Origin of the sequence: Treponema sp. OMZ 798, assembly GCF_024181385.1 — a bacterium.
Taxonomy (GTDB): domain Bacteria; phylum Spirochaetota; class Spirochaetia; order Treponematales; family Treponemataceae; genus Treponema_B.
The window spans coordinates 1,211,103-1,326,445 of record NZ_CP051305.1; the positions used below are offsets into that span (position 1 = coordinate 1,211,103).

Here is a 115,343-nt window from a genome sequence, read left to right on the forward strand (position 1 = left end):
CAAAAAAAAGATTAAGCCCTCTTCATCAGTATAGGAATGAAAAATTTTTAGCGGAGCCATCTTTTTTTTACATTCCAAAAAAATGCGGTATACAATCCAATTCGATTCGATTGAGCCCTTTTTTCCGCCCGGAATATTGGCCCTGATTACTACAAGTGTTTTAAAAGGAAAACGGCTTAAAAGCTCTTTTTCAAAAAAGTCGGTTTTTTCTCTTTTTTCCAATAAAGACAGGCTCATCTTTTCTCCGGTATTAATTATTTTTTTCTTTTAAAGAACTTAGAAAATTATATGTCGCTTCCGGTAAAAATGAGCGGACTTCTTCAAGACTTTTATTTTGAAATGCACTTCTTACTTGAGTTGCAGAAATGACTTTGTTGTTGTGAGTTTTTTTCCTCTCAATTATTTTTACTTCGCATTTGGGAGGCAGCTCATTTAACAGGGTTTGATTATATATTTCAGTACTCGGATCCAAGGGCTCTTCTCCCAAAAAACGAATTTTAATATTAAACAGAGGTACAAAATATTTTAAAAATATCCTTGCATCGAGCTGGGTTTGATTTTTGTTAATCAAAGTTTTTTCCTTTAAAAAATAAGACGGAAAGGTTGCAGAACTTATTAAAAATTGAGATGAAGGAAGCACTATTACATTTTTTAAGTCTTCAGTATTTTTTTTGATAAGCATAAAACGGTCTTGAAAAGAAAAAAAACTTTTATCTGTTTCAACCGCAAAAACCAAAAGGCGTTTATCGGTTCCGCAATGCTCTAAGGCCTTTTCTATTAAATACCTATGCCCAAGGGTAAATGGATTTGCATTCATAACTATTGCCGCGTTTTCGGTTTCCCTTATATCGCCGGGGCAAAGGGGAAGAAGTTCATTTTTTAAAACATCTTCTACAGTTTTTTCTCCCCTATATAATAAGGCAGAGTCATCCGATGAGGCTAAGCTTATAAAACCGGCCCCTGTAAAAAATGAAACGCTTGATCTTTTTGTAAATATAAAGAAAGACTTATAGCCCTCGCCGTAGGCTTCCTTTAAGAGGGCCGAAAGAATTTCATCGGTAAGGCCGAGGCCCTTAAATTCATCCTTGACGGCAAAGCATTTTAAGATATTTTTTTCACGCCCTCCGCAGGCGGCCAAATTGTCGGCCTCATCAAAGATACCGTAAACACTTTCAAGAGAATCTTCAATAAGACCGTTTTCTTTTAAAAGAGCCGAAAAGGCTTCTTTCCGGCTCTTTATTTCTAAATTGATTTTTTGTAAATTAGTCATTTACCTTAGTTGAGGCTTTTTAAATACTCTTCACGGCCCAGCTTGTAAAGGTTGTTTCCCTTAGAATCAATGATACATGTTACGGGGAAGTCTTCAACATAGAGCTTACGGACAGCTTCAGCTCCCAAATCTTCATAGCAGATGACCTCAGCCGATTTAATTCGGCTTTTGATTAAGGCGGCTGCTCCTCCTATAGCGGCAAAATAGCAGGCTCCATGCTCTATTATTTTTGCAACTACCTCATCGTTTCTTTTTCCCTTTCCGACCATGGCCATGAGCCCCTCATCTAAAAGCTGAGGGGTATAGGCATCCATGCGGTAGCTGGTGGTGGGGCCTGCAGAACCTATTGGTTCTCCGGGCTTTGCAGGGCTCGGTCCTACATAGTACATAACAGAGCCTTTTACATCTATGGGGAGTTTTTCACCTTTTTCCAAAAGTTCGCATAAGCGTTTATGAGCTGCATCCCGCCCTGTATAAATATAGCCCGTTAATAAAACGATATCTCCGGCCTTAATATCTTTTAAATCTTCCCTCGTAAGGGGTGTTGTAAGCTTTTTCATTTCAGACATTTTCCTCATCCTCCCTTATAAAGTAACTTCCTTATGGCGTGTTGCATGACAATTTATATTTACACAAATAGGAAGACCTGCAATATGTGTAGGATAGGTCTCAATTAAAACACGCAAAGCTGTAGTCTTTCCGCCGTAACCTTGGGGGCCAATTCCTAAGGCGTTGACTTTCTCAAGCATTTCTTTTTCTAAATCTGCATAGAAAGGATCAGGATTATAACTATCCATCGGTCTCATCAAGGCTTTTTTGGCTATTAAGGTTACCTTATCTACAGTGCCTCCTATTCCGACACCTACTACTATGGGAGGACAGGGGTTGGGCCCTGCAAGTTCTACAGTTTCCAATATGAATTTTTTTACCCCCTCAAGGCCGTCGGAAGGCTTAAGCATTGCAAGGCGGGACATGTTCTCGGAGCCGAAGCCCTTGCCTGCAAACATAATATGAAGTTTATCGCCCGGAACAATATTATAATGAATTACGGCAGGCGTATTATCCTTTGTGTTTACCCTGTTGTAAACCGGATCGGCAACAACGGATTTTCTTAAATAGCCTTCCGTGTAGCCCTGCCTTACACCCTCATTGATAGCGTCTTCAATGTAGCCGCCTTCAATGTGTACATCTTGTCCGATCGTAACAAAGATTACGGCCATTCCCGTATCTTGGCACATGGGCGAATTCGTTCTTTTTGCAATATCGGCGTTTTCTATAATCTGATCGAGAGTATCACGGGCCAGACTCCATTTTTCGGCTTCCCGCGACATCTTTAAACTTGTTAATACATCTTGCGGAAGATAATAGGCAGCCTCAATGGCCATCCTCTTAACTTCTTCCGTAATTTTTTTTGCTTCTACAATGTGCATACTCAAAAATACCCCCAAAAGTTATTCTTGGGGGTAATTATAGAACATTAAAAGATTACTGTCAATTGATGAGAGATAGACTTAAAGTTTAATTGTTTCTACCATGTAACGGATAGAATTTCCCATTTTATCGTATTGATGTTTTTCGATTACAAAGATGAGGCTTGTGTTTGTATTATCGATGATTACTTTTTTGATTGCATAATCGCGTACACCTGATCTGGTCTTTCCTTTTTGACCTGTTGATTTTTTTATCTTATTGCCGCTGGGTTTGATTATTTCAACTTCAATATAAAAAGAAGCTTCTAAATTGGATTTTTTATCCTTGTAGAGCATTACCTTGTACTCATCATTGGTTTCAAAATCTTTAAAGATCAAGGTTGTTTCGTTTATTGTAGAATTTGTGGCCGAATAAATAGCCCTGCCTTCATTTTTATCGCTTATATTCCATTTTGAAAGAGAAAAATTAGCCCTGTCTAAAAGGCTTAAAAATATATTTTTACTGTCTTTATCGGCTGTCTCTGAGGTAGGGCTTGTTATAAAGCGGCCTGAAGGCAAAAACTTATTTTCTGCTACATCTACTCCATAAATTTCTGCATAAGCACGATAGGTTTGATCTGTTAAACCGTATTGTCCGAAAGCAAATTTGCTTCCGTCAGGTGAAAAACCTAAATTAACAAAGGTAGCAATATCGCCTGCAAAAAGAAAAAAAGCACAAAAAATAAAACAAAAAGAAATCAGAGCTTTACGCATAATAACACCTCTCATCTAGCTAAAGTATCGGCTTAAAAAAAAAGAACTAAAGCATTTTTACCCTTGCGATAAGGCCGGTTCTTTTTTTGTAAAATTGTACATGGTTTTAAGGGCTGCAAGGGGGCCTATTATCGAAATAAGCACAAATGTTAAAAGAAAACAGCCGAGTATCCAAATAAAAGAAGGGTTTAAAAAAGGCAGCTTCATTCCTGTAACAATTGCCCGGTTAAATAAAAAAACAATCAAACACGATAGAGCTGTACCTATAATCGCTCCCGACATGCTTATAATAAGAGACTCCAAAACTGCAAGCTCAAATAACTTTTTTTTGGTGCTTCCTATTATCCTTAACATTCCGAATTCTTCTTTGCGCTCATTAAAAATCGAAGAAAAAGAAACCGCCAAAACTATAAATGAAAGAAGCCATAGGATTGCAATAAGAATATAAACATAGATATTCAAGCTTGAAATACTTGAAGATATATTTGTCATCATTCTTTTTGATATTAAAGGATAGATTTCTTCTCCCTTAAATTCTTCCCTTATCTTTTTAGCAACAGCTTTTACATCGTATCTTGGGTTTATTTTTACCATAACACTTGAAATCAAATTTTCATCTTTCGCAACAGGATGCTGCATAATTCTTTCATATTCTTTTGCAAGTTTTCTTGCATTTTCTATTGTCATAAAAATAGAATTATCGAATCCCATTCCGGTTTTGCTCAAGCGTCCTGCAATAACAAAGGGCTGATTAAAAAATTTTACTTGAGAATTATAATCTCCCGATATATTACTTCCAACCACAATTTGATTATCTAAAAGAGAAAGTTTTATTTGTTTTTTAAGCCAAGGTTTTACATTAAAATCGGAATCAAAATCAATACCGATAATTTGCAAAGGAAAAGAACAGCAGCCTGCAGAAAGGGTTGCAATAAAAAGCTGGGGAGATGCAAGTTCAACACCTTCAATTTTTTTGATGCGTTCCACAACTTCCGCATCAAAATAGAAACTATTCGGCTCCCCTCTCAATAAGGCACTTTCAATTTTTGAATCATAGCCTTGAGGAACGACAATAATATCTGCACCCAGACGGTTCGACAGGGACGACATTCCCCCTTTTAAACTTTTTACCAAAAAGCTGCCTGCAAATAAACTAAAGGCTAAAACAGCCGTAAGAATAATTAAGCTTGCAGTTCTAAAAGGCTTTCTCTTCATGTTTAATTTTGCAAGCTCAAATACTGTCAGTTTTTTTATCTGTAAATTTTCCATAAAAATTCATTGCAAAAAAAATACTTAATTTTCTTTTGCATCCTTTAATGCAGTTTCAACAGCATCCTTAAACAGTTTATAAGAAATTGAAGCACCGGCGATTACATCGACCTCATCAATGTTTTGAGCCTCAACCAATTTTTGACCGTACTCTGCCGAGCGTAAAACCGAGGCTTGGGCAATCTTATAAAGCCCCATGTTCTTTATAACACCATCCGTTTTCCCGTAATCGGGGCCCTTTAGGTTTCCGTTTTTTTCGTAGGATAAAAAGGTACATTCTACTATCTTATTGTTTTCAACCTTTATTTCGACTTCCGCCGTTCCACCCCAATCATCTTTAAGCCCCGAAAGAGCCTTATAGACACCGTCTTTATATTTTACGGTTTTCTTTGTTTCCGGTTTTGAACAAGAAAAAATACAAGTAACACAAAGTGCAGCCAAAATAATTTTATAATGCTTCATACATTCTCTCCTCTTGCAGGTCTTACCCTACTCATTTTTTCGATTCTTGCTATCTTACCATGCTCAAGAACAACCATCCGTTCAGCCTGATCTGCGACCTCAGGATCGTGGGTTACAACTATGATTGTACTTCCGGCATTGTGAAGCTTTTCAAAAATTTCCATAACAAGTTTTTCGTTTTTTTCGTCAAGGTTTCCAGTAGGTTCATCGGCAAGGAGGAGCTTTGGATGATTTATCAGGGCTCGTGCAATACAGACACGCTGCTGCTCTCCCCCCGATAATTGATTGGGAAGATGCTTGGCTCTTTCTTTTAAGCCCACACTTTCAAGGGCTTCAAGAGCTTCCTTTTCATCGGGGAGGCTGTGATAGTATTGGGCCATCATAACATTTTCAAGGGCTGTAAGATAGTTTACAAGATGAAATTGCTGAAAAACCAAGCCTATCATATCCCTTCTGACTATGGTCAATTCCTTGGAAGAAAGTTTTGAAATGTCCTGCCCTGCTAAATCAATCTTTCCCAAAGAAGGCTTATCCATACAGCCTATTATATTCATCAAAGTGGTTTTTCCCGAACCTGAAGGCCCCATTATCGAAAGCCACTCCCCCTCTTCAACCGTCAAATTTATTTTATCGAGGGCTTTAAGATCTCCGTATATTTTAGAAATTTCGGTTAAGGTTAAAATATTCATAAATTAATTCTCCTTAAAAATTTAAGATTACTCTCCGCGCAAAACAAGAGCCGGATCTACATCCACAGTTGCCCTTACGGGAAAGAGGGATGAAACAATGGTAATGACTATGGAAGAAATAACGGTAAAGGGAGCCAGTCTTATGGGAAAGGAAACCTCTCTTGCAAAGACGCTTATACTTACATTATTTGCAAATAAGTAGCCGAGCCCCACTCCCAAAACCCCTCCCATAAGGCCGAGCATAACAGCTTCTCCCAAAAAATCTATAACAACACTTTTATTGGATGCACCTAGGGCTTTTTTTAAACCGATTTCTTTTCGGCGTTCAACTACTACAGCCATCATGGTTGTAGTTACGCATATCATAGTCAAAAACAAAACGATGATTGTAACAATCCAAACAAGGGCTTGTAGTTTACTTAAAACCGTGTCCTGGGATTCTGTAACACGCTTAACAAGACGGGGGGTAATGCCTTCAGCATTTTTTAAAACTTTTTCGGCAATCAAATTAAGATAATCCCTGTTTCCGTCAATACTGCATTCGATTACATCGAAGACATCGTTATAGCCTATAATATTTTTTATATCTTCAAGGCTCATAAAGATAAACTCTTCTTCAACACCTCCGGTAGTAACGATGCCTGAAACCTTGAACTCGTTTACGGTTACATCGCCGTCAGGCTTAGGAGTGTTTACAATAAAATTATCTCCTACGGATAAACCTATAGCCTTACTGATTTCATGGCCGATTAAAACTTCTTTTTTTTCGTTAGGCCATTGTCCGCGTACAAGCCAATAGGGACTATTGTTCTTTGCATTTATAAGATTGGTTGCGGCTATCATATAGGGCTGCTCGTTTACCTTTGCAGGTTTATAAATATAAGGAGCAAAGCCTACAAGTTTTTCAGATTCTATTTCTTTTTTTATTTTATCGATTTGCTCTTTGCTTATTTTTATATCGCTTTCGGAAGGAAGAAATATCATATTTGCTCCGTATGAGCGGAACACAGTTCCCATCTGCCGCGGAATGTCGTAATAAATAGTCAATAAGCCCGATAAAACGGTTGAACCGATTGCAATAGCCAGCAAAGCTACCAACATTCTTGAACGGCGCCGCACTAAAGAACTTATTATCATTTTAAAATACATCTTATTTTTAGTCATATCTTAAAAACTCCTTAAAACTTAAATGCGGACTCTTATTTTCCGTGTAAAACTTCCGTGGGATTTAGTTTTAATAAATATTTTACCGACGGAAGACTTCCCAAAAGGGTAATCAAAAAAATAATAAGCACCACAATAGGAATGACCATGGGAGCCGGAGGAATTGCAGAACCGAAGACGCTTCGGCCTATTATCTGAGTTAAGCCCAAACCTATAAAATATCCGGCAGAGCCTCCGATAATTCCTATCACCATAACCTCGGTTAAAACCGAAACGGTAACTGCAATATTGCTGGCCCCGATAGCTTTTTTTAAACCGATTTCGGCCCTTCTATCCATAACGCTTGCAGTTACCAAGTTTGAAATACCTAGGGCCGAAGCTATCAAACTTAAAATCGTAATTAAAAGCATGAGAAGGGTTGTTTTATTTAAAATAGCACCTTCCGATTCTGCCACTTGTCTTATCGGCTTTGCAACCGCATCGGTTATAACTTCCTGAATCTGATAACAAATGCTGCTTACATAGGCGGTACAATACCATATTTCCATTTCCTTTATCGTTAGACTTAAAGGGCTTCTTGCAGCCTTTCTTGCCAAATCATTGTCGGGAGTTGTCAAGGCACTTACCTCGATGCTTTCACAAACATTTGTCTTTCCTAAAAATTCTTGGGCCGTATGCAAGGTAGTAAAAATTACCTCATCTTCATTGCTTCCAGAATTAAAGATTGCAGAGACCTTTAAGGTTTTAGAGGCTGCAGCGCTTGTCAGTTTAATTTCATCCCCTACCCTAATATTGTTTCTTCCCGCAAAAAGACTTCCTACCATGCAGGAAGAATTATCATCATCCGAAACCCAGTTTCCGTTTACCTCCCACCAGGTACGCATTCTTCTTATTCCGGTTATAACCTCCTGCCCCGTATGCAAGTCTATCAAAAAATCAAACCATGTACCCGACAAGCGGACAGGCTTATCCGCCCCGGCATAGTCAACTTGCACATTTAAAAATGGCGCATAATCGACAATATTGTATGCCCAAAATATGGTTTTAATCTTATACAATTCATCTTCTTTTAAAAATTTTTTTGTATTTCCGGATTCTTCCCCGTAAATATCATCTAAAAGAGAAGATTCCTTATGAGCAACATTAATATTGGCTCCATAGGTTTTAAGTTCTTGGTTTACCTTATCTCCTACACCCAGCATTGTGTTAAGCATAGAAGTTGAAAGGCTTGCTCCTAAGGCAATCGTAAAAGCTATCATTACCATTTTTCCTTTTTGCCTAAAAAGGGAGCCGGCTATCATTCTCCAAAACATAACATCTCCTATAAAAACTTTTTGCTATTTAAAACGATGAGCCTCAGACTCAAGGTCGGATATTTTTATTTTAATATTCCCGGCATGCACAATATAAGGAATAGGAACAGGATTACATCCTCCGGGAAAACCTATGGTAGCCTTATTCATAACTACATCGCAAAGTTTGCAGATTACTTCATTATTCCTTTCAAAATAACCGCTGGGGCCGCAGATATCGCAGGCATCAAGGCCTACCCCATACGCACCTTCACTTTTTTTTATGGCAATAAAGCGCATGCTGATTCCTTCTTCCGTTATATATTCATAGCGGTGAAGTTTGTCGTCCTCCAGCTGTTCTAAAGAAATAACAGCCATACCGTCTTCGATTGTATAATTTTCAGGCGGAGATAAGGGAACCTCCCTGTCCACATAAAAACGCAAAACGGATAAAGAAAAAACCGAAATCAATAAAAGGCTTAAAGAAAATCGAGCCCATTTTTTTGCATTCCGTTTTTTTGCTTTTATCTTTCTTAATTCTGCATTATTATTATATGCTTCGGTAATTTTAATATTTTTTTTCCATAAAAGAATCGGAGCAAACATTATAAACACAATAACTGCAAATATGAAAAAGTTTCCGTTATTTACCACCGTTGCAATAAGCCAAAAAATAAAATCATTCCGCGGAATTATTCTTAAAGAATATAGGCGCTGTATAATCACAACAATTTGAGTTATTCCGAAAATACAAAGAGAAGCTATTACGGTAACTTTTAATTCGATATCGGATAGCTTTATCAATGTTTTATAAATCGAAAGACTTGCAAGAATAATAAAAACTATTCCAAGTAAGTAGCCTATAAGTCTATATAGAACAAGGGTGCTTACGGCACTTTCACCGTAATTAACCAAGGTTGTCGAAAGAGTTATAATAACGGGAAGATAATAAAATATGCTTGATGCCGTATATAAAAAGACGGCTGTACTAAAAACATTTTCATATACTAACGAAGTTTTTGTTTTTGCTTTAAACAATAAAAGAACAATTAAAATTAAAAAAAAGATACTGACGGGAATCATCGACCAAAAGGCAAAATTGGTTCTGTTTATGTAATTAGGAATAGACCTTAATATTGCAGAAACAATACTGCCGATAAATCCTGTAAGTATACCGAATAAAATAATATATCTTTTCTTTTCGGGTCTTTGGGTTCTAAACGAAGCAAAAACTACTGCAAGGACTAAGGCAAAGCCGATACCGGCTTCAATGCCCCTTATATAAAACTTTAAGATAATGCACCTCCCAAAACGCCAAAAATAACCGCCGAAGCCTCAGCCCCGACGGTTACAAATTAAATGAGTAAGTTAGTATTAAATTATACTACTACCGATTGGGCAAGTCTACCACTGGGGTCCTGTCCATTCAAAATCTTTCCATTCAACAACGATGGGTTCCGTCCAGAAGCGTCCGGTAACACCTGTTTCTTTATCGACGTGGATAAGATAATCATTTCCCGGTGCTTTAATTTCAAACTTGATGTTGTACTTACCTAAGCCTTCTTCAAATTTTACGTTAGCACCATAGTGAGGTCCGTCACTGGCGTTCATAGGCATAAATGCAACTTCCTGTACCTTTGAAGAACCTACTTTTTGGATGTAAGCCTTAACACGTAAGTAAGGAACAAAGTCGCCTACACCGTAACCCAATGCTGCGCCTTTTTCATTGGCGGCAATATCGGCTTCCATGTGGCAGTCAGCTTCGTTCTTTGACAAGCTGTTACCGGCAGGTTCCATATCTACAGGCTGAAAATAAACACCTGCAACCGTTAAGATTCCGGCATCCTGCTCATCGCCGATGGGGAACTCGTCAAAACCGGCAGCGCCCTCTTCTTGAGGTGTAGGAGCAGCAGGTTTTTCTGCGGCAGGAGCAGGTTTCATTCCCTGATCTGCCGGTTTTTTTTCGCATGATGTAATTACAAAAGCAATTGCAAGCAGTGCAAAAATACAAGATAAAGTTTTTTTCATGTAAAAACTCTCCTTTATATTTAATTTTTTTGGCCTAAATTAATTATTCTTTGCCTTCTTCTTTCTTTTTTAATTCGGCAAGAATCTTTTTATTTTTTTTGACATATAAGCTCGAAAAAACAATAATCGTAATTAAAACGATTATTTGAGGTATCAAACTTTCATAGGTTGCATATATGCCTAAAAAATCCAACTCAAAATTTTGCATCCACGGGATTATGGTTTTACCGACTACTCCGGCAGCCTGCAATTCCGAAACTCCTTTTCCGGTAAACGAAAAACAAAGTATGTACATCAAAATACTTGTCACCGTAAAAAAGGGCTTCAAAGGCAGCTTTACGCTTAAAAACCTAAAAGCAAGAAAGACGGCAATCAAAATTACTGCCGATAATACAACAGCTAAGATCATAGCTCTTTGACCGCTTGCTCCTTGAACGGGAACTCCTTGGAAGAACAAAATAAGCTCGGCTCCTTCCCTTGCAACGGCAATAAAGGCCGCAAAGATTAAAACCCATTTATTGCCGGTAGATACGGAAGATTCAACCTTCTTTTGAATGTATCTTTCCCATGCTTCCGTTTCGGACTTTGAAATCATCCAGTTGCTTACATAGAATAAAACTATTACAGCAACAAACATACCGATGCCTTCAAAAATTTCTTGAGCTATACCGCTTTGCGCTCCTGCCAATAGTCCGAATAAAAAGGCCAGCACAATGCTTATCAATATGCCTGCAAGAGCTCCTACATAAACGGAAGAGATGTACTTCTTTTTTCCGGTTTTTACAAGATAGGCGATAATAGCCGCTATAACCAAAATAGCTTCCAAACCTTCACGCAATATAAGTACAAAACATGAAATAAAGGTTGCAACAGCGGCAGATTTTCCGCTTCCTCCCTTGTTATTTGAAGTGCCGTCAAGTTCAGCGGCATCATGGTAGAGCATTTCAATAAGAGCATCCTTATGAGCTCTTATCATTTCGTTATCTTTATCGCTTTTTACGTTTTTTCTGTATTCATAGAAAGCATTCTCAACGGCCGTTTTTCTCGCACCGGAAAGATAGCTCATCGTTATCTTTTCCATTCCCTTAGATTCGTAATATCTAAAATAAGCGGCATTTACTTCATCATAAGCTTCACGGGTCTTACCCTGTGTATATAATTCATAAGCATTATTCAGGTGAATTTCCATTTTTTCGACTATTTTTGTCCATGAACTCAAGTCCTCTTTTTCTTTTGCTGAAATAGAAAACAAACAAATGAATAAAAACAAAAATAATAAAAGATGTTTATAAAGTTTTTTTAACATATTAGCTCCAATTTTGTAATAATGGACTTACAAAATCTAATTTAAGTATATCAAGTCAAAAAAATAATGTCAAGGTTCTCTTACATATTTTTTAAGTTTTTTTTAAGATTAAATGAGAAATGTAAAAATCAGCTAATAGTCAACTCTCCGTCATTCATTCTATATATGATACTGTCTTCATTTAGAATTCTTGAATCGTGAGTTACAATCAAAACGGCAGTGCCTAAATTATTAACAGTTTTTATAAGGTTCATAACCGTTTCTGAAGTTTCTTTGTCAAGATTTGCTGTAGGTTCGTCTGCAATGAGCAATTTAGGAGAATTCATAAGAGCTCTCGCTATCAGCATTCTCTTTATTTCTCCGCCGGATAAATTTTGAGGCATCTCATTTTTTAAATGAGCTATATCCACAAGTTCCAAAAGACTTAAAGCCCGTCCCTCACTATCGCCGTCCCTGTTAAACAAAAAAAACGGAACTCTTACATTATCAAAAACCGAAAGATTAGGCAAATAAGCCAAAGACTGAGGAACAAAGCCTATTACTTCATTGCGGTAAAAGCTTTTATCGATGTCATTCATAGAAGAAAGGTCCTTATCTTCAAAAAATACCTTCCCTTCAGTGGGATCCAAAATACCCGATATCAAATTTAGAAAGGTTGTTTTTCCGGAGCCTGAACGCCCAACAATAAATACAAAGTCCGAAGCATCAATCGTAAAATCGACATTTTTTACGGCAAAAAAAGAAGTCTTACCTCTGGTGAAGGCTTTTGAAAGAGATTTTGTTTTTAAAAGCATAAGTTTCCTTCTTTGTATTAGTTTACTCGATATTTGTTTATTCGCATTTTTCCTTGCGTGAAAGAAAAACATAAACTGCACTTACTGCCATTAAAGTAATAGCCAATAAAATAACTACAGGCTTTGTATACATATTACAAGCCATATTTGAGTGCTTACAAGTGCCTATAACAAGGGTTTCAAGCAAAATCAGAACACCTCCGATTCCGATATTATAAACGGATATTCCGAAACGGGATTTTTTACAGATAAAAAAAGCGAGTCCTGATAAGGCAATCAAGCCGCCCAAAAGTCTTACGGCTTCTCCCATCCAATGGCATTTCATAAAACCGCCTCCGTCTTTTGGAGGGCATACATGGGCAAAGCCGAACGGAGCAAATAAAACCAATAACCCGATTATAATAATAAGTACACTAAATATGTATCTTTTCATTTTTATCTTCCTATAGAATTTAAAATATTGTCTTAAACATAATAAACACATCAAAAAAAATATCAACACAATATTACATAAATTTTACTCTTTTTATAATTTAACTCTTGTTTTTATATATACCCTCATATTGACCTCGGTAATTTTTTTTTATATAATACCGCCGATTATGGATATCTTCGATATTATAGGCCCCATTATGATAGGGCCGTCCAGTTCGCACACGGCAGGAGCCGTCAGAATAGGATATTTAACAAGGGTTCTTCTTGCAGAACCGGCTATAAAGGCAAGAGTATATTTACATGGTTCCTTTGCCTACACCTACAAGGGTCACGGTACCGATAGGGCAATTGCAGCAGGCATTATGGGGATGAAGCCCGAAAATGAGCGTATCAGAAACAGCCTTACCCTTGCAAAAGAGCAAGGTTTGGACATCACCTTTGAACCTATAGACATTCCTAATGCGCATCCGAACACCGCTTTAATTGAAGTAACAGGCATTGACGGAAAGGAGCTTTTCGTTCAAGGTTCATCTATAGGGGGCGGGAATATCTTAATTACCAAAATAAACGGAAAGCCTGTAGAGCTAAGCGGTAAAAATCCGACACTGGTGGTAGAATATCAGGATATTCCGGGAAGAATAGCTGCCATAACCAGCGTAACGGCAAAACACAAGATAAATATTTCTCAAATTCATATCGGAAGGGATTACCGAGGAGGAACCGCCACAATGTGCCTTCAAATGGACGGTTTGAGCGTCGGCCCCGAATTAAAGGAAGATATTTTACAAATAGACCACATAAAAGATGTAATCCTAATTCAGCCGGTATAACTTTAAAAGGATAAACAATGAACGCAAAAACAATAGAGTATAAAAAAATAGAAGACCTTATACAAAGGGCTTCAGAAAAATCTTTAAGAATTTCGGATCTTATTTTGGAAGATCAAAGCAGCTTCCTTGAAGAGAGCAAGGAACATTGTTTTGAAAGAATGCAGGAGCATTTAAACGTAATGCTTGAAGCTATCGATAAGGGAACAAACCCCGATATCCGCTCAACAAGCGGTCTTACGGGAGGCGATGCCTATAAAATATACGAAAGAGCGGAAAACGGCAAGGCTCTCTGCGGCCCCCTCCTTGCAAACGGCATAAGAATGGCAATGGCAGTTTCGGAATTAAACGCCTCAATGGGAAAGATAGTTGCAGCCCCGACAGCAGGCTCCTGCGGTATTCTCCCGGGTGCAATCGGAGCTGTTCTTAAAACAAAGGATGTAAAAAAAGAAGACGCCGTTATGGCTCTTTTTACAGCCGGAGCTATCGGCATGGTTATAGCCAATACGGCTTCCATTTCGGGAGCAGAGGGCGGATGCCAAGCGGAATGCGGCTCGGCTTCTGCGATGGCTGCAGGAGCTATTGTAGAAATGTGCGGCGGAACACCCGAAATGGTTGGGCACGCAACGGCCATTGCAATTAAATGTATTCTAGGCCTTGTTTGCGACCCGGTAGCAGGCTTGGTTGAAGTGCCCTGCGTAAAACGGAATGCCTCAGGCGTAAGCTTAGCTTTTACGGCAGCAGAACTTGCTTTAGCAGGAATAAAAAGCGCCATCCCCGTAGACGAGGTTATAATAGCCATGAAAAAAGTAGGAGATTCTATGCCCTCAGCCTTGCGTGAAACAGCCGAAGGAGGACTCGCCTGCACAGCTACAGGCAAAAGGCTTCAAAAAGAAATATTCGGACAAAAATTATAAAGGATATCTTTAAAAAACTTTTTAAGAGTAAAGGTTATTTTTCAACCTTTTCAACAATACAGGTAAGGCCCTCCCGTCTTAGAACTCTAACCCTTGAGCCTTCAGGAATTTCTTCCGAAAGAGAGCGGGCGCTCCAGGTTGTACCCTTATATTTTATTCGGCCTTCCTTGTTATGAAAAACAACCTCAACAACATCGGCAAACTCTTCCCCCGCTTTATCGCTTTTTTTATCCGAATAAAATATAGTTCCCTTAAAGATAGGGGTAAATTTTTTACGTAAAAAAATCAAAGAGAGAACCGAAAATATAACAAAGATAATTATCTGTAACCAAAGAGCTTGGTCAACAAAAGGAATCAATGTAACGGCAGAAGTAAAAACAGCTCCAAAGCCGAAAAAAATGATAACGAGACCTGGAATTATAAGCTCTAAGCCTATACACACGACACCGATCAAAAGCCATATAGACCACCACGCCATAACTACCTCCATAAAAACTTTTTGCAGGAAGCTTCAGCTTACGAAAAAAGTTTTTTCAAGTAGTTTTGCAAAAGCAAAACTACATACAATAACACGATGTTTTGTGCTTTGCACAAAACTCGAAGATAAACATGTAGGCTTGTATTTCAAGCCGGAATGTTTATCAAACCTCCCATAAAAACTTTTTGAAAGGATTATCAAATCCTAAAAAAAGCATAAGCACGAGAAATCCCGTGCTTAGCTTATAAAGACAATCAGTCTTTAATATTGTATCGTTTTTTAAAGCGATCAATTCGTCCTGCAGTGTCAACAAGCTTTTGCTTTCCTGTAAAAAAAGGATGACACTGTGAGCAGATTTCAACCTTGATATCTTTTACTGTGGAACGTGTATTTATTACGTTACCGCAAGCACAAGTAATGGTTGTTTCTTCATATTTCGGATGAATATCTTTTCTCATACAAACCTCCCAAGGTAGTGTTATAATATACAATATTTATTCTTTTTGTGCAAGACCGGCATTCATTGATTTTAAGAACGCTTCATTATTCTTGCTCTTATTCATTCTATCGATTAAAAATTCAATAATATCGGCGTCATCCATTGAGCTGATGAATTTGCGCAATATCCACATAAGCTGCATTTCCGCTTCCGTTAGTAAAAGCTCTTCTTTTCGAGTTCCGGAGCGCTTTATATTGATAGCAGGGAATAAGCGGCGGTCTGAAAGTTTTCTGTCTAAGTTTACTTCCATGTTGCCCGTTCCCTTAAACTCTTCAAAGATAACCTCGTCCATCTTGCTGCCCGTTTCAATAAGAGCTGTAGCAATGATGGTCAAGCTTCCGCCTTCTTCTATATTTCTTGCAGCACCGAAAAAGCGTTTAGGCTTATGAAGCGAATTTGAATCGACACCTCCCGATAATACCTTACCGGAGGTAGGCATTGTCTGGTTATAGGCTCGCGCCAAACGGGTGATTGAGTCTAAAAGAATAACAACATCCCTTTTGTGTTCAACAAGGCGTTTTGCCTTTTCAAGCACCATTTCGGCAACTTGAACATGGCGGGTTGCCTGTTCATCGAAGGTAGAAGAAATAACCTCGGCATTTACCGTGCGTTCCATATCGGTAACTTCTTCAGGCCTCTCATCTATCAAAAGAACTATAAGATAAACTTCCGGATGATTGGCCGTGATTGCATTGGCTATCTTTTGAAGCATTATAGTTTTTCCCGTACGAGGAGGAGCTACAATCAAGCCTCGCTGACCCTTTCCTATCGGGCAAAAAAGATTCATGATTCGGGTAGAAATTTCTTGAGTTGTAGTTTCAAGGTTTAATTTTTCCTTAGGATAAAGAGGAGTGAGGTTATCAAATGGAATACGGCGCTGAGACTTTGCAGGCTCATCATAGTTGACCGTCTCAACCCTTAAAAGAGCAAAATACCGTTCCCCTTCTTTTGGAGAGCGGATTTGACCGTAAACTGTATCTCCGGTTTTAAGATTAAAAAGCCTTATTTGGCTGGGAGAAACATAGACATCATCAGTTCCTGTCAAATAACTGTTTTGAGGCGAACGTAAAAAACCGTATCCGTCAGGAAGGGTTTCTAAAGAGCCGGAAGCGAAGATGGTACCTCCCTGATTGGTATGATTTTTAAGAATGTGGTAAATAACATCCTGTTTTTTCATCAAGGACAGCTCATCTTCGGGCACACCGTATTTTATGGCCATATCTCTTAAATCATGCATACGCATCTTTGTAAGATCGTTTATAATAATTTTAAAAGAGCTATCCGATGCGGGCGGGACTTCTTCTTTTTCATCTTGAATATCTTTAGGTATGCGTTTTTTTGCAGTTACACCGGTTCTTTTTGCAGGTTTAGTTTCAGCTTCATCCGAAGAGCTTTCAGTTTTTTTGCGTCCTCGAGAACGAACAACAACTTTTTTTTCAACAACTTCTTCAGCTGCATCCTGCTCAATATGTTCTGCAGCAGCTTGAATTTCACTTGCCTCAGCGGACAGATCCGAAAAATGGTCTTCAGCCTGTGTGTCAGAACGACTAAGACTCAAGTCCTCATCCGAGTTAATACCCGTATCAAACAAGGTATCCTCAGAGGTTTGGGGCAAAGTTTTCCTTTTTCTTATTGTCATCGGATTTTTCTCCTATGCTTTGTAACTTAACATATCATTCTAAAATTCAGTATCCGGCTGAGGGCCGAAAAAGATATGTAAAAATGATGAATTGTTACTGTTGAATAGATTTTTAGTTTAACAAATTTATTTTATTTTGTCAAGTAAAGCTTTTTTAGCTTTAAGATTACTAAAAAAATACCCTCGATCGAATCGAGGGTATCCATCTCCTAGGGGAATTGAACCCCTGTTGTCGGGATGAAAACCCGATGTCCTAACCACTAGACGAAGGAGACATGGTCAAAAACGCATTGCGCTGACAAGAATGGAATATATCATATTTTTATAATTATGTCAAGCAAAATTTCAAAAATTATTTTATTTATCCGTATTTCTTATCAAATCGGGCCTTAGAACCTCTGCCCCGCCCATATAAATGTGACAAGGCTTTTTCCTGGAATAATAATAAATTAAAATTCGAATAGTTTTAGGTAAGCAGCCTTCAATACAGGGCTCTAAAGAACAAAAAAGAGCCGTATTTTTTGCAAGCCCATGCTTTCTCAAGGCTGAGGCAGGATTTAAAACCCTTATATCGCTTGTAACCGTAAATTGTATAGAAACTATATCCTTTTCAGCTAAGGAATTTTCCCTTAAGATTTGACTGTAAAGGTTTACAACTGCAGACGATATACTGTCTTGATTGTCTTCACAACATACGGCCCCTCGCAAGGCTCTTAATTTTTTTATCAAGCTCATTTTACCAAAATCTTTAAATCAACAACCCCGACGCAGAGCGTCGGGGTATTAAACCCTCCGCACGAATAAAAACACTGCACCCTGTTAATTCACAATGGTGCAGTGTTTTTAAATTAATTATTTTCTAGCAGGCTTTTTAGCAGTTTTAGCCTTTGCCTTTTCGGAAGCCTTAGCCGGCTTTTTTGCCCCGGCTTTAGCTTTTGAAGCTTCAACTTCAGCCTGAGCTGCAGCGAGCCTTGCTATAGGAACTCGTAAGGGTGAAGCGGAAACATAGTCCATTCCTGCCCTGCAGAAAAACTTAACCGAATTTAAGTCTCCTCCGTGTTCACCGCAGACACCTATTTCCAAATTCTTTTTAACTTCTCTTCCCTTTTGAATAGCGGAAGCTACCAAGATACCAACACCTTCTTGATCCAAGGATTGGAAAGGATCGGCCTTAAATACGCCAGCCTTATTTTCGTCTACATATTCAGGTAAGAATTTTCCTGCATCGTCACGGCTTATACCTATGGTCATCTGTGTAAGGTCGTTTGTACCGAAGGAGAAAAACTCTGCATGTTCTGCTATTCTGTCAGCATGTAAAGCGGCTCTGGGAGTTTCAATCATAGTACCGACCATGTACTTAAGTTTTTTATCCTTAGCCTTTTTCTCGATGATATCGTCTGCAACAGCTCTAATCCTCTTCTCCAAAATCTTAAATTCTTTTGCATCGATTGTAAGAGGAATCATTATTTCCGGTAAAACTGCAATTCCCTTCTTTTGAACAGTACAGGCAGCATTTATAATGGCAGTAACCTGCATTTCAAGAATTTCAGGATAGGTTATGCTCAAGCGGCAGCCTCTGTGTCCCAACATCGGGTTTGCTTCGGTAAGCCGGGCTACACGGTTTTTGACGCTTGCAAAACTTATATTAAGCTTTTCGGCTAATTTTTGCTGACCTTCTTTGTCATGCGGAACAAATTCGTGTAAGGGCGGGTCAATCAAACGTATTGTTACGGGATAGCCGTTCATGGCCTTAAAGATACCTTCAAAGTCCTTTGTCTGATAAGGAAGAAGTTTTTTTAGAGCCTTTTCTCTTGCTTCCTTATTTTCGGCAATAATCATTTCACGGATTGCCTGTATCCTGCTCTCATCGCTAAAGAACATGTGCTCGGTTCGGCAAAGACCTATACCTTGGGCTCCGTGGCCTATAGCTATTTTTGCATCTTCAGGAGTATCGGCATTTGTTCTTACCCTTATTTTGCGGATTTGATCAACCCACTCCATAATTTTTTTATAGGCTGCAGGAGGTTTAGGAGTAATCAAGGGTAATTCGCCCTTGTAAACAGCGCCCTTTGAGCCGTCCAAGGTAATATAATCGCCTTCTTTCAAGACTATGCCCTTGGCAGAAATTTCTTTTTTTTCGTAATCGATTCTCAAGTGCTCACAGCCTACTATACAGCATTTTCCCCAGCCTCTGGCAACTACAGCGGCATGGCTGGTTTTTCCGCCTGTTGCGGTTAAAATACCTTCTGCGGCATGCATACCGCCTACATCTTCAGGGCTTGTTTCATGGCGGACTAAAACTGCTCTTTTACCGTCCTTTGCAGCAGCTTCTGCAGCCTCTGCCGACAGACAGATTATACCGCAGGCAGCTCCCGGAACGGCGGGAATCCCGTCTACAAGATGGGCAGCTTTTAAATCGGAAGCCTTCGAATAATCCAAGGCCTTGTAGAAAACGCCTTCAATATCCGAAGCCTTAATACGGGTAACAGCTTCTTCCTTGGTTATAAGTTTTTCTTCAACCATATCTACAGCCATCTGGAAGGCTGCGGCAGGAAGCCTCTTGCCCGTTCGGCACTGGAGCATGTACAATTCACCCTCTTCAACGGTGAATTCCATATCCTGCATATCCTTATAGTGCTTTTCGAGGATTTTGCGGGCAGTGCAAAGTTTTTTATAAGCAGCCGGATCCTTTTTAGCAAAAACATCCAGTTTAATGGGAGTTCTGATTCCTGCAACAACATCTTCGCCTTGGGCATTAAAAAGATACTCGCCGTAAAAGTCGTTTTTGCCTGAGTTAGGATCTCTTGTAAAGCAAACACCTGTTCCGGAATTATCACCTTTGTTTCCAAAGACCATCTGCATAACGTTTACAGCCGTTCCTCTGATACCTACAATGTTTTCAACCCTTCGGTAAGTAACGGCCTTATCGGACATCCAAGAACCGAATACGGCTCCTATGGCTCCCCAGAGCTGCTTTATAGGATCTTGGGGGAAGGGAGCTTTTATTTCTTTTTCGTAAAGTTTTTTAGACCTATCAATAACTTCCTGTAATTCAGCTTCGTTTACATCAGTATCGGAAACCTTTGCAGTTTGAGCAAGATTAAGACGCTTCTTTGTTCTTTTTTCTTTTACATCATCAAGAATTTTATCGAATTTTTCCCGTTCAATGTTCATTGCCGTAGACCCGTACATTAAAATAAATCGGCGGTAAGCATCCAGGGCAAACCTTAAATTTCCGGTCTTTTCGGCCAAACCTTGAACCGATTGGTCATTTAAGCCTAAGTTTAAAATTGTCTCCATCATTCCGGGCATTGAAACGGGAGCACCGGATCGAACAGAAACTAGAAGAGGATCTTTTTTATCCCCCAGTTTTTTTCCGGTAATTTTTTCCAACTTTGAAAGATAAGATTCGACTTGAGCTTTTAGTTCGACAGGATACTTTCTGTTATTTTTATAATACTCTTCGCAAACCTCGGTTGTAATAGTAAACCCCGCAGGAACAGGAAGCCCTATAGCCGTCATTTCGGCCAGGCCGGCACCCTTGCCTCCCAAAACTTCCTTCATCGTACCATTACCTTCAGCGCTACCTCCGCCAAAAAAATATACATATTTTGACTTTGCCATTTGCATTGTCCTCCTTGAACATTGAACAATTATTACAATATATTGATATATTGTATCTTGTATAATATCAATTGTCAATGTATAATTGTATCAATTATGAAAAAAAATCTTAAGTTTTATTATTTTTTATTTGTATCGGCGATCCTTTTATTCTCTTGTAATTCTACATCAAAAGCTATTCCACAGAAAAATTCAGTGAATGAAATAACATTGAGCTTTTCAGGCGATATTATGGCTCATGATGTCAATTTTAAAATGAAGGACTATAACCGGATTTATGATGATATCAGGGATATACTTCTAAACGATGATCTAACATTTGGAAACATTGAAACCCCAATATGTGAGGAAAAACCTCTTTCGTCATTTCCTTTTTTTAATGTACACAGAGATTATTTAAGGGCTGCAATAGATGGGGGCTTTGATGTTTTTGCTTTTGCCAATAATCACACCAATGATCAGGGAATTAAAGGAATAGATGGAACGATTAAAAGCTTTGCTGCTTTAAAAGAAGAATACAAATATAAAGAGCTTTTTTCTTCGGGCTTAAAAAATAAAGAGGATGAAGATTTTAAACCTGTCTTAATAGAAAAAAAAGACTGGAAGATTTTATTTTTATCGGTAACGGAGCTTGTCAACTTCCACGGTAAATCAAAGCAGAGACTTTATTATTCGGACCCCTCAAAGGCAGGAAGGGAAAAACTTCTTTTATACATAAAAAAAATGAGGGAAGAAAACCCTTGCGATATCTTTATCCTGTCTCTTCATTTAAGCGAGGCAGAATACGGCCTTAAGGTTTTAGAGAGCAAAAAGACATGGTTTAAAAGTTTAGCTGATGCAGGAGTTGATATAGTTTGGGCTCACCATCCTCATGTCGTACAAGACTGGGAACTTGCCGAGACGGAATCTAACAAAAAGGCTTTTTTTATGTACTCGATGGGAAATTTTATTTCGGGTCAAAGATGGAAGGTAAACTATGCCGATCCGGCTTATTATCGGGAATATACCGGAGACTCAGCAATAATGCAGTTAAAACTAAAAAAGATAGATGGTATTTTGCAGAGCGAAATGGAAGCAAAGCCTGTTTTGATTACAAACTACAACGAAAAGGGTGCTCCGGTCATAAAACGTTTTACAAAAGAATGGATCGAGACCCTCTCAGAAAAAGAAAGGGTCTATTATCTTAAACGCCTTGAACTTATGAAGGCCTATTTACCTAAGCTAAAATAAAAAACTTAAGGTAATAATTTTTACATGAGGCTCTTGTATTTTTCGGCCAAGGCCTTTGCCTTTACGTTTGCAAGGCCTCGGTAGCGTTCGGGGTTTGCAAAAAACTCTTCGGGCTTATCAAAGTTAAGTTCCTTTAATCTTTCCGTAACAAGGGCAAAGACCTTTTCTTCGGCTTTTAAGGCTTCATAAAAACTTAACTTTTGATTTTCGGCAGCAAGGGTAATTTTGCGTATTACCTCGTGAGCATCTGAAACACCGCATTCTGCCAAAAGAATATAAGCGGGTTCGGCCATAACGCCTCCCCTTACTCTTCCGCCGCCTTGTAAAAGGTTTTTAAGCATATTTTCCCTATCGGCCTGTAGGCCCTTTAAAATGGAATTCATACGGTTAAAGGCCAAGGCAAGCCCCGTTAAATAATCGGCTATAAACCTCTGGCTTGCAGAATTGGATAGGTCTCTTTGGTGCTCCGAAATTTGATCCATATAAAAACTCATCACGCGAGGAGAAAAGGTCTTCCACAAGCTTTTTACGTGTTCGGAGTTCCAAGGGTTACGCTTTTGAGGCATAGTAGAAGAACCTACCTGAGTTGCACTGAAATATTCAAAGACCTCCCCTATCTCTGTTCTTTGCAAATTGCGTAGATCGTCTGCAAGGTTTGCAATTATGCCGAAGGCAATATTTGCTTCAAGGAGAAGACGGAGCATGTATTCGGGCTCCACAAGCTGATGGGAATATTCTGAAGGCTTTAAGCCGAGATAATCAAGATATATTTTTTCAAAGTCCATCGGGTCGGATACTATTAAAGATGCCGCATTATAAGCCCCGACAGCTCCGGCAAATTTTCCGCGTAAATCCTTTACAAGTTCTTCCAGCTTTAAAATAGACTTACCTAGACGGGCTACATATTCGGAAACTGCATACCCAAAGGTAATCGGAACGGCGTGCTGACCATGGGTTCGCCCGACCTGAGGCGTTTCAGCTTCTCTTTCGGCTATATCGCAAAGTAAGATTTCGGTTTTCTTTAAAAGAGGAATTATAACCTTTACTACGGCATCCCTTATCCTCATAGAAAAGGCTGTGTCGAGGATGTCTGCACTCGTAGCCCCAAGGTGAACCAAGGGAGCCGTTACTTCGGGCACTTTTTTCTTTAGGACATTTACCAAGGCCCTTATATTGTGCTGGGTTTTATGTTCTTCTTCATAAACTTCGGAAGGGTCGATATTTAAGGCAATATCATCCAAGGTTTTTTCTAACTCGCTGCTCAACTTAGGAAGTAAAGAGCTTTTCTTTTCTTCCGCAATTTTAAGATGGGCCTTTACAAGGGCCATTTCGGCCATGGCGCAATAAACGATGCCTGCTTCTTCAGATAAAAAAACCGAAAGCTCATCGTAAAGCCCTCCTTGCGGGAGGGAATAGCGGTGATCTATCGGCGATATGTTTTTAAAAATACTTCTTGTTTCCATATTTAATATAATGACCTAAAGAAGATGTTTAGTCAAGCGGTTTAAAAGATAGCCGGTTTGCCATACATCGGTTCAAGTATTCAATAAGACTCTTTCTATCTCCCTAATGTTGTGAGCCATTTCAGGCTCCAAAACAGTTTTATCAAATAGATTAATCAGATTGCGGCTGGAGTCAAAATCTTTTGTCTTAAAAGCCTGTATCAGTTTTTCATATAAGCCTTTAAGCTCGGTAAAATTTTTTATATTGCCGTTATCTTTGTAGCGCACATAATAACTGGTTACACTACCCTTTCCTTTTAGCTCCCGTGCAGGCCGCTTAAAAAGAGAATAGCGCCCGTCTATTATTGCCGCCGTTTTTTCGGAAACGGTACAGGCCATGGGGGCTGTTGCCGCTTCAAGCCTAAAGGTCGTGTTTACTACATCTCCGAAAATATCGAAAACATACTTATGAACACCAACGATGCCTCCCGTTATCTTTCCCGAATCGATGCCTATCTTTACCTGAAAATGAGACTTATTTTTTTTGTTGATGGATTCAAGCACAGAGAGCATTTCAATCGCAGCATCTACCAAACGGAAGGCGTGATCTTCTTCTCCCCTAAAACCGCAACAAGCCATGTAGCCGTCTCCCAAAGTCTTAATCCTTTCACAGCCGAATTTATCCATAATGCGGTCAAAATGAGTGAATATATTGTTTAACTCCGAAATAACGGTTTCGGGTGAATTGGCACTTGACCATTTTGTAAAATTAACAAGGTCGGCAAATAAGACACTCACCGCAGAATAAACTCGCGGCTTTGAAGTTCCGGTTTCGATTAACTCGTCTATAATGGGAAGAGGTAAGGTGTTTCTTAAAAGTTTATCGCTTTTTTCTTTTTCTTCAGCCAACTCTTTAGTCTTCTCTTTTACCTTTTTGTCAAGCTCCTTAGCCCTTCGTTTTAATGATCTAATCCTTATTTGCACAACCGAAAAAACAAGACTGCCTATAAAAAGAATTAAAATAATATCAAACCAAATTGTCTGATAGAAAAAAGGCTCTTTATAAAATTCTATACCTGCACCGTTTTCGTTTATAATTCCGTCATTATTGGCGGCTCTTACCCTGAAAACATATTGTCCCGGGGAAAGGTTCGTGTAAGCTACTTCGCGTGTTGTTCCTGAGGACTTCCATTCTTCATCGTAACCTTCCAGTTTGTATTCAAAACGAACCCTTTCGGGTATGGTAAAACTGAGGGCCGTAAATTTAAAAAGAATACGCTTAACCTGAGCTTTTATTGTAAAGTTATTTTCTTCCAAATCAAAATCATTTCCGTCCAAAATAACGTTTTCTATAACGACAGGAGGAGAATGTTTATTTGTAACATAATAAGACGGATCGCAAACTGCAACCCCTTTTAATGTCGGAATGTATACGGTGTTTTTTTCGGTTACATGTGCCCAGGCATTTGCGGATAACTGTCCGGTAAGACCGTCAAGCCTGTTATAGCGGACAAGCCCCTCGGCAGGATGTCTGTTTAGGACAGCCTGTAAGAATTTTTGAGCCTTAACCAAAATAAGTTCCTTAGGTGTTACAAGCCAAAGGTTATCCTGACTGTCGTATAGGGCGTTGTATACACTTATAATTTTTTGACCTATTGCAATATTTGCATCATAAAAATTTCCGTCTTTATAAAGGATTAAGCCGTCACTGGTGCAAAACCATATATTTCCGCCTTTGTCTTCTATAATGCGGAAAACGATATTACCGTTAAAGCCTTCTTCTTTTGTAAAAAGGCGCTCCACTTTAATTTTAGGTCTATCTTCAGAAATAGAAACATTAAGTTCCGCTGCACCGCTTCCATTAGTACCGAACCAGATAGTACCCTTCCTGCTTTCCATTGCACACAGGGTATACAGGTTTGATAGACCGTCGGCTTCGGTGATATTCGTCACTACGCCATTATAATAAACAGCCGGAGCTGATGTAGTTCCTATCCACAAAAGACCGTTTGAACTGCGCATTGTAAAGCGAACCCGGTTACCTGCAAGGCCTTCTTTTTTTGAAATACTTTTTATGCTGCCGTCCTTAAAAAAAATAAGGAGTCCCTTATCCGAATAGGTAGAAAAATATAAAGAACCGTCAGCTTCTTCCCTTATTTGCCTGACACGGTTACCCTCAGTCATTTTAATAAGACGGTCGATGTCATCGGAACGCTTTTTAGAAAGTGAAGAGCTTTTTAAACATACAACGCCGTCATCCTTGGCTATCCATATATTTTTATCCTTATCTTCCAAAACGGAATTTGAAGCGGAAGGAGGCAGGGATTCTGCACTGGCAAGGTCGACAAAACGCCCCTTGCTGAATTTTACCAAACCGCCTCGTTCCATACCTGCCCAAAGGTTTTCTTCAAAATCTACACATAAACAAGAGACAATATTGTTAGGTAAACCGTTTTCTTCCGAGAAGAATTCGGCCTTTTTGTCTTGGAGAGTTATAATTCCCTTATTAGTGGCAATATACATATTACCGTCTATGGTTCGCAAAAAACGGTTTATACCGGTACCGTCAAGGTTTTCTATCTCTATAACTTCTTGTATAGAGTCGTTTTTTATCTTGATAATTTTTCCATTAAGTGTACCGAACCAAAGAGTACCGTCGGTATCGTCATAGGCTGACGAAAATGTATAATCTTTTATTTCCTGCAAATACGGAAGGTTTATTATTTTGCTGTTTTGAATAACTGTAAGACCTTTTATGTTGGCTCCTACAAAAATTTTATCATCTACAGGCATAATAAAAGAGACAATGCCTATATTCTTGTCGCTTTCGTCTATATGTTCAAAATATCCGTCAGGTGTACGCCGAAATAGTCCGCCGGCAGTACCGACCCACATCACATTGTTTCTGTCTACTTTGATTGCACGTACCGAAAGATTGGAAAGACCGCTTTCAAGTCCGTATTCTTTAAATTGTTTGTTTTTATATGAATATAGTCCGGTAGAATTTGTGCCTATCCAAATAGTTCCTTCTGCATCCTCATACAATGTATGTTTCGGTTCAGCACAGTATTAACACCTATGAACAGGCAAAATCCGTACGATTTGATGTTTTGGTGCAAGCAGAAAACGGTAAATTTTATGATGTGGAAATGCAGGTAAGCAATGAAAGGAATATACCTAAAAGAATGAGATTTTACCAAGCGGCCCTGGACATTTCTTTTTTGGATAAAGGAAATTCCTATAATAACTTAAATGACAGCTTTATAATTTTTATCTGTTTATTTGATGTTATAGGTAAAAATAAATCTGTTTATACCTTTGAAAACATTTGTATAGAGGACAAAAATACATCTTTACAAGACGGAATAAAAAAGGTTATAATAAATGCAGAAGCTTTTAAAAACACTGAGGACAAAGAATTAAAAGATTTTTTAACATACCTTAAAACAGGTAAAGCGAATAATGAATTTACAAGGGGGATAGAAGAAATGATACAAACAGTAAAACAAAACGAACAGGCAAGACAAGAATACAGATTATTATCTACTTTTGAAATGGATATTAAGGACAATGCAAAAAGGGAAACCGCAAAACTTATGAAGTTAAAAAACTTTGATACAGTCTTAATTAAAGAAATAACAGGACTTTCCGAATCCGAAATAGAAAAATTGTAGTTGAATAAAGGGCTTATTGACAGAATTTCAATTCTTGGACTTAGCCACACGCAAGCCGATATCGCTGTCGCGAAGATCGGGATGGCAGTTGCCCCGGCAGGCACGGGAGACATAGTTAGTGCCGTTGCGCCAGCTGCCGCCTCGAATGATGCGGTAAGAGCCGGAACCGGCACCTGCATAGTCCGCAGGCAACCGTTCAGGTAAAGCCCGATCCCTGTCCCAACACCATTCCCAAACATTACCGCTCATGTCGTAAAGCCCATAGCCGTTAGGCGCTTTTTTCTTGACCTCGTGCGTTTTATCATTGCTGTTATTGCGGTACCACGCATAGTTTATAAGTTTGCTTACCTCATCGGTTCCTGCCCATTTTCCGGCAACGCCGCACTTTGCAGCCCACTCCCATTCAGCCTCTGTCGGCAAGCGGAAACCTTTTTTGCTCATGTCCATACCGGGTTCTTTTTTTGCATTTGCATGGGCTATAGTGTATACTTTAGCGGCATTATCTTTTAGGTAATATACACATTCGGCTTCTCCCAAATCGGATGCCTTTTTCGTCAGTTCATTACAAAAGGCTATACAATCATACCAGCTTACATTCTCCACGGGCCGCTTTTCTTGGCTCTCTGCGGGATCGATTTCTTTACCGGAAGTTCCGTTAAACCCGCTCGGTTTACTGCCCATTACAGCTTCCCACAGCTCCTGCGTTACTTCCGTTTCGCCTATCAGGTAGGCACTTAAACTTACCGCGTGAGGTTTGTTTTTGTCGCAGTAATCGTTATGTCCCACCATACCGTCCGTTACGGCGGCGATGTTTTTCATTGTAAATCTGACATTGCCTACTGCGTAGGTTTTATCGGAAGGTACGGCCCGATTTGTTTCGACGCCCTTGCCTTGTCCGGCATTGAGACAGGTAGAGAAAAGTATCATCATCATAATTGCCGATAGCAATACTGCTATAGCCGTTAATTTAAATTGTTTCATTTAATCTAATTTGTAGTTTAATGTGTAATCAATGTTTAATTGGTAATGTGTAATTGCCGAAACTTGTCAAGTATTAGTATACAAGTTAAATTGTTAATTTATTATAAAAATCATTCCTCACTACCAATTACCCATATATCCATTATCCATATCCTTATGCGGTAAGTGCGGCTTACCCTATAAGGTAAGCCGGTGTTACATTATGCGGTAAACCGGTATTACCTTATAGGGTAAATCTGTGTTACTCTATGAACTTCGGGTAAGAGCTTTGCCGAATCTGCCTGATTTTAGCGTTTTAAGCTGTTTTGTAGCGTTGGCATACTTCGTTCTTACCTCGATGTACCAGCTGCCTGCCGGCAAGTCCGCAGGGATTATTGCCATGAGGCGGGCGGGTTTGTTTTCGGCGATGACGGCAGCTCGGATGGCTTCTCCCGTTTCGGGGACGAAGAAGATGCCTTGAGCCGTATCTTTCGGGTCAAACTTGAGCCGGGAACCTACCAGTTGGACAACGCCGCCTGCGGTCAGTACTTCGTTTACCTTGCCCGATACGATGTCGGTAACTTCGGTAATGTAGGGGTTGGTGTCGGCGGCTTCGACCTTTTCGCACTTGATTTTACCTACGGCTTCTTTAAGCAGGGTGCCTGCCGAAAGGTTTAAGTGCACGGTGTGCCGTTTTTTGTCGAAGCTGTCGGCTGCCCCGTTAAAGGTGCCCGATATGCTTAGAGAGGTGTTAAGTAAGGGCGTGTTGAGCGCAGCACCGTCTTTTATAAGGGTGCATACCACCTCTGCGTACACTTGCAAGGCCGCCTTTGTGTCAGCCTTGGTGAGTGTTGAACCTTTTTGCATCATAAGGTCAATGATTTCGTCAAGGGAAAACGAGCGCACTTCGGCAGTTTGTGCCATGTAGTCGTTTTCGTCGGCCGTGAGTAAGTTCTCACGCAAACAATACTTTAACATTTGTTCCTCCCCATTGCATTATTCATCTTGCCAGCGTATTTTAATCGTAACATCGGTGTCGCCGTCGTTGTGCCGGTATTCTTCCGTAAATTCCACTTCATCGCCTTCAGTTATCAATTTATAACCATTTAGTCCTTGGTTTCCGTTCTCATGACCATTAGCTACATACCCCCATTGCCATGCGTCATGATTGTAATGATACGTCAGCTTTGCCTTGGTCGTACCGATATGATCATCAGGACCGTTGTCTTCTTCGTAAATTTCGATATTTACCGGTATTTCAATACCTGCAGGGAAGTATTTGAATGTCCGGGTAAAGCTTTTATCGATGGTATGTATCTGTCCGGTTGCGAGCTCACATGTGCTGTTCGCATCAAATTGATCATCTACCATAACCCCGTCAACTTTCATCGTCCAATAATATTCGGCTTTGCCGCCGATATCTTTATTCTTTACGCATTTTATCTTCACAAAGGTAACCTTCAATTCCGCTTTTACAAACTTTATAACGTCGCCCTTCTTTTTATACCGCCAATATTCGGTGCCGTTTTTGGGTGTTACTTTAAAGTTATCTCTTTCGGCAGCGGCACCCGTTGCAAGGACTCTGCCGTCGGTATACTCGTTAGGCGTTATCCGTGCGGCGGGTCTGTGTGTCAATGCGCCGGTTACGGTAATGCTTTTATTGGTTTCCAAATATACTTCGTTGTTTTCGTCAACTTTTGCGCCGCCTTGCATTTTAAAGGTTCCGTCTACATATACGCCGCCGCCCTTACTTGCACTACAGCCGGTGATCGTGCTTGAGTCTTTCATAATAAGCGTACCCCCGGCATTGACATATACGCCGCCGCCGTTACCGCCGCCCGCATTGCCGTTTTTAAGCGTTATGTTTTCAAGGGTGAGTGTTTTACCGCTTTCCACTTTGAAAATACGCGACTGGTTATTTGCGTCCAAAACGGCGGAGTTTTTGCCCTTTATGGTAAGGTCTCTGCCGAGCTTAATTTCGCCCTTATTTTCTCCGCCGGTCGCTTTTATTTCCCCTTTAATGACGATTGTGTGGGCACCGTACGGTTTTGCCGCTTCTTCTTTAAGCTGTTTCCACGCATCGCTGCCGCCGCCTGCTAAATTGAATTCACCCGGTTTAAACTTGACCGTTACGGTTTTATCGCCATCCACCGTGAGAGTTGCGGTGTTAGGCGAACTTGCCGTTACGCCCGTCCAGCTTTCTATATCCCAGCCTTTTTCGGGCTTTGCGATAAAGGTTACGCTTTCGCCGTGCGATACGTTGAAGCTTGGGCTGTTGCTTCCGCTTGCTGTTTGATGGGAGCCGTTATACATACCTTTCAGACTGCCTCCCTGGCCGCCTTGTACACTAAACGTTACGGGGTAGGTTTTGCGTTTTACGGTAAAGGTTATCATACTTTGTGTACCGTTTTGAGCTTTTACTGTAATGATAAACTGCGTTCCACCGTTTGCGGGTATGTTTGCGTTTCCGCCGGGACTTACGCTTGCCGTTGCTCCCGTGCTGTTAGCGTCAAACATAAAGTCCGTTACTCTTGCCGTAGTTGAAGCCACCGTGTATTCGGAAGTAAAAGGAGCTGTTTTAAGTTCTCCGTTCAGCTTAAAGCTCGCCAAATTTGCAACGTCGTTTTGTGCACGGGTTACACTTACCGTTTTTGACCATGCAGGATAATTTTCCGGACTTGCTGCAACATTTATGGTAAGATTTTGGGGAACTCCTGCTGTTAAGTTGAGCCCTGCAGAAGGTTCTATTGTGAACGGAATATTCGTGTGTTCGTTAAATTTAAGAACGATATCGCTTTTTTGTACCGTAGCTGTCGTATACGGCAGGGTAACGGAACCGCCGAAAGCATTTTGTCCGTGTATGGTAAGCGTTTGCGGTGTTAAGGCACTAAATTGTTTAACCAATTTGACAAAGAAGGTTTTAGATTCGCTTTCGGCATAGCCCGCCGCACTTGCGTTTAATGTGATTTTGTATATGGCTCCGCTTTCGTTATTTTCAAGAGCCGGTAAGGTAAAATCGGCAGGTGTTGTGCCCAAAACAGAGCCTGCGCCGTTCCAGTTGTTTGAACCCGACACCTTTTTTTTTATAGTTCCGGTTATGCTTGCCCCTTCTTTTGCCCGTGCCTGTAAAGTAATTGCCATATCGGTGTTTATTTGATGCGGAGAATTCTCGGAATCTTGCATTATTTGGGTATTGTTGTGATACAGCTCAACGGGCGGCAGTTTGTTTGTTGCCGTGCTTTTCTTTATTTCGGGGGAGGTTAAGCCTTTTTCGTCAGTCAGTTTAAGGGTGTATTCTTTTGAGGGGCCTCTTACTTCTACATCGGTTTTTAAATAGATTATCCAGTTTTCTGTCGGCGTGTCATCTATGGTAACTCCCTGGTTTACATCGCCGGCTTCCAGTTTTTTCACGCTTGCGGCAGGTAAAAGAATGCCCGAATTGCCTATGTTAAAGCCGCTTCCGTCTACTGTTAGAGGAAGGGTTTGAGCCGTTCCGCCTTGCGGAGTAAGGGTAATTGACGCTATGTCTTTGTGTAAAAGCTCGGTACTTCCGGACCCCGCTTTTTTATCCATATCTTTTACTTCAAAGCAAAGTACGTAATAGCTTTTTCCGTCAGCTCCTTGCGTTTTGCACAGGGCTTTGTATTCTAAGGCGAGAGGCGGGGTATTGGCACGCAGTTTAAATGTGTATTTTTGCTCAAACTTTCGGCCTTCTTTATTGTAAAGGGTGATTGTAGGGCTTAAGTTTTGACTGCCCCACTCGGAATATTTTAAAAAGGCTTTTTTATATATCAATTCGATGCGGTCGGAAGATGTTTGTCTAAAATAGTAATCTATTTCTGCCCTAGGCGCATTCATACCGTCGGCACCTTTTACACCGCTTTCAAAGACTACAATGTCCGAAGGCGAGCCTTGAGCACCGGGGATTTTAAGTATGTATTTTTGAGGATTTGTAAGTTTTAAGATTATGGTTTTATCTCCGGCACTCGGCAAACAAGGATACCCCTCGTTGTCCGTTCCGGCTGCGGGAATTTCGTTTCCGGTAATTAGCACGGTAGATGACCAATATTCAAGATCTCTTTCAATATCCGAAAAAAAGTGATCACAGGCACTTAAAAGCAGTAAAACCGTAATTACAATCAAAAAAGCTTTAAACTTACGCATAAACTCACTCTCCCTAGTCTTTTGAATTATACCCAAAAATACAACAAAATTATATAAAAAACAGGGGATAAACGGCAAAAAGAACCATGGTTACCAAAAAAGAACTTTGGTTACCTGCTCAAAATCGGACATCCGTGTCCGATTTTGAGCTTCAAGTTTTAGCCACAGGCTAAAACTTGCAAATATGGAAACCACCGCACATCCTGTGCGGTAAATGAACGGACATCCTTGTACATTTTTCATCAGGTATTGCTATTTTTTTTTAATACTACTATAATCAAAAGTATGAAGAAGTTTTTTAATGCCGGCCGTATTATGTATTTGTTGGGAATTTTCGTATTAAGCACTGCAATAGTTATGAATATTACCAATAACTTTCCGCTGGATGGGTTTCTTCCGGTCGTTCTTTGGATTGATATTGTCATTAACTGTATTTGTCTGTTTTTTTGCCTGATTCTTTTTATAAAACCCAAAAATAATATTCTCAACTATTTGATGTTTTTTATGGAAGCCGGAGTTACTGCACACATGGGATTCGTGGGTATCGGCACTCTTCTTTTTGCGGCAGGCTGTGTTATGGTTTTTGTAAACGGGGATTTTAAAACCTATTATAAACAAAAAATTGCGGCTCTTACAATTTATTGGCTTCTTATCAGCATCGGTTTGTATTTTTCTTTCAGTATAAGATATTTTATTTTTGAAATTACTTTGACCGGTTTTTATTTCGGACTTCTTGTATGCCTATATAAAAAACTGGAAGCAAACCTCTCTTATCTTTTGCCGCCTACCGAAATAGTTTCTACCGAAGTAAATCTTCCGCCCAAGGGCAGTGTTTTAAAACTGGCCGAATATGGTATCTCCGAACGCCAAAAGGACTTTATTTTAGGCTCGATTATGAACGGAAAAACTTATGAAGAACTGTCGGCCGAATTCCACGTAAGTACTTCTGTCGTAAAAAAAGATATGGCTTCGGCCTGTAAAAGTTTGGGAGTTGCAAACCGGGAAGCCCTGCGTATTCTTTTATTACAGTACAGAATAGAATAATATTTAGGGAGCTTCAGCACTGTCTTTAAGCAGTTTTTTAACCTCTTCCGTTGGTATCGTAAACTGTGCATCCGGTGAAATATTTTTAAAAGCCTGCGGTCCGATGAAGGTAAGACTTGTACATAAAGATAAGTCTATCTTTGTTAAGTTTATGCAGTCTAAAAAAGCCCTTTCTCCGATTTTGGTAAGACTTGCAGGTAAATTGACTTCAGTTAAGCCGGTACAGCTTTCAAAAGCCCCGTTATCGATCTCAATAAGACTTGCAGGCAGGCGGACTTCAGGTAAGCCTGTACAGCCGTAAAAAGCCCATCCACCGATTTCAATAACAGTATCAGGTATGGAAACTTGAGTAAGGCTTCCGGGTGCACATATAAGTTTGTTCATATTCTTTGTGTATATAATATTATCTTTACTGCAATAAACCGGATTCGCAGGATCGACTACAAGCGTATGTAAATTAGTGCAGTCTGCAAAAGATCCTTCACCAATTTTGGTAAGAGTTGCAGGCAGGCGAATTTCAGATAAATCGGTACAGCCGTTAAAAGCCCCATCGCCGATTTTGCTAATATCTATACAAGCAGAAAAGTCGATTTCCGTCAAACCGGTACAGCTTTCAAAAGCCCCCTGACCAATTTCAGTAAGACTTACAGGGAAGTCAACTTTAGTTAAGCTGATACAATCGTAAAAAGCTCCGTCTCCGATTTTAGTAAGACTTGCAGATAAATTGACTTCAGTTAAGCCAATGCAGCTTTCAAAAGCCCCGTTACCGATTTCGGTAAGATCTGTACAGGCAGAAAAATCGATTTCAGTTAAATCCTTACAGTCGTAAAAAACATTCTCACCTATTTTTTTAACCTCTGTAGGAAGCACAAGTTTTCCTTTTAGTTTTGTTTTATCGGTAAGTCCGGTGAGCGTGCCGTCTTTATCGATAATCAGCAGGGGATTGCGGTTTTTCTTTATCAGATCTTCTAATTCCTTAAGTCTTGCTTGAGCCTCAGCCAGTCCCTGCTCCGCTGCTTTACCAAACCATTCGGCAGCTTTCTTATAATCTTTTTTTACCCCTATTCCCTCATAATAAAGCCAGCCAAGATTAAACTGTCCTTCGGCATTACCCTGTTCCGCTGCTTTGCGGTGCCAGTAGACTGCTTTCTCATCATTTTGCCGAACCCCGACACCCTTGTGGTGCATCCAGCCGAGTTTATTCGCTGCCTTTGCCAGCCCTTGGTCCGCTGCTTTTAGGTACCATTCTGCGGCTTTTTCGGCGTTTTTTGCAAGACCTAAGCCGTCAAAGTACATATTTCCAAGATTAAACTGTGCCTCAGCAAGTTTCTGCTCGGCGGCCTTACGGTACCAGTAAACGGCTGACTTATAACTCTGCTCTACACCCAGACCTTCCTTATACATAAAGCCGAGATTATTCTGTGCCTCGGCAAATCCCTGTTCAGCAGCTTTATTATACCAATAGACAGCTTGTTCATAACTTTGCTCTACACCCCGACCTTCCTTATACATAAAGCCAAGATCGTATTGAGCCCAAGCATGTCCTTTTTCAGCATCCTCACGAAGTGTCTGTATTTCATCAGTTTCTTCTGCTATAAGAGGACTTACAAATAACAACGGCAACATACATACGGCTGTCATAATAAAAACCTTTATAAGGGCTAATCCTTCTTTCTTTATTTGATTCATTTTACTTTATATCGATATAGAATTTTTTGATGTACCTTATCCTTGCATCTGCCTTATCCCAGAACTTACTTTCAGGATAGGCCTTGGTTAAGGTTTGATAGGCTTCCAGGGCTTTTTTTACGTTTTTATTCGGCCCGTTTAGTTCATAAGCCTGACCGCGTAAAAACAAGGCCTCATCCAAATTTTCGGAATAGTTTTTTAAAAAACTATCTGCCGAATTTAAGGCCTCTGCCGAATTTCCCTCAGAAATATACCCTCTTATCATGTCCAAGAATTCGGAAGGGGATGTAATTTTTTGTCCGTCTGTTTTAGATTCTTCCTTTTCGGTTACTGTTACAAGATCGGGAGAATCATAAACCTTTGCATTCTCATCTTTTTTAGATGAAGAGTCAGGCTTTAATGGAGTTCCTGCCTTATCCCCATACCGGTTTTCCTTTTTTAAATCCGGTTTGTTTTCTGTTCTACTTACAGTCCCCTTATAATCAGGTGCCTTAACCGTATCATTCAGCTTTGTTTTTGCCTTTTCAACATGAACGGCAACAGAATCAGAAATAAAGTTGTCCGAAAAAACATCAAAATGCGAAAAGTTAAGAATATATGAGCCTTCATTTGCCATACCAAAATGGAATATAGATGTACCGTTTTGAAGTTTTCTTTGTTGATACCTTATGCCTTTTTGTGCAGAAGACTCGCCTAAGTAGACCCAGCCCTCTCCGGGATAAACAACTTCAAGTCTTTGACCTTCATATAGTTTTACGGAGCGGGAAGCCTTTTGTTCTTTTGAATCATCCGGCTCAGTACTCGGGAATTCCGAAAAAACACGGTCAGGTTCAAGCTCTTTCATTTTTTCATTTACAATATCCTTATCATTAACACCGGAAGCTTCTGAGACAGGAGGTTTTACTTCTGCGGCAGCAGATTCAACTTTTGCGGCAGGAGGTTCTGTTTTTGTAACTAAGGGAGCAGTATCTGAACCTGTTCCGCTTTTTTCTAAAGTTTTTTCTTTAATTTCAGGCTTTGTAGTCTTATTAGGAGCCTCGGCAGGCTTTACGACTTGTTTTTTATCCGGAACACTTATAAGCGGCTTATCGGGGGCAGGAGGAACAGAAGTCTCGGTTTTTTTTACCTCAGGCTTCTCAGCTAAAGGAACAGGCTCATTTTCATCTTCACCGTCAAGTATAAGCTCCAATGCCGGCTTATCGGTGATAGGTTTAGGATCAGAAACGGATTCAGCCGAATCGGCTTTAGGCTTCAATTGTAAATCATTATTGTTCAAAAGACTATCCGTATTTTTTTTAGGCAAAATACCCTGTCCTTGTTGAGAGTTTTCAGGTATTTTCATAATTATAATCTTTTCGGAATTCTTAAGATTTTCAGAATCCTTGGGAGCTTCAGTATCGGAAACATTCCCCGCCATATCTTCGTTTTTTTTATCTTCAATTAAATTTTCACCTGTATTTTTTTTTGTACTTGCACAGGAATTAAAAAAGATAAAAATCAAAAATACAATTAATGTAACGCGTATTGAAAATTTCATGGAGCAGCCTCCAATATTTTATCGGCAAGTTTTTTATTCTGTTTATGCAGTGCCTCCATATCCTTTTCCGTAGGAGGCTCATACCAATAGTCAACCTCTTCTTTCTCCCATATTTTACGTTGTTCCCGTGAAAACTGAATAGGCGAAAGATATAGAGGTTCATCTATTATTTGCAGTTTATCTGCATTAACCTTACCGGACTTAAAATCCGAATTTTTAGATGATAAGACAGTTCTTTTTGTTTCCGAATATGATGTATTATCTTTTTTTTGTAAAAATAAAATCAATAAGAGGCTTAAAATTAAGATAAAAATCAAGATGCATACAATTATAACAACCGCCTTCCTGTTATTAGAAAAAAACTCTCGAACACTTGTGAAAATACCGTTTATCTTACTCTTCAAGTCTATCATCTTTTTCTGAAACTTCCTCCTCACCGTTTACGGTTTTTATCCTCTTAGGCGGATGGGGCGGAATATAGATTCCCTCCTCCGGTTCAACTTCTTCTTCTACAAAGGGCTCGTTAACCAAGTCTATAGTTTTTGATTCAAGCTCCGTTTCGTTATCCAGCCTTATGGCTATAACCTTTGAAACCCCCGATTCTTCCATGGTAACACCGAGCATGGCATTTGCACCCAAAACAGTCTTTTTATTATGAGTAATAACTATGTATTGGCTGACATTTGCAAATTCACGAAGAGTCGTAACAAACCTGGTAACGTTTTGTTCATCGAGAGCCGCATCAATTTCATCGAGAAGACAGAATGGAGACGGCTTTACCATATAGGTTGCAAATAAAAGGGCTACCGCAGTCATGGATTTTTCACCGCCCGATAAGAGATTTATATTTTCAAGTTTTTTACCGGGAGGCTGAGCAAAAATTTCTATTCCCGATTCAAGCACATTTTTCGGATCTGTTAAGCGTATTTCGGCTCTTCCTCCTCCGAAAAGCCGCCTAAACATATTATGAAAATTCTTTTTAATCTTATTGTAGGTGTCCAAAAAAAGCTCGGTAGATTCGGCCGTTATTTCGTCGGTAATACGCTGCAAGTCTGCACGAGCCTTATCAAGATCGCTTATATGTTTATTTAAAAATTCATAACGCTCTTTAACGCTTTCGAATTCTTCGGGAGCCATAAAGTTTACTCTGCCCAAAGAATCAAGTTTTTGCTTAATCGAAGAAAGGCTTTCTCTAAGGTCGTTTACCGATGAGGTAATGGTAAACATCCTTTCTTCAAATTCCATAAGTTCTCTGGAATGTTTTTCCCTGAAATTTTCCTTTGTGTTACGAATATCGGCTTCAATCCCTGCAAGATCAAAGTGGAATTTTTCCAAAAGAGAATTTGCCTTTGAAAGTTCTGCAGTGAGTTTATCAACCTTTCCCCTCTTGCTGGCAAGGTCGGAGTTTTTTATCGAGATTTCGTTTTCAAGTTTTTCGAGCTCGGCACTTATCTTTCTTCCCTCATACTCCAAAGAATTTATCTCGCCTTCAAGTTCCGAAATATCTTCTTCCGTTTGCTTTAACTGTTTTTCTTCGGTAAAAAATTCGCTTTCAAGGTCATGGAGCATTTTTTTCTCCGAAGAAAGCTGGCGCTCTAAAAGCTTAACCTGATCTTCGGCATTTTTTGCCTGAGCATCTATCCTTGCTCTGTTTACTCGCAGGTCTTCAAGGGTTTTGCGGTAGTCGTTTATCTTGACGGAAAGCTCGTTATTTTCTTCTATCAGCCCTGCAATTTTAGTGCGGTTATTTTCGATAGATTGCCTGTTTTCCAAGATAGCGGTATCGACTGCTCTTTTTTTTGTAATGATACCTTCCGGAGCCAAAAATTCGTCAATAAAGCCTGCCGAGGATTTTTTATACTTTTCAAGAGCATTTTGAATTTCATCGCTTATAGATAAAAGGGATGAAAAACTTTGAACGGAATCTTCTGCGAATTTTTTTACATCATCTGCAGAATGATTTTCTATAGAGGCAAAGTCCGAAAATATAGCTTTTTTTCCGGTAATTAAAACTTTTAAACGGTTTAAGGCCCCATCCAAGTCTTTTTCAGCCTCTAACCTATTTGCCGATGAATAACCGGCAGATCTTAAATTTTTATCGAGCTCGGTAACGATATCCTCGGTTATGGACTTTAACTCAAGCTCCATAGCCCCTCTCATATCGTCAAGCCGTTTTATATCGTCTTCAAGCCCTTTTACTTCTTCCTTGTTTGAAGTAATCTGATGGCTTGCCAAGTCTATGTTTTTTTCAAACTCTTCAGCGTTTTTCTCGATTGCAGTAACCTGTTTTTTAAACTCAAAAACATCGGCATTTTTTTCGGAAATGTCTTCCTCTAGGCTTTCAATATTTTCCTTCGTCGAAGAGGTCTTTGCTTCAAGTTGATTTAACTTTAGTTTTAGCTCGGAACGGCGTTTATTGTAAATTTGAACCTGCTCCTGCTTACCCTTTTGTTCGATGGCTAGGTTTAGTACCTTTGTACGGTAAGCATTAAACTTTTCTTCCATCTCGTTTACAATATCCATATTTTCGGAAAGGAGTCCGTGAATACCGTCAATTTGTTCCTGTATGGCATCTCTCTTTTCGGAGGCTTCTTTTAAGCTTTGCTTTTTTGCGGCAAGCCCGTCTACAAAGCTTTTTAAGCGTAAAAGCTGAATATCCCTTTCGTGTTCAAAAAGAGAATCCTTTAGCTCCCGGTACTTAATCGTCTGTTCCGATTGAATTTTCAGGGTATCATAGGATCTGCGTACCTCTGCCAAAGCAGCTTCAATCTGCTTCATATTTTCTTGGGTTTTTTCGAGCTTTCTTTCAGCATCCTGTCTTTTTACCTTAAATTTTGTTATACCGGCAGCCTCTTCAAAGAGATAACGCCTCTCCTCAGGCTTGCTCGAAAGGATCTGATCGATTTTACCCTGCTCCATAACTGAATATGCAGCTTTCCCAACTCCCGTATCCCAAAAAAGCTCTCTAATTTCACGCAGTTTTGCCGGCTGATTATTTATAAAATACTCGCTTTCCCCTGAACGATAAAGACGCCTCTTTATAGCTATTTCGCTTAAATCCAAATTCAAAAGACCCTTTTCATTGCTTATAGTCAATGTTACTTCTGCAACATTAAGCTGATTCCTCTTTTCGGTACCGTTAAAGATAACGTCTTCCATTTTATCGGCACGTAAGGTACGGGACGATTGTTCTCCAAGTACCCATTTTACGGCATCCACTACATTACTCTTTCCGCAGCCGTTGGGACCTAGGAGGGCTGTTATACCATCTGCAAATTCAATTTTTACTCTATCGGGAAAGGACTTAAATCCGAAAATTTCAAGACTTTTAAGAAACATAACCCGAACATCCTTTTAACATGTACATATAAGAGATTATACAATTTATTTGCTTGTTTGTCATTAGGAATTGAAAAGTTTTTAAGGGATAGAATAGTTTTTCCGATAAAATGGTATTATGAAAGTATTAGTTTTTGATAGAAAAATAGAAACTCTCGCTTTTTTGTGTGAAAAGTTGGAAAATCATGGAATTATAACTATTGCTGCAGAAAACGGCAGCAAATTTATATGTAATTATTTGGATCCGGAATTGGATGCAATAATTGTAGCAAAAAAAGAATTAAGTCATTATAGCTTAAATGAAGCTCAATTGTTAAAAAAGATATACAAGGATATTACAATTTGCAGCTATATTCACGAAGATTGCTATAATATAAAAAATATCAATATAGTAAGCTCTTCCTTAATACCTGAAAATATAAGAGGAAACGAAAAAATCCTCAAAATTATTCTTGCAAAATGTAAAAGACGGCCGGATTTTAATAAGGACTATATCTATAGTCTGCCTAAAAAGTCCGGAATCTTGCTAAAGCATTTACTTATAAACAGGCAAAAAGGGCTAAGCGATGAAGAGATAAGCACAATTTTTTGGGGAGAAAAAATTCCTTCAAAACAAAACAGCATCTACAATCATGTTTATAATCTAAAAAAGTCCCTCAAAGAAAGTTTTAGCAATAGATATACAATCTTAAAAGCAAACAAGCGTTACAGACTGATAAAACTAAAAAAAGAGGCTTAAACCATTAGATTTAAGCCTCTTTTATAAAGATTAGGAAATACCTAGGACACCGGCGACACGCTCCAAAACCTTTTTGCGGTCAAGCGGCTTTACGATATAGTTTTTGGCTCCAAGCAAAAGAGCTTTTTTTACAAGTTCTTCCTTTCCGAGAGCACTTATCATAACAACCTTGGCATTTTTATCAAAGGCCATTATCTGCTCTAAGGCGGTTAGACCGTCCATTTTAGGCATCGTAATATCCATTGTTACGAGGTCAACATTGGGACATAGTTCTTTATATTTTTCAACGCCCTCAAATCCGTCAACAGCGGTAGCAACAACCTCATAGCCTTCACTATTCAATATCTGTCCGATTTGCTTTGTAACAAATATAGAATCATCAACAACCAAAATCTTGTAAGGTGTTCCATCCGGTTTTTTCCCTTCAGGTGCCCTCTCGTTAATATTGGGAAAGTCCTGTTTTGATATCATAATAAAACTCCTTTAATTTTCTTATACTCGATCACGAATTGCAACGTTGATTTCTACTTTACCCTGAGGGGCAGTCATCGGAACTATTAAAGCCTCAATATCGTTATTGGATATCTTCATATTATCGCCTGTGAACAAAGCCGGAGGAGTTAGGTCAAACTTAAATCCTAAATCATGAAGCTTTGTTACAGCTTGTGCCGTAATAAGATTAGCCAATTCCGTAATCGTTGCGCGAGCAAGCTCATCAAATTCTGTCAACTCTTCGTTATTCATTGCAGAGGCAATCTTTAAAGCTGTGTCCAAGGTCATATCAAATATAACCCGGCCCTCAACATCCCCGGCAAGACCGACAATGGCTGCGACACCCATAACCGGCATACAAGTCGATTTTAGGTACAAGTCGCCGCGTTTTATATCCTCACTCAAAACTTGTGACAGGATATTGTAAGCAGCTTCGCTAAACGGATTAATATACTCTACACGCATTTATTTCTCCTTATCCTTTTATATTTATTCTTTTGTAAAAATTACAATATCACCGGAGCTGTTTCGCAGCCAACCATCTTGCTTGGGCATTGCCTCATTATGACCCAGAATTATAAGTCCGGAATTTTTCAGTTTTTCCCTAAATTCTTCTATCATAGTTCTCTGAACATTGGGATTCATAAAAGACAAAACATCTCTTGCAACAATTATATCTATATCGGGAACGACATTTTGATGAGTACAATCATGGTACTCAAAAAGAATCATATCCTTTATCTCTTTTAAAAATGTCAAACTTCCGGAAGCAGTCTTTGTAATATAGGGCTCATAAATACCCGAAGCAACCTCATCGGGAACCGAAAGCATAGGAGCATTTGAAATAGCCAACAAATCCGAATCATTTGCAAAAATCTTTATGTGAGCACGCGGATAACGCATTCTTAATAGAACGGCAAGACTGTATGCTTCGTATCCCTGACCGCATCCTATACACCAAACATTAATTACGGAAGAAGTATTTTCGGGGAGCATTTTATAATAAGCATTTATATAGGCCTCGCTCCAAAAACGTTTTGTAAAAGGCGACAAGAAAGACGATAAAAATTCTCCGGCATCGTTTTCCGATTGAATTTGCAAGTTCCCTGAAGGACGCATATCCTTCCACTCTAAATATCTCTCCTTGACCCAATTTTCATTAACGGCAGAAATATAGAATTTACCCATAGCGGATAAGGTATCGCCTATGAATTTTATATCCAAATTTTCTGAAGACTGGCCCACCTGAAGCTTTACAGGTTCCCTTACCACACTCGCCGCAACAGGAGTCAAATCTTCCTTAACTTCTTCTTTTTGTTGACGTGAGGCAAATATCTTATCTACATCAAGCAGAATATATAAGCGGCCTCCGTTTTCTACAACACCGTGAATATATTTGATATTTATATCACCGAAGATAGGATGCGGTGGCTGAATGGTACTGCTGGATACACCCACTACCTTATCGATAAAGTCTACTACAACGCCGAAGGTCTGATCTTGAACATTTATTATAACCATACTTTCAGGCTGATTTTTTTTGCGAGCAGGTACCGGAATATTAAAGAAAATACGCAAATCAATTATCGGAATTATATCGCCCCGGAGGTTGTATACACCCAATACAAATGGAGAAGTATTGGGTACATAGGTAAAGTTTCCGGCCTTTGCTATTTCCTTAACACGCATAATATCTATTGCATAGTCCTTACCGGCTAGGGAAAAAGTTACCATCTTAAAATCTACGACAATCATCTGATCATGTAGAGAATCCGTATCTCCTATGCCTAAGCCTGCATTTACCTTTAGTTCTTTCATTTCTTCCATAATGTCTTTCCTTAACCTACCAAATTGAAGCCTCGCGGCGCTCCCTAGCCTGCATTTCCTGCTTTAAGCCGAGCTCAAGCAGCTGTGCAACATCTATAATCAACGAAACGGAGCCGTCGCCTAAAATAGAAGCACCGGCAATTCCCGGAGAATTAGTAAATTGATCTTTCAATGGTTTTATTACAACAGCTTCTTCACCAATCAAGCTGTCTACCATAAGACCTACTTTTTTCTCTTCGGTTCCGACAACAACTATATAATTATACCCGTCATCATCGGTTTCTGCCGATGTAATACCGAACAGGCGGTTAAGCCTTAACAGGCTGTATACCTCATCGCGGACGTTAAAAACTTCATAATTATCTATGCGGTTAATTTCATCCGGTTTTACCCTATGACTTTCTATAACCGAAGTAATCGGAATCGAATAAACCTCGTCTCCTACCCTAATTAAAAGCCCTTGTATAATAGCCAATGTCAAGGGAAGTTTTATGATAAAGCGGGTTCCGACATTGGGTTCGGACTCCACCATAACCGTTCCGTTTAATTTTTCTATATGGGTCTTAACTACATCAAGACCTACACCGCGGCCTGATACGCTCGAAATAGTTTTACTTGTCGAAAAACCGGGTGCAAAAACAAGCTGAAAAGCTTCAACATCGGTAAGAGTCTTATTCGGATGTAAAATACCCCGTTCAACGGCTTTTTGCTTTACGGCTTCAACATCAATTCCATGGCCGTCATCTGCAACTTCGATAACGATCATATTGCCTTCATTGCTGGCTTTAAGAAGAAGGATGCCTTGCTCAGACTTACCGAGGCTTTTTCTTACCTCAGGAGATTCAACACCGTGATCAAGAGAGTTTCTTACACAGTGCATTATAGGATCAAGCAGGTCTTCAACAACCGACTTATCAAGTTCGGTATCTTCACCTTCAATAACCAGCTGAACATTTTTATTTAAATCTCTTGAAAGATCTCGAACTACACGCGGGAAGCGGCTGAAAATCTGACTGATGGGAACCATTCGGATCTTCATAACCCCTTCTTGAAGCTCGCCGGAAATACGGCCTAAGTTTTGCGACGAAGACTTAAACTTTGTAACGGCTGCCTTCATTGAAGAATCAAAATCTCCGAATACTTCCAAAAGGCTTGAGTACTCGTTTAAAACATCCTGCTTTATAGAATTAATATCATAGCCCTGCTGAATCTTTTCAAGATATTCGGGCATCTTATCCAATAGTCTTCTCGTTTTATCCTTGTAAATTGTACTGGAATTTTGAAATTTATCGTAGAGTTCGGTAAATTCAATTGTACTTTGATTTAAAGAAGCCTTAGTTATAACTGTCTCACTTACCAAGTTCAAAAGATAATCTATTCTGTTTGCATCTACACGCAATATGGAACCCGATGAAGAATGTCCGCTTCCTTGAGCGCTTGGTTGAGATTGTTTTTTCTCAGTTTTTTCTACGGATTTAGAAGGCTGGTCCTGAGCTTCTTCAACAGCTTTTTCCTCTGCCTTTTCGGAAACTTTTATTCCGGAAACACTCGCATCGGGAGCCTTTGCAGGAGCAGACTGTGCAGGCTTATAAGTTTCGTGAGCTTCCTCTTTGATTTGAAGTCTTTCGGCACTTGCAGAGAGAGTAACATCTCCTATAAAGGCAGCCTTTTCCAATATTTTGCTGTCCGATGCCGAAGATAAAAAATAAATTACTGTTTCATGGAATTCGTCTTCATATAAGGCATCAAAGTCCGGAACCGTTTTTAAAACACTGCCGTAGTCTTTTAATGCAGCAAAAACCTGAATACCGCCTACCGAATTCATTAAATTTGATTCATCGAATTTTACGATGACTGCATATAGGTCTTCACCTTTTTGAATAGTCTCTGCCAATTCAAGAATTTCATATTCCGAAAAATAATCTTTGACATCCAAACTTGAAGCCGGAGTCTGAGCTTTAGGTGAAGCAACGGGAGGTGCGGAAGTAGGAACGGAAACCTTAAGAGCTGAAGCCTTACTGCTCTTTTTATCAGTCTTTTCAGGTATAAATGATCTTAATTGATTTACAATACAGGACACATCATCCGAGTATATTGAACCTGAAGCCCTGGCATCCAACATAAGCTTAATTATATCTATGGACTTTAAAAGCAAATCTACCGTTTCTTCAGTTACCCTAACGGAACCGCTTCTAATCTCATCAAGAAGATCTTCCATTGCGTGCGTAAATTTAGACAGTTCAGTCATCTCTACAGTAGCAGATCCGCCCTTTAAAGTATGAGCAGCTCTAAATATCTCATCGACGGCATTACGGTCTTCGGGATTTTGTTCTATAACTAAAACATTACTTTCAAGTATTTCGACCTGTTGTTCAGCTTCACTGAAAAAATCTTTTAAAAGTTCTTCGTTATTGATGTCAAGATAATCACTCATACAATATATTCTATACTATTTACAATATTAGTCAAGAAGAAAATTGCTTTTTTTCGGTTTTTTTATTTATAAGAGCTTTTTTTAAAACTTAACTAGATTTTTTTTAAAATTTATTGTAAAATATGCAAATATGAGTATCAAAGGTAAAAAAATACAATTTTTATTGTTCTTCTTTTTAATAAAAACTTCCCTTGTTTTTTCCCAAGGGTTTTCGGTTCCTTATTTTGAAAACACCAATACTTTTTACAGTTTAACTACCAAACCATACATGACAGCCGACTCTATTCTGCTGGTCAAACTCAGGATGGAACCGTCTAATAAATTTTACTTTGATATGAACATTGATGCAAACATTGACAGGCTCATAGATTTTCTTTATCCTGCGCAAGATCCGAAATTCAACGGAAATTTCCGCTTTTTGGGAGCTTCCCTCAATTTCCCTAAAATACAAAATTTGCCTCTTTCTCTTGCAATATTTACAGGAATATATGATACCTTAGGCTCAGACTCCATTTTACAAGAGCACCTTAAAGTAAAGATGCCGGATCCCAAATTTAGACGCTATCATCCTGCTTCGGCTTTCCGCCCGCGCAATTTTGTACAAGGAACAGGGTTCGGAATTTATGGAGCCTTTTTTTCAGGTTTTTATCTTGGAACATACCTGTCTTGGAATGAAAAACTGGAAGATAAACTTCAGATCAAGTCGGATTTTAGAATAGGCGGAGCCTTTGACTTTTTTGCCTTTGATTTTTTTGCAGGAGCATCCTTTCCAAAAAATGCGGTAAAAACAAAATTTAGAACAGGTATTGCAATGCTTTTTCAGGCAGATGACAGTTATGACTTTTTTACCGAATCAGGTATAGCAGAAATAAAGATTGAAAATATTAATGTTAAAGACTTTACTTCCAACTTCTATGCATCATTCGAGGCAAGAATAAAAAAAGATTTTATAAGATCAAGCATAGCCTGTTTTGTGTCTCCCATCTTTTTACTTCCTCAAAGCATCAATGATCCCTCATTAAAAGATTCTTTTTTTACCGGTTTAAGTGCTGATGTAAGCCTTGGAAATCTTGAAACAAAAAATATGGAAGGCGGAATCAATATGATGGGAACGGTGAACCCCTTAAAACCCACAATGATAACCCCATTCTCATTTTTAATCAGTCCTTTTTATACCCTAAGGGCAGACGGCTTTACACTGGATTTTCGTCTTCCTGTAAATCCCTTGCTTTATAAAGATATATCAAAAATGATAACGGCACAAATATCAATAAAGGCGGTGTACTAATGAAAAAGATACTAGGTATTTTAGTTTTTTTTACATGCGTGAGTATTTTGTTTTCTCTTGATGTTACGGCATCTATAAACGTAGGAAACACACCCTTTAACTCAAAGGGTCCTACAGGAAAAATACCTGACTTCGGCTTTAAGTTGATTTTAAATGAAGATCTGGGTAAAAATGTAAACGGAAAATTAGCTGTTCAAAGATATTTAGGTATCGGGAACATAATCTGGGGAAGAATAGCTTATACAACCGATATGATAAATATCTCGATAGGACCAACCTTGAGCGTATTTAACGCAGGATTTGACAATAAAAATGTAAGCACCATCTTTCAGCCCGGCTTGGGAACATCCTTATCCTTTAAATTACCAATAGGATTTTTTACCTCGTTAGATACAAATTTTTCGATTCCTTTAGCATCGGTAAAAACTAAAAATGTGTACTTGCAAGACGGACACTTTGATTTGGGCTGGAGATTTCCAAACATAATTGCATCAATAAAGTTGAGTCAAAAAAACAAGAGTATTGTTGAAGATTTGGAAGAAACACATATTTCAATCGCCGATATAGGATTTTATACGGTTTCCTATTCAAAACCCTCCGGAATAAGAATCCCTTTAAATATAATTTATAGAATAAACCATTTTCAAAAGACAGGATCAATAAACGAAAAAATAGCCGATATTGTATTGGAAACCGGGGTAAATCATTCTATTTCCAGCGATATTGCGTGGTTCGTTAATTTTGGAGCTTCGGTATTTTCTTTTTCTTTAACAAAGGCCGGCAGCCGGATAAAAAAGTTTTTTTTCAATGCTGAAGCCGGTATTATGCTAAACTTTAACTAGGGGGGCTTGAACAAAATGAGCCTAAATAAAGTTGACATATAACCTAATATAGGTTAATATAAAAAAAATAAAAAATGAGGAGTTTTTATGAAAGTAGCTATCAACGGATTCGGAAGAATCGGAAGACTTGTTTTTCAAGCCTTGGTAAATCAAAATTTGCTTGGAAAAGACAAATTCGATGTTGTTGCAGTTGTTGATCTTTCAACGGATGCAAAGTATTTTGCCTATCAACTAAAATATGATTCGGTTCAAGGCAAAATGAATGCCGAAATAGGCACTGACGGAGATGATGTGCTTGTAGTAAACGGACACAAAATTAAATGTATATCGGGAAAAGGTTTGACTCCTGCACAATTACCGTGGAAAGAACTCGGAATAGAGGTAGTAATTGAAAGTACCGGTATTTACACAAATGAAAAGGCCTATGAGCATATTGAAGCCGGAGCAAAAAAAGTTATTATTTCCGCTCCCGGAAAAAGTAAAGATCCTTCAAAACCCATTAAAACCTTTGTTATGGGCGTCAACGAAAACGAGTACAAGGCATCAGAGCATCATGTAGTTTCAAATGCAAGCTGTACAACAAACTGCTTGGCTCCCGTAGTTCATGTGCTTTTAAAAGAAGGCTTCGGCATTGAAACAGGTCTTATGACAACCATCCACGCCTACACGGCAACTCAAAAGACGGTAGACGGAGTTTCTCTCAAAGACTGGAGAGGCGGACGGGCTGCAGCCGTAAATATTATCCCCTCAACCACAGGGGCGGCAAAGGCTGTAGGAGAAGTTCTGCCGACTACAAAGGGAAAGCTGACCGGCATGTCCTTTAGGGTTCCTACCCCCACAGGTTCTGTTGTTGACTTAACAATACGTACCGAAAAAGATACCTCCATCGAAGAAATCGATGCAGCTATCAAAAAAGCTTCAGAAAGCTATCTAAAGGGTGTTTTAGCCTATTGTGATGAAGAAATTGTTTCTACAGACATTATCCATGATGCTCATTCTTCAATCTATGACAGCAAGGCAACCTTACAAAACAACCTTCCCGGTGAAAAGAGATTCTTTAAACTTGTTTCGTGGTATGATAATGAGTGGGGTTATTCCAACAGAGTAATAGATTTACTTAAATTTATAACAAAGTAAAAATCCGTTAAAATTAAAGTAAAATAAAAAAGCCCTTGCAATTTTCGTTTAAGCTGCAAGGGCTTTTCTCTTATAAGAGTTTTTAAAGCTTATTCCGGCATCTCAAAGCCTTCGGGGATTTCGATATTTGAAGAAACGGTTTGAACATCATCATCTTCTTCCAACTTATCGATCATTTTTAAGGCTTTTTGCGTTGTATCGGCATCCAAGGCTACATAGGTATCGGGAACCATCGAAACGGCAGCAGACACCGATTCAAAGCCCTTTTCCTGTAAGGCTTCAAGAACAGAGGCAAAGTCGTTGGGATCTGTCGTAACGGTAATAACGCCGTCTTCAGCCGCAATGTCTTCTGCACCGGCTTCAAGAGCTGCTTCCATGATGGCTTCTTCGCTTACCACTTCGGCATCGTATTCTATAACACCTTTTCGGTTAAACATATAAGCTACGGAACCTGTTGCTCCCAAGTTTCCGCCGCTCTTTGTAAAAATATTTCGAACACTGGCTGCTGTTCTGTTTTTATTGTCCGTTAGAACTTCAACCAAAACGGCAACTCCGCCCGGGCCGTAGCCTTCGTACAAAAGCTCTTCATAGTTTACGGCACCAAGTTCTCCGGTACCCTTTTTAATTGCTCTTTCTATGTTGTCTTTAGGCATGTTTGCAGCACGAGCTTTTAAAACAGCTGTTCTAAGCCGCGGGTTGGTAGCAGGATCTCCGCCTCCCATTTTTGCAGCAATTGAAATTTCTTTGATAAATTTAGTAAACAACTGACCTCTTTTAGCATCAGCTGCACCTTTGGCATGTTTAATTGTAGCCCATTTACTATGTCCTGACATGAAAACTCCTTACTCTTTTATAAAAAAATAGAGATTAATATTACACAAAAAAGCAAAATATGTCAATGGAGCTATGAAAAAAAAGACCCGATATGTAATCGGGTCTTTTTTTAATCAGCACTCTTATGGGCGTCTTGCGGCAATTCCCTTTTCAACCAGAGCCATGAACTCATGTTCATACCAATCTTGTGAATAAGGAAAATGCTTGCGGACTACAGGCCTTAATTTGAACTCAATAGCATCTTTGCAAGCTTCACATACATCATATTCGCGGATATGCCAATAAGTCCTTTCTGTGATAGGATTTACCAGCTCTTTTCTACAAATATCACAATTTAATGTTTTCATAATAATACTCCTTATATCGTTTATATCAATATATAACATTCTATATCATTTTTCATACTTTGTCGAGTAAAAAAAACGATTTTTTTAAATTTAAAAGAAAATCTCTTAAATAGCCTTAGTTCTATCTACTAAAAAGGCCTTATGGGCTTCATCCAAATAGGGACTAAGCCTTTCACGAACTTCTTTGTGATATTCGTTTAGCCAATTAATATCCTCATCCGATAGAATTCCGGGGACAATGGGTCTCGTATCAATAGGACAGAGGGTAATTGTCTTAAACTGATAGAACTCTCCGTCATCTGTTTTTGCAAATTCGGTAGTAACGATCAAGCTTTCAATGCGAATCCCGTGACTTCCTGCAACATAGAGCCCGGGCTCATTGGAGGTTACCATACCAAGTTTCATAGGAACATCTAAAAAGCGGCTTGAAATCGATTGAGGTCCCTCATGTACGGAAAGCACATAACCTACCCCGTGGCCTGTACCGTGTTTGTAATCACGTCCTCTAGCCCAAAGGTGTTCTCTTGGAATGGTATCGATAGCATGGCCTGTAGTTCCGGCCTTAAATTTGGCACGGGCAAGAGAAATATGGGCTTTTAAAACAAGTGTATAGTCCGTTTTTTCCTGCTCTGTAAGCTCTCCAAGTTTTATGGTTCTAGTAATATCTGTTGTACCGTTTAGATACTGTCCTCCGCTGTCCAAAAGCAAGAAACTCTTAGGTTGAAGTTTTGCAGATTCGGCAGGGGAAGGCGCATAGTGAATGATGGCACCGTTGGGGCCGTAGCCTGAGATGGTCTCAAAACTTTCTTCTAAAAAGTCCTTGCCTTCTGCCCTGAATTTTAAGAGTTTTTCGCTTACATCCCATTCTGTAATACCTTTTCCTGCATTTTCCTCTACCCATTTTAGGATTTTTACCATTGCGGCGCCGTCTTTTTCCATAGCGTCATCGAAGTTTTTAAGCTCAACGGCATTTTTTATTGCTTTAAGCGTTGAGGTTAGATTTAAACCTTTTTCAACATTTGCTTTGATTTGGCTGTACAAATACACATTTGTTCTTGAAGGATCTATGTAAACTTTTCCTGTAAGTTTTGCGGCTTCTGCAAAGACATCTTCATACCCCATTACCGTAACCCCTTGAGAAGCAAAGTATGATTTAACCTCGTCGGTTAACTGTTTCGACGAAATAAAAATAATTGCCCTAGTTTTATCGACTATTGCATAAGCGGTAACAACAGGATTACATCTTACATCTCTTCCGCGGACATTAAAAAGATAGCAGACATCTTCAAGGGCTCCGATAACCGTAGAATCGGCTTTTTTTTCGGTAAGCATGTAGCGGACTTCTTCAATCTTTTCTTTTGCGGATTTTCCTGTGTATTTTTCCTCTAAGATAAAAGCTTCACTTAAAACAGCCTGAGGACGGTCTTTCCAGATTTCGCCTATTAGGTCGATATCTGTAACAAGTTCAATACCACCAAGCTCTTTTTGCATAGAATCAAAGCTGTAAACAGATACAACCCTACCATCCATTCCGAGTTTTTCACCCGGTTTTAAAGCGGATTTTAAAAACTCGTTTACGGTGGGAACCCCCGGCTCCATCATTTTATAAAGTTCAATTCCGGATCCTTCAAGCTGCTTTTCAGCCTGTAAAAAGTAACGGCCGTCCGTCCATAAAATAGCCTTATCCTTGGTAACAAGAACGGTTCCTGCAGATCCCGTAAAACCCGAAATAAACTCGCGTGTTTTATAGTTTTCGGGTAAATATTCACTCTGATGAGGATCGGAAGAAGGGATCAAATAAGCACTTAAAGAATGCTCCTTCATTTTTTGCCTTAGAGCGGCAACTCTATCTCGTATATTCATATAAACCATCCTTTAAAATATAATTTTATGTCTTGAGAGTATAATACTATTTATATTTTATGTAAAGCCTTTTAATATGTAAACCATTTACTATGTAAATTTAATAAAACGTTTATCGGTTCAAATGATATTGATAAATTCTATAAACTATATCCCTCTTTGCCCCTGTTTTTTCGATGTCGGTAATCATGGGAATATTGTATTCCCAAATAGTAGAACCTTCTCCTTCCAAATATCCTTTTTTTATTGCAGCCTGATAAAGGCGTGAATAAATGGCGGCCGAAACGCCTTTATTACGATATTTAGGATCAACAAATAAAACAAAAGTTCTAAGACGTCTCATTTTACGTTTATAATAAAGGAATTTAAAAATACCTAAGGGAAAAAGCTTACCTTTGAGGTGCTTCAATACATCATTATAATCGGGAAGAGTAACATTAAAACCTATGGGACTGCCATCAGCTGTTCTCGCAATAAAAATCAATTCCTCATCGGCGAAAGATATCAGCTGTTTTAAAACCATATCAATTTCTTTACGGGTCATGGGCATAAAGTCTTCCCATTCTTCAGGTTCGGAATTTAAAAGAATTGTGTGAACATCTCCTATATCCCGCTTAACATTCTTTTTTAAGTCAATATGATCTACATGAAAACCATAGCGCTTTTCTACCAAAGGAGCTAATCGTACATATCGGCTTGCATCGACATCATCAAAACGGGCATGATAAGCATAGCAATCCCAATATTTTTCGAACCCGAACCTTATAAAAAAGTCGTTATAATATTTTTTGTTATAGGTATTCATTATATATGTGCGGTTTTCAAAATTATCGGTAATAAATCCCCGGTTATCTTCCCCTCCCGGAAGAGAAAGAGGTCCTTTAATTCTATCCATACCTTTTTCCAAAAACCATTTTTTTGCAGCATCAAGCATTTTTTCGGCGACGGCATAATCTTCAATACACTCAAATTGCGAAATATAACCGACCCGAATTTTTTTATATTCATTCAATTTACCGTCAATTCCGTACAAAATACGGCCTACTGTTTTTCCGTCGATTTGAGCAACTATCTTTACGTGAGGTCCTGCATCACATAAAGAATTATCGGTTCCCGACACATATTTTTTATACTCGCTTATAATAGGCGGTATCCATGAACTATCATTCTTATACAACTCAAAAGGTAAAAGAGCAAATTCATTCAATAGTTTTGAATTATTAACTTCAAGTAAAACAATTTTATCCATAATTTTTTCCCGAATTTATTTTTATTAATTAAAGTAAGAAAATAACATTTTTTTTAAGTCTTTGTCAATATTGTAAGTTTTTACAATTTTACACTTGCAAAATTCATAACTTATGTGTATAATGTTGTAACTGGAGGAATATATGAAGAAATCAATACTAAGCTTGGTCTTTTTAGTTCTAATTTTTTCACTTTTTACCATTGCCCCGGCTTTTTCACAAAAGGTTGATGAAGCAGACGTTTACTATGTAAATGTGCAAATTTTAAAAATCTTTGCACATTCAAAGGGGTTTTATGTTATTTACCGAAGAGCCGGATTAAAACATGCAGAAGTCTTTATTCCGAAATCTTGGCTTGAACCTCAAGATGGTAGAGCTAAAATGGAATTGGTAAACACCAGAGTTAACCCATATTTATCTTTTTATCTTAAAGACGGAAAATTTGATCACATCAAAATAGCAGCTCCCAGAGACTTGGGAAGCCCGATATGGGGTGCATTAAAAGCGCCAAACCAATATGACGGTAAATTTGACGGCGTAGAAAGTCTTGAACTAAAATTTTAACATCTAACACAACCTAAGCTATCTATATCCTCTAAGGTGTGTACCTTAGAGGAATTTTATGAGGAATACATGCATAACAATAACAGCTCAACAATCAGCAAACCTTTAGTTCCGCAAAAATTGCTGGAATTTTTAAATACATATGAGAATTTTATAATTGCAGGTCATAAAGAGCCAGATGGTGACTGTATTGGAAGCTGTCTTGCAATGTCTTTCTTTTTGAAGAGAAAAAATAAAAATTGTATTTTAATGTCGGCAGGTCCTTTTAAGCGTATCGAAATAAAGGAATATGAAAATCTTTTTACCGATAAACTGGAAATTTCCGATAAGATAAACCCTCAAACTACAGGGCTGATAATCCTTGACTGCTCAGGCTTTGACCGCGTAGGTGAAATAGCAGATCTTATCAGAAGTTTTAAGTATATCATAATCGATCATCATGCTACCAATACGGAAAAGTCCGATACCTCTCTTATAATGCCGGATGCACCTTCTACAACCTATCTAATTCAGTCAATAATTGAAGAAATGGGAGAAAAATTGACAAAGGAAGAAGCAGATGCCTTGTTTTTCGGTCTTTGTACAGATACAGGATTTTTTAGACATTTGGATGAAAGAAGTGCTCAAGTTTTTGCCCATGCCTCCCGGCTTATTGAAGCCGGAGCCAATCCAAAACAAACCTTTATGAAAATGAATGGAGGCAAAAAATTTGAATCGCGCCTCCTTATTTCTCGAATCCTAAACAGAATGAAGACCTATTATGACGGAAAGCTTGTTATTTCATATGAAACTTATGATGATTTAATGGAATTCGGCCTTGAAGGCAGAGATTCCGATATATTGTACCAGCTGATTCAGACGGTGGAAGGGGTTGAAGCTATCTGCATAGTACGCCAAGAATCTCCAAGCCATTGTTCAGTGGGATTTAGATCCTTGGATAAGATTGATGTAAGCAAGATAGCCTCCTCCTTCGGCGGCGGCGGGCATAAACAGGCATCAGGCTTGTACATAGAAGGAAAATTTGATGATTTGATTCCAAAGTTTGTTGAAGCCTTTGGAACTCAAATGTAAATTTTACATTGTTTTTTTTAAGATAATGTGGTAAAATATTTTTTATAATTAAATTGTTTATGGGAGAATGAGCTTTGAACAATGATGAAATTTTGTTTCCGCTATTGGAAAAAGGCGATATCAAACGTACTATGGAGATGGCCTCTAATGAGAGCAAAAAACCTTTTGAAATTGTATCTGAAGGTATGAACGTAGTTACGGCATCTATTTTAGCGGATATACCCTCAGTTTATAAAATGGATTTAATAAGGAAGGTAGGAGCTCTTTTTTCTACTCAAGAATATTGTGAACTCCTAAATCAAAAAATGTTTACCCTTAAACCTGAAGAACGCGATAAACTAAAAGATCAGGGTATCCTTATAAATAGAGAGACAACCCTTCCCTATTGCCAATGGTTTAATATCTTTGAAATAGCTTTTCCTTGGCTGCCTCTTTCCGTTTTTGAAGATTTTGCTGTCTATCTTAGAGATGAAAAAAAGCTAATACTTGATAAGGAAACCATTGAAATTGTAAGAGATAATTTTTCAATATCAAAACGGTATTCGGAAAGGGAGCTTTCCCGTCTTTTTGATTCAAACATACTAAAAGATCCCGCTGATATAGAAGATGAATAGTAAATTTATATCTTTTTTTCGATTTTTTTTTAAAAAAGGCCTAAAGTTTTAGAAACAGGAAACCGATCATAGATAATGAGGGTTTTCTATCCTCAAAATAAAGCAAGGATGCTTTATAAACACATTATTCCAGGGAGGAATATCTTATGATTATTAATCACAACATGAGTGCGATGTTCGCACAGAGAACGCAGGGTGTTACCAATGTACGCATCGGTAAAGACATCGAAAAGCTTTCATCCGGTTTACGCATTAACCGTGCAGGCGATGACGCTTCCGGTCTTGCAGTTTCCGAGAAAATGAGAAGTCAGATTCGAGGTTTAAACCAAGCTTCTGCAAACGCTTCAAACGGCATTAACTTTATTCAAGTAGCCGAAGCTTTCTTGCAGGAAACAACCGACATCATGCAGAGAATCAGAGAGTTGGCTGTTCAGTCTTCAAACGGTATCTACTCTGCTGAAGACAGAATGCAGATTCAGGTTGAAGTTTCTCAGTTGGTTGCCGAAGTTGACCGAATTGCAAGTTCAGCCCAATTTAACGGTATGAATATGCTTACAGGCCGCTTTGCACGCGAAACAGGTGAAAATGTTGTTACCGGTTCTATGTGGTTCCATATCGGAGCAAACATGGATCAGAGAATGCGCGTTTATATCGGCACAATGTCGGCTGCCGCCCTCGGTATCCGAAATATCGGCGACGAAAAAATTATGACGATTGAAACCGCAGATGCCGCTAACCGAGGAATCGGAATCATTGATGAAGGTCTAAAAAAGATCAACAAGCAAAGAGCCGATCTTGGCGGTTACCAGAACAGAATGGAATTGACGGTTGTAGGTATTGATATCGCAGCCGAAAACCTCCAAGCTGCAGAGTCAAGAATCCGTGATGCAGATATGGCAAAACAAATGGTAGAATATACCAAGAACCAAATCTTGTCAAATACCGGTATCGCAATGCTTGCTCAGGCTAATAACAACAGCCAGCTTGTAATGTCTCTTTTAAGGTAACAAATTTGTAAAATACTCTTGTATTTTTTTAATTATAAGAGTATAATGTGTTAGGCGTGAAGGGGAAATCCCCTGCACGCTTAAACGATCTTTGAAAAAATGCCCTTGATTGGCGGCCCTTATGAAGCCCTGTATTACAGTATTATTAACAGTTTGAATAAAATTGTTAATAATACTGTCTTTATAATTTGTGTAAAAGGCGCAAAATTTTATACAATATTATAAAATACAGGAGTATTTTTCAGCAAAGGATGCTGAACTATAGGACTTCAGGGAGGGTCATATGATTATTAATCACAATATGAGTGCAATGTTTGCACAGCGACAGGGAGGAGTCAACGAACTTCATCTCGCAAAAAACATCGAAAAGCTTTCCAGTGCGGAAAGAATCAACCGTGCAGGTGACGATGCTTCAGGTTTAGCCGTATCCGAAAAGATGCGCAGCCAGATCAGAGGTTTAAACCAGGCCGGACAGAATATTCAAAACGGTGTTTCTTTCATTCAAGCAACGGAAGGTTACTTAGGTGAAACGACAGATATAATACAGAGATTAAGAGAGTTGGCTATACAGGCCTCAAACGGCATTTATTCAGCCGAAGACAGGATGCAGATTCAAGTTGAAGTTTCACAGCTTGTTGACGAAGTAGACAGAATCGCAAGCCATGCTCAGTTCAACGGAATGAATATCCTTACAGGCCGTTTCGCTCAAGATTCCGTATCGGGACCTATGCAGCTCCATGTCGGTGCAAATATGGATCAAAGAGAAAAGATCTACATAGGAACAATGACAGCTACAGCACTCGGTATTATAGGAGCACAACAGGGCGGAGAAGACAAGATGATTTCAATGTCTTCTGTAGACGGTGCAAACATGGCATTGGGAGCCCTTGATAATGCTCTTAAGCAGATTAACAAGCAGCGCGCAGACCTTGGTGCATACCAGAATAGGTTTGAAATGGCATATAACGGTATAGCAATTGCTGCCGAAAATATGCAGGCTGCCGAATCAAGAATCCGAGACGCAGACATGGCTAAAGAGATTGTTGACTATACAAAGAATCAGATCTTGATCCAATCAGGAACTGCTATGTTGGCACAGGCCAATGCACAGCCTCAGGCTGTTGTCAGGCTTCTTCAATAACGAAGCAGATCTTGTAAGGGCCGATAAAAAAAGAGATAACCGGATGTCATCTCTTAAAATTAAAGGCCTTTAGAATCTTTAGGAAGAAAGAAGATGCGCCCTTCTTCTTCCTTTTTTTTACTGCTAAGAGTTGATGCTTAAAACGTTATAACTATATTTAGATGTCACGGATGATGTCTATTTAAAGCCAAGGAGGTTTTTATGAGTATAGAAATAAACGGCATAGGGCACCAAGCAGCATTACAACAAAAACGTGATACAGTGATTAACGGCTCGATGAGAGCTGCATCGGATGTAATAGTACAAAAGGAAGCTGCCGAACAAGCCGAAAATCAAAAGACGCTGGTGGACCCGAATGAAATCTCAAAAGCGGTTGCACAAATCCAAAAATTATGCGACATGTGTGATCGTAAATTGCAATTTAGAGTAAACAAAGAAACAAACCGCATTGTTGTTAAGGTAATAGATGCAAATACCGACAAGGTAATAAGGGAAATTCCATCTGAAGCAATACAACGGCTGCAGGCAAGAATACTTGAAACAGTCGGCCTTTTATTCGATGAATCAATCTAGTCGGAAATTTTCCCTTTTTTAGGTAGTAAGAAAAATAGGGGTTTAAATGTCCGATTTAAGTATACCGGGAGTCAACAGTACATACGAAAAGCTTGTTGAAGCTTTGATGAAAAAGGAAAGAATTCCTCGCGACAGAGAAGCCGAAAAACTCGAACGTCTAAAATTGCAGGATGATTCGTGGAGACAGGTCAATAAATTTTCTCTTGAAGTACGCAATGCTGCAAGAGACCTATATTCTTTTAATAATCCCTTTGTAGAAAAAATAGCAGAATCCTCAAATGAAAGATCCTTTACCGCGACAGCTTCCAGAGGAGCCAAGGATCAAAACGTAAAAATTAATGTTGTCCAAATCGCAGAAGCAGATAAATTTTTAACCAAAGAAGTAAATAAAGATATTGAAATAAAAAAAGGGGTATATACTTTTAAGGTAGGAGAAAAAAACATATCAGTAAACTGGAAGGGAGGGAAATATAAGGGTTTTATCGACCTTGTAAACTCAAGGGCAAAAGAAATTTTAAATATCAGCGAAATAAAAATAACACCAGAAACAAAATCCCTGCTCTTTTCATCCAATATAACAGGGGCAAAAAACAGGTTGGAATTTGCCGATGATGCCCTATCGATGGCTCTTGAGATGGGACTTATCAAAAAAAATGATACATCTGCCATAAAAACTTCAGTTACTTCCATTGAAACCGGACCTGAGTCCTCTCAAAAAATAGATTTTTCAGAATCTGTAAGAGCTAAAGGTCAATATGTCATGGAGCTTACAGTTTCAATTAAGGAACCGTCAAAAGCTTCTGCACAAAAAGAAGAAACGGGAGAAAAAACTTACGAACAAATAGGCTCAATCTCATATAGGGGTATTGTTATACAAAATGAACCTTCAAACGACGGCCTTGAAAAAACTAAAATGGAACCTAAGGAAGCCTCAGATCATCGAAAAGTTGATATGAATATTTTAGCCTTAGAATCAACACGAGGAGTGCTTATTCCCCTGCCCCCCCTTTCTGAAAATGCCGAAACACAAACAATTACGATTCCTTTGGCTGAATACGGGGATGTAAAAGCTCTTGCAATAAACAATAATAATACCGAAAAGGCTGTTTTTATCGAAAACATCAAAATATTCGATCCTAAGGCTGCGGGAGATTATGTTCCGGTAAACCCTGTTTCGACAGCACAAGATGCTATAATAAATTTTGAAGGTATTCAAATTAAAAGGGATAAAAACGACATTGACGATTTAATTCCCGGAGTAACCCTTCATACACATGAATCATCGGAAAAACAGGAAAAACTAACCATAAAGCCTGATGTAGAAGCAGTAAAAAATGCCATTATTGAACTAGTGGCCAAATATAATCGCGTTTTTGCTCAAATAAACATATTAACGCAAAATAAGCCCGAAATTATAGAAGAGCTGACCTATCTTTCAGAAGCGGAGGTTGAAGATGCTCAAAAAAAATTGGGGCTTATGTATGGCGACTCTACTTTGATGTCTTTAAAATCCAATTTAAGACAAAAAATAAATACTCCATATAAGGCCGCTGATGATTCAAAAATATTTATGCTTGCTCAATTGGGTGTTTCTACAAAATCCGATAATGCAGGCGGCATAGACATGTCCCGCCTTCGCGGATATCTTGAAATTGACGAAAAAAAACTTGATGAAGCTTTAAACAACAATATGGAAGAGGTAAGACTTTTTTTCGGTTTTGATTCTGACGGAGATATTTTAATAGATTCCGGACTTGCCCATGCAGTATACGAGTACATTAATCCGTATACGCAAAGAGGCGGTATCTTTGGTGTAAAAACCGACGCTTTAAAACTAAAGATGGACTCTTCTCAAAAAAGAATCGAAAACTACGACAAAAAATTAGCCGAAAAAGAATTAGCACTTAAGAGGAAATATGGAATAATGGATGGAACCTTAAAAAGTTTACAAAAACAATCTCAGACAATGGATAATTTTAACAAACAACTTCAAAATCAAAATAAATAAGGAATAAAGATGAAAGTAAAATTAAACGGACAAGAAATTGAATTAAAACTTGAAAAAGAAATAACTATAGGCGATGTTCTTGGAAATATAGAACAAGAATGCCGAAACCAAAAAAGTACTATAACTCAAGTTTGCGTGAACGGAAAAGAATTGACTTTAAGCGAGCTTGATGAGCTTTTTCAAGATCCCCATCAAATAGAAATAGACATTGAGCTGTTTACAACAAGCGGAGAGGATATACGCAGCCTTTTAAAAGGGCTTGGTGATGAATTTATAAAAAATTCGGAAGAAATCGAGAAAATTCCTATCAAGGTCCAAACAGGAAACGATGTTGAAGTTATCAAAGCAATCGAAGATTTTTCCGTTAACCTTACAAAATTATATGAAACAGCTAAATTATTCGATATTGCAGAGATCCCCGAAGATCTAAAATTAGGAGAGATGACCCTCAGAGAATACCAAAGCGAAATATCGTCTAATTTAGATGCTATTATTAATGCTATTGAAGATACGGATACGGTAGAAATTTCGGATATTGCCGAATATGAACTGGCACCGCTTGTAAAAAAGCTCGGAAATGGTTTATTATCAATAAGAACAATAACCGGAGATTAAAATGATTGTTTCTGAAATAAAAAATATTGAAAAAGAAGATACACATATATATTACAGGCAAAAATATGCCGGAACGGCGGTATATACAATATTAGGTAAAGAACAAAACGGAAAGGTTGAATTTTTTGTAGAACATAAACCTACAGGTGAAACCGAAATACAGGTACAGATGATAGACAAGATAGACTATCCTGTATTACAAATAATGATGGAGTTAAAAGCCTGTGTCCGCCGTTTAGTTGAAACAAGGAAATTACCGTAATATGGAATTTATAACAAAGACTGAAGAAGACACTATTAATTTAGGAAAAAAGATAGGAAAAAAATTAAAAAAAGGAGATGTAATAGCCCTTGACGGTTCTTTGGCAGCTGGAAAAACCTATCTTACAAAGGGTATAGCACAAGGCTTAGACATTGAAGAGGACATTACAAGCCCGACCTTTACATTAATATCAGAATACTCAGGACGGCTGCATCTATATCATATGGATGTATACAGAATTGAAGGAGTTGAGGATTTTTTAGACTTGGGTACCGAAGAAATGTTATATGGAGACGGAGTTTGTGTGGTTGAATGGAGTAAAAAGGTAAAAGAAGCCTTGCCCAAAAACACTATTTATATCGGTATAACTGTAAATGATGATAATTCCAGAAAAATTATCATCAATGACAAAGACTTTGGTGAGGATCTATGAATATCGTTTGCATCGATACAAGTTGGACATCTATTGCAATAACCGCTCAAGGAAATGCCGGTACATTTACCTCTGTTTTTACACCGGCTAAAGCCAGACATTCTGCTGTGATTATTCCGGCAATAGAAACAGCAGTACAACAGGCCGGTTTTTCTATAAACGAAACCGATATTTTAGTATGTCCTCAGGGGCCGGGAGGCTTTACCGGTTTAAGGCTTGCTTACTCAACGGCAAAGGCAATTCAGCTGCAAACTAATGCCCGTTTTTTTTGTGTTTCTATTTTGGAAGCTCTTTGTTGTAAATACGGCGGTAAAAATCAATTTTTATCGGTTATTGATGCAAAACGAGATTGTTTTTATGTGCAGGCATTTGAAAACAAAAAACCGGTCTCGGAAGCTTTTGATATAAGCGCACAAGAAGCTCTTAAACTGATCGATAAAAACAAAAAAACGATTATTTGCGGTTTTGGTACCGAAAAATTTAATGAAGAAGCCGGAGCGTCTATTGATGCAAATAATATTACCTTGATAGAAGCAGACAAAGAAGCTTTCTCAAAAATTTTACTTGATTGTTTTATAAAAAATCAAGCCTGTAAAAAAGTGGAAGATCATGAGGGTCCTGTATATATAAGGAAGAGCGATGCAGAATATTAGTTATTTGAAATTAAAGGATTTTGGCCTATGATAAAAAATAAAAACAAAGATAAATCTGAAATAGGGATTCATGAAAAAAATTTTCTCACTCTTGATGAAGTAGAAATGCTTGATGAAGTAGAAGAAGAATTGGAAGAGCTCGATGATGACCTTTATCAAGACGATCCTGACAGTCTGCATCATCCGATAAATTTTAACAATCAAGAAATCAAAACCGAGGTTTTAAAAACAGCTGTAGACCTGCTTGCTACTCCCACCGTTTGCTCATTACTATTGGATAAAAATTTTTTGATACTATACATAAGCGATGCAGTAAACCATCTTTTTGAAGGTTATCACAATATAGAAAAAAAACCGTTTTTTAACATATTCGGAAGCACTCTTGAAAAGTCCTCCCTTGATGACCTTTTAACAAAATTAAGGAGCCCTAATAGAGGCTACTCATGGTCAGGAGTTTTAAAGCATAAAACAAGATACCGTAAGACTATGTATACAAAGACAAACATATTTCCCTTATTTGATAATAATACTCTCAACGGGTACTGGGTTATGTTTGAAGATATAAGCAATTCTTATTTAAGCCAATATAAGGGTATGATGGAAAGTCTATTAAATGCCTCAAAATTAAAGGATAATGATACAGGCTTTCATAATGAAAGGCTTAATTATTATTCGAAAGCCCTTGCCGAAGTCTTGTTTAAGGAGAATTTGTTTCCTCAAATAGATGCCGATTTTATAGATAATATTTCTTCTCTCGCAGCTATACACGATATAGGAAAAATAGGAACACCCGATTATATCTTACAAAAAAAAGGTTCCCTTAATGACGTGGAATGGGCTGTTATGAGAGAGCATACTATTAACGGAACCCTAATCCTTGCAAACTACCCTATCCCTATGGCAAAAGAAATCACCCTTAGCCATCATGAGAGATGGGACGGAAGGGGCTATCCTTATAGACTTGCAGGTGAAATGATTCCTCTATCGGCGCGTATAGTGGCTATAGCCGATGTTTACGATGCCCTTAGAATGAAAAGGTCTTACAAAGAAGGAATTCCTCACAAGGAAACTGTTATACATATTGCAAACGGATCCGGAGGACACTTTGACCCTACCCTGATTGAAGCTTTCGAAAGTATACACAAAGAATTTAATTATATATGGGAACAAAATAAGGACCAAAGTCAGGCCGGATAAATTTTTAAAATAAGGTATCAATTTCTTGAAATAGATCCTGCAAAAATAAATTTAAATAAAGAAAACCTTTTTCAGTTAAATAAAATCTTTTTTCCGTTAAAACGGCCTCTTTCCTATTGAGCCATTTTGAAATAGTTTTTCCTGCAAATACCGTAATATCCTTACCGAATCTTGATTTAAAAAAAGACCTGTCAATCCCCTCGGTTAGCCTTAAGCCCATCATAAAGGCTTCTTCAATAAATTCTTTTTCATCAATGGTTTCATATTCATAAACATCATCTCTGTTTTTTGCAGTCATCCATTTATCTATATTTTTAATTGCAGAAAATCTCAATGCGTGAGCATGTGAATGTAAGTAAGCATGTTCATGGGCATTGGCATTTACAGAAGCAGGGAGGGCTTCTTTATTAAAAAAAATTGAACCGAAGGCACCGGGACCGACCCCGATATAATCCTCCAACCCCCAATATTTCTCATTATGTATACTTTTATATGAATTTTTGTATGAAAAATTAGACACTTCATACTTATTATAGCTATTTTTCTCTAAAATATTCTTACCATAGCTCCATAACTCGGCTATTTCATCATCTTTCTCGGCTGAAACCCTTGTATTTGAACAAAGGGCGTACAAAGAAAAATGCTCAGGTTTGAAAGCCAATAAGGTTTCTATGTCATCTTTTAGAATATCAAAGGTCTGCTTATTTAGTCCTGCGATTAGATCACAAGAAAGGATTAGGTCTTTTTTAGTGCGCAAAAGTTCAAGAGCTGAAAGGCTTAATTTTCTTTCTCCCCTCCTCTTACAAGCTCTTAAAACCTCATCATTAAGGGACTGAATTCCTACCGAAAACCTATTAACTCCTCCTTGGGCTGCTGCAGATAAAAATTCTTTATTTAAATCTTCAGGATTAATTTCAACCGTAAATTCTTTAGGAGAATTTCTTTGAGCGGCCAATATTTGCGATGAAAGGTAAAAAAGATCATCAGGAGATAAAAGAGACGGAGTTCCGCCTCCTATATAAACGGTATCCCATTCACTTATGGAGAACTTATCTGCTTGAATTTTTATATCTTCAGCCAATCGTAAAACAAAGGGACTTAAAGCAGCTGATAATATATTCTTGAACCGGTCAGCCCGAACGGAAAAAAAATCGCAATAATTACATTTTTGGAGGCAAAAAGGTATGTGGATATAAAGCCCGGCCTTTTTCATCAATAGGTCTTAAACTCTTTAAGCGGCCAATATTTTAAAATAATTTTGCCGCATATTTTTTTATCTCCTTTTACAGCCCCCCAAAGACGGGAATCATCAGTGATTATCCTATTATCGCATAATACAAAATATTCTCCTTCTTTTAGAACCGTCTTAGGATATGCTCCTGAAAAAGGTAAGGATGAATCCCAATGAGCAGGCAGATCCTTAACTTCAATATCATAATTTTTTTGAGCTAACTCAAATTCGGTCAAAAAATGACTAGAATCTTTAGTTTTTATGTGCAATACAAAATTTTCCATATACAAGGTATCTCCGGGCAAGCCTACAATTCTCCTTATGGAATAAGCATCTGCACTCTGCAAATCAAAGGGTCTTACAAGATGAAAAGTAAAAAAGCCGACAACGGCATTTACAGCAGATTTAAAAAAAGGCTTATTTTGCGATGATGCGCCGTCGATAATAACCAGGTCCCCCCTTTTAGCTGAAGCCGGAGCATAGATGGGTGTAACCAAAACCATATCCCCCTTAGAAATTTCAGGAAACATAGTATCGGTTTGTAATCTATAAGTTTTTAACAGATATGATGTTATGAGTATATATGAAAGAAAAGCAAAAAGAACCAAAAAAATAATAAACAATACCTTGTTTCGGTACTCTCTCTTTGCCGTATATGAAAAATTTCTGTATTTTGCTGTCATTATTAATCCTCAATGCATAATATCATTTTCCGTTATCGTTGACAAGTGTCTAATCTATGAATATAATAGGGATATGGAGAAAACACCTGTAAAAATCATAGCAAAAAACAAAAAGGCTTTTTTTAATTACACCGTTGAAGAAAAAATAGAATGCGGTCTAGTCTTAAAGGGTACGGAAGTCAAATCTCTCAGAGAAGGAAGAATCTCTTTTCCGGATGCCTTTGCCGAAATTAAAGATAATGAGGTCTGGGTAAAAAATTTTCATATTTCGGAGTATATTTACTCTTCCATATTTAATCATGATCCTGAAAGGCCCAAAAAACTCCTTTTAAAAAAGGACGAAATAAAGAGATTAAAACGAAAGGTGGAGGAAAAAGGTTATACCCTTATTCCATTGGAATTTTACTTTAAAAACGGTATCGTTAAGGTTCTCTTAGGTGTTTGTAAGGGTAAAAAGACCTTTGATAAACGGGCAGACATAAAAGATAGAGACATAAAAAGAGATATGCAAAGGGAGATAAAAATAAGAGGTAAATAATGAAGATAAAAACGTTTTACGGATTTTTAAGATTTTTACTTTTAAGACTGCCTATACTGGCTTTCAGCATAGGAACTGCGATATATGCGGCGCCCACAGTCGGAGTTTTTAAACTTGAATCTAAAAATATAACGGAACAAACAACAGCAACAATCAGTAATGCTATTTTCAGCTTTGTAAAAGAATTAAAAAAATATGATATTGTAGATATGCGTTCTACTCCGGTTACCGAAACGGATGCCCAGCAGCGTTTCGATTATGTTTTTGCGGGCAAGATTACGGGACTGGAAAACGGAATACAGCTTGAACTTATGCTGAAAAATTCTTCGGATAAAATAACAAGACGTATATCTAAAATTTATCAAAGTGTTAATTTAATCCTATTGGACTCACGAGTTCTTGTATCGGATATTTTTGATAAATCGGTTAATTTATCGGTTACCTATAATTTGGAGGACTCAGCTCCTAAGGAGGATGCAGAGGTAGAAGAGGTTAAAAATATCGATATCCTTTCAGGCTCATGGCAGGGAGAAGAGGGACTTGAAAGGGTCGAGATTATGAGGGGAGGAAGAGGAATTGCCCTCCTTTCAAGCGGGATAACCATCTTGCTCCAAATAAGGGTGAATGAAGGCTATTTGACAATAAATCAATCAGGGAAACCGCTGCCAAGACAATTTATCAATTTACCTGATGAGATAGCCAAAAAGGCTGCAGAGATGGGTAAAACCCCCTCATGGAAATTCCTTGTTTCATCAGACAATAAGATTTTAGTCGGAGAAAAAATAGACATCGAAATAGTCTATCATGGAAACACCCTTGTTTCGGTAAATGAAGTTATAAAAAAAGTACGCTGGGTAAAAAATTAAAAACTTATCTTTAAAGCACCTTGTCTTATTATGCAAGGCTCCTTATCAATTAAGCTGACGATTGTAGACGATAAGCCCTTTTGCTCTCCTCCATCAATTATCAATGAAACCTTATCTTCAAACTCCCTTATTATATCCCTGATATCGCTTAAAACAGGCTCTCCTGAGTAGTTTACGCTGGTAGAATAAATAGGAAAACCCGTCCTTCCTATTAGATTTCTAAGCCATGCATCATCAGGGCATCTAAAAGCCGAAGTACCCCCGCCCTCTTTATCTCTTACTATTATGCTTAAAGGAGCAGGCCAAAGATTTAATAGGAACTGAGGAATGGAGGTATCCGTATATTTAAAAATATCTTGCGGTTTTTCAATGAGGCTGATAAAACTCTTTTCAGCCCCTCTTTTTTTGATTTTAATGATTTTTTCTTTTGTAAAAGGCATTATACCCGAAAAACCGTAAACGGTATCGGTAGGAACTATTATAATTTCGCCCTTTTTTAAGGACGAGGCTGCTATTTCTAAAGATTTAGGATCTTTTTTTAAAATAAGCATCTTTTCTTACCGCCAGCATCTGAAAAATAATAACAATTAGCCCTAAAGATGCCGCTATTGTTTTGCATATGTAATCTGAAAGAAAATACGGAGCTTCAATTTTTAAGATTGTCCCCGGATTTAGCCCCTTCCCAAAGCCTGAATTAAAATTCACAAGCTTAATTATTCCCTCATTATCATATATATAACCCAGTTCATGGGCATAAATAGCAATTGTTTCAGGATCATAGGTTAAATTTCTTATCAGGCTGTCCAAATCCTCTCCCGTTTGCCTAAGAGAGCGGACATGGCTTACAAGAGTATCCCGCTGAACCTCTATAAACCGCTGTGCATATATTCCCTTAGGGCCTAAAAACACAGTCAAAACAGTGTAAGCAAAAACAGTAATAAAAATGGGAATAAGCACTCTAAAATAGATTTTCATAGTCTAAAATATATAACGGCATTTTATGTTTTTTTCTTGAATTTTTTGGCAATTTATTTCGACTAAATAATTTAGGTTATTTACAAATTCTGTCGATATATAGTATAATTATAGATATAAGTTATACGGGAGAATAGCATGGCATTAGATTTTAACAAAATTGAAGAACCGGATGATTCGGTTTTTCCGGTAAAACTTGAAGATGATTCAAATCTTGATATGTATGGTGTATGGGTAAAAAAAAGACCTGAACATAAAGACAGTTATGAAAGTATGCTGCCTATAGAAAATGACACTGCTGAGGATCCTTTTGAAGAAGACGTATTGGAATTTGACGACCATGATATCATAAATTTAGATAATCCGGATGATGCCTTAGAGTTCGAAGAATTAACAACATTGAATAATTTTGAAACTATCGAAAATGAAGAAAGCAATAAATCTGAAGAACCTATTGAAGATTTAAGTGTTACTTCTGATGACGATATTTTTGGGGATGAATTCGATATTTTTGATGAATCTGATGCTGTAGTAATTGATGAAGAAGAAAATGATAGTTTTGGTACCGGTCTTGATGTAATGCCGAAAGCCGAAGAAGAAACTGAATCTGAAGAAATAACATCCGATATAAATGACTTTGAAACTCTCGATTTAGACGACTTCCTAAGCGATGCTGAAGCCCTTGAATCGGATGATGAAACTGAGGATAAAAACGAAGACGGAAACCTTGAACCTGATAACAATATAAAACTTGATCTTTCTTTTGACGAAGACTATTTGGAAACAAAGGAAAGCGATGCCATAGATTTTGAAGGAAACGAAAGCTTTGAAATAAGTTCAGATGAACCTGATGCAAGCGAAATCTCAACAGAAAATAAAACTTCAGATATTGAAAATTTACCTGAAAGGACAATTGAAGATATTTCCGACTTTGATGACATTTTAGACGAACTTGAAGCTAATGATGAAAATAATGCAGAAGAAGTAGAAGAACTAACTGATGAAATTCCTCTTAACATTACCATAGACGAATACTCGGATATAACATCTCTTGCAGGTAAAACTATGGGAACGGATGAAGACTTAGAAGATGTCGAAATATTCAGCGATATTTCCGAATTTGAAGAAGCAGAAGATGCTGAAAATACGGAAGAAGAAAAAAAAGATGATGACGGCTTAGTTATAGAGAGCACCATAATAGAAGCCGGTAATATAGACGAAATCCGAAAAGAAAATCAAAAAATTATGGCCAACTCTTCTCCGGCAGAGATGGAAGAAAAAATGGAAGAGATTGAAGCCGCTGATGATTTTGACTCAATGCTGGATAGTGTTATGGGAGAGACGGCAGAGCCGGAAGAAAAGATAGAGGAAGTTGTTGAAGAAAACAGCGATATGTTTTTTGACGATATTGAAGCCCTTGAAAATGATCTTTTAGACTCAGGAAATCATGAAATACCGGAAGAATTTATAGAAAAGCCTCAACCGGCAGCATCACAATCCAATGTTCTTGCAAACGATAAGGCTACCGAAATCTTAATCCAAATTGCAAGCGAATTAGTAAACATCAAAAATGAACTCGCAAATATGAAATTTGAAATGGCTCAAACCCAACAAAAATTGGAAGAGTCAAACAGCTCAGAGTCTCAAGAAAATACCGTAACCGATAGCATTTTAAATGATGTAGCAGAGAGCGATAAAAACGGATTCTTTAATGATGATGACGGAGATGAAACAATCGCCCTTACAGGTGATGAGCTTAATAATATATTGATAACGGCTGATTTCACGGAAGAAAACACGGAAAAAGATTATGAAATTCCTGAAACATTGGACGAAATCGATGAAGCCTTTTTCGATGATGATAAAGAGGAAAAAAGTCAAGATGATGATGAAATTTTTGCCGACGAGGACCTATTAAACGCTGTAGAACCTGAGCATATCAATGATTTGACGGATGATATCAGCTATCTTGACGAAGATGTAGAGCTAAACATTGAAGATGAACCGGATGAAGAAAACGAAGAAATTATTCAAGTTGAAGACTTTATGTCGGATGATATAACGGAAACCCCTGTTTTAGAATTAGAAGAAGAAGTCTTAGATGAATCTGATTTAGAAAACTCAAATACCGAAGAAGCAGACGGCATAGAAGACTTTGACCTCAAAATCACCGAACTTGAACTTCCTGACGGACAAAGCATTCCTTTAGGTGATGAATACAGCGGTTTTGAAGCCATTACAGAAAATATTGAAGAAGGCCATGATGAGGCTTTGGATTTTGAAGATATAGAATCTGAAAACGCAATAGAGAAAGATATTCAAAAATCCGATGAAATTCTTTGGGAGGACAGTTCCTTATCTTCTGAAGCCGTGGAAACCGAAACTGAAGACGTCTTTGAAGATATGTCGATATCAGAGGATATCTCTGAAACAATAACCGAACACCATGAAGATGCAGTATTTTCACCTGAAGAACTTGATTTAGCCGCTCAGGATATTCCAAGGCTTGAACTTGATGAGAGTGCTGCAGAAGAACAAAAAATAAAAACAGAGACCTTACCTATTCATTTAAAAGATGAGATTAAGTCTGTTCTAACTTATATGGATCAGCTCTTGGAAAGTTTGCCTGAAGAAAAAATTGAAGAGTTTGCAAAGTCGGAATACTTTGATACTTATAAAAGGCTTTTTGACGAGCTGGGGATATCCTAATGGGATTGAGGCAGAAGGCGGAGGCTGTAAGCAAAAAAGCTTATCAGCCTCCAAAAGCACCGACTGAAAGGCCTCATTCACCTTTTTTTGATGCAAAAAATACTTTTCAAACCCTGCTTAAAAATCTCCGCATTGAAAAGGGCGGTTTTTTGGTAAAAACCCATGAAGATTTTTATAATCTGTGTTTTGCTGAAGGAGTGGATATAACTACTTTTCACAGGTGCATGATACCTTCAAGCATTATAGACAGGTTTGATTTTAAGCAAGATAACCTGTATTCTTTTACAACTAAGGATTTAAAATCGATAAAGAATTTCTTTTCTTCTCAGGAGTATATAAGCATTACAGATATTATTTTATATCCGGTTGAAAAAAATAGAAGTTTTTTATTTTTAATAAAATCGCAAAAAGATGTTTATAGAGAAGACTTTGATTTTGAAAAAGCAGATAAGCTTGTAAGCGATTTTTTACCATACTATGATCAATATAAACAGATTATAGAAACGGCAAGACCTGTATACCCTTTTCAATACGGTACAGATACAATAATGCTTAAAATAAAATCTGCCCTAAATCTTAATAATACGGCCCATTTACTGACAATCGCATTTTTTCATGTTTTTCCTGACAGGGTAACACTGCAAAGCGATTTAAATAAACTAAGCCTTTATTATTCGATAATAAATAAAATTCTTAACCTGATAGGCAAATCCAATATGGCAATTTTGAGTATGGACAATTGTCTTTATGCATCTATATTCTCATCAGAAACCCTGCCTATGGATATTTACACAAAAAAAATAACGGCAAGTTTATCTAAGATTTATGGAGAAGACGTCTGTTCTAAAATTTTGATGGACTACACAGGAACCTCAAAAAATATAAACGAGATAAAAGATTTTTTTAAGGCCGTGATAAATGATAAAGCAAGTTAAATTACACTCTTCTTATAACCCGCAAAAAGAGGCGGAGAGGTTTTCAGATACAATACAGGGAAGTCCTAAAATTATAGTTATCACGGAACCCGGTGAATCCTATCTTGCCTCAGCCTTACGTAAAAAATTTGCTAGAGCCAAATTGATTGCTATGAGGTACACGGATAATTATTTTTTGGACTCGGACAAACTCTGGGACGCAGTTTGGAGACCGGTGTCAGGAAATCCGTCTTTTTTTTTGGTTAATAATATTCCGGACGAATTTTTATCGTCTACCTTGTTTTTACCTTGGAAGCCGGCAGAAAAGGTTTGGCCTGATTCGGCTTCTTGGGTATGGAAAGAGATATCCGAAGCCGTAAAGATAATACAAAGCGTAATAGCTACAAGAAGCTTTTTCGGAAAAAGATGGCTGAAAAACATGGGCGATAACTTTATATATTCCGAAAGAATTGTGAACAGGGATTTTTTCCAAGAAAGGAATTTAGGAAATGAGGGACCTTGCTTTTTTGCAGGGGCCGGCCCAAGCTTAGATGAGATATTGGATAATTACTCTGAAAATATAAACGGAATATTTAACATGGCGGCAGCCTCAGCTCTGCCGGCCGTCTTGAGCCGCAATATGAGGCTTGATCTATGTATATCGACTGACGGCGGATTTTGGGCTGCCAATCATTTAAAATATTTAAATGATAAAAGGTTTAAAGAAACCGCCCTAGCCTTCCCATTGGAAGCAAAAATTCCTTACCACGTTCTAAAAAACAATAACTCGCTTTTTTTAAGTTACGGCTCAGCCCTTGAAAGTCTTTTTTTTGACGGCTTAGGGATTGAGCCTCTTCCTGCAAAAAGAAACGGAACCGTGTCAGGCACGGCAATAGAGCTTCTCTTAGACAACACGAGAGGGAAAATTTTTATTGCAGGCTTGGATTTAAAGGAATCAAAGGGTTTTTCTCATTGTTCACCCCATGAAAGTCAAAAACAAAAAGAAATTAAAGCAAACCGCTTAGATCCTGTATCCAATTTTGCGGCTATATCTAATTTTGATCTGCGCTCATTAAAAGCTTACGAAAAATGGTTTAGCCGGCTCCCTAAGCCGAGGGCTGAACGGCTTTTTAGAATAGGACAAAACCTTTCTCCCATAGGGAATATAAAATCAATAGACGGGGAAGATTTTAAGGCTCAGGTAAGAACTCAAGAAAATGCAAATAAAAAAAATATTCAGGCAAAGCAATCAAAAACTTTGAGATTTAAATCTCTCAACGAAAAAAAAGCCCTGCTTTCGGAGATTTACCAAAACATAAAAGAGGAAATAAAAACTGAGACCTTTTTCGATAAAATAAAAATAAGCGCAAAGGAAAAAGAATTAAACAGTCCCCAAAAAGAATTATGCGAATTTATTTCTTTTCAAAATTATATGATATTTTTAAAAGAAAAAGATACGTGCAATGAAGCTGAAATTAAACTAAAGCTTGAAAACGAAATAAGCTCCTTTTTAGAAAACCAAATTAGAAGGCTTAAACCATGAATTTGTTTGATAAAAATATAGAAGCATTAAAAAAAATAAATTTAAAACTTGCAGAAGATATTATCAATTCCACTGAAAGCTCGGATTACTCTTCCGATACGGAGATATCGAAAACCGGCCATTCTCTTCCCTTGTTAAAAAACGGAAAACTCCTTCATTCAAAATATGATCCCGTAAAAGAAGCATCGAGGTTTTTTACGGGAAACGAAAACTTTGTGCTGTTTTGCGGATTGGGGGCCGGTATTCACATAGAGTTTTTTTTAAACAATTTTCAGTCAAAGCACTGTGCCGTAACCGAAGCAAGTTTTTCAAATTTTAAAAGTTTATTTAAACTAATAGATTTTTCACGTCTTATTCTAAATAAGAACCTATCTTTTTTACCTCCATTGGAATCGGAAAACTTTGAAAAAGAATTTATCAATACCTATATTCCGGCCATACACGGCAATTTTGAGATAAGAATTTTAAGGCCTTGGGAAGATTTTTACAAAGATAAAACAAAAAAATTCGAAAATAAAATTCAAACCTCATTAGAAAAGATACAGGCAGATCTTTCGACGCAGGCAGCCTTCGGTAAGATATGGATGCGGAACATTATGCATAATTTAAAGACAGCTTCTATGATAAGGCCGATAATCCCAAAAACGGATCAGGCAAAAAAAGCCTATATTTTAGGAGCCGGACCAGGCCTTGAATCGGCCTTGGAAAATATAAAAAAATACAGGGATTCACTTGTTCTTTTTGCTTCGGATACGGCCTTTCCTGTTTTAAATGCAGCAGGAATAGAAGCCGATTTTTTTGTGAGCATGGACCCGCAAAATATTTCTTATGCTCATTGCTTTAAGCCTTTTACACAAAACACCGTAGGTATATTCGATCTTTGCTCAAACCCGATCCTTGCAAGGGAATTCTTAAAAAACGGTAACTCCTTTTTCTTTACAAAAAGCGCCCATCCCTTTGCTCAATATGCCTCATTTTTTTCTCCATTCCCTTATATGGAAACTTCAAGCGGTACGGTTGCCCTTGCGGCAAGGTCGGCAGCCCTTTCTCTCGGATTTAAAGATTTGGAGTTCTTAGGCTTGGACTTTGCTTATACGGAAGGCAAGGCTTATGCAAACGGAACATATCTTTCAAAACAGTTTGAAAAAAGCTCTTTTAAAACTTCATCCTTAGAAACAAAATTTTGTGAGTTTATGTTTAGAACAGAGGTAAAAAAAACTATAAAAAACGGAAAAATAACTTATACCACAGCTCTTTTAGACGGATATAAGGATTTTTTTGAAGCGGCAATCAACCTTAATTCGGCAGCCCATTCGCCTTGCCGTTCGGCAACCCCTCAATGGAAAAACGAGGAGTTTTCAATATTTCCATATGAAGATTTTATAAGCCGGTTAAAAAAATCGGCTTTGAAGGATAAGAAAATGTTAACAACGGCTCTTTTACCTTATTTTGCATATTTAAGTAAAAGATTATCTAAAAATATCTCGGATTTTGCCGATTTAGAACTTGTACTATCTCAAATTCTGGAGTATACTGTAAGTTAATGAAAAAGATGTATATTGGCATATATGCCGCAATAGCTTTATTAATTATAGTAGGAACATTTTCATGGTTTGTGTATGGGATTATAAAGGATTCCGATACCGGTGCAGAGGAAGCAAAATCCGCATTTGCTTATTTTGCGAAACAAATTATAATCTCGTCTGAAAAAGAAAACTTTGCCCAAAGTGAATATAATCAAAGATTGTATTCACTTGCGGATGAGCTGGAAATTAAAGCCTTTGTTATTTCCAAACCTAATAAAAGTATTGTAATTTCTTGGCCCAAGGATTCTAACCTGATAAGCTATGATGAAAGCGGTAATTTTATTATAAAACCGGCCTCATTATTTATAAAAAATCATAGCGGAAAAATAAATGTAAAAACAATGAAAAGCTATGATACCGAGCTTGTATTGACTGCCTCTATCCCGACATTAAAACCGGCAGTAATCTATTTGAGAATAAGAAGTGCTTTTTTTATAATATTAGCCGTAACAATTTTAACAATAATCATAATTCTTTTTACAAATCTTTCTCATGTTCAAGACAGGGTATATGCAGATATAAATACAAGAACCTTTGAAGACCGTATTCAAGATGAAGAAGACTTAAGTCCTAAAGCATCAGAAAATAAATATTATTCAGAACTGAGAGAAGAAGTTTATCCTCATGATTACATCGAACCAAAAGAAAAGGATGAAGCCGGTTTAACATCTATGGAAGATATTAAAACCGCAGGAGATGAGGAAGTATACGGCCTTGAAGATCTGGATAATTTAAAAATTACACAGCAATTTCCTTATGAGTCCGGAACAGGATCTAATTACAAGGAAGAAAAAGATATTGCCTATATAAGCTCCGATTCTGAAGAATATACGGACATTCAAAATACATCAGCATTCGATGCTGTAAATCCGGAAGCTATAGAAAAGGTTAGAGGTCTTTACTCCCCCATTACCGGAATAAGCTGGCAGGAATATTTACCCGAATATCTGGAATCGGAATTACGGCGGGCAGCATCATCAGAACAGGATATAGCCTTGGTTATTATGAAACTTGATGATTTCAGCCTCGAAAGCATGATAGGAAAAAAGATTGCAGCTCTTTTAATAGACTTTATCAAATTTAGAGATATGATTTTTGAATTTGACAGCAACGGTTTTGCAGCCATCCTTCAAGATACAAATTTGGACGAGGCTATGAAAAAGGCTGAGGAAATATATAAGGGCACGAAGAGTATTTTAACCGAATACGATATATCGAAATCGGTTTCGATAGGAATTACCACTAGAACTTCACGCCTTATTTCTTCCGGAAGGATGATAGAAGAAGCTCAGGCAGCGGTACACAGGGCGATAAAGAATAACGATGACCCTATAGTAGCCTTTAGGGTTAATCCCGACAAATACAGGGAATTTATTTCGGATAATTAAAAAAAGTTTTAAGGCTATTTTTATTGTAAGGCAACAAAATGAGTGTTTCACGATTGGAAAAACAGATGAGCTTCGTTTTTGAGCTTGAAAAATTAAAAATCGTTTACAGGCAAAACGGTATAATCGGAGGAGTAAGACAGGAAAATAGTGCCGAACATTCTTGGCATATTGCCGTTATGGCTCTTCTCCTTGCGGAATACTGTAAGGAAAAAGTCGACCTTCTTCACACCCTCAAGATGCTTTTAATTCACGACATAGTTGAAGTTTATGCAGGCGATACCTTTTTGTACGATAGTCAAAAAAGAGAAGAAGCTAAGACCAATGAAAAAATAGCTGCAGATAAAATTTTTTCTCTTTTGCCTGACGACCAAAAAGAAGACTTTATGAACACTTGGCTGGAATTCGAAGAGCGCAAAACACCGGAAGCCCAATATGCGGCAGTCTTGGATAACCTACAGCCTCTTTTAAATCATTATTATACCAATAACCGAAATATCATCAAAAAGAATTTAAAAAAATCCCAAATCATCGATAAAAAAGAGTTTATAAAAGACTTTTCTGAGGAACTTTGGACCTTTGCCCTTGATATAATAGAAAAGGGGACAGCCTTGGGGCTTTATCTGGATATGTAAAATATTACAATTGCGAACACCTAACAAAAGAAATAAACTAAAACCCGAGCTCTTTTAGTTCGTGTACATGTTCTACATAGATATCGGTAATATCCAGATTACCAATCGGAGAGCGGCGGATGTCTACCACATCGGAATGTGAAACCCCTCTTCCTCCTTCACTTTCTATTATTCCCTTAAAAATACCCCATTTTGCGGATTCGACAGGGATAAGCCCGTCGCTATTCCCATCCGTAAATTTAACTATCGGATAACTCAACAAAAATATAAGATCGCTTAAAGCATTTTTCATTTTTGCAGCATAACTGAAATACAGTACATGCGGATTGTCTTTATTTTCGGCATTAAACTTTTCCATATCTTCGGCGCCTAATTCTTTTACAGTCTTTTTAAATTGTGGATTTTTATCACCCCATAATTTAAAACATACATTAACAAAGGGATTAAAAGCAGACATCAAAAGGGGTATGCGGCAGGCAGCATCTATAGCCTTAATCCCATGATGAGGGCTTGCAAAGGTTGTCAGTGAAGCCGTATACTTTGCAGCTCCAAGAGTAGAAATAAGATACCGGGCTTCAATTCCTCCTTTTGAATGAGCTATAATATTCACCTTTTCAAGGTGTTCGGTTTTAATAATATAATCAAGCTTTTCCTTAATTTTTACGGCATTATCATGTATTGTTCCTATACGATCATGGTTACTGAAAAATACCTTAGCCCCGTGATTTTGCAGGCAATCGGTTATCCTTCCCCAATAAGAATAATATGTCGAATTATCTTTAAAACCTATACCGTGAATAAAAAAAAGAGGATAACGAGTCAGACATAAGCCGTCAACAGGCTCAAAATTAGTTTTAGTCATAATGATATATTGTTTAAGATACAAAAAATATTGACTTATACTATAATAAAAATATGCAACTGTCAAGTTAATAGAGATCTTTAAAAATGTCACATAAATGTAAGGTTTCTATGTTATTGTCTTAACCGAAAAAAGAAATTTTTATTATTTTTATTGTGAGGTTTTTATGGAAATTATACGGATTGAACATGTGTGTAAGACCTACGGTACGGGCGATACGCTGGTAAAAGCCCTTGATGATGTGAGTCTTTCGGTTGACAGGGGTGAGTTTGTTGCGATTGTCGGTTCTTCCGGGAGCGGGAAAAGTACCCTCCTTCATATTTTGGGCGGGGTGGATTCGCCCGATTCGGGGAAGATTTTTATTCAAGGCGAAGATATTTCGAAGTACTCTGAAGATGAACTTGCTCTTTTTAGGAGGCGGAAGGTCGGGCTTGTGTACCAGTTTTATAACCTTATTCCGAACCTTTCCATCGAAAAAAACATAAGTTTGCCGCTTGTGCTTGACAAGCAAAAAATCGATAAGGATAGGCTGATAAATCTTACCGAAAAGCTCGGCATACAAAATAAGCTAAATAATTTTCCGCACGAACTTTCAGGAGGACAACAGCAGCGGGCGGCGATTGCGCGGAGCCTCATTTATTCTCCCGCCCTCCTTTTGGCGGACGAACCTACGGGAAACCTTGACCGCAAAAACACCGATGAAATTATGAGCCTCCTTCAATATGCAAATAAAACATATAATCAAACCGTTTTGATGGTAACTCACGATGAAAGGCTCGCCCTTTCCGCATCGCGGATTGTGGAGTTGTCGGACGGAAAAATTGTAAAGGACGAGGCTGTATGAAAAGATTCGGTATAAAAAACTGCGATATGAAAAAAAACGGGGCAGTCCTCCTCGCCGTTACGATGACGGGCATATTTTTTTCGCTCTTTGTAAATATAGCTTACTCCTCATATTCAAACAGGATTGCTTATTTTAAAGAACGCTTTCCCTACGATGCGGTTACACGCAAGTCTTATAAGCAGGAGGTGCGGAGCCTCATTGCAGCCCATAAAAACGTCAAGGAAACCTACATCATTCGGGATTTGATTTCGATTCGGCATGAGGGTGTTTTATGCGCACTTGAAGAAGCGGAAGGCAGTATGCTCACCCGCGATGCTCTGATTGAGGGAAACTTTCCGAAAGACAACACGGAGCTGATAATTTCCGTGGAATTTAAAGAAAGGTTCGGTCTTGGAATAGGCGATACAGTGAGCGTAACCGCGGGGAAGCGCATTGTGCGGTTAAAGGAAGGGGGAAAGGCAGCCGAAAGCGAAACTTCCGGCGAAACCGGCACCGAAGAAGGTAATGAGCGGATTGTGCCTGCGGGAGAATATCCTGCAAAAGGCGAAGTCTTCCGTCCTGAAGGAGAGCGCTCCTTTACCATTACCGGTATTTTTAAAAATAACAGGACTACCGTCGCGGCAAACCCTGTTGTGAAAACACGGGCCTTAGGCGATGCATTTGAGGACGGAAAGAGCGCAAACATAGCCTTTGTTTTTGCAAACAAATGGAAGGGCTATAAAACCGTAAAAGACCTCGCTTCTTTGATAGAACCTGAAACCGAAGACTACCGCGACATCTTTTTTGTAAACGATCTTCTTCTTTCCGTCTACGGCGCCTTTGACCGCAATGAAATTTCAATCGAGCAAATCCTTACAGTAACGCTTTTTCCTCTCTATCTTGCGGTGGGAACGGTTCTCGTCTTTGTGCTGATGCTTAAAAATATTTACGGCATTTGGGCCTTCAATAAAATACGGACGCTTGCAATGTATAAAAGTATCGGCTCCTCTCGTAAACAGCTCAAAAAACTCGTGGTAAAAGAAGCCTTAAAGCAAGCCCTGCCTGCGGCCCTGTTCAGCCTTATTCCGGGCAATATTCTTTCGTATCTTATTATCGAATTTATAAAAGGGACAACCCAAAACGCTCAATATCAAATTGTTTCGAGCTATAATTTCAGTATAACGATGAACCTTATTGCAGGAGCCTTTGTCTTTATCTGTGTTGCGCTTTCGGCAAGTCTTCCTGCCCGTAAACTTTCCCGCATGGACATTATCGAAGCACTAAAAGGAGGCTTTGATCTTAAAAAGGATAAGCGGAAAAGGCAGGCAAAAAGCCTTGAAAAAGAATTGCGTAAAAACAACTTTGTTATTTTTAAAGCGAGCACAGCCCTTGTTACCTTTTCGCTTACCGTCAGCTTTTTTATTTTGCTCATGGAAACGGGACTTCATGTAGAGCGCAATTATTGGGAAAGAGAACGCTTTTACGATTTTAGTCTTTTTTTGCGCACCCACAGAAAAGGAATCCCCGAGCCCTTTCAGCGCCTGCAAGAACAGCTCGATAAAAAAGATTATTTAATTTACACGCAAAAATATGCATTTATGTATCCCGAAACTTTTTTGTCGGACGAATTTAAAAAGAAAGGCTTTTATAAAAAGGCGGAAGGTAAACTTGTTAAAAGAGAAAACGGTAAGGCGGTTATCTCGGTGTTCTTTACGGGACTTTTGCCTGAAGATTTTAAAAGATTAACGGGGCACAGCGATTACCGCGGTATTGTAGTGTTTAACGGTGTGAGGAAGAATTTTGAAGATGAGGTTTCCAAGGCTCAATACATTCCCTATTTTGACGAAGGCGTAAAAAGTCTTCCTATAACTCTGTACGGAATCGGCAGTACAGGCAGTGATATGGCGGAAAAAGAATTCGTTGTTGAAAAATACATTAGGGAACTTTCCCAAGATTTTTTATATGATATAAACGAAATTGCAAGCGGCTATGCTACAGTAGTTTTTATTCCGGCAGAAGAATTGGATCGGCTTTTGCATGAACATTTTACTCCAAAAAACGAATACGATTATACGTTTACCCAGTACTTTATGAATGTCCGTACCGAAGAACATAAAAACACGCCGCTTGCCGATGAAAACTATTATAACAATCTTCTAAAAAATTATATACAGGAAGAAGAGAGGTTTAGTGTTGACGGTGAACAGCTGCGAGCGGCCAATAAATCGGCATCCGATGTGGTTTCCCTTTTATTGTATTCGGTATGTGCCGTCTGCACTTTGATTACCCTTGCTACCGTGTACGCTGCCGTAAACATGTTTTTTGCCCACCGCAAGCGCGAAATATTTTTGCTCAAATCGTACGGCATTCGGGAGGCGGAACTAAAAGCCTTACTTATACGCGACTATTTTTATTTTATGCTGCGCTCGCTGCTGTATGCCGTGCCGCTTTGTACAGGCTTAACGCTTTGGTACGGAACATTGAGCATTTCGTTTACGTTTAAACGTTTTTTAATCTATATGAACTATCCTGTGCTCGCAGTTCTTACCGCCCTCATCGCTTCCGCCGTCTACCTCTTTTTCCGCCTTGGCGCAAAGCGTTTTCAAGGCATGAATATAGCGGAGGAGGTAAATAATTAGCTTTTATAAAACGTAAATTTAAATACGGCACCGTTTTCGTTGTAAGCGCAAAGGGTACCGTTGTTTTTTTCGGCAATGGATTTTGCGATGTTTAAACCTAAGCCGAAACCTTTGGAATCGGGAGTTTTATAAAAGCGGTTAAAGACGGAGCGCAAGGCTTCTTTTTGAATACCGCTCCCGTCATCTTTAAAGATAACTTCCGTGTAAAGGGGCGTTTCGTTAAAAAAGACGTTTACAGTGTTTCCTTTTGAAAGATAGGAAGCTGCATTTTTAAAAATGTTCATAAAGGCTTCGGTTATCCAATAATAGTCGGCGCTTATAAGGATACCGGAAGATTCGATATGAACGGCAATACCTTTTTGTTCAAAAAGATGTTCGCAAGCCTCATAAGCTTCAAAACAAGCTTCATAAACGGAAAGCGGAGCTTTTTTCATCGGCATGGTTCCGGATTCAAGGCTTGCCGAATGAAGCAGCCTTTCGGTAAGCTCATTTAAGCGGTGCAGCGGAGAATTATCTGCGGACGGGCTTGAGTTTTCCAAAGAAAGGAGCATTGCCGTAATGGGTGTTTTTATTTGATGGGCTATATCTTCAAGATTTTTTTGAAATCTAAGCTTTTCGGCTTGAGCATTTTCCCGTTCAAAAATGAGTTCGGTATACAGCTTGTAAAGCCTATCGTAAAGAAGCCCCCCGTTTTTAGGAATCAGTTTCCCCTCTCCTTTTTCAAGGGAATCAAGGTAAGAGGCGATGTTGTCCGTTTCTTTTTTATTCTGCCGCCTGTAAAAAAAACATTCCAAAAGAAAGGCACTCAAAATCAAAACAAAGACGGCACAGAGCATAAGATAAAAAAAGGAGTAGTCCTCCCTATACATGAGTTTTTCAAGGATTTCCGTTTTTACGCTTTCAGTCTGTACACTATCCGTTTTTATTTTTTGCAGGACTTCAATCTTTTGTTCATCGGGAAGATACTGTAAGACGGCGGAAAGAGCAGCCGTATATTTTGCCTGAAAGTTTTTATAAGCAAAAAAACTGAGAGCCGCCAAAATGCAAAAATAAACGGCAAAGCGTATTTTTAAGCCGCTCATGCTAACCTTTCCACCTGTAGCCTATTCCTCTTACGGTTTCTATCTTTGAGCTGCCTATCTTGTTTTTAAGGCGGCTCATCGTAACGGTCAGCGTGTTATCTTCTACAAATGCCTCGTCCTTATCCCAAATATGTTCCAAGATAAGGCTGCGCGTTAAAACCGTGCTCGAGTTATTAAAAAAAAGGCTCATTATTTGATATTCTTTTTTTGTCAATATAATTTCCTTTTTATCGATGAGAATTATAGGCTCTCCGTTTTTTATATTCAAATAAATATCCTGATTATTGTTCCGGCGTAAAATTGCGTTTATCCGCGCCTTAAGCACATTGAGGCTGAAAGGCTTTGTTACATAGTCGCAAGCGCCCTCTTCCAAGGCCCTGACAATCGTTTGCTCATCATCTTGAACCGAAATAACTATGCAAGCCGATTTTATTTTCGGGATAAGCGGTAAAGAAGATTGTCTGCCAAGGTTTAAATCGAGGAGTACAATATCGGAATCAAGATAGGGCAAAGCCTCTTTTATCGAGGCGGCTTCCGCAATATCGAAATCCGCCTTAAAAAAAGTTTTTATCTCTTTTCGTATCCGGTCATCGTCTTCAATTATAAGAAGCGTCATAAGAATTACATCGGAATCTTTATCCAAATTATTTTTCACCATAATGAGTTTTGCACTGAATTATTTGTATTTGATTACCAATTATTCTATACCTATTGTGTCATGCACAATATATTTTCCTTGATTCATCCGTTCAGCTGCCGTTTTTAGTCTTTCCTGATTATATTTATTATAAAAACCTTTTTCGTCACTCATAATTTTAAACGGAATACCGCCGATTCTTAACGATTGACGAATAAAAATATTAAATGCCGTTGTCATATTCATTCCCAAACTATCAAAAAGCTGTTCGGCCTCTTTTTTTATGTCAGCATCCATTCTTATATTAACATTTATTTGAGCCATAGAAAATCTCCATTGTCTTAAAATATATTTATATTGTACGTATAATTATTTACAATGTCAATATAATTATTTGCAAATATGATAAATTTACTCTTTCCTTACCAGTTCTCCGCGCTCTTCAAGTTCCGTTAAAATGCGGGCATAGGTTTTTTCGTCGATTTTATAGCGGAGGCGGTAGAGGATGTAGCTGCCGACAATGCAAAAAAGAGGAAAGACGAGCATGGCGCTTTTCATCATCAAAAGGCCTTCCTTTGTAACCTCGGCGGCGGATGAAGCTTCTTTGATTCCCGAAAGGATGACGACTGCACTTACGATGCCGTTTCCGATAGCTCCCGAAAGCTTATTGATAAAGGGCTGAATCGAAAACGAAATGCTGTCATTCCGCTTGCCCAGCTTCCAATGGCCGTAGTCAACGCAGTCGGCAAGGAACATGAGCATCATAAGCTGAATAAAGGCTTGGCCCACAAAGAGCAAAACGCCCGAAATACCTATAAAAAGCATGGTATTTACAGGTGCAAAAAAGAAGATGAGGTAGCCCGCCAAGACCATTATTATGGAAGCCGTATATATGTTCTGCCTTACAAAAAATTTACTTAAAAGCGGAAAAATGATTAGGGCTGAAATTTGGGAAAGGCCGAGGATAATAGCAAATACGGAGTACATACCTTCATCGCCGTAAGCGTACTTAAAAAAGTAGAGGCCGAAACTTGTTGTAGTCATGTAGCCTATCATAAAGAGGGTCATGGCTATTGCCGTTAAAAGGAGCTGGTCGTTTTTTACGATAACGCTTAAAAGTTCTTTTAGGGAGGTATGCTTTTGGGGCTTTGTTATTTCGGGCTCTTTTACACCGATTAAGGTTATAATCTGACCGAGCCACATAATCACGGTAACCATAATTGCAAAGAAAAAATATCCTTTGGCAAGACTTCCCGTCTTATTGCCCAAAGCGGTTGTAATGGGCACTATTCCTGCAACAACAAAGAAAAGCCCCACATTTGCACAAATACGGGCAATGGCGCCTATTTTTTCCCTTTCCTTTTGATCCACACTTAAAGAAGGAAGCATCGACCAATAGCTTATATCGTTTGTCGTATAAGTCATGCCCCATAAAAGATAGATAATACCGAAAATGGCAGCATAGGCCCCGCCCTTAATCCCGAAATCGGTAAAAAGAAGTATTGTTAAAATCCCCGAGGTCAGGGCACCGAAGGCTATCCAAGGCTTAAACTTTCCGTACTTGGTCTTGGTATTATCTACTATCAAGCCCATAATCGGGTCATTACAGGCATCAAAAATGCGGGCTGCAAGGACAATAACCGTAATGCTCCACAATACGTTTGTAGGAACATAGATTACATCTGTCATGTAAAAAATAAGATACATGCTTATCAATGAGTAAACCATATCGCGTCCTATAGTACCCAGACCGAAGGTCCATCTATTTTTGTTCATACTTCCTCCAAAGTTAAGCATAAACAGTATAGCACAATTTTTAGGGATGTGCAAAGTAAATTTAAAATTAAAACTATAGTATTATTATTAAAAATAAGTTATAATCTATAATTGTATGAGAAAAATTTTAAGGTATTTTTTGCTTCTAAGCAGTTTCTTTTTTTTAAGTGTTTCTCTCCCGGCAGAACAAATGTATTCCCCTTCATGGGGCTATGCACTTGACCTCCCTGAAGATTTCGTTTTAGCCGACAGAGAAGGAAATGAAAGATATCTTTTTCAGCATGCAATCCTTCCCGTTGACCTGCAAATAGCCTTGTATGAAGAGCCTCAATTTAAAAACATAAAAGAAGCTGCCGAACATATTTTTAAGCAGCTAAAAATGACTCATAAGGATGTTCCTTTTATATGGAGGAATAAGGAGGCTCTTTTATCGTCCGTTTCTTTTTTATATTCTCCTTCCGAAAAATATAAGCCGAAAGAGCTTTCAGGCTGGGTTTTAACCCTTGCGCTGCCAAATAAAACCGGCTGGCTTGTTCTTCTTACCTACACCGACAAGGATAAGGCTAAGGAGTGTGAAAATCTAATGATTTCTTCCCTGGATACCGTTTATACCGATACGATGTCTTATTTTGAGCCGGGGCCGGTTACGGCAGCCCTCTATCCTAAAACAAAAGAAAAAACTCTCGACTATGTTTTTAACAATAAAAACATTTCCTTCACGATAGATGAATCGGATGCTCAAGCAAACCAATCGGTGATTGACAGGGAGTTTTCGGTTTTGACTATGTATTTAAATCACGATAATTTAATTGCAGCTTGGCAGAGGTTTTATAAGGTAATTTTTAGGGATGCCTGGAGCCGTATAGCGCCTGCCTCCTTTGCAGTATATACTTCAATCTTTGACGAAAACAATCAAAGCGGATTTGCAGAAAAAGCGGCAAAGGAACTTCTCTTTTTGGTTCAAAATTTTAATTACGAAAGAGACAGAAAGGGAAGCGATTTTATGAATCTCCCCCAAGCCCTTGCAGAAAAGAGAGGCGACTGCGACAGCAGGGCTCTTCTTATGGTGTTAATGTTAAAACAAATGAACATAGATGCTGTTCTTTTGGTTTCACCGAATAAGTCCCATGCCATAGCCGCAGTAGACTGTCAGGGAAGCGGAACCTGTTTTACCCATAACGGCAGAGATTACCTGGGCTGCGAAACTACAGCCCATGTTCCAATCGGCGAAATCGCCGATGAGATAGCTGCTCCCGAAAACTGGTTTCCCGTCGACTTTTACGTAATAGAAGACTTTGAATCAAATTAGCTTTAAGGCAGACAAAAGCCAAGGGCTTTTAATTATGCACGGCAAATCCATAGCTATCCCAGACTCACTATTGTTTTTCCCGAACCGCCTTCTTCGGGCTTTGCAAAACGGAAGTCTTTGACAAATGGACTTCTTTTTAAAAAATCGTGAGATAATTCTTGAAGAATTCCGTGTCCCTTTCCGTGAATAATAGCAAATTCAGTAATGCCGTGCACCAAGACCAGATCCATTTGATCCTGCAAGGCCTTTTGAGCTTCTTCAGCCCTCATTCCTAAGAGGCGGAGCTCAAAAGAAGGGCGGGAGGCCGGAGCGCTTGTGTCGCTTATAAGGCTTACAATGGGTTTGGAAAGTTTAAGTTTTTCTTGATTTTCGCAAATCTCCATATCGTCTTCCGAAATAGTAAGCTTTAAGTTATCTACGGCAACCAGCCACTTACCTTTTTTTTCTTCACGGATAAGTTCACCGTTACGACGGAGGCTTTTAATTATAATGCGGGTACCTTCTTGCAGTTTGGAATTTTGAGGAGCCTTGTTTTTTTCTTTTGAAGTATGAAGCCTTTCGTCTATTTGCGATTGCTCAAGTTTTAGAGCCTCATGTTCTTTGCCCAAGTCTTTTTCAAAATCGTCAATCCATTTTTTAACGCTTAAAGTTTTTTCGCGGCTTAGTTCACCCTCTCTAAGTTCACGGACAAGGTTTTCAAGAAATTTTCTTTTTTCTTCAAAAAAAAGATCAAGCCTTTTTATTCCGTCCCGCTTTAGTTCCAATTCTTTTTGTTTTAATTGAAGCTCCTTTAAATCGGAGCGGCGCCTATCCTCTTTTAGTTTTAATTCTTCTTCTTTTTTTTGAAGTTCGAATTCGTTTAGGTCTTCATGCTTTTGAATGAGCCCCTTGATAAGATCGGAAACATCGGCCCTGTTGTTACCCAAATAGGTATGAGCTTTTTCGATTATATGTTCGGGAAGGCCGTTCCGTTTGGCTATGTCGACTGCATGACTTTCACCAGGAACTCCCATGAGGATCCGATAGGTTGGACTCAAGGTGTTTTGATTAAATTCGACTGAGGCGTTTACACAAGAATCCTTGCTGTAGCCGTAATTTTTTAAGGCCCCATGATGGGTGGTAACAAAGACAAAGGCTTTTTTTTCTAAAAGATCGTCAAGAACGGCCATAGCGATTGCACAGCCTTCTTGCGGATCAGTACCGCTTCCAAGCTCATCAAGAATGATAAGACTTTTATCCCCTGCCCTTCGTATAATTTCCGAAACATTTTTCATGTGAGCAGAAAAGGTAGAAAGGGATTGGTCCATTGACTGCTCATCTCCTATGTCGCAGGCTATAAAATCAAAGTAAGGGAGACGGGTCAAGGGCCCTGCAGGGAGGGGCCAGCCTGTTTGATTTATAAGAGCGAAGAGGGCTGCCGTTTTTAAGCTTACGGTTTTTCCTCCGGTATTAGGCCCTGTTATAATAAGTACCCTGTCATCCTTAGATAGTTTTAAATCTATAGGAACTGCCGATTTTCCAAGCAGGGGATGGCGGGCTTGATGAAGATAAAAGGAGATGCCGCCGTCATTTTCAGAGTGAGAATTTTTAGCGATGCTGCCTGCAAAGACACAATTATTGGAATGAGCCCATCGGGAAGCGGCTGCAATACAATCCAATTTTGTAATTGCCTCACAGGCCTCTTTTATTTCTTCGGTATGCTCTGCAATTTGAGAAGTCAATTCTTGTAAGAGCCTCAAGAGTTCCCGCTCGTATTCGGCATGGGCTGCAATCAAATCATTATTTTTTACAACTATTTCTTCGGGCTCAAGATAAAAGGTTTGCCCCGATTGAGAATACTCATGAATTATTCCCGGGATTCTTCCTTTAAAGTTGGATCTTACGGCTATAACCTGTCTTCCGTCCTTTACTGTAGGGAGATTGGATTGAAGCATTTGGCGGGTTGCATCGTTTGTAAAATAGTTCCGCATAGTCTTATCGATGTCGTCCTCTATGGAACGTATCTTGCTTTTTATTGCCCGCAAGGAAGGAAGGTCTTGCAATTCTCCGGTTTCATCTATAAAAGAAAATACGAGCTTTTTTAAATGGAGCATATCGGGTATTTTTTTTACAAAGGAAACAATCGAGTTTTCATTCGGCTCTTCATTTTCCAAAAAAGGGCTCAACCATTCGTGTAAAGAAGAAACGGACAAGGCCAAAAGCCCGACCGAATAAACGCCTTCGATATCAAGGGCAGCCCCTTCAATATCGATACCCTCAAGAAAGGGAAGAACAGGAGGGCGGTATTTAATCGAAGGAGCCTTATATGCCCTTAAAAGATTTAAAAAATCAATCCCTAACTTTTTTTCTTCTTCTATTTTTTTTATATCGGTATCCGGATTCTTTTTTAAACAAAATTCTTTTCCTTCATCCGTTACACAATAGGATGCAATAATTTCTCTTATCCTCGAAAACTGTAAAACTTCCAGCGTATGCTCAGTCATAAATCCTTCCTAATATTTTTTTACCGTTTCTTGTAATTCTTTATTTATAAGCTCAAAACTCGTATACCTATCCTTATGAATATCTCCCTTTTTTAAGGCTTCTAAAAGGGCACATCCGGGTTCATGGGTATGAGTGCAGGAAAGGCCGAATTTGCATGAGCCTATGAGCTTTTCCATCTCAGGAAAATATAGGCCCGTATCCTCAGGCCCTATGCCGTAAATTGCAAAGTTCCTCACACCGGGTGTATCGATTATGTTTATCGAATGTTCTTTGCCCTTTGAGGTAAGGGCTCTTATTTTAAAGTATTCTCCCTGAGTTGTAGTGTGAGTACCTCTGTCATACTTATCCGAGATTGCAGAGGTTTTTAAATTTAAATCGGGGGCTATAAAATTTAAGAGGGTACTCTTCCCCACTCCGGATTGTCCGACAAGGGCAGAAGTTTTAGCCGAGAGGGTCTCTATTAAGTTGTCCATTCCCCTGCCCTCCTTTGCCGAAACTTCAATCGTCTTATAGCCCAGCCTTTTCCAATCTTCCATCCTATCTCTTACATCATCCGCTATTTTTAGATCGCACTTGTTTAACACAATTAAAACCGGAATCTTTTGAATCTCGGCCTGCACTAAGATCCTGTCTACAAAGCGCGGACGGAAGGGAGGATTTGCGGCAGAGGCAACACAAACAAGGAGGTCGATATTTGCGGCTAAAAGCTGAGGCATATTCAGTTTTTGGTTTAAACGCAAAAAAGAATTTTTTCTTTCGATCAAGCCTGTTACCAAACCCTCATCTTCCGAGTGAGTATCGGGCTCAATGTTTACAAGGTCGCCTGCAGCAAGAGGATTATAGTAAAGAGCAGAATCTTTTAAGATCTTTCCCTTAATGGAACAGTTTCTTAATTTTCCGTCTTCACATTCAACAAAAAAAATATTATTAGATCCTTTTAAAACCAATCCCTTCATTTTAAAAATACCCTAAAACCATACCAAAAAGATCCGCATAAGCGGAATACTTTTTTGTATTTTCTTCAGTTTTTTCCGAGGTGATATAAAAAATATCTTTTTGAATATTTTTTAATTTTGAGTTCTCTTCCTTTAATTTTTGAGGAGGAGATATTTTTAATGCCCGGTTTACAACACCGTCCAATGAGTCCACAATCCTTATATCCGGTTCACAGACGGCCTTAAACTTATCCCTTAAATGTAAAAAGTGAGTACAGCCTAGGACAGCCGTATCGGTTCCTGCCGACTTAAAAAACTCAACCGCAGGCCGGATTGCAGCCTTTTTATCTTCTTCACTTCCCGAAAGCAGGGAGTTTTCTATTTTGCTGACCAAAACCGAATCGGCACGCATAAAAAATTTACAATCAGCTCCGAACTCGTCAATTAGGTTTTGAACATAGATATCGTTTACAGTTCTTTCGGTTGCAAGGACGGCTATCTTTTTATTTTTACTTGCCAAGGCTGCAGGCTTTATGGCAGGAACCGTGCCCACAAAGGGAATATCGAATTTTTCCCGCAGATGCGAAAGAGCCGAAACGGTCATCGTATTACAGGCTATGATTATAACCGAAGGCCGCAGCTCTTCGATTATCTTTTTTACAAGATTTTGAGTATACTCTATTACCTCTTCAAGTGTTTTTTCCCCATAAGGAAAATGTTTTGTGTCTGCAACGTAGGCACAAGAACTTTGAGGCTCAATTTCTTTTAAGTGCCTTAGATAAGGCAGGCCTCCTATGCCTGAGTCGATAAAAACATATTGAATATTTTTTTCTTTTGTCAAATCAAACTCCACTCACTTTTAATATTAACTCTTAACTTAGTTCAACGCCCTTATTTTTTACCGTAATTATATTATCGTATTGTGCCCTTGTTTTATCGAAGACAACATGACTTACATTAATTACGGTTACGTCTTTTAAGGCGAGTAAGGTTTCTTCTATGCGGATCGCCGTTTCCATATCGAGACTGGCAAAGGCCTCATCCAAGAAAATCAATTTTGCCCTTGTAATTAAACCTCTGGCAATGGCTATTCGGGCCTTTTCGCCGCCCGAAATATTTTTACCGTTATCGGTTATTTTGTAGTCCAATCCTCCGGACAAGTTTTCGACAAAGGAGCTTAAGCCTGCATTTTTAACAACCTTTTTAATTTCATCTTGGGAATAATTTTTATAAAGAGTAATATTATTATAAAGGCTGTCCTCAAACAAAAAAACTTGCTGCTCTATATTTGCTATATTTTTAAAATAAGAAAGAGGAGTTATGTCTTTTAAGTTTTTGCCGTCAACTAAAATTTCTCCGCCGGTAGGATTAAAATATTTGCGCAAAAGTTTCAGCACAGTGGTTTTACCTCCACCTGAAGGGCCGACTATCAGATACTTTTTGCCTTTTTCGAATTTTAAGCCGACATCTTTTAATACCTCATTTTCGCCGTAGTTAAAAGAAACATTTTTAAACTCTATCGAAGAATCAAAAGAAGAAAGCTCGATTGTTTCTTCGTAAGTATCGGAATTTTTTAAATTATCGTCTATAGTTTCAAATACTTTTTTTAAACCGACAATAGCCTGTATCTGTCCGCCCACATTACCGAAGCTGTTTACGATTCTCGTCATAGGAGATAGGGCAAAGAGCAAGGTACCCACCGTAATAATTTTTAAGTATACAAGATAAATGCCTCCCAATATTATACCCAAGACCAAAAGCAAGAGTATTGAAATCAGTATAAGTAAAATATACGAACTAAGTTTACCTACAAAAAATTCTTTATCTTCAACATTTTTTGACTTATGATAAAAATCATCTGAGGCTTTTTTTTGAAGATTATTTGTTTTTATAATTTGGAATGCCGAAAGAATTTCTTTTACATATTCCGTGTATTTTCCTAAAATATCGGATAATTGTTTTTCGTGCTTTTGCATAGGTATCCCCATCAAGGCGGCCATTACTGCAAATATAAGGCCGACAGCGATTCCTGCAATGAGAATAACATAGTTTACATATAAAAGAACTCCTACACTTATAAGGGCTTGAAAAATCATATATAGGATTTCATATAAGGACATAATGTACTCGTTTTCAATCCTTTCCATGTCGTTTGTAAGATTCGAAAAATATTTAGCCGTATTTTCAGCTTGAAATTCGTTTATCTTTTTTTTGAAGATGGTCTTTAGATAAAAAGTTTTTGCATATTCAACGGCTTTTCTATAGTAGAGGCTTTGAAAAAAATTACCGACTAAAACAAAGAATATTGAAAAAGCCGACCAAATAACCATCTTTACGGCATTTATTTTTAAAAAATCTATACTGCGGTCTATACTCAAGGCATTATCCACTAAGTCCTTTGTAATATATAATGCACGCAGCTGAAGCACAGCCCCGGTCAAGGCAAAAAGGAGGGTTACAAATAAAATAGGATAGGATTTTCGAATTGCTTTTTTAATCATTTGATTTTACCTCGTTTTGAAAATATTTTTGTGCCGGAAACACTTCAAGGCTTTTATTTTTTATTTCGATAACATAATCATATTTTTCGCTTATGCCTTCGTAATATCTGTGAGAGATTGAGATGAGCGTAGTGTCAAGACCTAATAAATCGCTTTCAATTTGACGGCCTAAACTTTCTTCTAAGCTGGCTGATGCCTCATCTGCAAAAAGAATTTCGGAATCCTTTATTACGGCCCTTGCTATGGAAATTCTTTGTCTTTGACCTCCGGATAAATCTTTACCGTTTTCGGAAAGAATTGTATCCTCTTTTTTTTCTAAAATAAAATCTTTTAAGCCCGATGCCGCAACTGCAAAATCAAACTTATCTTGAGGATAATCCTTATATAGACAAATATTATTTTTAATTGAATCTTCAAACAAAAAAACATTTTGAAAAATAAAGGCTATTTTTTCGTTAAACGATAAAGGAGAAATATCTTTTAAATTAATACCGTCAACAAAAATATCTCCCTCATAATTTTCCATAGTTTTTGATAAAAGATTTATAAGGGTTGTTTTTCCCGAACCGCTCACACCCCGAATCAAATATTTTTTATTTTTCAAAATCTCAAAAGAGATATTTTTTAAAACTTCCTTACCTTCATAGGTATAGCTTAAATTCTTAACTTCAATTTTATCCTTAAAATTAAAATCCTTAACTCCTATAGGAGATTCCATAGTAAGTCCTTTAGAAGTTTTGATAGTCTCAGCCTCATCATCCTTTGTTATCTTGGTATATATTTCTTTTGCTGCCTTATATTTATTTATTTTTGGAAAGATAGTTCTTGAAGAAAACATTACAGGGTTTGAAAGCTGTAAAAGCAAGGCAGCAGAGGTTAAGTCATAACCCATAATCAGTTTTTTTACGCAATAAGCCAAAATACCCACCCGTAAAAACAAACCCACAAGGCTGAAAAAATTTTCTTGAAATTTTTCAAGAAAATTAAACCTTTGCTTATAGCCTTCTACTTTTTTGATCGATTTAATTGTTTTATTACAAAAACTGTCTTCAACACCGTTTAATTTTAAAATTTCAATGCCGTTTAAAACATTGGAAACTTCAATCGAAAAATTTTCGTTATTTTCGGAAACAGATTTTTTTAAGTTCACTGTCGGTTTTTCAAATAATTTCCCTATAAATAAAAAAATAAGGGCTATGACTAAAACCAAAAGAGCGAAAAAACAATCGATATAAATTAAAAGAACATAAGAAAGACTGACGGAGGATATAGAAGTTATAAGAGCGGTTAAGGAAGAATAATAATCGCTTCTAAAAAGATTTATATCGTTTACCAAATTCGAAATATAGTTTTCTTTTGATTTAAGATTGAATTCGGAATAAGATTTTTTTAAAATTTTAGCAAAGGCTATTTTTCTAAGTTCCAGCTGAATATTCCGCTTAAAATTTAAACTAAAGCGTATAACAAAAAAATGGCTAAGCCCCATAATAAGGCTTCCTGCAGCGACAAATCCGATACGGCTTTTTATTTCTTCAAGTGTAGGATTTTGCATCATTCCTATAGCAAAGGCCATAACAATGCTCATAAAAATTTGCCCAAAGCTGGAAAGAACACAGCCTGTAAAAAAAACAATGTAAGATCTTTTATATTTACCGATAAGAGTTTTTAATTCCATCAATCTCCTCCGATCACAAAATTTATACAAATCACTTTAAAATCCAGTTTATTTTTACTCCGTTTTTTTCCATACGTCTAAACCAAGTTTCCTGCCTTTTTGCAAATTGACAAATAGCACGGTAAAGAGAATCAATGTACTTTTCCTTCGAGTCTATTTTGCCTTGAAGGTATTGGGCGGTAAATTTATATTCAAGCCCCAAGCTTTCAAGCCTTTCCCAGGAAAATCCCTCTTTGTGAAGCCTCTCAGTTTCTTCGATCATTCCGTCATTTATACGTTGAATGAGTCTAAGCCTTATCCTTTCCCTTAAAATTTCCCGCGGATATTTAAGGCCGATTATAAGGGGGCGGATATCGGGGCGGCTTGCGTTTAGTATCTCGGCTGCATCGGGATGGGTCTTTTTATATTCGGCAATTTCAATAGCCCGCATAAGCCGCTCCATGTTTTCAAGGTCGGTTTTATTATGCATCGGAACCTTGTATTCAAAAAAAACTTTTTGTAAGCCCTCCAAATTCTTACCGGCCAAGGACACCCTCAGTTCTTCATTTTTCGGAACAGGAATGAGCTCATACTCCCTTATAAGGGCATCGAGATAAAGCCCTGTTCCTCCCGCAAAGATCGGAATTTTTTTTCTCATCCTTATATCTTCAAAGGCCTTGTAAGCATCATTTTGAAAGTCGAAGACATTGTACTCCCTTTCCAAGGTGCAGATATCGATTAAGTGATAGGGCACCTCTCCATACTCGTCCAAGTCCTTTCCGGTACCGAGATCAAGGCCCTTATAAACCTGTCTTGAATCTACAGAAATAATTTCGCCGCCAAGTTCCCTTGCAAGACCCACGGCATAGGAGGTCTTTCCTGTTGCTGTAGCTCCCAAAACAACGGCAGAATTATGTTTATCAGATAAAGACATAAAATCGAGGTTCATAAAATCAAAAGTTTACAACCTGTTCCGCACAATATTAAGAACCGCTCCCAGCAAAAACATACCGCAAGAAACAAAAATATGCATATTTGAAGATTCGGATAAGTACCAAGCGGCAAGAGCATATGAGCCTAAAAGGGTGAAAACGATAAAAGAAATAAAGGCTATTAGATAAACTATAAAATCCATGGAAATAGTTAAATTGGCCGCTAAAATATAGTAAACAAAATCAAAAATAAGGATGGAACCTATTATTATAAGGAGGAATAAGATAAGCTCTGTCGAGTCCGGAGTATTGATATTTCCGTAAAATAAATAGGCAAAGACGGAGCTAAAAATGCCGAATAGAGCCGATAAGCTGTTACTCAACACATCTTCGGAAAGCGACCATGAAATCAAAAAGAAAAATGCCGATCCAAAAAGAGCGTTTAAAAAGAAGTACTGAAAGAAAAAGCGCCATAAATGGGAGCTCAAGTAAGATGAAATTTGCAGGCTCGAAAAAGGGAAAAAAGAAACAATTATCAATGACACTATCCCGCCCAAAATACCGAATAAAAAGGCTGCAAACTTGCCGCCCTGCTCCTTTGAAAATAGGGCGTAGAGTAAAAAAACTAAGGGCAAAACTAAAATAAAAACAAAATTCATAGGAAGCATTTTACCACAAAAATACCAATATATCAAGTATTTTTGAATAATTGACCTTTACAAATATTTTTTTTACTGGTATACTGCTCTAATATGACAATTGCAGGAAGAAACAGAGCGCGCCTAGTCGCCATATCGGTTACAGCCTTAATTCTTATACTATCCTTAATATCCTTTGTCGGGATTGTTCTTAACAGAAACCTTGATAACTCCTTGGTATCAGGCACAAAATCTGCAGGAAGCTTAAGTATTATTGAATTTATACTCAATCTATCGAAAAATAACTATGACAACTATGCGGTATTAATAGGAATCTTAACCTTTCCTTTTTTATCGCTCGGCTTTTTAGTCTTCGTATACTTTACATTCAAAAAAACTCATGCAATCGAAATATCCTTCTTTGCCATGTTTACCATATGCATAAGCTTTGAAAGTATAAGACTGATTTTTCCGCTGTATAACTTTTCAAATATAGTGCTGGATAGTATAGCAAACCTATCCCGGCTGGTATATTTTTTTAGATTAGCGGGAATTATGTCTCTTTTTATGGCAGGCATCTTTGCCAACAAAATAATAACTAGAAAAATCTCCTCGGTCTTCTTTTTTGTTTTCTTTATATCTTTTTTGATATGCCTGTCAATGCCTATAAACAATTTTTATATAAACAGATATTTTCTTTCGGATATTAAGGCCGGTCATTCATATATATACTTGTTTTTAATAGCGGCGATTTTGGCCTGTGTAAATTACTTTTTTGTCTATATCACAAAAAACATAAAAGAGTATTTATTTGCAGCTCTTTCGCTGACAGGAGCCTTAATCGGTTATTCGGTTCTCTTGTACACATCATCCTATACCCTCCTAGGCATAGGGCTTACCCTTTTCATTTTAGGAAATCTCAGCTTTATAAAGTACATACACAGCTACCACATATGGCAATGAGAGAAAAAATAATAGCAAAAGTCTTGATTTTTCGCCGATTATGATGTATGCTTAGCTTATGGCAATTAAATTTTACTCGCTCGGTGCTGCAGAAGAAGTTACCGGGTCCAAACACATTCTTGAAGTTGACGGGCATAAGTATTTGATAGACTGCGGAGCTTTTCAAGGAAAAAGAGCTGAAGCAGACAAGAAAAACAGGGATTTTAATGTTCCGGCTCCGGAATTGGAGGCTGTCATTTTAACCCATGCCCACTATGACCATTGCGGACTATTACCCCTTTTAGGAAAACACGGCTTTAACGGCAACATCTATGCAACTCCTGCAACAAGAGATATAGCTAACCTTGTTATGATGGATTCTGCAAGAATTCAGGCAAGGGATAGGGAATATTTATCCAAGCAGGCTGCAAAAAAAGGAGAAACATTTAAATGGGTCCCTCTTTTTGATGAAAAAGACGTAATTCAGACAGTCAATCAGTTTGTAACTATATCGTACCACAGACCTACATGGATAGGTCCCAATGTCCGGCTGGAATTCTACGATGCAGGACATATTTTAGGCTCATCCATGGCCTTAATTACGGCAAAGGATTCCGAAGGAAAAGAAGTAAAAATAGCCTTTACAGGAGACCTAGGCCGAAAAAACAAGGCCATTATCCGAGATCCGGATATAATTCCGCCTGTCGATTATATAGTTATTGAAAGCACCTACGGTAACAGGCGCCATGAAGACACTGACAATGCCTTAAAACTTCTTGCCGAAAAAACACAGGAACTTGTAGAAAACAAGGGAAAGATGATAATTCCGGCCTTTGCCGTTGAAAGAACACAGGAAATAGTCTATTATTTTCACCTCTTGGTAGACAAAAAAATAATTCCGGACATTCCTATCTATGTTGACTCTCCTATGGCTGTAAACGCAACGAGTATATTTCAGGTTCATCCCGAATGCTATGATGAAGAAACGCATGAGGCCTTTTTGACTCATCATAAAAATCCCTTCGGTTTTAACTCCCTCAAATTTATAACGAGTGTATCCGAGTCCAAGGAATTGAACAATATTGACGGCCCCATGGTAATAATAAGTGCAGACGGCATGTGCGAATTCGGGCGAATTACCCACCATCTTGCAAACAACATCGAAAAGCCTTCCACAAAGGTAATGCTTGTCGGCTTTATGGCAGAAGACACTTTGGGCCGCCGCCTTCAAAACAGAGAGCCTGAAGTAAAAATTTTCGGTGAATGGCATCAGGTGAGAGCTGAAATTTTACAGATAAACGCCTTCAGTGCTCATGCCGATTATTTTGAGTCTAGAGAGTGGCTCGACTCCTTGGAAAATCCTAAACTTAAAACAATCTTCTTGGTTCACGGAGAACCTAAGGCTCAAAGCTATTTTACCCAATACTTAAACGAAAACGGTTACAAGGATGTAAAAACGGTAAAATACGGAGAAACTTATAATCTGGACTAGCATATGAAAAAAACAATTACAGGTTTTCACGCTATAGACGAGATTTTAAGAGCTGAAAAAAATAGAATCGAAAAAGAAAAGAGCGGTAAGTCAAGCCTCGAAATTTTTTACTCCAAAGAGGGCCCAAGAGTAAAAAAGATTTTAGAGACTGCACGTAAATTAAATCTAAAGATTGAAAAAAAAGAAAATAACTTTCTTGATTCTCTTACCAAGGCTTTGCCTGAACAGCTAAGGGATCACAGGGGGATTGTGCTTGTAACGGAGACTGAAAATCAAAAAAAAGGAATGAGCATAGATGAGTTTTTTGCAAAGCTTGCAGAAAAGGACTCTGCCTTTGTAGTAATCCTCGACTCCATTACGGATCCTCACAATACGGGTTCCATCATAAGGAGCGCAGATCAATTCGGAATAGACGGAATAATAGTTCCCGAAAACAAAAGTGCCGGAGGCTTTGAGATTATAAGCAAGGTAAGTGCAGGGGCGTCAGCCTGGGTTCCCTTTGTAGAGGTAACCAATCTGGTACGCACCGTAGAAAGGCTAAAAAAGGAAGGTTTTTGGATTTACGGGGCAGATGCAGGAGGGAGGTCGCTGCCCGATATCAAGTTCCCAAAAAAGACAGCCCTTATTATGGGAAGCGAGGGAAAGGGAATGAGCCGCCTTGTAGAAGAAACCTGCGACGAGATAGTGTCAATTCCAACAAAGGGAAAACTTGACAGCCTAAATGTCTCCGTCGCAGCAGGTATTCTCTTTTATGAGATAAGCCGGAAAAAATTAGTTTAATTTTTTGCGGTTCTTATCTTTTTTACGGCTTCGCTAAGAGGCATTTCATCCTCAGTTCTATTGGTCATATCCTTTAATTTTACCTTAAAACTTTTAGGGTTCTTATCGAATTCTTCCGCACAAGAATCCTTGGTTAAGAAAAGTCCCCACCTGATGTCCTTTTTTTCGGCATATGCGTACTGATGATTCATCTTTTTAGGTTCAGGATATACTTCAGCATTTATTTTTTCGGCTTCAAAAAAGTTTACTATCTTATACGAGAGAACCTGATCATCTTCAGGTAAAGAGAAAATGAGGAGGTCGGTAAAGCTGGCCTTTGTTTTTTGATGACCCAGCTGTTCAAGGGCAGCTATAAGCCTGTCAAGCCCGATGGAAGCCCCAACCCCGGTAATACTCTCCTTCATGTAAAGAGCCGTAAGGTTGTCGTACCTTCCTCCGGAGCAAACGGAACCTATAGAAGGTAAATCGGTTAAAAAGGTTTCAAATACAACACCGGTATAGTAATCCAAACCTCTGGTAATAGAAGGATCCAAAACTATATAGTCTTCAATTCCTACAGCCTTTACCAAGGAGTAGATATCCCTCATGCGTTTTGTATCTTCATCGGGACCGCCGGCAAGGCTTTCCAGGCGGGAAAGGGTCTTTTCAAAGTCCTCGCTTTTTAATTCATTGCTCACACCGGAAATATAGGCCAATATTTTTTTTGCCTTTTCTTCGGAGCTTATACTACTGAGGAGCTTTAAAACCTCAGCCTCCCCTACCTTGGCAAGTTTATCTACAGTACGTAGAATCTCTTCGCTGTCTCCGGATAAATCTAAAGACTTTAAGAAACGGTTAAATATTCCCCTATGCGAAACATGGATTCTAAAGTTAAAAACACCTAACTCATTTAAAGCCTTTTTAATAAGGCGTAAAATTTCAAAATCAACGGCAGCCGAGTCTGAGCCCAAAATATCAAAATCGCATTGCAAAAATTCGCGATAACGCCCGGCCTGAGGCTTCTCGCCTCGCCATACCTTTCCGATATGATAGCGTTTAAACGGAAAATAAACTTCAGACTTATGTTCCGCAACAAAGCGTGCTAAGGGGACGGTTAGATCAAAGCGCATAGCCACATCCCTTCCGCCGTTGTCGTTAAACCGGAAAACCTGCTTTTCGGTTTCCCCTCCGCTCTTTCTCAATAGAATCTCGGAATATTCCAAGGCCGGAGTATCGATGGGCACAAAGCCGTAATCCCTAAAAACTTTTACCAACCTTTCCATAAGAAGAGCTCTTTCAATCTCATCCGCAGGAAGAAAATCCCTAAATCCTTTTAAAACTTTTGGTTGTATTAAATCACTCATAGGTCTATTTTACAATATTTTTTTAGATTGGGCAAGGGTTATACTACACCGCCAATATTTATCTCTCCTTATAATTTTTTTCTATCCAATTACGGTACTCACCGGAGCGGACATTTTCTATCCAATCTTTATTATTTAAATACCAGTCAACAGTATTTTCAAGCCCTGTTTCAAAATCAAAATTGCGTTTCCAGTTAAGTTCTTTTTTTATTTTTGTACAGTCAATGGCATATCGGCGGTCATGTCCAAGCCTGTCAGTTACATGGGTAATAGTTTTTTTGACACTCTCTTCATTAAGACCTGCTTTTTTGCAAACAATTTGGATGAGCTTATTTAAAAGTTTTATATTTTCCCATTCATTTTCTCCGCCGATATTATAGGTTTCACCGGTCTTTCCTTTTTTTAAGATGAGCCTGACAGCCTCATTATGATCTTCGACATGAATCCAATCTCTAATCTGTTTGCCGTCACCGTAAACGGGAAGATTTTTACCTTCAAGCATATTTAAAATCATCAACGGAATCAACTTTTCCGGGAACTGAAAAGGTCCGTAATTATTGGAGCAATTTGAAATTGTAACAGGAAGTCCGTAAGTATGGAAGTAAGCCTTTACCAAGTGATCACTGGATGCCTTACTTGCAGAATAAGGAGAGCGAGGATCATAGGCTGTTGTTTCTTCAAAAAGACCTTGATGTCCCAATGAACCGTAAACCTCATCAGTACTTATATGATGAAAAAGAACATCATCACGCATTGTCCCGTCAGTTTTTTTCCAAAATTGCTTGGCTGTTTCCAAAAGGTTAAAGGTTCCTAAAACATTCGTCTTTAAAAAAACCTCAGGACCCAAAATAGAACGGTCAACATGACTTTCGGCTGCAAAATGAACAACAGTATCTATATTATATTCGGCAAAAATCTTATTTATAATTTCTTTATCGCAGATATTTCCATGAATAAAAAAATAGCGGGAACCTCCGAATTCGGCTTCAATATCGGCAAGACTTGCGGCATTGCCTGCATAGGTAAGAGCATCAAGGTTGATGACCCGTCCTTTAAAATCAACTTCTTTTTTTAATAAGGTTCTGATAAAATTAGAACCGATAAAGCCCGCACCGCCAGTTACCAGTATATTTTGTAGATTTCGCATTTAGATTAACTCCTTAACCTAACAATTCTCTGCAATGTATTTTAGATAATCTCCATACTCATTATTATAAGACGAAGATAAATTTAAAAGCTGAGTCTTTGAAATCCATTTTTGTAAATATGCTATTTCTTCTATACATGAGACATACATTCCCTGCCTCTTCTGAATTGTTGCAATAAAATTTGAGGCTTCTAAAAGACCGTCATAAGTTCCCGTATCGAGCCATGCCATACCTCGGCCTAGTTTTTCCACTCTCAATTTACCCATATCCAGATAAGCTTTATTTACGGATGTAATTTCAATCTCGCCTCTGGCCGAAGGTTTTACCGATTTTGCAATCTTGATTACTTCATTATCATAAAAATACAAGCCCGGAATTGCATAATTTGATTTTGGATTTTGAGGTTTCTCTTCGATAGTCAAAACATTTCCTTCATCATCAAAATCAACCACGCCGTAAGCTCTCGGGTCCTTAACATAATAACCGAAAATTAAGGCTCCGCCGTTGTCTTTTATGGATAAAACAGCATCCGTCAAGGTACTGCTAAAACCTCGCCCATAAAAGATATTATCGCCCAAAACTAGGGCACAAGAATCGGAACCGATGAATTTTTCACCGACTATAAAGGCATCAGCAAGACCTCGAGGTCTATCTTGGACGGCATACTCAAACTTCATACCCAGCCAATTTCCATCACCGAAAAGCTCCTTAAAAAGCCCTATGTCTCTAGGTGTAGAGATAATTAAGACCTCGCGTATACCGGCAAGCATCATAACCGACAAGGGATAATAAATCATTGGTTTATCATACATTGGTAAAATTTGTTTTGAAACAGCCTTGGTAAGCGGATACAAACGGGTTCCTGCACCGCCTGCTAAAATTATAGCTTTCATAAATACCCCCTATCAAAAAATTGATGATATAGGAACATATAACACGTTTCTACTCGGTATGAAAAACATGATCTTGAACCTTATCAATAAATTCATACCTTACTGTGTTACTTAGACCATCAGCCAAGGAAACCGGAGGCTTAAACCCGGTTTTTAAAATATTTACAGAATCAAAAAGAGTATCGGCACAGAATTTTTTTACCCTGATTGAGCTTATCGATAACTTTTTTCCTGTTATTTTTGCAAGTAAGTCAAAGCAAAGCCCGCCGAAATAGCCCAACCAATAAGGCCAGTGGAAAATTTTATGATTAGGACTTCCTAGAATTTTATAAACTTCATTAGTAAGAGAGTTCATATCAAAGTCAGGTTTATCGATATAATTAAATAAGTGTTCACCGCTTCCATTAGCTAAACAAAACTCGATAAAAGCTGCCACATTTTCAACATAGGCCATTGATTTTTTATTTTTTCCTTTACCCACAAAGGGAAAAAAACCTGAACTGATTTGCCTTAATAGATTGTAAACATTTCCTCTATTCTGCTCTCCGAAAACAACAGTCGGTCTGATTATGGTAAGCGAGTTTCCTTTACCGGTTTCAAGCCATTCACGGTATTTTCCTTCGGCAAGCCACTTGGTTCTGCCGTAATCATTAAAATAATTTATCTCACCCATTTCATTTGTATTAAGAGGAGCAAATCCATAAACGGCAACGGAACTTGTAAAAATAATTTTTTTGATCCCCAACTCAGAGCAAACCTTGCATACATTTTCGGCACCGGCAACATTTACTTCATCATAGAGGCTCTTAGGCTCAACATCATCCCTATGCTCGGCTGCTAAATTAATAACACAATCAAAATCGGAAGATAATTCTTTTTTTAAAAAATCAACATCTCTTACATCAGCAAAGACTCTAAATTCAGGGTAATACTTACTATCCTGCTTATCGAGAATTTTAATTTTATGACCGGAGAATAAAAGTCTCTTTGTCAATCTTGTTCCTATAAAACCGGAACCGCCTATTATTGCTATGTGCATTTATTTTAACCCTTTGCTATTTCTTTGTATAAATTACGATAATTTTTCCACATAATATCTAAAGTAAAAAAATTCGAAAACTTCTCAAATGAAGCTCTTTCCATTTTAGACTTCTTTTCATTATCTTGCAAGATATTACTTATTGCCTTAACGGCATCTTCATCAGTTTCAATCAATAATCCGTTTGTATTATCTACAAGCTCAGGAATTCCGCCAACATTAGATGCAACAATAGCTTTTTTTTGAGCCATAGCTTCAATAATAGTCATTGGAAGACCTTCATAGTTGCTAAATAAGACAAAAAGATCACAGTACGGCAAAAGGCCTGATGCATTAGGACAATCTCCAAGCAATAAAACATTGGAAGGGATTGAAAACTCTTTTTTTATCTCTTCCATCGATTTTTCGGCAGAACCGCCTGCCCAAACAAAAAGATAATCCTTCATGGCAGGATCTGAAGCAACAGATAAAAAGCTTTGAAACTTTTTTGGGTATGCGATACGAGCAATGGTTATAACGACTTTTTTATATTTGCCAATATCAAACGGAATAGCCGCCTCTTCTTCAGGTTTTACAATTCCATTTCGAATTGTCTTTACTTTGTGTGTTATTTTTTCCTTAAGCAAATTTTGTTTATCATAATGAGAAACAGCTACTATTGCACCGCAATATTTCTGTAAAAATCTCTCCAAAGGCAAAAAAAATCTATGCTTCAGACGTATAGAATCAAAACCATGAACAGTATAAATTATACTTTTCTTGTATTTTCTCCCTGCAAGACGACCAAGAACACCAGCCTTACTGGAATGAAGATGAATGATATCCGGAGAAAATTTATTAATTTCATTCTTTAATTCAAAATAACATTTTAAATCAGGTAACAAACTAATAGGTTTTACCATATTTTTTATCTTAAATCGTATAACTGAAGAATCTAAATTATCCCAAAGATACCCGCCTTCCATTGAAGCTACAGCAACGGTATTTCCTTCATTAGAAGCCATATTTGCCAACGAAATACATACGGTTTGAGCTCCGCCGAGTTCTGTATTAGTAATTATGTGTAAGATTTTCATGGTTACATCTATTTATTTTTTTTATATCTAATAAATCTATTAAAAAATCCAAATACGCCTACTTCTTGAATAATACATACTATATGCAATGGAGCAAAAATAATATGTGTCAGTATACTACCAATTTTAGGAATAAAATATTGACAGTATCTTATATATTTTTTTCTTAAAGGAGGTGTCCAACTAGCATCAAAATGATGAATCGTATGTGTATTAGAAGTAATCGTAATTTTACCGGTTCTGGCATCCTTAGGATTAAAATAATCAGGAGTGTATATGTGAATATTTTTAACTATTTGAATATTATTCTTTTTAGTTAATCCATATTGCCTTAGTATATCCGTCACACGTATCACTACAGTAGTAAGATCCATTTTACCATTTGGTTTTATAAAAAAAGATTTTCGATAGGATTCTAATATTTCAAAATATAAAGGTTCGTTAGGAGGAGCAGCTATACCCAATCCACTTGCTACATCACCTATTTTTTCCATGCCAAAAAAAGCTCCGGTTTCAATAATTTTATCAATGGGTTTAATAATTTCAACATCAGTATCAAAATAAATTCCGCCATAAGTATATAAAATATCGAATCTAGCATAATCACTTACAAAAGCATACTTTTTTGCTTGATAAGCTTGAGCCGTATACGGTATTTTATTTACATCATAATTATCTTCATTCCATTCTCTAATCTCATATTCTGGACAGAATTTTTTCCATGATTCAATACACTTGAGAGCCTTTTGAGGTAAGGGATTCCCTCCAAACCAGCAATAATGAATTACCTTTGGAATCATTTTATCTATCCGTTTTTCCTGTAAATAATTCATTTCGACTCCTAATGACTCCAATTATTAGGATCGTAGACATCATCTTTAACAAAAGCCCAATCATGCTCAGAAACTTTAAACTTAGTCATCTCAAGCTCCTTATCAGCCTGCCAGCCTCCGCTTATCATAATCTTTGCAGGGGTCTTCATTTCACTATCTTTAAAAGATATTCCTGTAAAAGGATTTTTTTGTAATTTTTCATCTAAATCTTTAACCGTTAAAAAAGGTATATCAGCTAAAGTCATAAAAGCATTATTTACTCTAAGTTCTCCTTCTAAGTTAAAATCTTTTACCATTAAAAGAGGAATAAGTTCTTCAGGCCTAAATCCCGTACCGTCAAAATCTTTTAAAAAAAACATATCCTTTGTTTTCATAGAATATCTGCCATGATCACCCACAATTATTATACGACTGTTATCATAGCAATCATTTTCTTTTAAAAACCTAAAAAACTTTGCACACTCTTCATGGGCTAAATAATTTGCATAAAAATGTTCAGAAGTATATTCATTTAAACAATATTTATCTGCAAGAGGTATTAAAAATTCTTTTTCCAATATTTTAATATCGGATTGTTTAGGAGGTTCATGTGTTATATTATTTACAATTATATTTATACAATTTGTATTTTCAACAAATTCGATCTCTTCTTTTACATTTTGTAGAGCTGAATAAGAATCAATAAAGGCCATTTTAATATACTGAGGCAGCATAGCATTTGCATAGTTACCGGTAGAATAAAAAACTCTTCGTATTTCCGATGGTAAGACTCTAAAAAATGAAAAAAATAACATGTTACGACGTATTCCATGTAATATTTCATGGCTATCATAAAAATGTAAATTCTTTAATAAAGTTTGGCTATACTTTCCAGGATAGTCAATATTTTTTGCTATCATATCATATTTATCAAAGACAGATAAATCAGGAATCCAAGAATAATTAAGCCAAGGAGGATCAGTAAAGCTTACATTCCAGCCATTTTCACTAAAAAGTTTAGGGAGCACGCTTAAAGCTTCATTATGCTTATCTACCAGTAACTCTTTATCTCTCTTATTAATATTATCCGGAGTATATTCATAGCCGCCAAACAATGAAGGGGCACTTAAATTTGTACTGCCTCCAAAGGCAATAGCATTTTTGAACAAAGTAAAACCGGTATATTCCTTTTTTACAAGAGCATTATTTTCAAAAATAGGATCAATAAAAAAATTCATTGAGCGATCTAACATAAGGATAAAAATATTTTTTCCGGTTCTACTTACTTTGTACGCTTTATTATTTATAACCTTATTATTTATAACAGGCTTTAAATCCGTCTTTTGCAAGCGACGGTATTCTTTATAAATACTTATACCTGAAAATCCGGCTATTGTTAAAAAACTTATAACAATGATAGTCAGAACTGAAGGCAAAAATTTTACGAATTTTGAGTATAAAAAACATGAAACTATAACTATACTTATAAATAAGGTTAAAATATTCAATATAAAATATTTTGCTCCATGATGTAACAGCACAAAGTTTTCAAAAACAAGAAATTTATTGATGTCTCCATAATTACCGGTAAAAATAAAGGTATTTATTAAAGCTCCTATTAAAATAAAAATAGCAATATATGAAAAATATTTTTGAACTGTCTTTGAAAATAGTTTATACAAACATAAAACCCAAACAAATATACCAAAAGTCTGTATAAATGTAAAATAAAGAATCCCCAAGGGATTTGTAAAATTATCAAAATTAGCAAATTCCTGTGGAGAACTGGCAATTGTTGTGGAGGGAATCACAAGCCCTATAAAAATAAGAAAAGCAGAAACAGCCGATATAAAAATATAAAATCTTTTTTTATCATTATCAAAAATAGATATCTTTTGTTTACTTTCAAAATATAAAAGTAACCTTTTTACAAAGGGAAATATCAAAAGAAGAGTTGTAAAACCAACAGCTATAAATATAGGTTTTCTTTGAGTAGCTGTTAAAGCAATTACTATAGTTAAAACTACTGCAACTACAATAGCAATAATGAACCAAGTCTTTTTACTTAACTTTATCTTATAAAAAATATTTTTAAATAATGAAAAAATATTATTAAGCGTCCAATATAAAACCAATCCCGATGGTGAATCATATAGTAATATCAAAAATAAAAAAGCCGTCACATACAGGGTAAGCTTATCTTTTAACTCCAATCCTCTTGTATACACGGCAGAGGCAGCAAGATTTATTACCGTCATTAATATAGGCAAAAGATTCAATGAAACAGCACCTACATTAACCAATCTATCAGGAGAACCTAAATCATTTAAAAATAAAAAAGAAGATTCTTTTAATGCAGGCAGCTCCGATAAAAGTTGATATGCTGCTATAAAAAAGGGGATCTGTATAAATAGGGCAAAAAGACTCCTTAGTGCATACAAGGGATGATAACTATTTTGTCTATAATATGCTGACAATATCATGTACTGCTCATCACCTTTAAACACAGACTTGATATCCTTTACCTTAGGTTTCATTCTTTTTTGAATAAGGCGCTCTTTTCCCTGCCACTTCTCTGCTACATTATAGATGGGCAAGGTTATTAAATTGATACCTAGACTCAAAATAATTATTGATAAACCTATATGATCTTGAGTTATATTATTCGCTATAAACAATATAAACTCTACAAACATGTATACAGGATAAATAAATATTGTATATAAAAAATCTAACATGTTCTTTTAATCTCCATTAAAAACTCATATACTTTCTGTCCTGCAAGTCCTCTATTTTGCCATGCAGTATCTTTAGCTTTTAATCTGTTTTCTTTTAAGCTAGAACTTTCGCAAGTTTCTTGAATAATTTTTCTTATATCAGTAAAATCCGTAGATTTTAACTCCCTTCCTATTTCTTTCAATATAGAAAACTTCCATGGCAGCTCTTTTAAATCTCCTGAATCATAAGGGCGATGATCAAATTCGTTATTACAGTATAAGAATGGTTTATCAAATAAAAAGGAATAATCAAATATAACGCTCGAAAAATCGGAAATCATTATATCGGCTTTTGAAAGAGAGGCAATATTTTCAGGTTCATAATCCCAAGAAAGGTTATCATTTATTTTGTATTTTTCTTCTAATTTTTTTAGCATGCCGGCCTCGGTAGTCTTACTTTGAGGATGGGGACGGACAATAATATTCCAACCGGTTTCTACAAGAGGTGTAAGAAGTTGCTCTCCATATTTTGACAAAATACCGTTTGCACCCCATGAAGGAGCAATCAAAACGGTAAAACCCTCATTTTTTTGAGGCAATTTTTTTAATTTTTCATTAAGCACATCCAAGTAAGGACAGCCTACTACACATAGTTCTTTTTTCTTTATACCTCGCAAGTCTTCAAGCTCTCTTATTCCCTTCATCTGATATTCACCGGATAAAAGAACGGAATCAAAATAATCCAGCCCGAAAAGCCTGTAGCTTGTAGCATCATCAAGGGCATGAAGAATATGGCTGTAATGCTTTACTTTTTTAGATCTCTTTAATTGATATACATCCAATCCCGGCGTAGTCATTAAACAGATATCAGCCTCTAACATATTAAGGCGGGCAAAGGCCTTATTCCCCTTTCCTATATACTCAGGTTTTATATATTCGTAATTCTGCAAAAAAACAGGATCATCTTCAGATGAGGTGTAAAAAATCACCTTTACCTTATTCTTTTCAAATTCATTACATATAGGAGCAAATACATTCCAGTATTGTTTGCCCTCAGAGTAAAAAACAAAATCGGTTTTGCTTTCATTAACTTTCGTTTTATCCTTGTAGATTAAGACTTTTAATCTTATTATAGCCGTTTTTGTCAAAAAATATAGAGTCGTAATTAACCCTATCACAATAGAAAAAAGAATACTGCCCGTACCCGGATCAATATATAACAATGGAAGCATAAAATAAATTCTCCTATTCCTTATTAAAATTTGTTTTACTCCAATTATTAGGATCGTAGACATTATCTTTAACAAAGGCCCACTTACCCTCAGAGTCTTTAAATTTCGTCATTTCAAGCTGATAATAAGCCTGCCAATCACCGCCTGTCATAATCTTTGCAGGACTTTTACATTGACTATCTTTAAAAGATATTCCTGTAAAAGGATTTTTTTGTAATTTTTCATCTAAACCTTTAACTGTCAAAAAAGGAATATCCGCTAAGGTCATAAAACTATTATTTACTCTAAGTTCTCCTTTCATGTTAAAGTCTTTTATCATTAGTAAAGGGATAAAATATGATATAGATTCAAAATCCGATTTATCAAAATCTTTTAAAAAGTCCATAAATATTGTTTGTATTTAATGTTTCCCATGATAACCGGCAATTATTATACGACTGTTATCATAGCAATCATTTTCTTTTAAAAAACTAAAAAACTTTGCACATTCTTCATGGGCTAAATAATTTGCATAAAAATGTTCAGAAGTATATTCATTATGAACATGTATACAGGATAGATAAAAATTGTATACAAAAAATCCAGCATATTATCCAACCATCACAATTTAATAGAATTTATTTTTTTATCTTCATCCAATTGGACTCAACAAAAATATTTTTTTCTTTAAGATAAATATTTAAAATATCATCTTCTAAGAAATTACCAATCACAATTTCTGTTTTTTCTTTGGTTTCCTTAAATGTCTTTCCTGTAAAAGGATTTTTTGTAAGCAAAGTAATATTCTCAAAACCGCTTGTTGCCATTATCGGAACATCAGCATTGGTCATAAAATCCATATTAAGATTCAGTTCACCGGAAGCATTAAAGTCCTTCATCATTAAAATAGGCATATAATAAGTCTGCTGAAGTGTTTTATCCTTAAAATCAGTATCAAATATAGAATTATTTAAAATTAAATTTCCATATCCATGATCGGCAACAAAAATAATTCTTGTATTATCATATACACCATTTTCTTTTAAGATTTTCATCATATCACCAAGAATCAAAAAAAGATAAGCATCCGATATATAATGATTTAAAGTAACCTCATTTGCGGACCTCTCTTCACATTTTTTTATAAAGTCATCCGAACAAAATAGACGAGCCTGTGAAGCAGATATTGGCGTATGAGAAACATTATTAACAATTAAGTTAAAACAATCCTTATCATATCCCGTACTTATATCACGCTTAATAAATTCAAGAGGGGCAATTTTTGCAACAAAATCAAATAAACCGTATGCAGATGGTTTACTTTGCAAATACCTGCCATTATTATAAAGCCGTTTACGTAAAAAATAAGGAGAGGCTTTTAAAAAAGAGAATCTTATTGTGTTCCGCAATGTTTCCGAAAATGGAAGAACTTTATGCTGAACGCCGATTTTATGCTTTTGAATCCACTCCCCTACATATTTTCCTTCCATATTCAAAGCTTTAACACCATCATAAGGTTCGAATATGGAATTATCGGGTATCCAACTATGGTTGGCAAGCGAGGCATCGGTAATAACCGTATTCCAACCTGATTCCGAAAAAAGACGGGGCATAACACAAAGAGATTCATTATACATATCACGATTCGAATCCGTATTTTTTCTAAAAGACGCAGGAGTGTATTCATACCCACCGTATAGAGCAGGCGCACCGATATAAGTATGACCGCCAAAAGAAATTGTATTGGGATACAGGGTAAAGCCCGTAAAATTCTCTGAAATTTTAGGAAAGTCATCAAAAATAGACGGAATAAAAATACCGGGCATCCTGTCAAGCATAAAAACTAATACATTTTTACCGGTTTTAGTAAAACCGTAAACTTTTTCGATATGTCCTATAGATTTATTCTTTTTATCTATCTTGATAAGTTTTGTAACATTTTTATAGCCCGAATATATCTTTACTGCATTAATACAAGAGAGGGTCAAAAAAGAAACAAGTAAAATCTTCGACACAAAAATAGATTTTTGAGAAAGTTTATACTTAAGAAGAACTACTATGAGTGCAATGCTCAAAAAAAGAGAAAGTAAGTTAATCACATTCTCCTGTAATGAATGAATCAGAACTTCATCAGTCGCAAAAGAGAGAAAACCTGTAAGCGAGCCGTAATTACCTTGAAATATAAAAACATTAATTACAGAACAAACCAAAAAAATAAAAGCGATAAATGAAAAAAACGGCTTAACCCTCACATTTGCCAAGCGATAAAGTATTGCGGGCCAAATAAAAAGAAAGCCGCAACCTTGCAATAAGGTAATCCAAAGCAAATAAAAAGGATTTTGATACTGAATTGTATAGGAAAATTCTTGAACGGAAGAAGCAACCAAAGAGGAAGGAATTACGGCACCTAAAAGAACAGTTATTGAAACTATAGAAAAATAAAAAAGAGAATTAACGGCTTTTATATCCTTAAAAAATGTTATTGAATTTATAAAGTACTTTAAAAGTTTAATAAAAAACGGAATTAAAATATACATTATCATTATTCCTATAATAAGAATAACAACAATTGGTTTTTGAGCTCGAGTTATAAAAAAAACACCTCCCGTTACAATGAAAATAAGCCCTAACAAGTACCATATTTTTTTATTATACTTAAATTTTGCAAAAATATTTTTTCCTAATGAAAATATGTTATTAAGAGTCCAATAGAAAACCAAACCCGAAGGAGAATCATAAAGCAAAAAAAGAAAAATTAAGGCCATAATATATAGCTGTATTTTTTCTTTTATCGAAAAGTCCTTGGTGTATATCATAACAGATAAAAGATTGACCAAGGTCATTAAAATCGGCAAAAAGTTTATCTTATATGATAAGATATTGAGCAAGGCATCAGGCTTTCCTAAATTACGCAAAAAAAGAAAATCAGATCCTTGCAATAATGCAAGTTCCGATAGAAAATGATATGCTGCAATAAAAAAAGGAATTTGAAACACCAGTCCCAGCATGCCACGCAAAGAATATAGGGGATGATAATTATTTTGGCGATAATACGCAGAAAGAATCATATATCTTTCATCACCCTTAAATACCTCATTTATATCTTTAATTTTATTCTTTAATTTTTTTTGTAATAATCTCTCCTTATTTTGCCATTCTTCTGCAGCAGCATAAATGGGTAAGGTAACAATATTTACAAATAAGCTTACTATAATTATTGCGCCGCCTACATTCTCATTAAAAATTTTAAATGCAACCAAAAAAATCAATTCGATAATCGATTCAAGCGGATATATAAAAAGCGTATATAAAAAAATCATCATTTTACAACTCACATAGTTAATATTTTTTAGGTTGACTTTGAATGACGTAAATCATCACCAATTTCAGAAGTAAAAACTTCGTTAACTCCTACAATTGAGGGAGATATAAGCCATATTTGAGAAAATCTGCGATAATATTTCCAGTTATCGGCTACAGTAAACACTTTTTCATTACTATAGTATATTTTTTTTGCAGCATCTAATCCAATAACATATCCATATGTTCCGCCATAACTGTTTAAGACAAGATACATTGAATAATTATTAAATAATTTTTTTTTCCACAACTTTTTCATAGGTTTTTTAGCTGTAGTTCCCAATAAAACTACTTTATTCCCAACATTAATTTGAGAAATAGCCGTATAAACTTCAAAAAAATTAGGTAAAATGGCAATATCATCTTCCAATATCAATGCTTGACTGATATCCTCATCAATCATTTTTTTATAAATAGCTTTATGACTTAAAGCACAACCTATCTCACCTAAGCTCAACTGTCTTTTAGTTATTTTTTGTGATAATTGCGAATTATAAATTTCATCTATATTTTTTATATTACGACCGTAAACAGCAGGAAAGAATTCATAATCAATTGGTAGATCCTTAAGGAGTTCCTGCATATATTTTTTTCTTTCAATATTATGTTCTAAATTAAGCACAAAAGTTCGCATAAAGATCCTTTATAATTTTTTTTAGTCTGTATGGCATAAGCTGCCTAAGAAATATATTTATTTTATATTTAATAAGTTCAAGATATAAACTTAATTGGGTTTTGTTTATCTTTTTTTCATAAGGTAAAAGTGTATCTTCACTAAAACAGCCGGATAATAAATTTAAAGAAACACGCCAATCTTTTTTTTGAGTATTCATTAAAATCTGTATATAAAAAATATACTTTAAATATTGTCTTTCAATATACAAAACCGCATCGGTATTCTCTCCGGCATGAGTATTAAAAAAAAAGCTAAAAGCATCAAGATTAGCTTTTATAGAGTCTAAACTTTTTTTTACTGAAGATAAATCATTTTTTTTATTTGAAATTCCGCTTTCATCGTTGTACAAAACTAAGGGCGCATTTATAAAAGTATAACTTTTTGCATAATAAGCGATTATAACCGATTCATATAGATCTTCGCCCATTACCGAGTAAAAGCTTTGCATTTTTGAAAAAGCTTTTTGCAATAATTCCTTTTTATACACCTTATTCCAAACAGTACCCGCCCTCGGATTTTTAAAATGTACCAAACTATCAAAAAGATTATTTATCGTAATAAAAGGAACAGGCAAAGATACGGTTTTTGCCTTCTTATGCTTATAAGCAAATTCCAAAACATCATAATCCGTTTCTGAGAGTATACTATGCAAGGATGAACAGGCAAAAACTTCAAGAGCATCATCACAGTCCAAAAAAAGAATATAATCGCCCGAAGCATTACTTACACCTGTTTGTCTTGCACAATGAGGTCCAAGATTTTTTGAATGAGAGATTACCTTTATTCTATTGTCTTTTACTGCATATGATTCTATCTTTTGTAAACTTTCATCCGTAGAGCAATCATCAACACAAATTATCTCAATATCGGTATAGGTTTGATTCAAAATACCGGATAATGTTTCATCTATAAAAAAACTGCGATTATATATCGGAATTATTATACTGAATTTCATTTTTATGTTTTTATATTAACTTCAATTTTCAAAATTAAGGTAAAAATATATAAAAAAAATCTCTAAAGCACCAAAATATTATTTTAAATAAACTATACGTTTTTCTAAAAAAAACATATAGAAGACAGTATGATTCATTACGAAAGTTTCTTGCACGGTTTTCAGTTTTATCAATTATTGATGCGATCTCATCTTGACAATTTATAACATTTGGAATAACAACCGATATATTTATAATCTTCCACCATTTACCCCATTGATCAATAGGTCGTATAATAGGGAAACTTTGAGTATATATTTTCTCAGCCGTTTTTTTACAAATTATATATCCATATGTACCATAACCGGAATTAAATATTTTTTTTAGTTTATAATGTTGAGCAATGTTCTGAAAATATATTTTAGTTTTTAGTTTTTTGTCTGACTGTCCAAGAAGAATAATTCCATTGTTATCAAGTTTTAATATTTCAGAAAAAACTTTATTAAAATCATTTGAAATAATAATATCATCTTCAAAAATCAAAGCCTGTTCTATATCTTCTTCTATCATTTTTTTAAAAATTAAAAGATGACTCATTGCACAACCGATTTCGCCTAATTTTAATTCTCGGCCATATTCTTTGATTGCGCTCTCTTTATCATAAACCTCTTCTATATTTTTTATATCCTTACCGTTTACTGCATCAAAAAACTCATATTGAAGATTTGTTTTTTTCATCTCTTCAATCATATGTTGACGGCGATCTGTAGATTCTTTTAGATTGACTATAAAAACTCTCATATCTTTATTACTATAATAATATAAAATTATTTACTATATAAAATTTTAACAAGACCAATCATTTATTTTTTCAATAACATACTTTACCTGCTCATCTGTCAACACAGGACTCATAGGAAGACTAACCACTTCCGCATGTATTTTTTCTGTTATAGGCAGATTAAGATGCGAGTATTCGTTATATGCAATTTGCTTATGAGGAGGAGTAGGATAATGAATGGCTGTTTCAATTCCGAAATCTTTTAAATAGTCAATAAAAGCTTTTCTGTTTTGAACTCGAACAGAATAAATATGCCAGACATGTTCTTCCATTTTATGGATAAGGGGTAAAATTACTTCTTTATTTTTAATACCGTCATTATACATTTCGGCAATTCGTCTTCGTCCGGAATTATCTGCATCCAACCGCTTTAATTTTACTGAAAGAACTGCAGCCTGTATTTCATCAAGGCGGGAATTTTCACCTTTTAACTCATGTACATATTTAATTGAAGAACCATAGTTTGCAAGTTTACGTATAATAACCGCCAATTCATCATCATTTGTAGTTACACAGCCGCCGTCTCCTAAACAACCCAGATTTTTACCCGGATAAAAACTAAAACCAGCTGCATGACCAAAGCTGCCGCTTCGTTTGCCGTCTGTTTGTGCACCATGAGCTTGAGCGGCATCTTCAATTATTTTAAAATTATGTCTTACAGCAATTTCAGAAATAACTTTCATATTACACAAGCGGCCGTATAAATGTACGGGTATAATAGCTTTCGTTTTAGAACTTATCTTATCTTCTATTTTTTTTACATCAATTAAATAATCATCAATATTCGGCTCAACAAAGACAGGCATCAAATTTTCTGCACTCACAGCAAGAATGGTAGCTATAAAAGTATTTGCCGGAACAATAATTTCATCACCTTCGTTAAACACACCTAAAATTTTATATGCACGTAAAATAAGCTTTAGAGCTTCTAGGCCGTTTCCTACACCAATACAATGCTTAACACCGCAATACTCAGCAAAGTTTTTTTCAAAGGCAGAACATTCTTCTCCATGAATGTACCAACCCTTTTTGACAACTTCATTTATTTTTTGAGAGAGAATCGGTTCAAAGCTTTCAGAGATTTTTTTTAACGATAAAAAAGGGATTTGCATAAAAAGCCTCTATATCTATAACTTTTTATAAAAAGTTTTATTCAAAGAATATGTACTGCCGTAAGATTCTTTATTCTTTAATAAACCTTGATTCAAAGTAAGCCCAAAATTCTCAGTTGAAATTCCCCATGAGATTTTTTTGTAATTTATTTTTTTTGCTTCAATTATCATAGAGTAGTACATAAAACTCATAGGACTTAATTTTGCAAATTCTTCTTTTGAACATAAATATTGAGTATGCATTGTTTTTGTTTTTGGAAAATAAAATACTACAGACCCTGCAATTATATCATTATTTAACATACATTTGAAAAAAGAAATATTATCAATAATGTATTTTTCTTTTAATGTAATAAACTCATTTAACGAATGAACCGGAGCAACTCCATACTTTTGTAAATTTAAAGTTATAAGATTATGTAATATTCTTATCTCATTATTTGATTCTATTTTTTTATATTTTAGATCTTTTTTCAAACAATTATT

102 protein-coding genes, 1 tRNA gene and 2 pseudogenes (2 of these 105 cut by a window edge) are annotated in these 115,343 nt (G+C 37.3%); 35 read left to right on the top strand and 70 right to left on the bottom strand.

All coding sequences use genetic code 11. The features are described 5' to 3' along the window. The 15 genes from citX to E4O07_RS05790 form a co-directional block, all read right to left on the bottom strand. Window positions 1-237, bottom strand: partial view of a citrate lyase holo-[acyl-carrier protein] synthase gene (gene citX, locus E4O07_RS05720; RefSeq protein WP_253687882.1) — the 5' portion only. The gene continues 1,074 nt to the left of window position 1, outside the view; only the first 237 of its 1,311 coding nucleotides appear in the window; the start codon lies at window positions 235-237; its stop codon lies off the left edge, out of view. A 13-nt stretch (window positions 238-250) separates the two neighbouring features. Then, the gene (locus E4O07_RS05725) at window positions 251-1,270 is read right to left on the bottom strand and encodes an adenylyltransferase/cytidyltransferase family protein (RefSeq protein WP_253687884.1); all 1,020 of its coding nucleotides are present in this window, start codon (window positions 1,268-1,270) and stop codon (window positions 251-253) included. Between the two features lie 5 nt (window positions 1,271-1,275). After that, window positions 1,276-1,839 (bottom strand): Fe-S-containing hydro-lyase, encoded by a 564-nt coding sequence (locus tag E4O07_RS05730; protein WP_253687886.1) that lies wholly within the window; start codon window positions 1,837-1,839, stop codon window positions 1,276-1,278. Between the two features lie 15 nt (window positions 1,840-1,854). After that, entirely contained in the window at window positions 1,855-2,700 is an 846-nt protein-coding gene (locus E4O07_RS05735; RefSeq protein ID WP_253678994.1) for a fumarate hydratase, read from the bottom strand. Window positions 2,701-2,781: 81 nt separating this feature from the next. Continuing rightward, complete coding sequence (locus E4O07_RS05740; RefSeq protein ID WP_253687888.1) at window positions 2,782-3,453, bottom strand: DUF2259 domain-containing protein; 672 nt, start codon at window positions 3,451-3,453, stop codon at window positions 2,782-2,784. A gap of 57 nt (window positions 3,454-3,510) precedes the next feature. Next, window positions 3,511-4,722: an ABC transporter permease gene (locus E4O07_RS05745; RefSeq protein WP_253687890.1), complete on the bottom strand. Its 1,212-nt coding sequence runs from the start codon at window positions 4,720-4,722 to the stop codon at window positions 3,511-3,513. A 24-nt stretch (window positions 4,723-4,746) separates the two neighbouring features. After that, entirely contained in the window at window positions 4,747-5,184 is a 438-nt protein-coding gene (locus E4O07_RS05750; protein WP_253687892.1) for an FMN-binding protein, read from the bottom strand. Beyond that, window positions 5,181-5,873 carry an ABC transporter ATP-binding protein gene (locus E4O07_RS05755; RefSeq protein ID WP_253687894.1) on the bottom strand — a complete coding sequence of 231 codons (693 nt, stop codon included), beginning with the start codon at window positions 5,871-5,873 and terminating at the stop codon, window positions 5,181-5,183. The genes E4O07_RS05750 and E4O07_RS05755 overlap by 4 nt, the downstream gene beginning before the upstream one ends. Before the next feature lie 27 nt (window positions 5,874-5,900). Next, on the bottom strand, window positions 5,901-7,037 hold the full coding sequence (locus tag E4O07_RS05760) for an ABC transporter permease (RefSeq protein ID WP_253687895.1): 1,137 nt from the start codon (window positions 7,035-7,037) through the stop codon (window positions 5,901-5,903). Between the two features lie 35 nt (window positions 7,038-7,072). After that, window positions 7,073-8,350, bottom strand: coding sequence for an ABC transporter permease (locus E4O07_RS05765; RefSeq protein ID WP_253687897.1), 1,278 nt, complete (start codon window positions 8,348-8,350; stop codon window positions 7,073-7,075). 24 nt (window positions 8,351-8,374) lie between these two features. Continuing rightward, window positions 8,375-9,412: a Fe-S-containing protein gene (locus tag E4O07_RS05770; RefSeq protein ID WP_253687898.1), complete on the bottom strand. Its 1,038-nt coding sequence runs from the start codon at window positions 9,410-9,412 to the stop codon at window positions 8,375-8,377. Window positions 9,413-9,733: 321 nt separating this feature from the next. Then, window positions 9,734-10,357 carry an iron transporter gene (locus E4O07_RS05775; RefSeq protein WP_253687899.1) on the bottom strand — a complete coding sequence of 208 codons (624 nt, stop codon included), beginning with the start codon at window positions 10,355-10,357 and terminating at the stop codon, window positions 9,734-9,736. Between the two features lie 43 nt (window positions 10,358-10,400). Continuing rightward, the gene (locus E4O07_RS05780; RefSeq protein WP_253687900.1) at window positions 10,401-11,663 is read right to left on the bottom strand and encodes an FTR1 family iron permease; all 1,263 of its coding nucleotides are present in this window, start codon (window positions 11,661-11,663) and stop codon (window positions 10,401-10,403) included. Between the two features lie 128 nt (window positions 11,664-11,791). After that, entirely contained in the window at window positions 11,792-12,457 is a 666-nt protein-coding gene (locus E4O07_RS05785) for an ABC transporter ATP-binding protein (protein WP_253687901.1), read from the bottom strand. A 37-nt stretch (window positions 12,458-12,494) separates the two neighbouring features. After that, window positions 12,495-12,890 (bottom strand): DUF4418 family protein, encoded by a 396-nt coding sequence (locus E4O07_RS05790; RefSeq protein WP_253687902.1) that lies wholly within the window; start codon window positions 12,888-12,890, stop codon window positions 12,495-12,497. A gap of 169 nt (window positions 12,891-13,059) precedes the next feature. Here E4O07_RS05790 and sdaAB point away from each other — a divergent pair, with 169 nt between their 5' ends. Both sdaAB and sdaAA read left to right on the top strand, forming a co-directional pair. Further along, window positions 13,060-13,722, top strand: a complete 663-nt coding sequence (sdaAB, locus tag E4O07_RS05795; protein ID WP_253687903.1) for an L-serine ammonia-lyase, iron-sulfur-dependent subunit beta — start codon at window positions 13,060-13,062, stop codon at window positions 13,720-13,722. Window positions 13,723-13,739: 17 nt separating this feature from the next. Next, the gene (gene sdaAA / locus E4O07_RS05800; RefSeq protein WP_253687904.1) at window positions 13,740-14,636 is read left to right on the top strand and encodes an L-serine ammonia-lyase, iron-sulfur-dependent, subunit alpha; all 897 of its coding nucleotides are present in this window, start codon (window positions 13,740-13,742) and stop codon (window positions 14,634-14,636) included. A gap of 34 nt (window positions 14,637-14,670) precedes the next feature. Here sdaAA and E4O07_RS05805 read toward each other — a convergent pair whose 3' ends face one another. From E4O07_RS05805 to ppdK, 6 genes and pseudogenes are all read right to left on the bottom strand, one after another. Then, a complete protein-coding gene (locus E4O07_RS05805) occupies window positions 14,671-15,114 on the bottom strand; it encodes an NfeD family protein (protein WP_253687905.1) in 444 nt (147 codons plus the stop codon). A gap of 254 nt (window positions 15,115-15,368) precedes the next feature. Next, complete coding sequence (gene rpmE / locus E4O07_RS05810; protein WP_253678984.1) at window positions 15,369-15,572, bottom strand: 50S ribosomal protein L31; 204 nt, start codon at window positions 15,570-15,572, stop codon at window positions 15,369-15,371. Between the two features lie 36 nt (window positions 15,573-15,608). Beyond that, window positions 15,609-16,874, bottom strand: a pseudogene (rho, locus tag E4O07_RS05815) (transcription termination factor Rho); the annotation flags it as partial. Between the two features lie 581 nt (window positions 16,875-17,455). Then, a tRNA-Glu gene (locus E4O07_RS05820) sits at window positions 17,456-17,527 on the bottom strand. An 82-nt stretch (window positions 17,528-17,609) separates the two neighbouring features. Beyond that, window positions 17,610-17,987, bottom strand: coding sequence for a chorismate mutase (aroH, locus tag E4O07_RS05825; RefSeq protein ID WP_253687907.1), 378 nt, complete (start codon window positions 17,985-17,987; stop codon window positions 17,610-17,612). Between the two features lie 117 nt (window positions 17,988-18,104). After that, the gene (gene ppdK / locus E4O07_RS05830; protein ID WP_253687908.1) at window positions 18,105-20,876 is read right to left on the bottom strand and encodes a pyruvate, phosphate dikinase; all 2,772 of its coding nucleotides are present in this window, start codon (window positions 20,874-20,876) and stop codon (window positions 18,105-18,107) included. Window positions 20,877-20,972: 96 nt separating this feature from the next. On the opposite strand from ppdK, the gene E4O07_RS05835 reads away from it, so the two are divergent. After that, window positions 20,973-22,106, top strand: a complete 1,134-nt coding sequence (locus E4O07_RS05835) for a CapA family protein (RefSeq protein WP_253687909.1) — start codon at window positions 20,973-20,975, stop codon at window positions 22,104-22,106. A 20-nt stretch (window positions 22,107-22,126) separates the two neighbouring features. Here E4O07_RS05835 and E4O07_RS05840 read toward each other — a convergent pair whose 3' ends face one another. Continuing rightward, window positions 22,127-23,569, bottom strand: coding sequence for a lyase family protein (locus E4O07_RS05840; protein ID WP_253687910.1), 1,443 nt, complete (start codon window positions 23,567-23,569; stop codon window positions 22,127-22,129). Window positions 23,570-23,641: 72 nt separating this feature from the next. After that, on the bottom strand, window positions 23,642-26,593 hold the full coding sequence (locus E4O07_RS05845; protein WP_253687911.1) for an adenylate/guanylate cyclase domain-containing protein: 2,952 nt from the start codon (window positions 26,591-26,593) through the stop codon (window positions 23,642-23,644). Between the two features lie 2 nt (window positions 26,594-26,595). On the opposite strand from E4O07_RS05845, the pseudogene E4O07_RS05850 reads away from it, so the two are divergent. Further along, window positions 26,596-27,222 (top strand): annotated as a pseudogene (locus tag E4O07_RS05850) (Rpn family recombination-promoting nuclease/putative transposase); the annotation flags it as partial. A 27-nt stretch (window positions 27,223-27,249) separates the two neighbouring features. Here E4O07_RS05850 and E4O07_RS05855 read toward each other — a convergent pair. The 4 genes from E4O07_RS05855 to E4O07_RS05870 form a co-directional block, all read right to left on the bottom strand. After that, window positions 27,250-28,203 carry a formylglycine-generating enzyme family protein gene (locus E4O07_RS05855; RefSeq protein ID WP_253687913.1) on the bottom strand — a complete coding sequence of 318 codons (954 nt, stop codon included), beginning with the start codon at window positions 28,201-28,203 and terminating at the stop codon, window positions 27,250-27,252. Between the two features lie 246 nt (window positions 28,204-28,449). Beyond that, window positions 28,450-29,160 carry a DNA-binding domain-containing protein gene (locus E4O07_RS05860; RefSeq protein WP_253687914.1) on the bottom strand — a complete coding sequence of 237 codons (711 nt, stop codon included), beginning with the start codon at window positions 29,158-29,160 and terminating at the stop codon, window positions 28,450-28,452. An 18-nt stretch (window positions 29,161-29,178) separates the two neighbouring features. Continuing rightward, window positions 29,179-32,346 carry an InlB B-repeat-containing protein gene (locus E4O07_RS05865; protein WP_253687915.1) on the bottom strand — a complete coding sequence of 1,056 codons (3,168 nt, stop codon included), beginning with the start codon at window positions 32,344-32,346 and terminating at the stop codon, window positions 29,179-29,181. A gap of 90 nt (window positions 32,347-32,436) precedes the next feature. Next, complete coding sequence (locus E4O07_RS05870) at window positions 32,437-32,589, bottom strand: hypothetical protein (RefSeq protein WP_253687916.1); 153 nt, start codon at window positions 32,587-32,589, stop codon at window positions 32,437-32,439. Window positions 32,590-32,631: 42 nt separating this feature from the next. On the opposite strand from E4O07_RS05870, the gene E4O07_RS05875 reads away from it, so the two are divergent. After that, complete coding sequence (locus E4O07_RS05875; protein ID WP_253687917.1) at window positions 32,632-33,390, top strand: helix-turn-helix transcriptional regulator; 759 nt, start codon at window positions 32,632-32,634, stop codon at window positions 33,388-33,390. Window positions 33,391-33,393: 3 nt separating this feature from the next. Here the strand turns inward: E4O07_RS05875 and E4O07_RS05880 are convergent, their stop codons facing one another. Genes E4O07_RS05880 through E4O07_RS05895 form a run of 4 tightly spaced genes read right to left on the bottom strand, consistent with a single transcriptional unit; the run spans window position 33,394 to window position 39,955 of the window. Beyond that, window positions 33,394-35,079 (bottom strand): leucine-rich repeat protein, encoded by a 1,686-nt coding sequence (locus E4O07_RS05880; protein ID WP_253687918.1) that lies wholly within the window; start codon window positions 35,077-35,079, stop codon window positions 33,394-33,396. A gap of 1 nt (window position 35,080) precedes the next feature. Further along, entirely contained in the window at window positions 35,081-36,616 is a 1,536-nt protein-coding gene (gene bamD, locus E4O07_RS05885; protein WP_253687919.1) for an outer membrane protein assembly factor BamD, read from the bottom strand. Then, entirely contained in the window at window positions 36,613-37,029 is a 417-nt protein-coding gene (locus E4O07_RS05890) for a hypothetical protein (protein WP_253687920.1), read from the bottom strand. The genes bamD and E4O07_RS05890 overlap by 4 nt, the downstream gene beginning before the upstream one ends. Further along, window positions 37,010-39,955: an AAA family ATPase gene (locus E4O07_RS05895; RefSeq protein WP_253687921.1), complete on the bottom strand. Its 2,946-nt coding sequence runs from the start codon at window positions 39,953-39,955 to the stop codon at window positions 37,010-37,012. Before E4O07_RS05895 ends, E4O07_RS05890 begins: the two co-directional genes overlap by 20 nt. Window positions 39,956-40,073: 118 nt before the next feature. On the opposite strand from E4O07_RS05895, the gene E4O07_RS05900 reads away from it, so the two are divergent. Then, window positions 40,074-40,694, top strand: coding sequence for a helix-turn-helix domain-containing protein (locus E4O07_RS05900; protein ID WP_253687922.1), 621 nt, complete (start codon window positions 40,074-40,076; stop codon window positions 40,692-40,694). 30 nt (window positions 40,695-40,724) lie between these two features. On the opposite strand, the gene E4O07_RS05905 is transcribed toward E4O07_RS05900, so the two are convergent. The 4 genes from E4O07_RS05905 to E4O07_RS05920 are packed head-to-tail and all read right to left on the bottom strand — an operon-like array spanning window position 40,725 to window position 45,447. Next, window positions 40,725-41,165 (bottom strand): response regulator, encoded by a 441-nt coding sequence (locus E4O07_RS05905; protein ID WP_002668975.1) that lies wholly within the window; start codon window positions 41,163-41,165, stop codon window positions 40,725-40,727. Between the two features lie 21 nt (window positions 41,166-41,186). Further along, window positions 41,187-41,651, bottom strand: coding sequence for a chemotaxis protein CheX (locus E4O07_RS05910; RefSeq protein WP_253687923.1), 465 nt, complete (start codon window positions 41,649-41,651; stop codon window positions 41,187-41,189). A 24-nt stretch (window positions 41,652-41,675) separates the two neighbouring features. Then, window positions 41,676-43,013 carry a CheR family methyltransferase gene (locus E4O07_RS05915; RefSeq protein WP_253687924.1) on the bottom strand — a complete coding sequence of 446 codons (1,338 nt, stop codon included), beginning with the start codon at window positions 43,011-43,013 and terminating at the stop codon, window positions 41,676-41,678. Window positions 43,014-43,029: 16 nt separating this feature from the next. Beyond that, window positions 43,030-45,447, bottom strand: coding sequence for a chemotaxis protein CheA (locus E4O07_RS05920; RefSeq protein ID WP_253687925.1), 2,418 nt, complete (start codon window positions 45,445-45,447; stop codon window positions 43,030-43,032). 130 nt (window positions 45,448-45,577) lie between these two features. On the opposite strand from E4O07_RS05920, the gene E4O07_RS05925 reads away from it, so the two are divergent. The 3 genes from E4O07_RS05925 (at window position 45,578) to gap (ending at window position 48,714) form a co-directional block, all read left to right on the top strand. Next, a complete protein-coding gene (locus tag E4O07_RS05925; protein ID WP_253687926.1) occupies window positions 45,578-46,735 on the top strand; it encodes a hypothetical protein in 1,158 nt (385 codons plus the stop codon). Further along, the gene (locus E4O07_RS05930) at window positions 46,735-47,577 is read left to right on the top strand and encodes a hypothetical protein (protein ID WP_253687927.1); all 843 of its coding nucleotides are present in this window, start codon (window positions 46,735-46,737) and stop codon (window positions 47,575-47,577) included. The genes E4O07_RS05925 and E4O07_RS05930 overlap by 1 nt, the downstream gene beginning before the upstream one ends. Window positions 47,578-47,664: 87 nt before the next feature. After that, on the top strand, window positions 47,665-48,714 hold the full coding sequence (gap, locus tag E4O07_RS05935; protein ID WP_253687928.1) for a type I glyceraldehyde-3-phosphate dehydrogenase: 1,050 nt from the start codon (window positions 47,665-47,667) through the stop codon (window positions 48,712-48,714). 89 nt (window positions 48,715-48,803) lie between these two features. On the opposite strand, the gene E4O07_RS05940 is transcribed toward gap, so the two are convergent. The 4 genes from E4O07_RS05940 to E4O07_RS05955 form a co-directional block, all read right to left on the bottom strand. Next, the gene (locus E4O07_RS05940; protein WP_253687929.1) at window positions 48,804-49,547 is read right to left on the bottom strand and encodes a YebC/PmpR family DNA-binding transcriptional regulator; all 744 of its coding nucleotides are present in this window, start codon (window positions 49,545-49,547) and stop codon (window positions 48,804-48,806) included. Window positions 49,548-49,670: 123 nt separating this feature from the next. Continuing rightward, window positions 49,671-49,895, bottom strand: coding sequence for a hypothetical protein (locus E4O07_RS05945; protein ID WP_253687930.1), 225 nt, complete (start codon window positions 49,893-49,895; stop codon window positions 49,671-49,673). A 105-nt stretch (window positions 49,896-50,000) separates the two neighbouring features. After that, window positions 50,001-51,758 carry an aminopeptidase P family protein gene (locus E4O07_RS05950; RefSeq protein WP_253687931.1) on the bottom strand — a complete coding sequence of 586 codons (1,758 nt, stop codon included), beginning with the start codon at window positions 51,756-51,758 and terminating at the stop codon, window positions 50,001-50,003. Between the two features lie 112 nt (window positions 51,759-51,870). After that, complete coding sequence (locus E4O07_RS05955; RefSeq protein ID WP_253687932.1) at window positions 51,871-53,007, bottom strand: hypothetical protein; 1,137 nt, start codon at window positions 53,005-53,007, stop codon at window positions 51,871-51,873. A gap of 142 nt (window positions 53,008-53,149) precedes the next feature. On the opposite strand from E4O07_RS05955, the gene E4O07_RS05960 reads away from it, so the two are divergent. The 12 genes from E4O07_RS05960 to E4O07_RS06015 all read left to right on the top strand — a co-directional run bounded on the left by E4O07_RS05960 (window position 53,150) and on the right by E4O07_RS06015 (window position 63,143). Further along, window positions 53,150-53,569, top strand: a complete 420-nt coding sequence (locus E4O07_RS05960) for a hypothetical protein (protein ID WP_253687933.1) — start codon at window positions 53,150-53,152, stop codon at window positions 53,567-53,569. Window positions 53,570-53,638: 69 nt separating this feature from the next. Further along, window positions 53,639-54,640, top strand: coding sequence for a DHH family phosphoesterase (locus tag E4O07_RS05965; protein WP_253687934.1), 1,002 nt, complete (start codon window positions 53,639-53,641; stop codon window positions 54,638-54,640). Window positions 54,641-54,714: 74 nt separating this feature from the next. Further along, window positions 54,715-55,254, top strand: coding sequence for a hypothetical protein (locus E4O07_RS05970; RefSeq protein ID WP_253687935.1), 540 nt, complete (start codon window positions 54,715-54,717; stop codon window positions 55,252-55,254). A 146-nt stretch (window positions 55,255-55,400) separates the two neighbouring features. Further along, the gene (locus tag E4O07_RS05975) at window positions 55,401-56,261 is read left to right on the top strand and encodes a flagellin N-terminal helical domain-containing protein (RefSeq protein WP_253687936.1); all 861 of its coding nucleotides are present in this window, start codon (window positions 55,401-55,403) and stop codon (window positions 56,259-56,261) included. A 283-nt stretch (window positions 56,262-56,544) separates the two neighbouring features. Further along, entirely contained in the window at window positions 56,545-57,402 is an 858-nt protein-coding gene (locus E4O07_RS05980) for a flagellin N-terminal helical domain-containing protein (protein ID WP_253687937.1), read from the top strand. Window positions 57,403-57,603: 201 nt separating this feature from the next. Next, window positions 57,604-57,975, top strand: coding sequence for a flagellar protein FlaG (locus E4O07_RS05985; RefSeq protein ID WP_002668949.1), 372 nt, complete (start codon window positions 57,604-57,606; stop codon window positions 57,973-57,975). A 46-nt stretch (window positions 57,976-58,021) separates the two neighbouring features. After that, a complete protein-coding gene (fliD, locus tag E4O07_RS05990; protein ID WP_253687938.1) occupies window positions 58,022-59,983 on the top strand; it encodes a flagellar filament capping protein FliD in 1,962 nt (653 codons plus the stop codon). 9 nt (window positions 59,984-59,992) lie between these two features. Next, the gene (locus E4O07_RS05995; protein WP_253687939.1) at window positions 59,993-60,598 is read left to right on the top strand and encodes a hypothetical protein; all 606 of its coding nucleotides are present in this window, start codon (window positions 59,993-59,995) and stop codon (window positions 60,596-60,598) included. 1 nt (window position 60,599) lies between these two features. After that, window positions 60,600-60,860, top strand: coding sequence for a DUF4822 domain-containing protein (locus tag E4O07_RS06000; protein ID WP_253687940.1), 261 nt, complete (start codon window positions 60,600-60,602; stop codon window positions 60,858-60,860). Between the two features lies 1 nt (window position 60,861). Beyond that, window positions 60,862-61,293, top strand: a complete 432-nt coding sequence (gene tsaE, locus E4O07_RS06005) for a tRNA (adenosine(37)-N6)-threonylcarbamoyltransferase complex ATPase subunit type 1 TsaE (RefSeq protein WP_253687941.1) — start codon at window positions 60,862-60,864, stop codon at window positions 61,291-61,293. Further along, window positions 61,290-61,946: a tRNA (adenosine(37)-N6)-threonylcarbamoyltransferase complex dimerization subunit type 1 TsaB gene (gene tsaB / locus E4O07_RS06010; RefSeq protein ID WP_253687942.1), complete on the top strand. Its 657-nt coding sequence runs from the start codon at window positions 61,290-61,292 to the stop codon at window positions 61,944-61,946. Before tsaE ends, tsaB begins: the two co-directional genes overlap by 4 nt. Window positions 61,947-61,973: 27 nt before the next feature. After that, the gene (locus E4O07_RS06015) at window positions 61,974-63,143 is read left to right on the top strand and encodes an HD-GYP domain-containing protein (protein WP_253687943.1); all 1,170 of its coding nucleotides are present in this window, start codon (window positions 61,974-61,976) and stop codon (window positions 63,141-63,143) included. A gap of 4 nt (window positions 63,144-63,147) precedes the next feature. Here E4O07_RS06015 and E4O07_RS06020 read toward each other — a convergent pair whose 3' ends face one another. Both E4O07_RS06020 and lepB read right to left on the bottom strand, forming a co-directional pair. Further along, on the bottom strand, window positions 63,148-64,356 hold the full coding sequence (locus E4O07_RS06020) for a coproporphyrinogen-III oxidase family protein (RefSeq protein WP_253687944.1): 1,209 nt from the start codon (window positions 64,354-64,356) through the stop codon (window positions 63,148-63,150). Next, complete coding sequence (gene lepB / locus E4O07_RS06025) at window positions 64,356-65,057, bottom strand: signal peptidase I (RefSeq protein WP_253687945.1); 702 nt, start codon at window positions 65,055-65,057, stop codon at window positions 64,356-64,358. The genes E4O07_RS06020 and lepB overlap by 1 nt, the downstream gene beginning before the upstream one ends. Window positions 65,058-65,130: 73 nt before the next feature. Between lepB and smpB the strand changes: the two genes are divergently transcribed. Both smpB and E4O07_RS06035 read left to right on the top strand, forming a co-directional pair. Beyond that, a complete protein-coding gene (smpB, locus tag E4O07_RS06030) occupies window positions 65,131-65,595 on the top strand; it encodes an SsrA-binding protein SmpB (RefSeq protein ID WP_253687946.1) in 465 nt (154 codons plus the stop codon). Next, complete coding sequence (locus E4O07_RS06035; RefSeq protein ID WP_253687947.1) at window positions 65,595-66,461, top strand: TP0183 family DNA metabolism protein; 867 nt, start codon at window positions 65,595-65,597, stop codon at window positions 66,459-66,461. The genes smpB and E4O07_RS06035 overlap by 1 nt, the downstream gene beginning before the upstream one ends. Here E4O07_RS06035 and E4O07_RS06040 read toward each other — a convergent pair. Together E4O07_RS06040 and E4O07_RS06045 are read right to left on the bottom strand one after the other, a co-directional pair. Further along, complete coding sequence (locus E4O07_RS06040) at window positions 66,458-67,012, bottom strand: L-threonylcarbamoyladenylate synthase (protein WP_253687948.1); 555 nt, start codon at window positions 67,010-67,012, stop codon at window positions 66,458-66,460. The genes E4O07_RS06035 and E4O07_RS06040 overlap by 4 nt on opposite strands. Further along, the gene (locus tag E4O07_RS06045) at window positions 66,987-67,436 is read right to left on the bottom strand and encodes a septum formation initiator family protein (protein ID WP_253687949.1); all 450 of its coding nucleotides are present in this window, start codon (window positions 67,434-67,436) and stop codon (window positions 66,987-66,989) included. Before E4O07_RS06045 ends, E4O07_RS06040 begins: the two co-directional genes overlap by 26 nt. Before the next feature lie 138 nt (window positions 67,437-67,574). Here E4O07_RS06045 and E4O07_RS06050 point away from each other — a divergent pair, with 138 nt between their 5' ends. Genes E4O07_RS06050 through E4O07_RS06075 form a run of 6 tightly spaced genes read left to right on the top strand, consistent with a single transcriptional unit; the run spans window position 67,575 to window position 76,208 of the window. Further along, on the top strand, window positions 67,575-70,145 hold the full coding sequence (locus E4O07_RS06050; RefSeq protein ID WP_253687950.1) for a hypothetical protein: 2,571 nt from the start codon (window positions 67,575-67,577) through the stop codon (window positions 70,143-70,145). Next, window positions 70,145-71,080: a hypothetical protein gene (locus E4O07_RS06055; RefSeq protein ID WP_253687951.1), complete on the top strand. Its 936-nt coding sequence runs from the start codon at window positions 70,145-70,147 to the stop codon at window positions 71,078-71,080. Before E4O07_RS06050 ends, E4O07_RS06055 begins: the two co-directional genes overlap by 1 nt. After that, entirely contained in the window at window positions 71,064-72,602 is a 1,539-nt protein-coding gene (locus tag E4O07_RS06060; RefSeq protein WP_253687952.1) for a 6-hydroxymethylpterin diphosphokinase MptE-like protein, read from the top strand. The genes E4O07_RS06055 and E4O07_RS06060 overlap by 17 nt, the downstream gene beginning before the upstream one ends. Continuing rightward, window positions 72,599-74,146 carry a motility associated factor glycosyltransferase family protein gene (locus tag E4O07_RS06065; RefSeq protein WP_253687953.1) on the top strand — a complete coding sequence of 516 codons (1,548 nt, stop codon included), beginning with the start codon at window positions 72,599-72,601 and terminating at the stop codon, window positions 74,144-74,146. Before E4O07_RS06060 ends, E4O07_RS06065 begins: the two co-directional genes overlap by 4 nt. After that, entirely contained in the window at window positions 74,146-75,576 is a 1,431-nt protein-coding gene (locus E4O07_RS06070; protein ID WP_253687954.1) for a diguanylate cyclase domain-containing protein, read from the top strand. Before E4O07_RS06065 ends, E4O07_RS06070 begins: the two co-directional genes overlap by 1 nt. A gap of 38 nt (window positions 75,577-75,614) precedes the next feature. Next, entirely contained in the window at window positions 75,615-76,208 is a 594-nt protein-coding gene (locus E4O07_RS06075) for an HD domain-containing protein (RefSeq protein WP_253687955.1), read from the top strand. A gap of 37 nt (window positions 76,209-76,245) precedes the next feature. Here E4O07_RS06075 and E4O07_RS06080 read toward each other — a convergent pair whose 3' ends face one another. Further along, window positions 76,246-77,070: a lipase family alpha/beta hydrolase gene (locus E4O07_RS06080; protein WP_253687956.1), complete on the bottom strand. Its 825-nt coding sequence runs from the start codon at window positions 77,068-77,070 to the stop codon at window positions 76,246-76,248. Between the two features lie 166 nt (window positions 77,071-77,236). On the opposite strand from E4O07_RS06080, the gene E4O07_RS06085 reads away from it, so the two are divergent. Together E4O07_RS06085 and E4O07_RS06090 are read left to right on the top strand one after the other, a co-directional pair. Continuing rightward, complete coding sequence (locus E4O07_RS06085) at window positions 77,237-77,914, top strand: ABC transporter ATP-binding protein (RefSeq protein ID WP_253687957.1); 678 nt, start codon at window positions 77,237-77,239, stop codon at window positions 77,912-77,914. Next, window positions 77,911-80,532 (top strand): ABC transporter permease, encoded by a 2,622-nt coding sequence (locus E4O07_RS06090; RefSeq protein ID WP_253687958.1) that lies wholly within the window; start codon window positions 77,911-77,913, stop codon window positions 80,530-80,532. The genes E4O07_RS06085 and E4O07_RS06090 overlap by 4 nt, the downstream gene beginning before the upstream one ends. On the opposite strand, the gene E4O07_RS06095 is transcribed toward E4O07_RS06090, so the two are convergent. The 4 genes from E4O07_RS06095 to E4O07_RS06110 all read right to left on the bottom strand — a co-directional run bounded on the left by E4O07_RS06095 (window position 80,529) and on the right by E4O07_RS06110 (window position 84,027). Then, window positions 80,529-81,614, bottom strand: coding sequence for a sensor histidine kinase (locus tag E4O07_RS06095; RefSeq protein ID WP_253687959.1), 1,086 nt, complete (start codon window positions 81,612-81,614; stop codon window positions 80,529-80,531). The two genes, E4O07_RS06090 and E4O07_RS06095, sit on opposite strands and share 4 nt — an antisense overlap. A gap of 1 nt (window position 81,615) precedes the next feature. Further along, on the bottom strand, window positions 81,616-82,272 hold the full coding sequence (locus E4O07_RS06100) for a response regulator transcription factor (protein WP_253687960.1): 657 nt from the start codon (window positions 82,270-82,272) through the stop codon (window positions 81,616-81,618). Window positions 82,273-82,311: 39 nt separating this feature from the next. Then, window positions 82,312-82,575 (bottom strand): type II toxin-antitoxin system RelB/DinJ family antitoxin, encoded by a 264-nt coding sequence (locus E4O07_RS06105; protein ID WP_253687961.1) that lies wholly within the window; start codon window positions 82,573-82,575, stop codon window positions 82,312-82,314. 87 nt (window positions 82,576-82,662) lie between these two features. Further along, window positions 82,663-84,027, bottom strand: a complete 1,365-nt coding sequence (locus tag E4O07_RS06110; protein ID WP_253687962.1) for a glycoside-pentoside-hexuronide (GPH):cation symporter — start codon at window positions 84,025-84,027, stop codon at window positions 82,663-82,665. A gap of 115 nt (window positions 84,028-84,142) precedes the next feature. On the opposite strand from E4O07_RS06110, the gene E4O07_RS06115 reads away from it, so the two are divergent. Beyond that, on the top strand, window positions 84,143-85,336 hold the full coding sequence (locus E4O07_RS06115) for a transglutaminase-like domain-containing protein (RefSeq protein ID WP_253687963.1): 1,194 nt from the start codon (window positions 84,143-84,145) through the stop codon (window positions 85,334-85,336). A gap of 53 nt (window positions 85,337-85,389) precedes the next feature. Here the strand turns inward: E4O07_RS06115 and E4O07_RS06120 are convergent, their stop codons facing one another. From E4O07_RS06120 to E4O07_RS06150, 7 genes are read right to left on the bottom strand one after another with little or no spacing between them, the layout of a single operon-like run. Next, the gene (locus E4O07_RS06120; protein WP_253687964.1) at window positions 85,390-87,819 is read right to left on the bottom strand and encodes an endonuclease MutS2; all 2,430 of its coding nucleotides are present in this window, start codon (window positions 87,817-87,819) and stop codon (window positions 85,390-85,392) included. Between the two features lie 9 nt (window positions 87,820-87,828). Continuing rightward, a complete protein-coding gene (gene rsgA / locus E4O07_RS06125; protein WP_253687965.1) occupies window positions 87,829-88,776 on the bottom strand; it encodes a ribosome small subunit-dependent GTPase A in 948 nt (315 codons plus the stop codon). 1 nt (window position 88,777) lies between these two features. Next, complete coding sequence (gene murI, locus E4O07_RS06130) at window positions 88,778-89,596, bottom strand: glutamate racemase (protein WP_253687966.1); 819 nt, start codon at window positions 89,594-89,596, stop codon at window positions 88,778-88,780. Between the two features lie 31 nt (window positions 89,597-89,627). Further along, complete coding sequence (locus tag E4O07_RS06135) at window positions 89,628-91,256, bottom strand: ABC transporter ATP-binding protein (protein ID WP_253687967.1); 1,629 nt, start codon at window positions 91,254-91,256, stop codon at window positions 89,628-89,630. Then, entirely contained in the window at window positions 91,249-92,931 is a 1,683-nt protein-coding gene (locus tag E4O07_RS06140) for an ATP-binding cassette domain-containing protein (protein ID WP_253687968.1), read from the bottom strand. The genes E4O07_RS06135 and E4O07_RS06140 overlap by 8 nt, the downstream gene beginning before the upstream one ends. Window positions 92,932-92,962: 31 nt before the next feature. After that, window positions 92,963-93,859 carry a tRNA (adenosine(37)-N6)-dimethylallyltransferase MiaA gene (miaA, locus tag E4O07_RS06145; protein ID WP_253687969.1) on the bottom strand — a complete coding sequence of 299 codons (897 nt, stop codon included), beginning with the start codon at window positions 93,857-93,859 and terminating at the stop codon, window positions 92,963-92,965. A gap of 12 nt (window positions 93,860-93,871) precedes the next feature. Next, window positions 93,872-94,501 (bottom strand): hypothetical protein, encoded by a 630-nt coding sequence (locus E4O07_RS06150; RefSeq protein WP_253687970.1) that lies wholly within the window; start codon window positions 94,499-94,501, stop codon window positions 93,872-93,874. A gap of 93 nt (window positions 94,502-94,594) precedes the next feature. On the opposite strand from E4O07_RS06150, the gene E4O07_RS06155 reads away from it, so the two are divergent. The 3 genes from E4O07_RS06155 to rlmB are packed head-to-tail and all read left to right on the top strand — an operon-like array spanning window position 94,595 to window position 97,694. Continuing rightward, window positions 94,595-95,443, top strand: a complete 849-nt coding sequence (locus E4O07_RS06155) for a hypothetical protein (protein ID WP_253687971.1) — start codon at window positions 94,595-94,597, stop codon at window positions 95,441-95,443. 58 nt (window positions 95,444-95,501) lie between these two features. Next, complete coding sequence (locus E4O07_RS06160) at window positions 95,502-96,914, top strand: MBL fold metallo-hydrolase RNA specificity domain-containing protein (RefSeq protein ID WP_253687972.1); 1,413 nt, start codon at window positions 95,502-95,504, stop codon at window positions 96,912-96,914. A gap of 3 nt (window positions 96,915-96,917) precedes the next feature. Next, window positions 96,918-97,694, top strand: coding sequence for a 23S rRNA (guanosine(2251)-2'-O)-methyltransferase RlmB (rlmB, locus tag E4O07_RS06165; RefSeq protein ID WP_253687973.1), 777 nt, complete (start codon window positions 96,918-96,920; stop codon window positions 97,692-97,694). On the opposite strand, the gene hisS is transcribed toward rlmB, so the two are convergent. The 15 genes from hisS to E4O07_RS06240 all read right to left on the bottom strand — a co-directional run. Then, window positions 97,691-99,037, bottom strand: coding sequence for a histidine--tRNA ligase (hisS, locus tag E4O07_RS06170; protein ID WP_253687974.1), 1,347 nt, complete (start codon window positions 99,035-99,037; stop codon window positions 97,691-97,693). The genes rlmB and hisS overlap by 4 nt on opposite strands. Before the next feature lie 58 nt (window positions 99,038-99,095). Next, entirely contained in the window at window positions 99,096-100,184 is a 1,089-nt protein-coding gene (gene rfbB / locus E4O07_RS06175) for a dTDP-glucose 4,6-dehydratase (protein WP_253687975.1), read from the bottom strand. Window positions 100,185-100,202: 18 nt separating this feature from the next. Further along, window positions 100,203-101,078 (bottom strand): glucose-1-phosphate thymidylyltransferase RfbA, encoded by an 876-nt coding sequence (gene rfbA / locus E4O07_RS06180; protein ID WP_253687976.1) that lies wholly within the window; start codon window positions 101,076-101,078, stop codon window positions 100,203-100,205. 49 nt (window positions 101,079-101,127) lie between these two features. Then, window positions 101,128-102,117, bottom strand: a complete 990-nt coding sequence (locus E4O07_RS06185) for an NAD-dependent epimerase/dehydratase family protein (protein WP_253687977.1) — start codon at window positions 102,115-102,117, stop codon at window positions 101,128-101,130. Between the two features lie 5 nt (window positions 102,118-102,122). Continuing rightward, window positions 102,123-103,193 (bottom strand): glycosyltransferase, encoded by a 1,071-nt coding sequence (locus E4O07_RS06190; RefSeq protein WP_253687978.1) that lies wholly within the window; start codon window positions 103,191-103,193, stop codon window positions 102,123-102,125. Window positions 103,194-103,201: 8 nt separating this feature from the next. Beyond that, entirely contained in the window at window positions 103,202-104,026 is an 825-nt protein-coding gene (locus E4O07_RS06195) for a glycosyltransferase family 32 protein (protein WP_253687979.1), read from the bottom strand. 8 nt (window positions 104,027-104,034) lie between these two features. Then, window positions 104,035-106,743: a YidC/Oxa1 family membrane protein insertase gene (locus E4O07_RS06200; protein WP_253730590.1), complete on the bottom strand. Its 2,709-nt coding sequence runs from the start codon at window positions 106,741-106,743 to the stop codon at window positions 104,035-104,037. Next, window positions 106,737-107,954 carry a CDP-glycerol glycerophosphotransferase family protein gene (locus E4O07_RS06205; RefSeq protein ID WP_253687980.1) on the bottom strand — a complete coding sequence of 406 codons (1,218 nt, stop codon included), beginning with the start codon at window positions 107,952-107,954 and terminating at the stop codon, window positions 106,737-106,739. The genes E4O07_RS06200 and E4O07_RS06205 overlap by 7 nt, the downstream gene beginning before the upstream one ends. 13 nt (window positions 107,955-107,967) lie before the next feature. Further along, entirely contained in the window at window positions 107,968-108,339 is a 372-nt protein-coding gene (locus tag E4O07_RS06210; RefSeq protein ID WP_253687981.1) for a hypothetical protein, read from the bottom strand. A 232-nt stretch (window positions 108,340-108,571) separates the two neighbouring features. Further along, on the bottom strand, window positions 108,572-111,256 hold the full coding sequence (yidC, locus tag E4O07_RS06215) for a membrane protein insertase YidC (RefSeq protein WP_253687982.1): 2,685 nt from the start codon (window positions 111,254-111,256) through the stop codon (window positions 108,572-108,574). Between the two features lie 26 nt (window positions 111,257-111,282). Next, window positions 111,283-111,927: a glycosyltransferase family 25 protein gene (locus tag E4O07_RS06220; protein ID WP_253687983.1), complete on the bottom strand. Its 645-nt coding sequence runs from the start codon at window positions 111,925-111,927 to the stop codon at window positions 111,283-111,285. Continuing rightward, window positions 111,908-112,924 (bottom strand): glycosyltransferase family 2 protein, encoded by a 1,017-nt coding sequence (locus E4O07_RS06225; protein ID WP_253687984.1) that lies wholly within the window; start codon window positions 112,922-112,924, stop codon window positions 111,908-111,910. The genes E4O07_RS06220 and E4O07_RS06225 overlap by 20 nt, the downstream gene beginning before the upstream one ends. A 34-nt stretch (window positions 112,925-112,958) precedes the next feature. Continuing rightward, on the bottom strand, window positions 112,959-113,705 hold the full coding sequence (locus tag E4O07_RS06230) for a glycosyltransferase family 25 protein (RefSeq protein ID WP_253687985.1): 747 nt from the start codon (window positions 113,703-113,705) through the stop codon (window positions 112,959-112,961). A 45-nt stretch (window positions 113,706-113,750) separates the two neighbouring features. Then, window positions 113,751-114,857: a DegT/DnrJ/EryC1/StrS family aminotransferase gene (locus E4O07_RS06235; protein ID WP_253687986.1), complete on the bottom strand. Its 1,107-nt coding sequence runs from the start codon at window positions 114,855-114,857 to the stop codon at window positions 113,751-113,753. A gap of 15 nt (window positions 114,858-114,872) precedes the next feature. After that, window positions 114,873-115,343, bottom strand: the final stretch of a protein-coding gene (locus E4O07_RS06240; protein ID WP_253687987.1) for a GNAT family N-acetyltransferase. Its footprint extends 516 nt past the window's final position; only the last 471 of its 987 coding nucleotides appear in the window; the start codon falls outside the window, past its right edge; it ends in the stop codon at window positions 114,873-114,875.

What these genes read in the sequence shown, in the direction of transcription:
- E4O07_RS05880 (WP_253687918.1), bottom strand. Translation starts at nt 35,079, where the DNA reads ATGAATCAAATAAAGAAAGAAGGATTAGCCCTTATAAAGGTTTTTATT.
- E4O07_RS06055 (WP_253687951.1), top strand. Translation starts at nt 70,145, where the DNA reads ATGGGATTGAGGCAGAAGGCGGAGGCTGTAAGCAAAAAAGCTTATCAG.
- E4O07_RS06135 (WP_253687967.1), bottom strand. Translation starts at nt 91,256, where the DNA reads ATGATTAAAAAAGCAATTCGAAAATCCTATCCTATTTTATTTGTAACC.
- E4O07_RS05985 (WP_002668949.1), top strand. Translation starts at nt 57,604, where the DNA reads ATGAGTATAGAAATAAACGGCATAGGGCACCAAGCAGCATTACAACAA.
- E4O07_RS05765 (WP_253687897.1), bottom strand. Translation starts at nt 8,350, where the DNA reads ATGTTTTGGAGAATGATAGCCGGCTCCCTTTTTAGGCAAAAAGGAAAA.
- E4O07_RS05770 (WP_253687898.1), bottom strand. Translation starts at nt 9,412, where the DNA reads ATGATTCCCGTCAGTATCTTTTTTTTAATTTTAATTGTTCTTTTATTG.
- E4O07_RS05930 (WP_253687927.1), top strand. Translation starts at nt 46,735, where the DNA reads ATGAAAAAGATACTAGGTATTTTAGTTTTTTTTACATGCGTGAGTATT.
- sdaAA (WP_253687904.1), top strand. Translation starts at nt 13,740, where the DNA reads ATGAACGCAAAAACAATAGAGTATAAAAAAATAGAAGACCTTATACAA.
- aroH (WP_253687907.1), bottom strand. Translation starts at nt 17,987, where the DNA reads ATGAGCTTGATAAAAAAATTAAGAGCCTTGCGAGGGGCCGTATGTTGT.
- E4O07_RS05875 (WP_253687917.1), top strand. Translation starts at nt 32,632, where the DNA reads ATGAAGAAGTTTTTTAATGCCGGCCGTATTATGTATTTGTTGGGAATT.
- E4O07_RS06070 (WP_253687954.1), top strand. Translation starts at nt 74,146, where the DNA reads ATGAAAAAGATGTATATTGGCATATATGCCGCAATAGCTTTATTAATT.
- E4O07_RS05965 (WP_253687934.1), top strand. Translation starts at nt 53,639, where the DNA reads ATGCATAACAATAACAGCTCAACAATCAGCAAACCTTTAGTTCCGCAA.
- sdaAB (WP_253687903.1), top strand. Translation starts at nt 13,060, where the DNA reads ATGGATATCTTCGATATTATAGGCCCCATTATGATAGGGCCGTCCAGT.
- E4O07_RS06235 (WP_253687986.1), bottom strand. Translation starts at nt 114,857, where the DNA reads ATGCAAATCCCTTTTTTATCGTTAAAAAAAATCTCTGAAAGCTTTGAA.
- E4O07_RS06120 (WP_253687964.1), bottom strand. Translation starts at nt 87,819, where the DNA reads ATGACTGAGCATACGCTGGAAGTTTTACAGTTTTCGAGGATAAGAGAA.
- E4O07_RS06080 (WP_253687956.1), bottom strand. Translation starts at nt 77,070, where the DNA reads ATGACTAAAACTAATTTTGAGCCTGTTGACGGCTTATGTCTGACTCGT.
- E4O07_RS06230 (WP_253687985.1), bottom strand. Translation starts at nt 113,705, where the DNA reads ATGAGAGTTTTTATAGTCAATCTAAAAGAATCTACAGATCGCCGTCAA.
- E4O07_RS05890 (WP_253687920.1), bottom strand. Translation starts at nt 37,029, where the DNA reads ATGATAGACTTGAAGAGTAAGATAAACGGTATTTTCACAAGTGTTCGA.
- E4O07_RS06155 (WP_253687971.1), top strand. Translation starts at nt 94,595, where the DNA reads ATGACAATTGCAGGAAGAAACAGAGCGCGCCTAGTCGCCATATCGGTT.
- E4O07_RS05750 (WP_253687892.1), bottom strand. Translation starts at nt 5,184, where the DNA reads ATGAAGCATTATAAAATTATTTTGGCTGCACTTTGTGTTACTTGTATT.
- E4O07_RS06185 (WP_253687977.1), bottom strand. Translation starts at nt 102,117, where the DNA reads ATGCACATAGCAATAATAGGCGGTTCCGGTTTTATAGGAACAAGATTG.
- E4O07_RS05835 (WP_253687909.1), top strand. Translation starts at nt 20,973, where the DNA reads ATGAAAAAAAATCTTAAGTTTTATTATTTTTTATTTGTATCGGCGATC.
- E4O07_RS05860 (WP_253687914.1), bottom strand. Translation starts at nt 29,160, where the DNA reads ATGTTAAAGTATTGTTTGCGTGAGAACTTACTCACGGCCGACGAAAAC.
- E4O07_RS05895 (WP_253687921.1), bottom strand. Translation starts at nt 39,955, where the DNA reads ATGTTTCTTAAAAGTCTTGAAATTTTCGGATTTAAGTCCTTTCCCGAT.
- hisS (WP_253687974.1), bottom strand. Translation starts at nt 99,037, where the DNA reads ATGAGTGATTTAATACAACCAAAAGTTTTAAAAGGATTTAGGGATTTT.
- rfbB (WP_253687975.1), bottom strand. Translation starts at nt 100,184, where the DNA reads ATGCGAAATCTACAAAATATACTGGTAACTGGCGGTGCGGGCTTTATC.
- E4O07_RS05960 (WP_253687933.1), top strand. Translation starts at nt 53,150, where the DNA reads ATGAAGAAATCAATACTAAGCTTGGTCTTTTTAGTTCTAATTTTTTCA.
- E4O07_RS06050 (WP_253687950.1), top strand. Translation starts at nt 67,575, where the DNA reads ATGGCATTAGATTTTAACAAAATTGAAGAACCGGATGATTCGGTTTTT.
- smpB (WP_253687946.1), top strand. Translation starts at nt 65,131, where the DNA reads ATGGAGAAAACACCTGTAAAAATCATAGCAAAAAACAAAAAGGCTTTT.
- E4O07_RS06090 (WP_253687958.1), top strand. Translation starts at nt 77,911, where the DNA reads ATGAAAAGATTCGGTATAAAAAACTGCGATATGAAAAAAAACGGGGCA.
- E4O07_RS06100 (WP_253687960.1), bottom strand. Translation starts at nt 82,272, where the DNA reads ATGGTGAAAAATAATTTGGATAAAGATTCCGATGTAATTCTTATGACG.
- E4O07_RS05980 (WP_253687937.1), top strand. Translation starts at nt 56,545, where the DNA reads ATGATTATTAATCACAATATGAGTGCAATGTTTGCACAGCGACAGGGA.
- E4O07_RS06020 (WP_253687944.1), bottom strand. Translation starts at nt 64,356, where the DNA reads ATGAAAAAGGCCGGGCTTTATATCCACATACCTTTTTGCCTCCAAAAA.
- E4O07_RS06105 (WP_253687961.1), bottom strand. Translation starts at nt 82,575, where the DNA reads ATGGCTCAAATAAATGTTAATATAAGAATGGATGCTGACATAAAAAAA.
- rsgA (WP_253687965.1), bottom strand. Translation starts at nt 88,776, where the DNA reads ATGAAGGGATTGGTTTTAAAAGGATCTAATAATATTTTTTTTGTTGAA.
- E4O07_RS05955 (WP_253687932.1), bottom strand. Translation starts at nt 53,007, where the DNA reads ATGGATAAAATTGTTTTACTTGAAGTTAATAATTCAAAACTATTGAAT.
- rfbA (WP_253687976.1), bottom strand. Translation starts at nt 101,078, where the DNA reads ATGAAAGCTATAATTTTAGCAGGCGGTGCAGGAACCCGTTTGTATCCG.
- yidC (WP_253687982.1), bottom strand. Translation starts at nt 111,256, where the DNA reads ATGATGATTTTTTTATATACGCTTTTTATATATCCGCTTGAATCGATT.
- E4O07_RS06160 (WP_253687972.1), top strand. Translation starts at nt 95,502, where the DNA reads ATGGCAATTAAATTTTACTCGCTCGGTGCTGCAGAAGAAGTTACCGGG.
- E4O07_RS06220 (WP_253687983.1), bottom strand. Translation starts at nt 111,927, where the DNA reads ATGCGAACTTTTGTGCTTAATTTAGAACATAATATTGAAAGAAAAAAA.
- rpmE (WP_253678984.1), bottom strand. Translation starts at nt 15,572, where the DNA reads ATGAGAAAAGATATTCATCCGAAATATGAAGAAACAACCATTACTTGT.
- E4O07_RS05870 (WP_253687916.1), bottom strand. Translation starts at nt 32,589, where the DNA reads ATGAAAAATGTACAAGGATGTCCGTTCATTTACCGCACAGGATGTGCG.
- E4O07_RS05905 (WP_002668975.1), bottom strand. Translation starts at nt 41,165, where the DNA reads ATGATATCAAAACAGGACTTTCCCAATATTAACGAGAGGGCACCTGAA.
- E4O07_RS06040 (WP_253687948.1), bottom strand. Translation starts at nt 67,012, where the DNA reads ATGCTTATTTTAAAAAAAGATCCTAAATCTTTAGAAATAGCAGCCTCG.
- tsaE (WP_253687941.1), top strand. Translation starts at nt 60,862, where the DNA reads ATGGAATTTATAACAAAGACTGAAGAAGACACTATTAATTTAGGAAAA.
- E4O07_RS05855 (WP_253687913.1), bottom strand. Translation starts at nt 28,203, where the DNA reads ATGAAACAATTTAAATTAACGGCTATAGCAGTATTGCTATCGGCAATT.
- E4O07_RS05780 (WP_253687900.1), bottom strand. Translation starts at nt 11,663, where the DNA reads ATGTTAAAAAAACTTTATAAACATCTTTTATTATTTTTGTTTTTATTC.
- E4O07_RS06095 (WP_253687959.1), bottom strand. Translation starts at nt 81,614, where the DNA reads ATGAGCGGCTTAAAAATACGCTTTGCCGTTTATTTTTGCATTTTGGCG.
- E4O07_RS06140 (WP_253687968.1), bottom strand. Translation starts at nt 92,931, where the DNA reads ATGGAATTAAAAACTCTTATCGGTAAATATAAAAGATCTTACATTGTT.
- E4O07_RS05915 (WP_253687924.1), bottom strand. Translation starts at nt 43,013, where the DNA reads ATGGAAGAAATGAAAGAACTAAAGGTAAATGCAGGCTTAGGCATAGGA.
- E4O07_RS05755 (WP_253687894.1), bottom strand. Translation starts at nt 5,873, where the DNA reads ATGAATATTTTAACCTTAACCGAAATTTCTAAAATATACGGAGATCTT.
- E4O07_RS05745 (WP_253687890.1), bottom strand. Translation starts at nt 4,722, where the DNA reads ATGGAAAATTTACAGATAAAAAAACTGACAGTATTTGAGCTTGCAAAA.
- E4O07_RS06115 (WP_253687963.1), top strand. Translation starts at nt 84,143, where the DNA reads ATGAGAAAAATTTTAAGGTATTTTTTGCTTCTAAGCAGTTTCTTTTTT.
- E4O07_RS06210 (WP_253687981.1), bottom strand. Translation starts at nt 108,339, where the DNA reads ATGGACTTTTTAAAAGATTTTGATAAATCGGATTTTGAATCTATATCA.
- E4O07_RS05740 (WP_253687888.1), bottom strand. Translation starts at nt 3,453, where the DNA reads ATGCGTAAAGCTCTGATTTCTTTTTGTTTTATTTTTTGTGCTTTTTTT.
- E4O07_RS05910 (WP_253687923.1), bottom strand. Translation starts at nt 41,651, where the DNA reads ATGCGTGTAGAGTATATTAATCCGTTTAGCGAAGCTGCTTACAATATC.
- E4O07_RS06200 (WP_253730590.1), bottom strand. Translation starts at nt 106,743, where the DNA reads ATGTTAGATTTTTTATATACAATATTTATTTATCCTGTATACATGTTT.
- E4O07_RS05725 (WP_253687884.1), bottom strand. Translation starts at nt 1,270, where the DNA reads ATGACTAATTTACAAAAAATCAATTTAGAAATAAAGAGCCGGAAAGAA.
- fliD (WP_253687938.1), top strand. Translation starts at nt 58,022, where the DNA reads ATGTCCGATTTAAGTATACCGGGAGTCAACAGTACATACGAAAAGCTT.
- E4O07_RS06035 (WP_253687947.1), top strand. Translation starts at nt 65,595, where the DNA reads ATGAAGATAAAAACGTTTTACGGATTTTTAAGATTTTTACTTTTAAGA.
- E4O07_RS05900 (WP_253687922.1), top strand. Translation starts at nt 40,074, where the DNA reads ATGAAAGTATTAGTTTTTGATAGAAAAATAGAAACTCTCGCTTTTTTG.
- ppdK (WP_253687908.1), bottom strand. Translation starts at nt 20,876, where the DNA reads ATGGCAAAGTCAAAATATGTATATTTTTTTGGCGGAGGTAGCGCTGAA.
- E4O07_RS05730 (WP_253687886.1), bottom strand. Translation starts at nt 1,839, where the DNA reads ATGTCTGAAATGAAAAAGCTTACAACACCCCTTACGAGGGAAGATTTA.
- E4O07_RS06205 (WP_253687980.1), bottom strand. Translation starts at nt 107,954, where the DNA reads ATGCTTCCATTGTTATATATTGATCCGGGTACGGGCAGTATTCTTTTT.
- E4O07_RS06045 (WP_253687949.1), bottom strand. Translation starts at nt 67,436, where the DNA reads ATGAAAATCTATTTTAGAGTGCTTATTCCCATTTTTATTACTGTTTTT.
- E4O07_RS05920 (WP_253687925.1), bottom strand. Translation starts at nt 45,447, where the DNA reads ATGAGTGATTATCTTGACATCAATAACGAAGAACTTTTAAAAGATTTT.
- rlmB (WP_253687973.1), top strand. Translation starts at nt 96,918, where the DNA reads ATGAAAAAAACAATTACAGGTTTTCACGCTATAGACGAGATTTTAAGA.
- bamD (WP_253687919.1), bottom strand. Translation starts at nt 36,616, where the DNA reads ATGAAATTTTCAATACGCGTTACATTAATTGTATTTTTGATTTTTATC.
- E4O07_RS06065 (WP_253687953.1), top strand. Translation starts at nt 72,599, where the DNA reads ATGAATTTGTTTGATAAAAATATAGAAGCATTAAAAAAAATAAATTTA.
- E4O07_RS05995 (WP_253687939.1), top strand. Translation starts at nt 59,993, where the DNA reads ATGAAAGTAAAATTAAACGGACAAGAAATTGAATTAAAACTTGAAAAA.
- E4O07_RS05760 (WP_253687895.1), bottom strand. Translation starts at nt 7,037, where the DNA reads ATGACTAAAAATAAGATGTATTTTAAAATGATAATAAGTTCTTTAGTG.
- E4O07_RS05775 (WP_253687899.1), bottom strand. Translation starts at nt 10,357, where the DNA reads ATGAAAAAAACTTTATCTTGTATTTTTGCACTGCTTGCAATTGCTTTT.
- lepB (WP_253687945.1), bottom strand. Translation starts at nt 65,057, where the DNA reads ATGACAGCAAAATACAGAAATTTTTCATATACGGCAAAGAGAGAGTAC.
- miaA (WP_253687969.1), bottom strand. Translation starts at nt 93,859, where the DNA reads ATGAACCTCGATTTTATGTCTTTATCTGATAAACATAATTCTGCCGTT.
- gap (WP_253687928.1), top strand. Translation starts at nt 47,665, where the DNA reads ATGAAAGTAGCTATCAACGGATTCGGAAGAATCGGAAGACTTGTTTTT.
- E4O07_RS05945 (WP_253687930.1), bottom strand. Translation starts at nt 49,895, where the DNA reads ATGAAAACATTAAATTGTGATATTTGTAGAAAAGAGCTGGTAAATCCT.
- E4O07_RS06225 (WP_253687984.1), bottom strand. Translation starts at nt 112,924, where the DNA reads ATGAAATTCAGTATAATAATTCCGATATATAATCGCAGTTTTTTTATA.
- E4O07_RS05785 (WP_253687901.1), bottom strand. Translation starts at nt 12,457, where the DNA reads ATGCTTTTAAAAACAAAATCTCTTTCAAAAGCCTTCACCAGAGGTAAG.
- E4O07_RS06015 (WP_253687943.1), top strand. Translation starts at nt 61,974, where the DNA reads ATGATAAAAAATAAAAACAAAGATAAATCTGAAATAGGGATTCATGAA.
- E4O07_RS06110 (WP_253687962.1), bottom strand. Translation starts at nt 84,027, where the DNA reads ATGAACAAAAATAGATGGACCTTCGGTCTGGGTACTATAGGACGCGAT.
- E4O07_RS06000 (WP_253687940.1), top strand. Translation starts at nt 60,600, where the DNA reads ATGATTGTTTCTGAAATAAAAAATATTGAAAAAGAAGATACACATATA.
- E4O07_RS05925 (WP_253687926.1), top strand. Translation starts at nt 45,578, where the DNA reads ATGAGTATCAAAGGTAAAAAAATACAATTTTTATTGTTCTTCTTTTTA.
- E4O07_RS05840 (WP_253687910.1), bottom strand. Translation starts at nt 23,569, where the DNA reads ATGGAAACAAGAAGTATTTTTAAAAACATATCGCCGATAGATCACCGC.
- tsaB (WP_253687942.1), top strand. Translation starts at nt 61,290, where the DNA reads ATGAATATCGTTTGCATCGATACAAGTTGGACATCTATTGCAATAACC.
- E4O07_RS05805 (WP_253687905.1), bottom strand. Translation starts at nt 15,114, where the DNA reads ATGGCGTGGTGGTCTATATGGCTTTTGATCGGTGTCGTGTGTATAGGC.
- E4O07_RS05950 (WP_253687931.1), bottom strand. Translation starts at nt 51,758, where the DNA reads ATGAATATACGAGATAGAGTTGCCGCTCTAAGGCAAAAAATGAAGGAG.
- E4O07_RS06150 (WP_253687970.1), bottom strand. Translation starts at nt 94,501, where the DNA reads ATGAATTTTGTTTTTATTTTAGTTTTGCCCTTAGTTTTTTTACTCTAC.
- E4O07_RS06060 (WP_253687952.1), top strand. Translation starts at nt 71,064, where the DNA reads ATGATAAAGCAAGTTAAATTACACTCTTCTTATAACCCGCAAAAAGAG.
- E4O07_RS06190 (WP_253687978.1), bottom strand. Translation starts at nt 103,193, where the DNA reads ATGAAAATCTTACACATAATTACTAATACAGAACTCGGCGGAGCTCAA.
- E4O07_RS06075 (WP_253687955.1), top strand. Translation starts at nt 75,615, where the DNA reads ATGAGTGTTTCACGATTGGAAAAACAGATGAGCTTCGTTTTTGAGCTT.
- E4O07_RS05940 (WP_253687929.1), bottom strand. Translation starts at nt 49,547, where the DNA reads ATGTCAGGACATAGTAAATGGGCTACAATTAAACATGCCAAAGGTGCA.
- E4O07_RS05735 (WP_253678994.1), bottom strand. Translation starts at nt 2,700, where the DNA reads ATGCACATTGTAGAAGCAAAAAAAATTACGGAAGAAGTTAAGAGGATG.
- E4O07_RS05865 (WP_253687915.1), bottom strand. Translation starts at nt 32,346, where the DNA reads ATGCGTAAGTTTAAAGCTTTTTTGATTGTAATTACGGTTTTACTGCTT.
- E4O07_RS06085 (WP_253687957.1), top strand. Translation starts at nt 77,237, where the DNA reads ATGGAAATTATACGGATTGAACATGTGTGTAAGACCTACGGTACGGGC.
- E4O07_RS05975 (WP_253687936.1), top strand. Translation starts at nt 55,401, where the DNA reads ATGATTATTAATCACAACATGAGTGCGATGTTCGCACAGAGAACGCAG.
- E4O07_RS06195 (WP_253687979.1), bottom strand. Translation starts at nt 104,026, where the DNA reads ATGAATTATTTACAGGAAAAACGGATAGATAAAATGATTCCAAAGGTA.
- E4O07_RS05790 (WP_253687902.1), bottom strand. Translation starts at nt 12,890, where the DNA reads ATGAAAAGATACATATTTAGTGTACTTATTATTATAATCGGGTTATTG.